Here is a 111,157-nt window from a genome sequence, read left to right on the forward strand (position 1 = left end):
CCGCATCTGGACCTATCGCCATGCGATGACGCCCAAGGAAATGCCGACGAAGCTGCTGGTCCTCGGCTCGGGCGCGATCGGCATCGAGTTCGCCAGCTTCTACAACGACATGGGCGTCGACGTGACGGTCGTGGAGATGATGGACCGCATCGTGCCGGTCGAGGACAAGGATGTGTCCGCGTTCCTCGAAAAGGCGCTGGTCAAGCAGGGGATGAAGATCCTCACCGGCGCCAAGGCGAGCGACGTCAAGGCTTCGGACAAGAGCGTCTCGGTCAAGATCACCCCGAAGGGCGGCAAGGAAGAGACGCAGGAATTCAGCCACGTCATCGTCGCCATCGGCATCGTCCCGAACGTCGAGAACATCGGCCTGGAAGAACTCAAGATCGAGCCGGACGAGAAGTTCTTCGTCAAGGTGGACGACTATGGCCGCACCAACGTCCCCGGCGTCTGGGCGATCGGCGACTGCGTGAAGGGCCCTTGGCTTGCCCACAAGGCCAGCCATGAAGGCGTCACCACCGCCGAATCGATCGCCAAGGAACTGGGCAACAAGGAGGTGCATCCGCACGCTCTGGACCGCCGCAACATCCCGGGCTGCACCTATTGCCACCCGCAGATCGCCTCGGTTGGCCTGACGGAAGCCAAGGCCAAGGAAGAAGGCTACGAGGTCAAGGCCGGCACTTTCCCGTTCATCGGCAACGGCAAGGCGATCGCGCTGGGCGAGCCCGAGGGCTTCGTGAAGACCGTGTTCGACGCCAAGACCGGCGAACTGCTCGGTGCCCACATGATCGGCGCCGAAGTGACCGAGATGATCCAGGGCTACGTCGTCGGCAAGACGCTGGAGACCACCGAGGCGGAACTGATGAACACCGTGTTCCCGCACCCGACGATCTCGGAGACGATGCACGAGGCGACCCTCGCCGCCTACGGCCGCGCGATCCACATCTGATCGCGCCGCAAGGTCTGGAAAAACGAGGAGGGCGGGCCGCAAGGTCCGCCCTTTTTCGTATCAGCCGGCGGCGCGCACGATATGCTCGAACACGGCCACGTGCAGGGGCTCGGCGAATTCGCAACCGACGGCGCCTTCGCGCACCCAGCAGATGCGTGCGCTTAGCAACTGCAGGCCGGGGATGCGGATACGCAGCGGCACTTCCATCCGGGCATCGGGCAACAGGCCGATGCGGAAGCCTCCGGGCGACAAGTCCTCCAGTCGCGCCGGTTTCCACGGACGGGTTCCCTGACGCACCTCGCACAGGATCGACACGCCGACGCGTGCGGAACGAGGGGTCCGACTGTCGGCCGGGCCGGGCTTGAGGGAATCGCGCATGGGGTCTCCTTGGGGGGAGAACCCCATGCCGTAAAACAGGTTACCAGCGCGTTAGCATTCGGCGCGCGTACGCTGCCACCCTATTCAGCGGAAGGTCTTTTCCAGTACGACCAGCCCGGGATCGCCGTCGAACGGCTCAGGCCTGAAGCCCCTTTCGCGTTCGAGGTCGATGGCGGCGCGATTGTCACGGCTCTCGATGGAAATGGCGCGGCGACAGCCACGGACCTTGGCCTGGGCCGAGAGGTAATCGAGCATGGCCCAGCCGATCCCTTTGCCGCGGTGATTGCCGCAGACCGAAATGGCGATCTCGCCGGTATCCAGCGGTCCGTCACAAGCCAACAGCCCCGACGCGACGATCTGCCCGCTGGCCTGGTTGATCCCGACCCACGATTCGGTCCGGAAGTGGTCGGCGTGGACCAGCGGCTCCAGCAATACCGGCCCGACGTGCTCGGTCGCCGACAGGAAACGGAAGCGGCGATCCTCGTCCGTCACGCGGGTGAAGAAATCGGTCAGCGCGGGTGCATCCGCCTCGGTTGCCGGGCGCACGTCGAGGTCAATGCCCGAACGGGTGGGGAGGGTGACGATCATGACGGCGTTACCTTTCGATTGAATGCCGAATCTCTAGACCGCGATCATGCGATGCACCTTGATCGAGATCAGATCGCCCGCCATCGTCGTCGAAACGGCACGAGATTCCGCCCGGCCCGTTCTACCATTGTCCAATGGGAACGGCCCGGGTCCATTGTGCTATGCAACATGCAAGGCCGGGAGAGCCCGACCCTACGATATGAGAGGAGAATCCGCATGGCCGAGGCCGTCTATCCCGTTCCCGCCGAGTGGAGCCGGAACGCCCTGATCGACGATGCCCGCTATCAGGAGATGTACGAAAGGTCGGTTTCCGAGCCCGAAGCGTTCTGGCGCGAGGAAGCGCGGCGGATCGACTGGATCAAGCCCTTCAGCGTGGTCAAGCAGACCAGTTTCCACGAAGAGGACTTCGGCATTTCGTGGTTCACCGACGGCACCCTGAACCTCTCGGCCAACTGCCTCGACCGTCATCTCGTGGAGCGTGGCGACCAGATCGCGATCCTGTGGGAGCCGGACAGTCCCACCGCTCCCGACCGCCGCATCACTTACCGCCAGTTGCACGAGCAGGTCTGCCGCCTGGCCAATCTCCTCAAGGCACGCGGCGTCCGGAAGGGTGAGCGCGTCACTCTCTACCTGCCGATGGTGCCGGAAGCGGCCGTTGCCATGCTGGCCTGCGCGCGGATCGGCGCAATCCACTCGATCGTCTTCGCCGGGTTTTCGCCGGACGCGCTGGCGGGCCGCATCCAGGATTGCGACAGCCGCGTCGTCCTCACTGCCGACGAGGGCCTGCGTGGGGGTAAGAAAGTCCCGCTCAAGGCCAATGTCGATGAGGCGCTCAAGGCCTGTCCCGGTGTCGACAGCGTGATCGTCCTCGCGCACACCAAGTCCGGCGTACCGATGGCCGAGGGTCGCGACATCGACTGGGCCTCGGCCGTCGCCGATCAGGCCGCCGAATGCGAGCCGGTCGAAATGAGCGCGGAGGACCCGCTGTTCATCCTCTACACTTCGGGCTCCACTGGAAAGCCCAAGGGCGTGTTGCACACCACCGGCGGCTATTCGGTATGGGCCTCAATGACCCACGAGTACGTCTTCGACTACCGCCCCGGCCAGATCTACTGGTGCGCGGCCGACATCGGGTGGGTCACCGGCCACAGCTACGTCGTCTACGGCCCGCTGATGAACGGTGCGACCACCGTGATGTTCGAAGGCGTGCCCAACTTCCCCGATCCCAGCCGTTTCTGGCAGGTCGTCGACAAGTTCGGCGTCGAGATTTTCTACGGTGCCCCCACCGCGCTGCGTGCGCTCATGCGCGAAGGCGACGACTGGGTGAAGAAGACCAGCCGCCAGTCGCTGCGCCTCCTCGGCTCGGTCGGCGAACCAATCAACCCGGAGGCATGGTCCTGGTATCACGAGGTCGTGGGCGAGGGGCGTTGCCCGATCGTCGATACCTGGTGGCAGACCGAGACCGGCGGCGTGATGATCTCCCCGTTACCGGGCGCCACCCCGCTCAAGCCCGGCTCAGCCACCCGCCCGATGTTCGGCGTGCAGCCGAAACTGCTCGACAACGACGGCAAGGAGATCGAGGGGCCGGGCGACGGCTGCCTCGTCATCACAGACAGCTGGCCCGGCCAGATGCGCACCGTCTGGGGCGATCACGAGCGCTTCTTCCAGACTTATTTCAGCACCTTCAAGGGCACGTACTTCACCGGCGACGGCTGCCGCCGGGACGAGGACGGCTACTACTGGATCACCGGTCGCATCGACGACGTCATCAACGTCTCCGGGCATCGTATGGGCACCGCGGAGATCGAAAGCGCACTCGTCGCTCACCCCAAGGTGGCGGAAGCGGCGGTCGTAGGCATGCCGCACGAGATCAAGGGGCAGGGCATCTACGCCTTCGTCACCTGCAACGCCGAGGTCGAGCCCGACGACGCCCTGCGCAAGGAACTGATCGCGTGGGTGCGCCACGAGATCGGCCCGATCGCCACGCCCGACGTCATCCAGTTCGCGCCGGGCCTGCCCAAGACCCGCTCGGGCAAGATCATGCGCCGCATCCTGCGCAAGATCGGCGAGAACGATGTCTCGAACCTGGGAGACACCTCCACGCTGGCGGACCCGTCGGTAGTCGACAACCTGCTCGCCAATCGCCCGCAGCCGGTGAGCGCCTGACCCTCGACCGAAATGCCAGGAGCCCGCGCCAGAGATGATGCGGGCTCTTGCCGCCGGCTGCAGCGCAGCGGAGAGAAAATAGGACGGGTTTGTTTCGTTGAGCTTCGATGGCGTGCTCAATTATCCCGTCCGAGATTTTCGCATCAACGGGGGGGCAAGAGTGGCTTTCGGGCGCTTTCTTTGTTTGTTCAATCGTCATCGCCCTCGGCGCGCGGTCGAATGGGATGGCTCGCACTATCGCAGCGATTGCCGACGCTGCTCACGGCCGATCACACGGCTGGCTCGACGCAAGTGGCGTATCGAGAGTTAGAAACCGGGCGGCGATGACGGGTGAGAAACGCAGGCACGCAAGAACACCATGTGTATCGTCCCGAGACGGGAATGATGGCGGACAGGGTGTCCGCAATACTATCATCCGGTGGCGTGCGAACATGTGAAGAACACTGGCTGATTTGGTCGAGTTTATTCTCCTCTCTATGTATAAGTGTCCAATGCTGTCCAATTGCGCTCCCATAAAACCGCGCTACTATTATGGGAACGGTTTTGGGAACGATGGACCGGTATGCCTCGTAAGCTTTCAAATGCTCTGACGCCTCTGACGGTCAAGAACGCCAAGCCGGGCAGGCATTCGGATGGAGGCGACTTGCACCTTTTGGTTAAAGCGAGCGGCTCCCGTTCTTGGGTATTCCGCTTCATGCTGAACGGGAATTCGCGCGATGTAGGACTTGGCGCTGCCGCTGGTCTTGGTGCCCTGTCGCTGGCAAATGCCAGAGTCGAAGCGACCAAGCTGCGCCTCAAGGTCCAGTCCGGGATCGCCCCCATCGAGGAGCGCGATCGCGAGGAGGCCGAAAAGCTCGCGGCAGCCCAAGCAGCCCTGATCGCCGAGACCACTTTCAAGGAAGTTGCCGAAGCCCACATCGATGCGAACGAGGAAAGCTGGCGCAACCCGAAGCACCGGCAGCAGTGGCGCAAGACTATGGCTGACTATGTCTATCCGAAGATCGGCGATCAATCGGTGGCCGACGTGGACACACCCCATGTGCTGTCGATTTTGGAGTCGATTTGGTGAGAGAAGCCCGAGACGGCGAGCCGGGTGAGGGGGCGGATCGAAACCATTCTCGATGCCGCCAAGGCCCGTGGGTACCGTAAGGGCGAGAACCCGGCGCGTTGGCGCGGGCACCTAGCCCAGATCCTCCCCAAAGTGTCCAAGACCAAGGAAGCCCGCAATCGCAAGCTCGGCCGAGACGGTCATCACAAGGCGCTACCCTACGAGGAGGTGCCGACCTTCATCGCCGCGTTGCGCAAGCGACAGGCAGTCACGGCCATGGCGCTTGAATTCATCATCCTTACCGCAGCCCGAACCTCCGAAGCGCTCAAGGCGACGTGGGAAGAGATCGACTTCTCGAAAGCGGTATGGACGGTGCCCCCGGATCGCATGAAGGCCTGTAAAGAGCACCGCGTGCCGCTATCGCCTCGAGCTCTGGAACTGCTCAAGACCGCTCAGGGGCTTGGCGGTAAGCATCTCTTTCCGGCACCGAGGGCGGCAAGCTGAAGCTGCGCCTAGGCCTGCGCTACGATCATGAGACGCAGAACCGTGATCGAGCCGGTACGCAACATCAGCTACGACGCCTGGCTGCCCAAGGCGGGCCTGACTTATGACTTCACCGACGACCTCGCGCTCAGCGCCACGGCGCAGCGCGGCTACCGTGCGGGCGGCGCGGGCCTCAACCAGCAGCGCGGCGAGGCGTATTCATTTGGCCCGGAATATACCTGGAACTAAGAAGTCGCGCTAAGGTCGCGGTGGCTGGACAAGCGGCTGACGGTGAACGCCAATGCCTACTGGATCGACTGGACCGACCAGCAGGTCGCCGTGCGCCTCAGCCCCGGCGCGGTGTTCGACACGCAGACCGTCAACGCGGGCAAGTCACGCCTCTACGGTTTCGAGCTGGAACTGAGCGGACGGCCGACCAATACGCTTAACCTCTATGCCGGGGCGGGCTACAGTAATACGAAGTTCACCGATTTCGACGTGACCGTGGGCGAGCTTTCCGCCAGCGCGCAGGGTAACGAGTTCGCCAATGCGCCGCGCTGGACGCTCTCGGGCGGGGCGACATGGCGCCATCCGGGCGGGATCACCGCCAACGTCAATGCCAACTATCGCAGCGCCGTCTATCAGGACACCGTCGATCAGGCGTTCCGCGATCTGCCCGGGCGCACGATCGTCAATGCCAAGCTGGGCTGGCAGGGCGAGAATTTCGGGGCGTACCTGATCGTCTCGAACCTGTTCGACGTCCAGAAGCCCTCGGTCTTCTTCCTCGACTCCGACGGGCGCACGCGCGGTCTACTGACCGATCCACGCACCTTCGGCCTCAGCTTCGAAGGCAGGTTCTAGCGGCGTCGCAGGGAGTGAACCCAATCATGCAATCGCCCATTCGGAAAGGGGCTTTCAACCAGGACAAGAGCAGAATCATCATACGGGCCGCTATTGTGCGGACATTGCCTTAAAGCCCAATATTAGACCTCATCGCATGCGAAATGTTCCACCTCTGAGATTTGGTTGGGAGAGGTTTTTGGTCGTCACCTGCCGGAAAGGCAGACCGTCAGCACCTGGATCAAAAATCGGATGTTGAGCTTCCACTAAGGGTTGGACCTGAATCCCACCCGAAATTTTCGCGTGCGTCTAATCCCCTGCTGTCCCTTCAGATGTGCGTCGCGGGACGTGGGGTGTTCGCTGGGAAAGTCGGGCATTTAGGTGTTTACAACAGAACGGCGAAGGCGAAGCTTGGGAGAAGGCGATGAGGACGCGGAATGGTCTGGCAGCCGCTAGAGCCGGCGCGCTGCTAATGGCGGGTACACTGTCTGCGTGCAGCCCAGATGCAGCACAGCCTGAACCGACACCTACTACTTATGATATTGGAGCGGCAGACCTCACTGCGACCGAGCCCAATGATATTTGCCGAACCCGCCACCCCGCCTTCCTGCGCGACTTGCTGCTGCGGATTAGCGCCGGTCTGCCACCCGGCAGCAGTGGCTTCGAGTTCATACATTTCACGGTTGATAAGCCGAAACTCAACGGGGAGTGGGCCGCTATGGTCAGGTTCCGCGCCGCTTTGCCCGGTGAACCCGTTCAAACTATGCGCACCGTCGCTCCTTTCAATCCGGAAGACTGCACGACCGGGGCGTGGTCGCTGTATCGGAGGGAAGGCGCATACGAAAAATAGATATCTTCTGAAATTTTCAGATCGCATCCCATATACCGCAAAGAAAAGCGGTTAATCTGTTTCCGGCCCCACGAACTCAGCCGATGAACGACCAAGAAGGTTCGGTCAGCGTCTCTTCCATTCGGATGCGCGGTGGACATGGCGAACCTTTAGCAGGTCCTGACGGCTCAATATGCCCACGAGCCGGGAGGTTGCCGGATCTACGACCGGGATACGGCCGATGCCGCTGTCGACCATCATGTCCGCAATCTGGCTGACGGGTTTTTGTGGCGTGGCAACGGGGAGGGAGACGTCCGACAGAACCTCCGCCAGCGATGCCTTGAGCGGGGCGTTATCCTCCATCTGCCACCGTAGCGCGTCGGAGCGGGACACGAGGCCTATCAGGCGTCCCTCCGCATCGACCACCGGATAGCTACGATGCTTTGCCGTCGCGAAGAAGTTGATCGCCTCGGCCAGGGACAGGCCGCCCGGCAGCGTCTCCGGATCGGGTGACATCACCTGGCCGGCTAGAAGGAAGTCGAGCGGATCGACGCTATACTCTTGCAACACATGCCGTCCGCGCCGCGCGATCTTCTCGGTCAGGATGGAGCGGCGGATCAGCAGCACGCTGACCGCATAGGCGCCCACTGATCCCGCAATGGTCAGAGGCAGCATCGCAAAATCGCCGGTCAGTTCCGCCGCGAAGAGCGCCGCCGTCAGAGGCGCGCGCATCGCTCCGCTCATCGTCCCGGCCATGCCCACCAGCGCCCATAATGCACTGCCGCCCGGCAGGAAATGGCCGATCACGAAACCTAATGCTCCTCCCAGCATCAGGAGCGGGGCGAGCACACCGCCTGATGTTCCGGACCCCAGGGCGATGAGCCACACCGCCGCTTTTACCACCAGCAGAATAAGCGCGACCCGCAGCGCCATTGACCCGTCGAGCAGCGCACGGATGCTCTCATAACCCGCGCCGAGCACATGGGCGTCGATCAGCCCGCCAATCCCCACCGCCACTGCGCCGATGGCCGGCCACCACATCCAGTGAAGCGGCAGGCGGCCGAACATGTCCTCCACCCGGTAGAGCAGGATGGACAGGAGCGACGCCTGACACCCCGCCAGAGCCCCCATAGCCAAAGCGATGGCGATGGTCGCGGGACCGAGCAGCGCGTGGTGCATGACGGGGAACAGCGGCCCGCTGTCGATAAGGAGCGGACGCCAGAGAAAGGCGGAAAGGGTTGCGACGACGACCGGAACGAAGCTGCGCGGCTTCCACTCGAACAGCAACACTTCGATGGCGAGGAGCAGGGCGGCGACCGGCGTGCCAAAGATTGCCGTCATCCCTGCCGCCGCACCGGCGACGAGCAGGGTCTTTCGCTCCGCCGCGCTCAGGTCGAACTGCTGGGCGAACAGCGATCCGATGGCGCCCCCGGTCATGATGATCGGCCCCTCTGCGCCAAAGGGGCCGCCACTGCCGATCGATATGGCGGAGGACAGAGGCTTCAGTAGTGCGACCTTGGGCGATAGGCGGCTCTCGCCATAGAGAATGGCCTCGATCGCCTCGGGGATGCCATGGCCCCGGATCTTGTCCGACCCATAGCGCGCCATCAGGCCGACGATCAGGCTGCCAATGATGGGGATCGCGACCAGCCAGAGGCCCAGCCCATTGTCGCTTATCTCCGACGGCCCGGCAGAGAAGCGGCCGAACCAGAACAGGTTGGTGGCGATGGCGATGGCCCGCAGCAGCAGCCATGCCCCCATCGCGCTACCCGTTCCCACGATCACGGCCGCCGCGGCCAGCATTAGCATACGCAGATCGGCACTATGGTCGGCGAGGCGACGGTGCGTGGGAGGGGTAGCGAAATTTTTCATGGCGAGACCGATCGACAGAGAGAAGCGATGTCAGGCAAATATATCGCAATACGATATTTATCAATGGGGCCTGCCGCCTTAGGTATGCGCGATGGCAGCAGAGCTTTCCGACGCCGATTACGCCACGCTGGCGGAGTTCCGATTTTCCCTGCGGCAGTTTCTGGCCTTCAGTGAGAGTCGCGCGGCCGAATGTGGCCTGACCCCGCAACAGCATCAGGCGCTGCTTGCGATCCGGGCCGCTCCGGCGGATGGGGCGACGGTGGGTTACGTTGCGGATCGGCTGATCCTCAAGCCGCATAGCGCGACGGGACTGGTCGATCGGCTGGTGGTGCTGAACCTGGTCGAACGCAGGGCGTCGGCGTGGGACAAGCGCCGGGCGCTGCTGGCCCTGACTCAGGAAGCGCACGCCAAGCTGGCGCGACTGAGCGCCGTGCATCGGGAAGAAATCCTGCGTCTCAAGCCCCTGCTCACGGGTCTCTTGAGCACGATGATGGATTGACAGACCTTGGGACAAGATTGCAAGATAAGGACCGCGCCTTATTGGCGGGCAGTCTGACAACAGATCGGGCTCGCTTCCTCGGGGTTCGCAAGCCGGCTCTAAAGAGAGCCGCTGTCATCTGCGGCACGACCAAGTTTCTGGCACCCATTCCTGCCTCTGTTCTGACGCGAGCCCACTTCCGAAGACAAGCACAGAGTGAGCCCAACACTAAGGAAGATATCCGGCACCATGCAACTTGAAGATCTCTTGCGACCCGTGCCCTTTGAACTCCGCGACCGTCGCCTTCAGTCCGATGGTCGCAAGCTGCGCGCGGATACGCCGGACTTCGGGTTCGAGATGCAGGATCGCGTCGCTTTCGGCGATGGCGGAAAGCGCCTGGTCCCATCCGGCCGCCTCCATCGCGCGGTTGATCGAGCGCTTCTTCATCGCCAGCACGCCGGGCGGGACAAGCGCGATGCGTGACGCCAGCTCCTCGACGCAGGCGATCAGGTTCTCGGCAGGGACCGCGGCGTTGGCCCAGCCCCATTCCACCGCGGTCCGGCCGTCGATGCTGTTACCCGGCAGGAAGGCGAATTCCTTGGCCCGCCGCCCGCCGACCTGATGAACCCAAGTCGGCGCGATGAAGCCGCCGCCGATGGGGATGGTCGGCTCGGTGATCGCGGCATCCTGCGCCACGACGAGGATGTCGGCGAAGCTTGCCATCTGGGCGGCGACGCCGATGCAGTAGCCGTGCACGGCGACGATCACCGGCTTGGGATGGCGCCAGATGTCGCGCCACAGATCGACGTAGCCCGACAACCGCGTCACGTCTTCCATCGGGCTGCCCTCGGCGTTGTACTGGCCCAGGTCCATCCCCGCGCCAAAGCCCTTGCCGGCACCGCGAATCCCGATCACCGGCGCGCCGTCCGCCTTGAGATCGCGCAGCACCGTGCCGAACCGGGCGAGCATCCCGCGCGAGAACGCATTGGCCGCTTCGGGCCGGTCGAGCACGATCCAGTCGATCGCGTTCCCGCGCTCCAGCCGGATTCCATCAATCGTACCGTCCGTCATCTTCGCTCCCGTCCTCGTTCTTGTCTTCGTGTCCGCCGCCCCGGTCGCCGTCAGCGCTGCAGCCGGAGGGGCAGGCACATGGCCATGACGATCTGTTCCATCGTGTCCTCCAGCGCGTGCTCGAAGGTCTCGGGAAATTCGTGCGTTTCCATGCGGCTGTGGCGGACCAGCAGGTTTAAGAACATCAGGCTGACGTTCACCAGCCGGCGCTGTGCGACGGCGGCGGGAAGGTAATCGACGCGCTGGCGCAGCAGGTCGAGCGCCCGGTTGAGCTGGGGCGGGGCCTCGCCGCCGAAGTGTCCGTATTCGTCCCAGTCGCCATGCAGCAGGTACTGCGACAGGAACGTGCCGTAGGAGCGATTGGTCCCGCCGTCGAGATGGAGCTGCGGCAGCAGGATGACCTCCAAGATCGAACGGGCATCCCGCGTGCGTCCGGCCGCCTCCAGCGCGGCGATCATCGCGCCGCGTCCGGGCTCCATCTGGTTCATCCGGAAGTCGAAGATCGCCTGAACCAGACCCTCGCGAGACCCGAAGTGATACTGCACCGCGAAATGGTTTCCCTGCCCCGCCTTCGACGCGATTTCGCGCATCGAAACGCCCTGGATGCCGACTTCGGCGAACAGCCGTTCGCCCGTCAGGATGAGCCGCGTCTTGGGGTCGGCTTCGTCGATATCGGGCGAGATCTGCGGGGTTTCAGCCATTGTGCATGCTCTTCGGAATAAGTCATCTGTTTGCAAACAGACATGCTTATGAGGCAGGAATGGCAAGGATGCCAAGCGTTTTAAGCTGACGCCGCGACTTTTCGGTGCGCTGCATCGTTACTGGCCGTGCTGACCTGATGACGGTAGATCATTGGATAACGTACCTGAAACAGCCGGTTTATGTTGCAGATGCTAAGAGAATGCGGCCGATGTGCCGCATCGTGCCTGCTCGCCGCCGGCGTCGATCGCTCTTCCGAATTTCACTTTACAAGTGTTTTAAATTCCGTAGCCTATCACTCGTTAGGCTGCTTCGCCGGATTCGCGGGTGGCCACCAGGACAGAAACGAAGAAGGAGAGCGCTGATGGTCATGCAGACCGGCCTTATTTTCCACCCGTACATGCGACCGGGCCGCACGGCCCGCCAGACCTTCGACTGGGGCGTGCAAAGCTCCATCGCCTGCGACAAGGCGGGTTTCGACACGATGATGATCTCCGAGCATGCCTCGCAGATCTGGGAGAACATCCCCAATCCCGAACTCATCATCGCCGCCGCCGCGCTGCAAACCGAAAACATCAGCTTCGCGCCGATGGCTCACATCCTGCCGCACCAGCACCCGACCAAGCTGGCGGTGATGGTTGGCTGGCTGTCGCAGATCCTGGAGGGTCGCTTCTTCATGGGCATCGGCGCAGGCGCCTATCCCCAGGCATCCTACATGCATGGCATCAAGGATGCCGAGCCCAAGATGCTCAACGACATGGTGCGTGAATCGCTCTCGATCATGGAGAAGATCTGGGCGCGCGAGCCGTTCTTCTTCGAGGGCAAGTACTGGAACGCCGGCTTCCCGCAGGAAGATGCGCCCGAGACCGAGGAAGACGAGCAGCACATGCTGGCCGATTTTGCGCCGTGGAACGGGGCATTCCCGGAAATCGCGGTGACCGGCTTCAGTTCCAATTCCCCGTCGATGAAGCTGGCCGGCGAGCGCAACTTCAAGCCGGTCTCGATCTACTCGGGCATCGATGCGCTGAAGCGTCACTGGGAGATCTATTCCGAAGCGAACATCGCCGCCGGCTTCACGCCCGACCGCGCGCGCCATGCGGTCTCGCACACCATCTTCTGCGCCGATACCGATGCAGAGGCCAAGCGCGAGGTGATGGAAGGCCCGATCGGCTATTGCTTCGAACGCTACCTGATCCCGATCTGGAAGCGTTTCGGCATGATGGACGGGTTCGCCAAGGACCACGGCATCGACCCGAACGACGCCGATCTGGAATTCCTGGTCGATAAGGTCTTCGTGGTCGGCTCGCCGGATACGGTCGTCGACAAGCTCAACGTGCTGTTCGAGCAGTGCGGCGGCTGGGGCACGCTGCAGGTGGAATCGCACGACTATTACGACAACCCGGAGCCCTGGTTCCATTCGCTGAACCTGCTGGCCAAGGAAGTGGCACCGCGCGTCAAGTTGCCCGAGGGCAGCAAGGCACCCGCGACCGCAGACGCCTGATTATCCGCCCGGACTCTCTCCGGCTACCTGAGGCGCCGTGGCAACGCGGCGCCTCTTTTCGTGTTTGGGGGGGACGGGGCGAATAACGCTCCAGGGCGCGATGGTGCCCCGGAGGCGTCAGGGCGCGAAGCCGCCGAGGAAGAGGTCGGCCGCCTGGTTCGCGATCTGGGTGGGGCCGAGGCGTCCGGCGCGATACCAGCTCGGGCAGGAGTCGAGCATGGCGATCAGGAACTTGCGTGCCACGGTGGTCTGCGCATCGTTGCCGGAAGGGCTGGCGGCGACGAGCAGGTCGCGCCAGTAGCTGTCGAACGTCGCATAGGCGGCGAGGACACGCTGCTTCATCTCGCTGGGAAGATCGCCGAACGACCGCGCTACGGCGGAGGAATAGTCGTCGCCGGACAGCAAGAACTCGACATGGGCGACGATCGCGGCGCGCAGGCGATCGACCGGCGCGGTCTCGGGACCGAGCACTTCCACTTTCGCGACGATATGGCGCGTATTGCGGTATATGCCGGAGAGCATCACCTCTTCGACCACTTCGTCCTTGGACTTGAAATGGTGATAGATGCTGGGCGCCAGCATGCCCGCGCCCTGAGCGATCTCGCTCAACCGGGCGGCGCCGAAGCCCTTGGTCCGCAGAATGAAGGCTGCGGAATCGAGAATGCGTTTCCTGCCGGAGTCACCGTCGCTCATATCTGCCGAATAGCCGTTCGGGAGCCTAATGGAAGCCCCGATTGCGCGGAAGGGTCATCCGGCAAAGGGAATTGTCGGCAGGCCTGCGACGGGGGGCGAGAGAATTTCGAACAGTCCGCCGGCCAGCGGCTCCTGGGCAAAGCGCGCATCGGAATACCCCTGCGATCCGGTGACGAGGAACAGGCGGTCGTGGTTCGCACCGCCGAAGGCCGGGCGCAGGCCCCGCATCACCGGTAGCTGGCGTTCTTCCAGCAAGGTGGCGTCCGGCGCGAAGCGGCGCAGCTTCCAGCTTTCGTAGAAGGCCATCCAGATGCAGCCTTCGACATCGACCGCCATGCCGTCGGGATAGCCGTCCTCGGGCGTGAAGTTGAGGAAGTCGCGGCGGTTGGACAATTCGCCGTTGTCGTCGAGGTCATAGGCCCAGGTGACCAGCGGCATGGAATCGTTGACGTAGGCGGTGCGCCCGTCCGGGCTGAACGCCGGGCCGTTGGCAGTGACGATGCCGCGCTCTTGCGTCGAGACCGAGCCGTCCGCATCCAGGCGATAGAGTTCGCCGGTACTGCGCACGTCGAAGTCCTTGAGCGAGCTTTCCTTGTCGTCGGCGGTGGTGCTGTCGTCCCACTGCGCGGTGTCGCACGATCCGGTCCAGTAGCGGCCCTTGCGGTCGGTCACGCCGTCGTTGAGGCGCGCCTTGCCGGGGTCGGGGATCGGGTGGAGGATCGGCTTGTAAAGCTGCCGGGCGGGGTCGAGATGCACCAGCCCGTCGGCGCTGGAGGCGATGAAGCCGCCGCTTGCGCGCGGGGCCAGCGCGCTGACCCACGCGGGCGTGGACCAGCTTTGCTTGCGGCCGGTTTCAAGCGCGTACCAGTGGACGGCGGGCGCCTCGATATCGACCCAGTAGATGCAACCGTCGCGGGCATCCCATACCGTGCTTTCGCCCAGGATCGCCTTGGCGTCCCACAGGCAGCGCCAGCCATCACCTTCCATCATCGCGCATTCTCTCCGGTCTTCGCCGTGTGCCCGGCGTGTCAGGTCTGGTCGGGGATCAGCCGGCCGTTTGCAAGCCCGCCGCGCTTTCCACCGGATCGATCGAAACGTTGATGTCCTTGAGCGCGGGGAGTACCTTGCGGGCGATCAGCTCGTAGTTTTCGAGGCCGACGTCGAAGGGCATGTCGCCGAACTGGGTATAGATGATGAACTTGCCCACGTCGAAGCGCTCCTTCATCACCTTGAGCTTCTCGACCACTTCCTCGGGCCGGCCCCAGATCTGCAGGTCGGCGAGGAATTCGTTGAACTTCTCGATCCCGTGCTTCTCGACGCTGCGGGCGAGGGCGCCGTAGTATTCGTAGCCCTCGATGTTGGCGAATTCCTTGTTGCCGAACTGGTAGAACGACGAGGTCGAGCGGGCATATTCGACAAGGTACTTGTCGCGCATCTCCTTGGCCTTGGCGGCGTCCTCGTTCGCGGCGATGAAGCATACGACGACGGGCTTTGGCGCATTGCGGCCGTTCACCGCCTTGAACCGGTCGCGATAGGTGGCGAGATCCTCGTCCACCTTGTCCCACGGCTTCTGGGCGATGATCATCAGGCCGACGTCGAGGTTGGCCATCAGCTTCACGGACTCCGGCGAGACGGCCGAGGCGAAGACGCGGCCGCGATAGCTGGAATAGGGGCGCGGGCGCAGTTCGACGCGGGGCTGCTTCAGATAGTCGCCGTCGTATTCCATCACGCCGGTTTCGAGGCCCTGCAGCAGCGCCTCCGCATATTCGCGGAACCGTTTGCGCGCCTCGCCCATGGGGACGCCGAAGCCGTCGAACTCTTCCTTGCCGAGACCGCGCCCCATGCCGAGCACCGCGCGGCCTTCGGAGAACTGGTCGAGCAGCAGGAAGCTCTCGGCGATGCGCACCGGGTTCTGCCAGGGCAGCACGGTGACGGTGGTGCCCAGCTTGATGCGCTTGGTCTGGCCCGCGACCCATGAAAGGAACTGCGGCACGTTGGGGGTCATCATGTAGCCGGTGAAGTGGTGCTCCGGCGTCCAAACGGAATCGAAGCCCTGGTCTTCCGCGCGCGCCGCGAGCGAAAGTTCGTGCCGGAACACGTCAACGTCCGACACCTGATCGTGCAGGTTCTGAAACGTCAGCCCCAACCCAACTTCCATGACTCGATCTCCAATCCTTGATTCGTTGCGCTCAACCTAATATGTATTAGGCAGTCAATGCAAGGCTGTTTTTGCGGGTGAGGCGGGCTGGCGGGCCTGCGGGCAATTCCGGAAAAGGCGCGTATTCTTGCAGAATATCCCTGTAAACAGGCCGTCATTCCATTCAAAGCGTACGAATTACGGCGCTCCGGAAGCGATCGCACGGACTGGCTTGACCGCAGCACCTGTCGTGGAATAATTTAACGAGAGTTAGGGAGAAGTTGTGATGACGAGCATGGGCAGCGTGACGAGCCGCAGGCGGGCGATGGCCGACCGGCATCCCGAATGGCTGTCGTGGACGCTGCACGCCTATCTCGACTGGACGCAGGCGGATTTTGCCGCACGTCCGCTGGTCGTCACGGACGGCGAAGTGCTCGATTACGGATCGGTCGCGGCGCTGTCGCGCAAGCTGGCCTCGGGGCTGGCGGCGCGCGGCATTGCGGCCGGGGACCGCGTGGGCCTCGTCATGGCGAACGACCCGATGACGGTGCCGCTGCTTTTCGCGATCTGGCGCGCAGGCGCGGTGGCGGTGCCGATCAACACGCTCTATCGGCCCGATGAACTGGCGTATGCCGTGCGTGAGGCCGGGTGCGCGCTGCTCGTGGTGATGCGCAGTTTCGGCTCGCGCGATTTTCCGGCGATGCTCGATGCTGTCCTGCCCGGCTGGCTGGGCGGCGCCTGCGCCGACGCGCCCGAACTCAAGGGCGGGCTGGTGTTCGATCGCGACGCTCCGGCCGATTTCGTGCAGGCGCTTGCCGGCGATGGCGATGCCGGAGAGATCGCCGTGCCCGTCTCGGCGGACGACCTTGCGGTAATCATGTTCACCTCCGGCACGACCGGATCGCCCAAGGGCGTCGCCATCACGCACGACAACCTCATGCGCGCGGCCTATGCGGGCGCCTATCATCAGGCGTTCGAGGAGGGGCGCCGGGCGGTGTTCTCCTTGCCGCTCTACCATGGGTTCGGCCTGGTGGTCGGGCTGCTTTCGGGCATGGTGGTGGGCGGGGCGATCATTCCCCTGCTGAAGTTCGATCCGCACGCGATCCTCACCGCGATCGGGCGGCACCGCGCGACGTACCTGATGGGCGTGCCGACGATGACGATCGCGCTGCTGGAACAGGCGGAAAAGGAAAGCTACGATTTCTCCTCGCTCACCGCGATCCACAGCGCGGCCGCGCCGACGCCGAGCTGGGTCTGGAAACGGATCCAGGCGACCTTCGGGTGCGAGGACATCATCACCAGCTACGGCCAGACCGAAGTGACGGCGACGGTGGTGTGTACAAGCCCCGGCGATCCGATCGACGTGGTATCCGAAACGCAGGGGTGCATCGTCGAGGCGGGCATTGCGGGCATGCCCGATCAGGGCGGCCGCATCGCCGAATTCAAGACGATCGACCCGGAAACCGGCGCCGACCTGCCCTGGGGCAGCCCCGGCGAACTGTGCTGCCGCAGTCCGATGAACAGCAAGGGCTACTTCCGCCGTCCCGACGCCACCGCCGAACTGTTACTGCCCGGCGGGTGGATACGGATGGGCGACCTCGGCCAGTTCCGCGCGGACGGCAACCTGTTCCTGACCGGCCGTTCCAAGGAACTCTACAAGAGCCGGGGCGAACTGGTCTCGCCCAAGGAACTGGAGCAGTTGCTGACCCGCCATCCGGACATTTCGCAAGCGTTCTTCATCGGCATGCCCGACGATCGCTATGGCGAGTGCGGTTGCGCATGGGTCGTGCGGGCGCAGGGGAGCGCGATCTCCGCGCGCGAAATCGAGGCGTTCATGGCCGGGCAGGTGGCCGCGTACAAGCTGCCGCGCGACATCTGGTTCATCACCGACGAGGAACTGCCCAAGACCGGCACCGGCAAGGTCCAGAAGGCGCAGCTCAAGGAAAAGGCGCTGAAGCTGGTCTGGGACATGTCCGTCAGCAGAGCGTGAAGACACACAACACAAGGATGAGAGGAATGCCCGAGGTTCAAGTTTCTCCGATCGAGGAAATCATCCGGGAGGCGGTCGAGGGCCGCCCCTACATACTCGTCGATGCGGACAACCGGGAGAACGAGGGTGATGTCATCATCCCCGCCCAGTTCGCCACGCCCGCGCAGATCAACTTCATGGCCACCCATGCGCGCGGCCTGATCTGCCTGGCGATGACCAGGGCCCGCGCGGATGAGCTGCAGCTCAAGCCCATGGCGCGCCGCAACGAGTCCGGTTACGGCACCGCCTTCACCGTCTCCATCGAGGCGCGGGAGGGGGTGACGACGGGAATTTCCGCGGGCGATCGCTCCCATACGATCTTCGTTGCCGTGAACCCCAACTCCGGCGCGGCCGATCTGGTATCGCCGGGGCATGTATTTCCGCTGACGGCGCGCGACGGCGGGGTGCTGGTGCGCGCCGGCCATACCGAGGCGGCGGTCGATATCTCGCGCCTTGCGGGCCTCACCCCGGCCGGCGTGATCTGCGAGGTGATGAACGAAGACGGGACGATGGCCCGCCTGCCCGAACTTCTCGAATTCGCGGGGAAGCACGGGCTCAAGGTCGGGACGATCGCCGACCTGATCTCCTATCGCCGCCGTTCGGAGAAGCAGGTCGAGCGTGTCGTGAGCGCGCCGTTCGAGAGCCATTACTGTGAAGGGCCGCTGACCATTCACGTCTATCGCTGCCTGCTGGACGGCGGCGAGCATGTCGCCATCGTGAAGGGGCAGGTGCGGCCGAACGTCGATACGCTGGTGCGGGTGCATCAGGTCGACATCACCGCGGACATGTTCGGCTGGACCGCCGCGCACCGCGATTACGTGCCGCGCGCCCTGAGCGCGATATCGAGCCATTCCGGCCCGGCGGTGGCGGTGTTCGTCCGCGATCCCGATCCGACCTCGATCTCCCGCCGCGTCGCCGGTGGGCGCAAGACCTATCACGAGACGCATGCGACCCGCGACTATGGCATCGGTGCGCAGATCCTGCGCGATCTGGGGGTGGGGCAGATGACGTTGCTGACGTCGAGCCAGGCCAAGCTCGTGGCGCTCGAAGGGTTCGGTCTGACGGTGACCGCGCGCGCCGCGCTGCGCGGTGAAGAACCGGTGGCGGCGCTGCGGCTTGCCGACGGATAGGACGCAGCAAAAGGGGGAAGCGGCAGGCGCCGGTTCCCCCTCTTTCTCGAACTTTCAGAGCGGTAGTATCTTGCCGTAACCACCCTTGTGGAAGATCAGCGGGCTGCCTTCATGGTGCACGTCGAGCCCGCGCACCCGCCCGAGCACGATGTAGTGGTCGCCCGCCTCGTGCACGGTGTCCAGTTCGCAGTCGATCCAGGCCAGGGCGCCGTGGATGATCGGTGATCCGAGCGCCGACAGCGCGAAATCGAGCCCTGCGAACTTGTCCTCGCCCTTGGCCGAAAGGGCGCTGCACACGGCCTGCTGGCTATCGGCCAGAACGTTGACGCAGAAGCGACCGGCAGCCTCCACCCTGGGCCATGTCGTCGAGGACTTGTCGGGAAAGAACGCGACCAGCATCGGGTCGAGCGAAACCGAAGTGAACGATCCGACGACGAGCCCCACCGGCCTGCCATCCTCGCCTATGGCGGTGATGGCGCAGACGCCGGTGGGGTAGTGGCCGAGGATACGGCGAAATTCCCTGGGCTCGGCGGTCATGCGCGGTCCCAGACCAGCGGCACGCCTTCGACGGTGCCGATGATGCCCGAATGGAACACCGGCTTCGCATCGGGAGCGAGCGTGAACTGCGGGATGCGCTTCAGCCACTCCTGCAAGGTCACGATCACTTCGAGGCGGGCGAGGTGCATGCCCGCGCAGCGGTGCGGCCCTTGCGCGAAGGTGGAATGGGCGATGCCGGTGCGGCCGGGCCTGAGCGTCCAGGCATCATCGTTGGCGCGCGCATCGAGCCCGTGCAGCGCGGTCGGCAGCAGGATCATGTCGCCCTTCTTCAGCTCGACGCCGCGATAGGTCATGTCGTAGGCCACCATGCGCGCGTCGGAGACGACCCCGAAGCGGCGGAACATCTCCTCGGCGCTGCGTTGGAGTTTCAACGGGTCTTCGCGCAGTTCCGCCACCGTCTCGGGGTTGCTCGCGAGATGCAGCATCATGAAGCTCAGGAAATTGACGACCGTGTCCAGCCCGCCCAGCAGCAGCAGCGAGATCAGCCCCAGCGCCTTGTCGTCGGGCATCGGCGCGCCGTTGATCTCGGAATTGAGCATCGTCGTGATGAGATCGGTGCCGGTGCCTCCGCGCCGCGCCGCGATGATCGGCTCGACGTAGCGGAAGAAGCCCTGGTTCGCCTTGTCGAGCGCGGCGGCCTGTTCGCCGGGCGTGCGACCGGGCGGGCGCGTCATGTCGTTGGCGAGTTCGCCCAGCATCGGCGCGTCGCTTTCGGGCAGGTCGCACAAGGCGAGGAACACGCGAACGGGGAAGATCCCGGCATATTGCTTGCCGAAATCGCAGCGACCATCGGCGACGAAGCCGTCGATCAGCTCGGCGGCGGTCTGGCGGACCTGCTCCTCGGTGCGGCGGATGGCGGTGTGGTTGAGGCCCTTGTCGAGCACCTTGCGGTACGGCGTGTGCTCGGGCGGGTCCATGCGGGTGGGGACCATGGCGTACTTCTCGCCCGCTTCCTTGGGCAGGAAGATGATCTCGCTGGAGAAGCGCGAGGGGTCGCGGTAGATTTCGTCGATCAGTTCGCCGCGTGTCGCGATCCAGTGCCCGCCGGTCAGCGGCGTGTAGATCAGGTCGGGCATGCCGTCCTGTTGCAGCCGGCCCCAGGCTTCGTGGAAGCCGCCCTCGATGCCGTCGGGCGCGAACATGTCGACGTCGTGGACGAGGTGGGCGGGTACGTGACCCGGAACGATGCTGCGGTGCTTTTCAAGCTGCGCTGTGCTCATGACATGTCCTCAGGCGATGGAAGGGTCGATGACGGCCTTGGTCGCGATGCCGGTGCGGGTGGCTTCGAGCGCCTTGCCCGCATCGGCGATGGAGAAGCGGTGGCTGATGAGGTCCGCCAGCGGCACCTTGTCCTGCAGCCGCACGGCGAGATGCATCGCGTGATAGTAGTTGCGCGGCGCCGGGAAGGCCGCGCCGCCGATCGTCAGGTTCTTCACCGTCAGGTCGCGCGGCGAAATCGGCTGGGTGCCGATCGCGCCCCACAGGCCCAGCACGATGTAGCGGCCGTGCGGGCCGGTCAGGTCAACACCCTCGGGGAAGGCGGGCAGCACGCCGGCGGCTTCGACCACCACGTCCGGGCCGCCCGGGCCGGTGAGATCGTAGACGGCGCGGCGGCGTTCCTCCACCGGCAGGTCGAGCGAGACGGTGGCGGTCGCGCCCAGCTTCATCGCGGCGGCGAGACGGGCGGGGGCCTTGTCGATGACCACGATGCAGCGCGCGCCCATCTGCGCGGCGACCAGCACGGCGGACAGCCCGACCGGCCCCGCTCCCTGCACCACCACCGCGTCGTTCAGCGCGATCGGGCCGCAGCGGTCGAACCCGCGCAGCACCGTGGGTAGTGCGCATCCCAATGCCGCGACCGCCAGCGGATCGGCATGGTCGGGCAGGCGGTAGAACGACATGCCGCTCGGCAGCCAGGCAAAGTCGGAATAGCTGCCCCAGTTGGGCTTGTTCGCATGCTCGAAGTACTGGGTGTTCTCGCAAGGGGTCTGCTGCAGCACGGAGCACGAATAGCAGCGCCCGCACAGCGGGATCGGCGACCAGACGACGAGGTCGCCCACCTTCACGTCGACGCCTGCGTAGTCCTTGGCGACGCCCGCGCCCAGCTTCTCGATGCGGCCGACACCTTCGTGGCCAAGGATGATGGGGAAGGGCATCTCGCCCGCCTCGCCCGAGGCGATGTGGACGTCGCTGCCGCATACCCCGCCCACCACCGTGCGCACAAGGATGCCGCCCGCCTGGGGATCGGCGATGGGCAAGTCCCAGGTTTCCAGGCGGTTTTTCTCGACCAGTACGGTGGCCCTGCCGCGCATGACGTTTATCCTCTCTTTGCGTCTACCCCGCCCGCACAGGCGGACGGGGCGGATCGCATCCTATCAGAAGCGGTAGGTAACTTCGGCACCGAAGGTCTGCGGCGCGCCCCAGATCGCGGTGTTGAAGCCGCCGCTGGCGCCTTCGACGTAACCCGAGTTGTAGTAGAGCTTGTCGAACAGGTTCTTCACGTAACCGGCGACGGTCACGTTGCTGCCCATGACGTTGTTCCAGCTCAGGCGCATGTCCACGGTGACGTAGCCCGGCAACTGCGTGCGCGGCGTGATCGAGCCTTCGTTGTTCGAGAAGTACGTCATCTTCTGCCCGAACACGTCGGTGCGGAACTTCACCTCACCGGCGCTTTCCGGCACAGGCAGTCCCACTTCGGCATAGACCGAGCCCGCCCACTTCGGTGCATCGGTATAGGTGTCGAAGGGAATGGTCAGTCCGGCCACGCCGGTGGCGGCGGACAAGTCGACGATGTTCCTGGTGAACTTGGCGTCGGTGTAGGCGCCGGAGAACCCGACTTCCAGCCATTCGCTCAGGCGGAAGTTGCCGTCGAATTCCACGCCCTGGATGCGCTTCTTGGGAACGTTGACGGTGAACGCGGCCGGGTTGCCGTTCACCAGCGCGTAGATCGAATGCTGGGCGTCGGTCACGATCTGGCGATAGGCGGCGATGTTGACCCGCGATGCCACGCCGCCGATGTAGCCGTTGAACTTGTAGCCAAGTTCGAAGTCGTAGGTGTTCTCGTTCTTAAAGAAGTTCGTGTTGTTGTAAGGCACGACCGCGCCGTTGAAGCCGCCGGCCCGGAAAGAACCGCGCTGCGCGAAGTAGACCATGTTCTGCGGGTTGATCTGGTACTGGATGTTGAACGTCCAGCTCGGATCCTTGAGGTTGGCCTTCTGCTTGAGCGGGGTATCGCCATCGAGGTTGAACAGGCTGCCCGGGTTCTGGCGCAGGCGCATCTGCTCCCAGGTGTAGCGTCCGCCCGCAGTGACCGTCAGCTTGTCGGTCAGTTCGTAGCTGAGCTGGGCGAACAGGGCCTTGGATTCATCGTCGTTGGTATAATAATAGGCGATGTCGGCCAGCGGCGTCGCCAGTTCCGATCCGACGATGACCGGGATGTATTCCTTCTTGCGGGACCACGAGTAGTACGCGCCGACGATGTATTCGAGGCGTCCGCTCTTGCCCTGAAGCTGCAGTTCGTTGGAAATGCGCTTGGTCGAGAATTCCTCGCCGCCCGGAGGTCCGTTGCCGAGACCGCTGTTGTTGTAGAGGTTCAGCGAGCCGAAGGGCGATCCGGAAAGGATGCCGGGCGTGCGGGCGAAGGCATCGGCATAGCTGAAGATGTTCTTCAGCATCACGTCGTCGCCCAGTTCCATCTCCGTGGTGTTGGTGACGAAGGCGGTGTGCGCCTTGTGCGGCAGGTCGTAGCTCAGCCAGACCTTGTAGGGGTTGGCCTGCTGCCAGGCGAGATAGCCGGCGACCGCGCCGGGCCAGGTGCCGTCGCCCATCGGCCCGTCGCCCAGCGTCGGCGCGAAGGGGCTGTTCATGCCGTAGACGCAGTCCAGCGTCGCGGTGAGCTGGTAGCCGTTGTTGGTCTCGCCGCAGGCATGGTAGGAATAGAGGCCGCCGGCACCCTCGGTCCCGCCGAAGTCGCTGTACTGCGCAACGGTGGTCATCTTGAACCCGGAAGACGGCTCGATCACCAGGGTGACGCGGCCGGACTTGGCATCGGTGTCGCCCAGCGTGCTGCCGGTGTTGACGTTGCGGATGTAGCCGTCCTGCTTGTTGTAGTCTCCCGCAAGGCGCAGCTTGATGACGTCCGAGATCGGCAGGTCGATGGCGCCCTGGGCCTGGATGTAGTTGCGCTCGCCACCCTTGATCGTGAGGTAGCCGCCGAACACGTCGCCGGGCTTGGTCGTCTCGTAGAGGATCGCGCCGCCGGTCGCGTTGCGGCCGAACAGGGTGCCCTGCGGGCCTTTCAGCACCTGCACGGAACTGAAGTCGAAGAAGGCGGTCGAGGTGTTGCCCTCGGTCATCGGGGCGTCGTTGATGTAGGTCAGCACTGCCGGGCTGGAGCCGGAGAACGGATCGAGCGTCTGTCCGCGCAAGGTGAAGCTGAGCTGGTTGGAGTTCTGCCCGCTCTTGACGACAAGGCCTGGGACAAGCGCCGCAAGGCCCTGTTCGCTGGTGACGTTGCGGTCCTGAAGCACGTCGGCGTTGAATGCAGAGACCGATACCGGAACCTTGGAAAGCGACTGTTCGCGGCGCTGCGCGGTGACCACGATTTCCTCGATCTCGGGCTTGGCATCCTTGGCCTGGGCGGCCTCCGCGCCGCTCTGGGCATGAGCCGGCATCGCCAGCATCGCAGTGGCGATGGCCATCGTAGAGGTCGCGCCGAAACGGAACGTCATTGCAGTTTCTCCCTTTCCCGGACCCTCGTAGGCCCCGTGGTCTTCGCTCTAAACTAATAACCATTAGTCTTCGGTCAAGCGGAAATTTGGAAAGGCTTTTGCGCGGACGAATTTGTCAGTATTTTGCGAAGCGAACGTGAAAATCACCGGTAAATCGCTGATTTTTGGCGGACAGGATTTCCGCCATCCGCGAGCGACCATGATTGCCATGGGCTTGACAACCTGTTGTCTGCCAAATCAATAATAGGCTGATATTCGACAACTCGCATGGGAGAATGCAAATGGCGCGACTCGCTGGCAAAGTGGCCATCATCACGGGCGCAGGACGGGGCATGGGCGCCTCAGATGCCCGGCTTTTCGCCGAGCAGGGGGCCAAGGTGGTGCTCACCGACCTGAACGCAGCGGCGGGACAGGCACTGGCGGACGAGATCGGCGCCGCTGCCGTCTTCGTGAAGCACGACGTGACCAGGCTGGCCGAATGGCCGGCGGTGGTGGACGCGGCCGTCACGAACTTCGGCGGCGTCGATATCCTGGTCAACAACGCCGGTATCCTCGGCCCGCTCGCCGATACCAGGGACTTGACCGAGGAAGACTATCACCTCGTCTGCGCGGTGAACCAGCATTCGGTGTTCCTGGGCATGAAGTCGGTGCTGCCGGCGATGCTCAAGCGGGGCGGCGGCTCGATCGTGAACATTTCCTCGATCGCGGGAATGGCGGCCAACTACGGTTTCCCCAGCCTTGCCTACGTAGCCAGCAAGTTCGCGGTACGGGGCATGACCAAGGCGACCGCGATGGAGTTCGGCAAGCACAACATCCGCGTGAACTCGGTCCATCCCGGCTTCATCCAGACCCCGATGATGGTCGAGGCGACGGACGAAGTGGGCGGCGAGGCGCTGGCGCAGATTCCGCTGGGCCGTATCGCCGACCCGCGGGAGGTTTCGAACCTGGTGCTGTTCCTCGCCTCGGACGAATCTTCCTACATCACCGGCGCCGAACATCTCGTCGATGCCGGCATGCTCGCGCACTGAGCGTCATGACCGGGAGCGGGAGAGGGGGCGGCGATGGCGCAAGTCGAACTGTTCATTGAAGGCCGCACGGCGCGCGTCCATCTCAATCGCCCCGAAGCCCGCAACGCGCTGACGTTCGGGATGGATGTCCTGCTCTCGCAGTTCTGGCGGCAGGTGGACGAGGATCCGGAGATCTGGACGGTCGTGCTGACGGCGCAAGGCGACGAGGCGTTCTGCATCGGCGCGGACATGTCCGAAGCCAGACCGGCGGCGCCGCGCCTGGCCGTTGGCGGCGGCCTGACCGGCATCGGCGGGCCGCTCGTCCCCCTGAGCAAGCCGCTGGTCGCGGCCGCACAGGGTTTCTGCATCGGCGCGGGGTTCGAACTGGCGATGTGCGCCGACGTCATAGTCGCTGCGGAGAATGCGCAGTTCGGCCTGCCGGAAACCCGCCGGGGCATCATCGGCGAATGCGGCGTGGTGCATCGGGCTGTGCGCAGGTTGCCGCATCATGTGGCGATGGCGATGATCCTCACCGGGGAGCGGATCGATGCCAGGGCGGCAGAACGCTTCGGGCTCGTCAATCAACTGGTTCCGCTTGCCGGGTTGTCCGAGGCGGCAATGGATTGGGCCGCGAGGATCAACAAGGCCTCTCCGCTGGCGAACCGGGCCGCCAAGGCCGCCGTCGCGCGAGGGTTGGCGCTCCCGCTCGAGGCGGCGCTGAGCAGCCGCTTCGAGGAGATCGAGCGTTACGCGGGCAGCGACGATGCGCGCGAGCGCGACGCCGCTATCGTGCAAGGGCGAAGACCTGTTTGGACTGGCCGTTGATCGGTTAGAACAAGAGAGAAATTCCGGATTGGCGGTTCACCGAAGGTACCTGATCAGAAAGCACGTTAGCAACAGGGGAAAATGTTCGAGCAAGTGACACTTGAACGAATGTACAGTGTCGGGAACATCACTTCTACTTGCGCGAACGAATAGTCTAAAGTGCTTCACCGCTCAGCAGTGGCCAAGCAAACTATTGACTGACTATAGTATGGGCCGCCGTTCATGGTTGTGCGCTATAAAGGCTTCATTTGGACGGCAGCCGACGCGGCGTGAATGTCAGTTATTCCCACGACCCAACCTCGAACCGGACTTTCGCCTCGGCCCGTCTTGAGTGTCCAAGAAGTGAAAGCGGACCGGCCGCAGGTTGGAACGATAATTTCGACGCTGAACGGCCGGCATGGGTCGGTTCGGGCAAGGGCGAGCGCCGGATCGAGCGCCATTTTGAGCAGTCGGCTTTGTATTAATAATTCGAGAGGTTGCACCGTTTGGCCGCCTTTATCCTCTATAGGCTTCGAGAAATTCATGAGAGCGCAGGGCTTTGGCTGCTGGCGGGTTATTGGGGCAATATGCGAATGCCCCCATCATCGTCAGATTGTTGAGCGGACCGGCCGGACGATCAGCGTATTAACGTCCACATCCGCCGGCTGCTCCACCGCATAGGCGATGGCGCGCGCGATCGCGTCCGGGGTGAGCGCGATGGAGCGGAAATCGACCATGGCCTGCGCCGCGACCGGATCGGTGATCGTGTGGGCCAGTTCCGATTCCACGACGCCCGGCGCGATGATGGTGACGCGAATGTCGTCATGCTCCATGCGCAGCGCCTCCGAGATGGCGCGCACTGCATATTTTGTCGCGCTGTAGACGCCGCAGGTCGGCCACACGGCATAGCCGCCGATAGAAGAAACGTTGACGAACTGGCCGCTGCCCTGGCCCTTGAAGCGAGGGAGGGCGGCGGCAATGCCGTGCAGGACACCGCGGATGTTGACGTCGATCATACGGTCCCATTCATCAACCTTCAGGCTGTCGAAGCGCGACAGCGGCATCAGCCCCGCATTGTTGACCAGCACATCAACGCGGCCGTATTCGGCCTCGGTCGCGGCGATGAACGCCTCGAAATCGCTGCGGTCCGTGACGTCGAGCGACCGGAAGGCGATTGTGCCTCCCGCTGCGTTCAGTTCCTCCGCCAGCGCTGCGAGCCGGTCGGTGCGGCGTGCGCCCAGCATCAGCTTCGCGCCGCGCGCCGCCAGGAGCCGCGCCGTGCCTTCGCCGATGCCGCTGCTGGCGCCGGTAATCGCGATGACCTTGTCCTCTATAGCCATGTATAGTCACTCCTGTTCAGACGGACCGAACCATAGATCCGATGCCCCTTAGATGGCGCTATCTGGTCGTGAGGAGGTAGAACGGTCATCCGGGATGATTGCACGATATTCCAGATTTATAGCGCTGCGCTGGATCGGTCTCTATCAGCCGTGTAGGCTGATCATACCGATTGCTTTGAGAGAGACGCTGATGGCGCATCAAGAACTGGCTCAGCAGATTGCCCGATACGCCGAGCGAGACGGCATCATCGAGACGCCCATCGCTCGGCTCACGCTGGTCCGCTCGGGCCGGGGTGGCGAGCCGGTGCATATGGTGCAGCGTCCGGCGCTGTGCATCATCGCGCAGGGCAGCAAGCGCGTGCTGCTGGGCGATGCGGTGATCGACTATGGCCCTGCCAGCTATCTCGTCGCCTCACTCGATCTGCCCATCACAGGCGCTGTGACGCAGGCGAGCGCGGACGCGCCTTATCTCTGCTTCTGCCTCTATCTCGACCCCGCCCTGTTGTCGGAGATCGCGTTAACCCTGCCGCCTCTGCCGGCGGGCACGGAGGAGAGGGGTGGGATGACGCTGCACCCGATGACACCTGAACTGATTGACGCGGCGACGCGGTTGACGGCGCTGCTCGGCGATCCGGCGAACGCGCCGCTGCTCGCGCCGCTCATCGAGCGGGAATTGCTGGTGCGGCTGATGACCGGGCCGGGCGCGGGCATCCTGCGCGCGATAGCTAGCGGCGAAAGCCGCACCAGCCAGCTGGCCAAAGCGATCGCCTGGCTCAAGACCCATTTCCGCGAACCATTCAGCGGACCACACCTTGCCGCCCTTGCCGGCATGAGCCTGTCGAGCTTCCATGATCATTTTCGCCGGGCCACCGCCATGACTCCGCTGCAATATCAAAAACGGTTGCGGTTGCAGGAAGCGCGGGCGCTGATGTTGGCCGACCGCCTTGATGCGGCAGAGGCGGGCTTCCGAGTTGGCTATGACAGTCCCTCCCAGTTCAGCCGCGAATATCGTCGCCTCTTCGGCGCCCCACCTGTCCGCGACGTGGGGCGGTTAAGGGCAATGCCGCAGAGGGCCATGGCGATTTGAGGGCGAGGCGTAGTTCGGTCCGATGCGGGGCGACGATACTTGCCCAGCTGTGATCCGCTTCGTTACAGGGGCAATGACGCGGTTGGAGAGCGCCAAAGACTGGATCGACAGCACTCGCTGCTCGTCGTCGCCTGCAACATAGGGTTCGCTCTCCGATATGCGCCCCCCTCGGGCGAACGTAACGGACCACTTCACCGTGAGATGCCCATCGCTCAAGGTAAAACTGCGGGAGGTAGTGGTGGTTGCGGGGGATGCTCATGGAAGCCCGGTCGTAAAATACTCTGACCTGAAAGAAGCAATTCTGTCGCCCACATTCCTAGCGCAGAGCGCCGTCGAGTCAGTTTCATCAACGGCAAACGGCTCAAACATCCCCCGGGATAGGCCGCCCAAGATATGAGGTCTCGCCCCGCCTGCGAGCCTCCCAAGCGTTCGTGCGCTCGCGAGCATAAGCCTTCTGCACCCGGACCTTGCTGATGCCGTACCTGGCCGCCAATTCGCCGAACGTCGCGCCATCGACCACAGCGACATAGATCGCAGCATTCCGTTCGTGCTCAGGGCTCAAGTTTCCGGCGGTCATCAACGTTCTCCAATGGATGGGGCGAATCGAACCCGAGCCCGACTCGGCTATCTAATCGACGCCGCTCCTCAATGAGACTCCGCTCTTGTCGCCCAGCTATCGCTAATCCCCCGCCGCCGAAGCGATGGAGCGTCACTTCTACGAAATCGTCTCGACCGCACCGTTGCCGGTCAGATGTCGGGGACCGATGCGGGAGCCGGGCTGGGGCCGGCTCCCTGTAAGATTCAGGCTACGTCCGGCTCGGGATTGGCAGGCGCCGGAGTGGGGCCGGCGCCAGGCGCAGCAACAGCGGGGGCGTGCGCCGCTTCCGCTACGCCGCTGGCGGCCAACATACCGTTCAGCGAACCGCCGTTCATGCCCAGCTCGGTCATGAGGCTATCAATCAGCGGGCCGCCCACGCGATAGCGCATGGCGGCGGAGACGGCCGCGTCGGCAAGGTTCTCGTTCGCGGCAGGGCCACCACGCTCCCCGGTGGCGGCATCGCCGTGCAGGCCCCGGGCATCGAGGATGCTGATCCTGTCGATGTTTTCCATCGGCTTGCTGGCCGCCGCGATGATCGCGGGCAGGGCTTCCAGCACGGCCTTGCGGACGAGCAGCGCGGTCTGCGCTTCGTTGAGCAGGTTGGTCGCCTCGTTGATCGCAGCCTGGCCGGCGGCATCGACGGCGAAGGCGGCTTCGCGGCCCTGAGCACGGACCTTCTCGGCGTCGGCCTCGGCGGTAGCTTCGGTGCGCAGGGCGCTGGCGCGGGCTTCGGCGGCTTCCTTTTCGGCCGTGGCGGCGACGGTGATGCCCACCGCCTCTTCCTGCGCGCGCTGGGTGGCGGCGATGACCGCCACGTTCTTATTACGGTTGGCGATTTCGGTGGCCTTGGCCGTCGCCACGCTTTCCTCGGCCCGGACGGCGAGCGCGCGCGCCTCGTTGGCGGCGGCAGTCGCGGTCGATTCCTCCTCGGACTTCTGCGCGGTCTGCACCGCAGTAGTGATGCGGGCGATCTCGATGGTACGGTCCCGCTCGATGGTAGCGGTCTGGATCGCGCCGTCGCGCGCGATCGTGGCGGTCTGGATGATCTTGTCCGCCTCGGTCTGGGCCACTGTCTGCGCCTGGCTGGCGGTAATCCGCGCGATCTCGGCAAGGCGCGTCTGCTCGGCTTCGGCGGTGGCAATCGCGGTCGCCTGCTCGGCACGGCGGGCGGAAAGCGTCTGCTCCTGCGTCAGCCGCGCCTGCTCGGCCGCCTGGGCGATCTCCAGCGATTGGTTGTTCGCCTCCAGGTTGCGCTGCTCGATCTCGACACGGTTGGTGGCGACGATGTCGTTGCGGATCTTCTTGCGTTCCTCGATCGTGCGGGTGAGCACGGTCAGGCCCTCAGCATCGAAGGCATTGTTTTCGTTGAAGTGTTCGAACGCAGTCTGGTCGAAATGCGTGATGCTGACCGATTCGAGCTGGAAGCCGTTCATGTCCAGGTCGGTCATCAGCGCTTCCTGCACCTTCTGGATGAAGTCGGCGCGGTTGGCGTGCAGGTGCTCCATGGTCATCGTAGCGGCGACCGAGCGGAGAGCGGAGACCAGCTTTCCATCGAGCAGCGACTTCACCGCATCGGGGCTGTTCACCGAATCGCCCAGCGTTTGCGCGGCGGCGGCAATCGACTGGGCATCGGGCTTCACCTTGATATGGAACAGGCCGATCACATCGACGCTCAGCTTGTCGAGCGTGATGAGCGCGTCCTTGTTGAGACGCGAGACTTCCAGCTTCACTGTGGTCAGGCGCACCTGCATCAGTTCGTGCAGCACCGGGATCACCATGATGCCGCCGTTCAGCACCACCTTTTCCCCGCCGAAACCGGTGCGGATCAGCGCCACGTCCTTGGTCGCGCGGCGATAGAGGCGTGTCAGGATGATGCCGATCACGATGAGCGCCAGCAGCACGATGCCGGCATAGATCAGGACGTTGAGTAGCGAATCAGGCACGTTGGACCCTTCCCCAGTTTGCTGCGCGACCGCCGTGCATCAGGGCAGTCGCAAGGACGCAGGCCGATCGGGCACTGCGAAGAAAACTTGCCCCTCGCGCCGGACCAGCAGCGCAGTTTCACCCGAGGAGATGGCATCAGCATCGTCGTGCGGCTCCACCATCACGAAGTGGGCTTGGCCGTGGCGGTCCACCACCTTGGCGCGAGCCGGGGCGCCGCGACGGGCGGTGCCTTCGAGGATGGTGCCGCGCTGCCGCAGCAAATCGTCGGTGGAGATCACCGTCGTCTCGAAACCTGGCAGGATGCGCGCCAGGCCGTTGGCGGCGAAGGTGTTGAGCGCGGCGCCGGCAACCAGAGCGCCGCCTGAGGCCCCCGGCCAGGGCAGCGGGGCGCCGCCGATCGCGGTCATGCCCTGTTGCAGCGCGATGCCGGCCAGCGTGAAGCAGCCGAGCAGCGAGGTGAGCCAGATCAGGATCGGCAACTCGCCGCCCAGGCCCAGCCAGCTGAGCATCCCGCCATCGCCGTCCCCGCTGAAATCGCCGTCGAGATCGAACTGGCCAAGGCCCAGTCCGATGGCTTCGATCAGACCGATACCGATCATCAGCACGAAGGAGAACGCGAAAGGGAGGTAGGCTGGCGTCAGCATCTGCGAGAACATCACGCGCAGGCTATCATGAGGAAATGCGCCTGTCATGTTGAACAGGCAGGAAAAAGTACGATAATCGCGAGGTGATGGCAGCCTATTTCCATGTCACGCCGATGAAATTGTTGCGCAGAACATGGTTTCCTGCACGTTGAGCCTATTTCTTGCCAGACTGGTACGCGAAGACTTGGTGCTCGGCCGTTTAACGGTCCGCCCCGCTTGGGGACGGCGTGCGGCGGTTGTGCCAGCGCTGGGCAGGTTTCGAGGCCGTAGTAGAGCGCTACCGATGCCAGCCAGCCCAGTGCAGCAAGGTGTCCACGACGTGCTCTAGTTGTTCGGGCGGATCCAGCCCAAGCATCATGCAGCTACCTAATCACAGCCGCCACCGTCACCCCCTCCGTCGGAGCCGTCGCAGGAAGAACCACCGTCAGACCATGCCAAGTCGCCTCCATCACCGGAGGAGCCAGCCCCATCGCCTCGATGCGCCCCTCTAAATAAACGGGATTTGGCGATTGCCGAGCCGAAAGCACCGCCGAGAACGGCGAAGGTCAAGGCCGCAAGGGCCGAATGGAACATCTTGAAGCCAAACCATCCGCCGATCGCACCGCCGAGTATACATGGAAGCATCTCTGTCCTCCTCGTGACGCGTCAGAACGCTCGGCGCTCGGTGGCTGGATCATACTTCTGGCATCGCCCGGTAAAGTCCCCGGCCTTGCCTGAGATGCTTATCATCCCGGAGTAGCGATCCACGCGCAACTTGGGGTTGTTGAGGGCGTTCACTGCCACCGACGCTGTGATCTCCCGATCGCTGATCTCAATATCCTTCAATTTGAACCAGCCATTCTCGCCGCCCCGGATGGGAGGCAGCATCGATCGGGGCATTCGAACACGACCTTCAGCGCCTTCAATCCAGAGGTTCACCTGATCTTCGAAGCCGACAGACCGGGTGCCCAGGACATTCGCGCCAGCTGAGTTGCCGTGATTATCCCATGCATTGACGGTAGCCTGATCGACCTTGTTCGCGGCGCCACCTCCCATGCAGGCAAGTTCCAGGCGGTTGCCGGAAGCTTCTTGTGCAAGCGATGGCATGGACGCCGTCAAGGCAAGCGCGAATGCAAGAATGCGAATCATAAGTCCCCCCGGATCGGTGTCCCATCAATGCACGAGAAGCACTTCTAAATAGTTCGCCTCGATTGTCTGCGGTCCTCAGAGGTCCGCCTTGCAAGCTTTTAACTGGCCCGGGATTCTTACGAGCGCATGGTCTTCGTCACCACCAGGAGGAGAGGCCAGATGAAGAACCAGTCGTTCCGGGAAATTACCGAAGACGACATCGCGGCAGCGCTTGACGGAGCCTCTTTCGAAGGCTGGCCTGCTGATGAAAGCGAACTGCTCGAATTGGTCAACATCGTCATGGACAGCGCGCAGGCAGCAGAGCTTGGCCAGTTGATCGGCGCCGCCCATGAGCCTTACCGCTTCCTCGCACGGGCCAGGTAGGCGCGGCGATCCCCTGCAAGTCGCCACGCCGTGCGCGCTAATGGTCGATCTCATCCGAATGACTACGCACTTATGCACATTGTGAGCCCGTTTGCGGCGAGCGGAGCCAGAGCACTCGATTGCGGGCCTGCTTAGGGCTTGTGGCGTTGGAAGCCCTTGCCGGGGTGCGATTGCATATGGTTCAATATCCCCGCGTCCGTTGCGGGGCGGAGGCAAGGTGAAAGGTAAAGCGACATGACGGGTGACTTGCCGAAGTTTCAGAAGCACTGACTGAGCCGCTCAGCCGACGATGATCGCCTATGAGAAGCGGTTCTGGGTGTTGGCGGCAATGCTCGCGGCCTTGGCTGGCTTCGTTGACGCAATCGGGTTCATCAGCCTCGGCGGCTTTTTCGTATCCTTCATGAGCGGCAATTCCACTCGCGTCGCGGTCGGGCTGGTTCGGGATATACCGGCAGCATTCATTGCCGGATCTTTGGTCTTGTCGTTCGTCTTCGGCGTGATCGCAGGAACGTGCGTCGCTTCCCGCGCCACCCGGCACCGAAAACCCGCAGTGCTGGCGCTCGTGACAGTGCTTCTCACCGCAGCAGCATCGTTGAGCGAAGTGACTTCCCACCTGCCGGCCGCGATGGTTCTCGCGGCGGCTATGGGCGCGGAGAATGCCGTCTTCCAGCGCAACGGCGAAGTTTCGATCGGGGTGACCTACATGACTGGTGCCTTGGTCAAGCTGGGGCAGCATATCGCTGCGGCTCTCATGGGCGGCCCGAAGTGGAATTGGGCACCTTACCTGATCTTGTGGGCATCCTTGGTTTGCGGGGCTTGGGGCGCCTCCACCTTCATCCGGGCCGGTAACGTCGCGATCTGGATGGCCGTGGTCGCAGCCGCATCAATGACCGCATATGCTGCTATGGCAGGCCCATCGAAGCGCGCACCATAGGGTTGCCGGGCAGGTGCGCGCGATCATCCCGGAATCCTCAATAGGCATCCTCGGGGACTTTAAGGCATTCCGCTACCCGCTCGACGATGGGGGCGTACTTGGCTGCGAGGCTTTCAGGATAGCGGAACCGGAGCGCTATCAACCGATCGCCCACTCGGACGGCCTTCGTGTAGAGGGCTTGGTCAACCCGCGTCCCGGAAACGACAAACCAGTTCTCACCCCGTGCAATCAGGGCGACATGGGTCAGCCTTTCCTGCTCGATCCGTAACGGTTCGGCCAACGTTTCGCGGGTGTAGTCGATGCTCCCGGCGATCAACTGTGCGCTGTCTCTCGATTCCAATGCGATCGCGTGACCCGTGTCCGATACCCTACGCTGCTGGAACACGTCGGCCGGGTAGCAGATCGAGAAAGGGAAAGGTTCGCTTTGCCAGACCGCCCATTCGGCAGCTTTGGCTAAGGCCGGGAGCTGACCTGCAGTCAGCGCCAGAAAGAGCGGCGACATCGCTTGAAACAGGTTCTTCACTCATCGATCTCCAGTATCCGGACATAGCGCTCGAGCAGTCGCGCCCGGTCGGGCACGCCCGCAATCGGTGAGATCACTGAAGTGCGCAACAAGGGCATGTGGGGCAAGTCTGGTTACATCGGCGCGCGTGTCGTCTCGCTCAACCTCAACGGTCGCAATGTGCGCCTGTCCGGCACGTTCGATGACAAGGGCGTCACCGGCACGGGCGGCGTCGTGGCACCCATCGCGCTCGTTCCGATCGCAGGCTTTCTCACCACCGGCACCAGCGCGTTCATCGCCAGTGGATCGTCCGTAAAGGGCTTCCTGGATGAGGATCTCGCGTTTCAGGCCGTCCAGCCTCAGGTGATTTCGGTGCCCACAGCGGTTCCGGCCGTGGCGCCTGCCCCTGCGGTGCTGACGACGGCCTCGGTCACTAAGTAAGGCCGCAGGTTTCGCTTCCCTCGCAGTTTACGGCTGCGGGGGACAGTTGCTGCTTCTGTCTCGATCGAGGCCGCCCGGCCAAGCCTTCTCACTGGAACGTGCGTCAAGCCTAACTTGACACGTGAAGTTGCTTCAACCATATCGTGAAGCGTGGAGATCGAGAGCATCACCGATAAGGCGCTGCGCCGTTTCGTGGAAACGGGTTCGACCAAAGGCCTTATCGGAGACGCCAATCGGCTCCGCAAGATGATTGCCTTCATCGACGCGGCCGGATCTCTGGATGAGCTTGCGATACCGCCGAACTATGGCCTGCACAGGCTGACGGGGGATCGCGACGGAACCTGGTCGATGGCCGTGACGAAGAACTGGCGCCTGAACCTTCCAGATCACGGGAGGGGGCGCTGACCGATATGGATTTGGAGGACTATCATGGCGATTAAGCTGCATCCGTCGATCCACGTCCATGCCGGGGAGTGGCTCAAGTCCGAGATCGTGCAGCCTTACGGCCTGACGGTTAAGGCTCTGGCCGAACATTTCGGCGTCTCGCGTCAAGCATTGAGCACGTTGTTCAACGGGCATTCCGCTCTGACGGCAGAGATGGCTATCCGTTTCGAGAAGGCGTTTGGGGTGAAGGCCGATACCCTGATGCGCATGCAGACTGCTTTCGATCTGGCGCAAGCTCGTGCGCACGAGGGTGACATCGCAGTCGGCAAGCTGGAACTGACTCGCGCGGCTTGAGAGGCCGATACAGCCTGCGTTCCGGCATCTAAGGTATATGAAGCGCTGGCCTAATGCTGAGCCCACATGCAAGGTCGTTCGCATCCGTCCCGGTTTCGGCAGCGCTCACGCATGAATCCAGTAGACAGAAGCATGAAAGCGCCGAATAGCCGGGCAGGAGGGAGAGTAAGCGACGGCGTCTACCTCGGCGCCGAACGTTTTATTTCCCTGTCTTTATGCGCCGAAGTGAAGTAGATGCCTGCCATCAAGAGAAGGCGTAGTCCGTGTCTTCCCAGGTACAGCGTTTAACGCGCCCGCCCTTGGGGTGAAGCAGACCTCAACGGGCACCAATCACATCAGCGCAACTTGATCTATGTTGTGCACACCCTCGCGTTTCGGTGCGATCTTCTGTCGTCCTCCCGAGGGACTAGGCATCGTCGATCTCCAGAAGCACGACGATGACGTGGGCGCGATGCTCGATTCCATCGCGCCCATAATCCCTCGGATGTGACGGGGATCGGGGGTGAGCATGCCGCGTTACAACATATTGTCCGTACACCCGGCACGCGATCCTTTGGAGATCGACACGAATGACGTGATTGTCGCGTTGAGCGCTGTTCAGGCCGGCTGGGTCGGCGTCGTCGATATTCTTGAGGACGGTTGCTACATGTTCTCGTGCGATATGACACTGGATCCCGATTGGAAAATCTTCCGGCGGCGTTGGGTGTGAGGTCAGATCAGCCACCTGATTTGCAACTTCATCGGCCTCACCAGCATCTCGGGGACAACCCTTGACGCCGATAAACGATGCCTTCTTGTGGGGCCGAAAAGCGGCACGCGATGGCCTGTCATCGGCCTGCAATCCTTACCGGGGCACTGCCGCACGCGCAGAGTGGGCACGAGGTCATGCTACGGAACGCCATCACGAATGGTGGCTGCGTATGCAGGGGTGGCCCGGCCCACACCGAAGGCCCACTGGCGCAGGATGACCCGATTTACGATGAACCGTTTTTTTCTAGCGATGGATCGAAAATGGGGATGATGCGTTTCTCATGTGAAACCTATCGAGGTAACCATGAACGCATTCAGCAACATCCATGCCTTTCCGGACACTGCTGGGTATAGCCGCTCGCTCTGTGCGGAGATTGAAGCTCTCCATTCCTTGGTGCATGCGGCTTGCCCGCCATCAGCTGTGGTCAGCATCTGCTTTGATGGGCACTTCAACCTGTTCGTGGATGTTCGATCCCTCGAAGAAGCTGCCACGGTAGAGGCAATCCTGCCTGATCTGGCTGGCGGCGCCTTCCGTGACCTTCGCAGATCCGGAACCCCGCACCAGCCTTTTCGCCACCGGGTGACTGCGACCATCGTAGGCTAACTACTCGCCGCCAAGGATTCTCGGAACTTGTTCGACGATTCCCCAGTTCCTTCGGCAAAATATAAAAGCATGCGATCCTGGGCCCGGCCGCGCTTCCACCATCGATTGCCGGTTGGGCCAACCTCTTCCAGACATCCTTGTAAATAATACGGGGCTGGCATTGCCTAGCCTGTGCAACAACCCACCGTTTTACGGGCGCGACACGGTCTGCATCAGACGTCGCGACTGGCTATCTGCCTCTCCATAAAGGCCAGAATGCTGGCAACCGTGATCCGGGTCGAACGGCCGATCTTGAACACTTCAAGTTCGCGAGCCGCAATCAGCTCATACCCCTTTGTACGGCCGATGCTGAGCATGGCGAAGGCTTCCTTAGGTGGCAGTGCGATTGGTTGCATGAATGCCTTGGATCAATGGGAAGAACGACCGCTCCACAGCCGACGAGAATCGGCTGCAAGCAGAGGTAGCAGTTGAGCTATCGGGGAGCTATTATGGGAACAGGCGCATAATCGCCAAATTTTCCCTTATTTATCAATATTTCTTGGCGGACAGGGTGGGATTCGAACCCACGGTGAGCTTGCACCCACGGCGGTTTTCAAGACCGCTGCCTTAAACCACTCGGCCACCTGTCCGCTCAATTGCTGCGCATAGCCCAAAGTGGCGCGGGCGCAAGGGGTTGATGCTCGGTGAAGGGCATCGGGCTTGCGGCGACTGTCCACGACGAGAGGCGGCAGGCCATTTGCAACCGGTTCGCTTTGTGCGAAGTTTCCTCGCGATGACCCCTGTAATAACCCTTGCGGCATTCATGCGATCGCTGCGTCTTCCCGTCTTCGCCGTCGTGCTTGCGCTTCCCGCCGCGCAGGCCTGCGCGCAACCGGAGTCCTTTCCCGATTACTTGCGCACGGTCGCCTCGCATGCCCGATCCCAAAGTGTGAGCGAAGCCGCCATCACCAGCGTGCTGACCGGCCTCACGCCCAACGAGAGGGTCATCGCGCTCGATACCTCGCAGCCCGGCAGCCGCGGGGCGCCGCCGCCACTGGCGCCTTATATCGCGCAGCACGTGGGCAGTTCGATCGTGGCGCGCGGCAAGTCGCGCTATACTTCACTTGCCTCGATCCTGCCGCAGATCGAGCGGCGATATGGCGTGCCCGCGCCGATTCTCTTCGCGATCTGGGGGCATGAGACCAATTTCGGCAGCTACACTGGCGACTTCGACCTCGCACGCTCGCTGGCGACGCTGGCCTGGGAAGGGCGCCGCCGCGAGCTGTTCGAGAGCGAGCTTATCGCCCTGATGAAGATGGTCGACCGGGGCGTGCCGCGGTCGCAGCTCAAGGGCAGCTGGGCAGGGGCCTTCGGGTATCCCCAGTTCCTGCCGAGCGTCTACTTGCGCCTTGCCGTCGATGGCGACGGGGACGGGCGGGCGGATATCTTCTCCAGTTCGGCCGACACGCTGGCCTCGATCGCGAACTATTTCCGCGACGCGGGTTGGCGCACCGGTGAGCCCTGGGGCGTGCGGGCCAGCCTGCCGTCCGGGTTCAACGTAAACGCCTATGCGACGAAGTTGTCGTCGCCGTCATGCGCCGCAGTTCATGCGCGCCATTCGCAGTGGAAGCCGGTTTCGCAATGGCGCGCCCTTGGCGTGGCGCCGCAGGGCGCGATCGGCGGCGATGTCCTCGCCTCGCTGTTCCAGCCCGACGGTCCGGGCACTCCGGCTTATCTGTTAACCGGTAATTATCGGGTGATCCTCCAGTACAACTGCTCGAACTACTACGCCATGTCCGTGGGGTTGCTTGCAGATGAGATTGCCCGTTAACCATGCCCTGCCGCTTGCGGCGCTGATCCTGCTCGGTTCGGGAGGGGCCTTGGCCGCTTCCCGCACTCCGCAGGTCGCTGCTCCTGCTACGGGGCCTGCCGCCGATTATCCGGTCGTCGTCGGCGAACCTTTCACCATCGGCAGCACCGTCTGGACGCCGACCGACCAGCTCAACTACGACGCGGTCGGCGGTGTCATCACCGGCGAAGGCACCGGCGTGACTGCCGCGCACAAGACTTTGCCATTGCCCAGCTATGCGGAGGTGACAGCGCTCGACACCGGCCGCACCATCCTCGTACGGATCGAGAGGCGCGGCCCGATGGTAAACGATGCACTCATCGAACTGTCGGCCGATGCTTCGGCGCAGATCGGTCTCGCTCCCGGCTCCAGGGCGCAAGTGCGGGTACGCCGCGTCAATCCGCCGGAGCAGGAGCGCGCGCTCCTTCGGGCCGGCGGCCGGGCGCCGGAGCGCATGGAAACGCCCGAAGGACTGCTCAAGGTCCTGCGCCGCAAACTGGCGGATCAGTCGCCGCTGGTCCCGCCGCCTTCCACGCCGCCGGCAATGCCTGCGGGAGAACCGCCTGCGATGGTCAAGGCTCCGGCCGCGAAGCCGGTGGCAGCACCGAAGGTGGCCAGGCCCGCATCCGTCGCCCCGACCGTACCGCCCGCCGCCCGCCCGTCGCAAACGGTGCCCCCTTCGCCGCCCAAGGCCCCCGCTCCGAAGCCCGCCGCTCCGGCGGCGAAGCCCAAACCGGAAGCGGCCAAGCCTGCCGAGAAGGGCTCGACTTACGTACAGGTAGCCGCGTTTTCCTCCGAATCCTCGGCTCGCAAGGTCGCCGCGCAACTCGGTGGCAGCGTGTCCCCGGCAGGCAAGTTCTGGCACGTGCGGCTCGGTCCTTACGCGAACCGTGCAAAAGCCGCGCCGGCGCTGGAGAAGGCGAAAGGCGCGGGCTATAGGGATGCCCGAATCCTCGGCGCGGACTGAACCTGAAACGTCTCCCGCGCGCAGCCAGACGCCGACAGGCGCGCGGGAGAAGTCGGGTCTTGAAGTCGTTTTCCAATATCGTGAAGCTGGCCCTGGCCGTAACCATACCGGCGAGTGCCTCGGCCGCCTCCATCCCGGCCCCGCCGCCGCAGGTTGCGCCGATACCGGTAAGTCTGCTGGTCGATCTCGGCTCCGGCCAGGTGTTGGCGCAGAAACATCCCGATACGCCCTTCCTGCCCGCCTCGGTGACCAAGGTGATGACCGCCTACGTCGCCTTCGAGGAAATCGGCGCGGGCCGTCTCCGCATGGACCGCCAGTTCCAGGAGCGCCCCGAGACCGAGAAGGAATGGTTCGCCAAGGGCACCAACATGTACATCACGACCAAGGACAGGCCGACCACGCGCGACCTGCTCCATGGCATCATGACCGCTTCGGCGAACGATGCCGCCGTCGTGCTGGGCGAGGGCTATGCGGGCAGCGTGCAGGGCTGGGCGGCGAAGATGAACGACGCCGCGCGGCGACTCGGCATGACGCGCAGTCACTATAACACTCCCAACGGCTGGATGGACGAGGGCAACACCTACGTCACCGCCAGCGATCTCGTGCGCCTCGCCGACGCCATGATCACGCGCTATCCCGACCTCTACCGCGAGTTCTCGGGCCACAAGCACTGGATCTGGCGCGACGTCCACATGCGCAGCCACGACCCGACGGTGGGCGTCGTGCCCGGCGCGGACGGCATCAAGACTGGATATACCCGCGAGGCTGGCTACAACTTCCTCGGCACGGCCGAGCGTGGGGGGCGCCGCCTCGTCATGGTGCTGGCGGGATCGCCGCTGCCCAAGGTGCGCGACGATGCGGCAAAGGCGCTGCTCGAATGGGGCTTTGCCGCGTGGGACACCCGCCACCTCTTCGACCAGGGCCAGACGATCGCGCAGGCCAAGGTTCAAGGCGGCGACGCCCGCTCGCTGCCGCTCGTCGCCAACCGCGAGGTTCACGCCACCATCCCGCGCGGCACTCAGCCGGGCATCACGCTTGCCGTCCACTACAGCGGACCGATCAAGGCGCCGATCCGCAAGGGCGAGCAGGTCGGCGAACTGGAGATCCGCGTCGCCGGGCTCGCACCGGGCCGCGTGCCGCTCTACGCGGGGCGTGACGTGGGGACTGCCGGATGGCTGGACAGGCTGCTGAACGGGCTTATCAACCTGTTCACATGATGCAGGGTCGATTCATCGCGCTCGAGGGGGGGGAAGGGGCGGGCAAGTCCACGCAGGCCCGCCTGCTGGCCGAAGCCTTGCGTGGGCTTGGCCTGAAGGTGGTCACCACCCGCGAGCCGGGCGGCACTCCGGGGGCAGAGGCGATCCGTGCCCTGCTCCTCGATGGCGTCGAGGGGGACGGCGGCGAAAGCTGGAACCCGCGCGCCGAGGCGCTTTTGTTCGCCGCCGCACGATCCGACCATGTCCACCGCCTGATCCGCCCGGCGCTTGCGCGCGGGGCATGGGTGATCTGCGACCGCTATCTCGATTCGAGCCGCGCTTATCAGGGCGGCGGCGGTGGTCTGTCCGACGCCGACATCGCCTCCCTCCACGCCATCGGCAGCGAGGGGCTACTGCCCGACCTGACGCTGCTGGTGGAAGTCACGCCTGCGGTGGCCGTGCACAGGCTTGCCCTGCGCGACACCGATGGCAGCGACCGCATCGGCGGGCGGGACGCCGCCTATCACGCCCGCGTGGCCAGCGCGTTCTCGGTCTTCGCCGAGGCGGAGCCCGCCCGCTTCGCCCGGATCGACGGCGACGGCGATGCGCAGGCCACCCATGCCCTCGTAATGACGGCGCTGGCACCGCTACTGTCATGACCATGGACAAGCCCTTCATCGGTCAGGACGCCGCGTGGCAGGAATGGCTGGCCGCCATCGCATCCGAGCGCATGCACCATGCTTGGCTACTGAGCGGCGGCAAGGGCCTGGGCAAGCGCGCTTTCGCGCGCGCTGCGGCCGCCGAACTGGTCCGTCAGCCGGGCCACCCGATGCCTGACGTGGAAACGCATCCCGACATCCATATCCTCGACCACCTTCCCGCCAATGACGACGAGGTGAAGAAGAAGGCCGAGGGCAAGCCTTACCAGACCAAGCGCAACATCACCGTCGATCAGGTGCGCGGCATGATCCGCCGCCTCGCGATCAAGCCCACGCTTGGCGATCGCCGCGCCATCGTGATCGACCCGGCCGACGACATGGAGAAGGGCGCCGTCAACGCGCTTCTCAAAGCGTTGGAAGAGCCGCCCGCCGGTACGTATTTCCTTCTCGTCACGCATCAGCCCGGCCGCCTGCTGCCCACCATCCGTTCGCGCTGCCGCGTCCTCCGCTTCGCCGCACTCGGGCCGGAACAACTCGACTCTGTCATCCGCCGCGATGCGCCCCAGGCCGATGCCGCCGCGCGCGCGGCCGCGATCGCTGCCGCGCAAGGGTCGCCCGGCGTGGCGCTCGATATCGTCGAGCACGATCTCGGCGGCATTCACGCGCTGATGATGCGCATCCTGCAGCGCGGCGACCCGGACTTCGCCTTACGCGGTGCACTGGCCGAAGAGATGGGCGGCAGACCGGCACGCGACCGTCAGTTGGCAGCGCTTGAGCTTGCCCGCGCCGTCCTCGTCCAGCAGCTTCGCGATGCCCCGCGTCGACGCCAGCTCGGAATTATCGAAGCCTATGGCGCCTTGACGACGCTGGCGACGCAGGCTCCGACCTACAATTTCGATGCCGGGCTCCTCATAATGGAAATTGGCGGGTTGCTGGCCTCGGCCGCGATGCCTAGAGAAGCGGCACGTTAGCGCGTTCGCAGGACTCCTGAGTGAAGTTCAGAACGCACTTGAAGATCGATCTGTAAACTCCAGTCAGGAAAGCGCGACGCCGCATGGGCGAGCCCTATTACATCACCACCGCCATCAGCTACCCCAACGGGCGGCCCCACATCGGCCATGCTTACGAGGCCATCGCCGCCGATGTGATCGCCCGTTTCAAGAAGGCGGAAGGCTTCGACGTCCGGTTCCAGACCGGCACGGACGAACACGGCCTGAAGATGGCCCAGAAGGCGCGCGACCTCGACACCACGCCGGCGGCGCTCGCGGATGAAATGTCGTCCTACTTCAAGGAGATGTGCGACGCTCTGAACATCGGTTACGATGTCTTCATCCGCACCACCGAACCGCGCCATCACGCCGCGACGCAGGAACTGTGGCGCCGCATGGAAGCGAATGGCGACCTTTATCTCGACCGCTACGAAGGCTGGTATTCGGTACGCGACGAGGCGTATTACGACGAAAGCGAACTGCAGGCGGGTGAGGATGGCGGCAAGCTGTCTCCGCAAGGTACGCCGGTGGAATGGACCGTCGAGGAATCGTGGTTCTTCCGCTTGTCCAAATATCAGGACAAGCTGCTGGAACTCTATGCCGCAGGCGAGTTCATCCGCCCGGAAAACCGCCGCAACGAAATCCAGCGCTTCGTCGAAGGCGGGCTTCGCGACTTGTCGGTCTCTCGCACCAGCTTCGACTGGGGCATCAAGGTTCCGGGCAGCGACAACCATGTGATGTACGTCTGGGTCGATGCCCTGACGAACTACATCACCGGCCTCGGCTTCCCCGAGGAAGAGGGCGATTTCGCGAAGTTCTGGCCCGCCGATGTCCACCTCATCGGCAAGGACATCGTCCGCTTCCACACCGTCTACTGGCCTGCCTTCCTGATGAGCGCCGGCCTGGAATTGCCCAGGCAGGTCTTCGGCCACGGCTTCCTGCTTAATCGCGGCCAGAAGGAATCGAAGTCACTCGGCAACGTCACCGACCCGATCGGTCTGGCCGAGACGTACGGCGTCGATACCCTGCGCTACTTCTTCCTGCGCGAAGTCGCCTTCGGGCAGGACGGTTCGTGGTCGCACGAAGCCATCGTGACGCGTGCCAACGCCGAACTCGCCAACAGCTTCGGCAATCTAGCCCAGCGCAGCCTGTCCATGATTTTCAAGAACATGGATGGTGAACTGAAAGCTGGACTTGAAGAAAGCGAAGCCGACACCGCGCTGTTCGCAGCCGTGGCTGAGGCCGTCTCCGGACTGCGCTCGGCGTTCGACGCGCTAGATTTCAGCACCGGCCTTGAAGCCTGGATGCGCGGCGTCTTCGCCTGCAACCAGTACGTAGATGAACAGGCCCCATGGGCGCTGCGCAAGAGCGACCCCGCTCGCATGGAAGCCGTATTGATGACGCTTTTCCGCGTCGTACGCGATCTCGCCATCGCCGTTCGTCCTGTCGTGCCGACCGCGATCGACGCCTTGCTCGACCAGATGGGACAGACGATCGACGCGCGTGACTACGCCGCGCTTGCCGATACCGGCTGGTTCGACGCACTCGCCGGTTCGGGCTTCAAGGTCGACAAGCCGCAAGGCGTATTCCCGCGACTGGAACTGCCCGAGGAAGCCGCAGCCTGATGCTGATCGATTCCCACTGCCATCTCGAATACGAAGGTCTGGTCGAGGATCAGCAGGCCGTGCTCGCACGCGCCCGCGATGCCGGGATCAAGGGCTTTCTCAACATCTCGACCCGGCAGCGAGAATGGGACCGCGTGGTCGCCACCGCCGCACGCGAACCCGACGTCTGGGCCTCGGTCGGCATCCACCCGCACGAAGCGGACCAGCATGCCGATCTGGGCGAGGGCGCCCTGCTCGAAGCCGCAGCCCATCCGCGCGTGATCGGCATCGGCGAGACCGGTCTGGATTATTATTACGACAAGTCCGACCGCGAGGTTCAACAGGCGCTTTTCCGCACGCACATCGCCGTTTCCCGCGAGACCGGCCTACCCATCATTATCCACACCCGGGATGCAGAAGACGACACCGCGCGCATTCTCACCGAGGAGATGGGGAAGGGCGCCTTCCCGGCGCTGATCCACTGCTTCACCGCCAGCGCCGACTTCGGCCGCAAGGTTCTCGAACTCGGGCTGACGATCAGCATTTCAGGCATCGTGACATTCAAGAATGCGAAGGACTTGCAGGAGGTCGTGAAGACCATTCCTGAAGATCGCCTGCTGATCGAAACCGACTCGCCGTTCCTGGCTCCGATCCCGCATCGCGGCCGCAAGTGCGAACCAGCCTTTACCGCCGATACGGCCGCTTTCGTCGCGAACCTGCGGGGAACGACCGTGACGCAACTCGGCGAGGCCACGACACGCAACTTCTTCGCGCTGTTCTCCAAGGCGCAGTACGCGTGAAGGTCACGGTCCTCGGCAGCGGCACATCGACCGGAGTGCCCCGGCTCGGCGGCGAGAACGGCGGCGCCGACTGGGGACTGTGCGATCCGGATGAGCCGCGCAACCGTCGCACACGGGTGTCGATCCTGCTCGAAAGCGACGCCGGTGCCCGTATCCTCGTCGACACTTCGACCGACTTGCGCGCACAACTGCTTGCCAACGACATCCATCGCATCGATGCGGTGTTCTGGACGCACGACCACGCCGACCATTGCCATGGTATCGATGACCTGCGCCCGCTGCGCTACGGCCGCGCCGGACCGATCCCGGGTTATGCGGACTCCGAAACCGTGCGGCGGTTGCGGCAGCGGTTCGGCTACGTCTTTGCCGGACAGCACGGCTACCCAACGCTGATTTCTCTGGAGAATCTCGATACCCTGCGGCTGTGCGAAGGCTTTCGCATAGGCCATACGCAGATGCCTCATGGCGGGATGGATTCGACCGGATTCCTGTTCGATGCCGATGGAAAATCAGTCGGTTATGCCACGGACTTCAACCAGATTACGCGTAGCATGATCGATCTGTTCTATGGCTGCGACCTGCTGATCGTCGATTGCCTGCGCCGTGAACCGCACCCCACGCATGCCCATCTGGCGATGTCGCTGGAACTGGCTGAAGTCTGCCGGGTGGGAACGGCCGTGCTGACGCATCTCGACAAGAGCATGGACTATGCCACACTGAGCGCTTCGGTGCCTGCGAACGTGCAGGTCGCTTATGATGGACTGGTGCTTACGCCGTGAACACGACAGCCATGATCGTCTCGATGATCTCCATCGTCGGTTGCCTGGTCCTGGCGCTGCGCAATCCTCAAATCCGTGGACTTGGCGGCGGACAGGCACTGCGTCTTGCGGCTATCTGGGCCGCGATCATCATCGCGCTCGTGGTCGTCATCCAGTGGTCCGGCTTGAAGATCGGCTGATGACCAGCCTCCGATCAGCCATCCGTTATTTTACATAATCATCATTATCAACTCAGGCATGACCCAGATCCGACACCAACAGATCGACCGCCTCCTGACCATCATGGCCCGCCTGCGCGATCCGCAGGACGGTTGTGAATGGGACAAGGAGCAGACTTTCGCAACGATCGCTCCTTACACGATCGAGGAAGCCTACGAAGTCGCCGAAGCCATCGCGCATGACGATTTGCCGTCCTTGCGCGAGGAACTCGGCGACCTGTTGCTGCAGGTGGTCTTCCATGCCCGTATGGCGGAAGAACTTGGGCATTTCGCGTTCGGCGATGTCGCTGCCGCCATTTCCGACAAGCTCGAGGCGCGGCATCCTCATATCTTCGGCGATGACGCGACCGGAGATGCCCAAACCGATCGCTGGGAAAAACTGAAGGCCAAGGAACGTGCCGCCAAGGGCGCGACCAGTGCCATCGACGGAGTGGCGCTGTCGCTCCCGGCATTGATGCGGGCGGAGAAACTGCAGAAGCGCGCGGCTCGCGTCGGTTTCGACTGGCCCGATCCGAGCGGAGCGGCTGACAAGGTCCGCGAGGAAATGCAGGAACTGGCCGAAGCATCCGCTGCCGAGCGACTGGAAGAAGCAGGCGACCTGCTTTTCGCGGCAGTCAATCTGGTAAGGCTGAACGGCATAGCGCCTGAAGACGCGCTGCGGGCAGCGAACGTAAAGTTCGAGCGCCGGTTCCGCGCCATGGAAGCGCTGTCAGCCGAGGACAATCGCGACTTCGCAACGCTTTCTCTGGAGGAACAGGAAGCGTACTGGCAGGCCGTCAAACGCAGCGAATAAGCTGCACACGACGGCCGCACAATACCACCATGGCAGCGCTCAGAGCGCCTTGAAGCGCCCGAACTCTCGCTCTGAAAGGCGCACCTCCAGCCTCATCTGCGGCCCCTGCTCGCCTTCTCCGGCATCCTCTTCGGACACGACTTCGCCGCGCGCGTGGAGAAATGCGAAGCGCTGGCCGTCAGCGACCGGCAGCACGAAGCTGTAGATCCTGGAATCCCGCGTCAGGTTGCGACTGGCGATGTCGAGCAGCGCGTCGCAGCCCTCTCCGGTCAGCGCCGAGACGGGAACGATGACCTCCCCTTCCCGGTGCATGGCCACCTCGCGGAGTTCATGCGCCTGGTCCGGGTCCAGCAGATCCCACTTGTTCCAGACCTCGATGATCGGCACCTGCGGCTCGGGCTCGTCATCCGGCTCGTCGTCCGACCAGTCGAGCGCGGGAGCCTGGCGCGCCTTGCGATCGTCGAGCGGGGGCTGGATCACGCCGAGATCAGCCAGGACATCGAGGACCTGACGCTTCTGCGCCTCGGTGTCCGGGTTGGCGATGTCGCGAACGTGAAGAATCACGTCGGCGGCGGTCACTTCCTCAAGCGTCGCACGGAAGGCGGCAATCAGTTCGGTGGGCAAGTCCGAGATGAAACCCACCGTGTCCGACAGAATCGCCTTTTCGAGACCCGGCATGCGGATTGCCCGCATCGTCGGGTCGAGCGTCGCGAACAGCAGGTTTTCCGCCATGACGCTGGCACCGGTGAGCCGATTGAACAGCGTCGATTTGCCGGCGTTGGTATAGCCGACGAGCGCGACCACCGGCCACGGCGCCTTCTCGCGGCGGTCGCGATGGAGGCCGCGGGTGCGGCGTACCTGCTCGAGTTCGCGGCGGATCTTGGCCATGCGGTCGCGGATCATGCGGCGGTCGGCCTCGATCTGCGTCTCGCCGGGGCCGCCGAGGAAGCCGAAGCCGCCGCGCTGGCGCTCGAGGTGAGTCCAACTGCGGACAAGGCGCCCCGCCTGGTAATCGAGGTGCGCCAGTTCCACCTGCAGGCGGCCTTCCGCCGTCGCTGCCCGCTCGCCGAAGATTTCGAGGATGAGCCCGGTGCGATCGATGACCTTGCGCTTGAGCTTCTCTTCCAGGTTGCGCTGCTGGATCGCCGACAGCGAACCGTCGACGATGATGAGTTCGGCCTCGTTCAGTGTGCAGGCCGTGGAAATATTCTGGATCTGGCCTTCGCCGAACAGCGTGCCCGGGCGCGCTTCGCGAATGACGATCGCCATCGCCTCGACCACTTCGAGGCCGATCGCGAGCGCAAGCCCCCTCGCCTCCTCAAGACGAGCTTCGGGGTCGAGATCGTTCCTCTCACCCCTTGGCCCACGCATTTGCGGATATACGACGAGGGCACGCGCACCGCGCGTGACCTCCCCCTTCAGTTCATCGTTCAATTTTGTTCAGCTTCTCTCAGTCGTCGGCTTCTTCATGCGCCTGAAGGTCGACCGGAGTCACGGGCTGAATCGTCGAAACCGCATGCTTGTACGCTAACTGCACATAGCCTTCGCGCTCGAGCAGCATGCAGAACAGGTCGTAAGCGGCGACGCGGCCCTGAAGCATAACGCCGTTGATCAGGAACATCGTCACCTGCACGCCGGCATTGCGGATGCTGGAAAGGAAGACGTCCTGCAGTACGCGCTGCTTCTTCGCGTTCTCCGGACCATTGCCGAACTGGCGGGCGTCCACCGGGGTCGAAGGCATGATCGTCGAGATCGCGTGCTTGTAGACGAGCTGCGACTGACCGTCACGGCGCAACAGGATCGAGAAATTGTCGAACCAGGTAACGATGCCCTGCAGCTTCACGCCCTTGACGAGGAACATGGTAACCGGGGTCTTGTTCTTGCGCAGCAGGTTCAGGAACTGGTCCTGCAGGTTCTGTCCACCCTTGCCCGTGGATGCCGGGGGGGCAACAGGCGCGGCAGCGGCAACTGCGGCGGCCGGTGCGGCTTCTTCAACCTCGGGCTCCGTCGTCGCTTTAGGGCGCGCGGAAAGGGTACGACCAGCCATGTGTATGCTCCTTTTTTTTGGCGGCCGCCCATGCGGTCCGCGATCTGGTCCCGCTGTTAGCGCGGGCCGTTCTCGAATCGGAAACTACCCATTTGCTGCAATGCAGTAAACGGGGTTTTTGTAGCAGAAATGTTACACCGAAATTCAGATCGTTTCGTCGAGGTCGGTTTCGTCCTCGCGCCGCTCCGACATGCCGAGCAACTTGAGCTTGCGATGCAGTGCCGAGCGTTCCATCCCGATGAAAGCGGCGGTCTTCGAGATATTGCCGGAAAACCGCCGGATCTGGACGCGCAGGTACTCACGCTCGAAACTCTCGCGGGCCTCGCGCAGCGGGGCGCTCATCATCACGGTGACGCCGGTATCGGCCCCTCCCCGGCTGTTGAAGATTTCCGGCGGGAGCATGTCCGCCTCGATCTTCGCGAGTTTCTCGCGCGGGGCCATGATGACGGTGCGCTCCACGACATTGCGCAGCTGACGGACGTTACCGGGCCATTCGTAGGCCTGGAGCGCGGTCATCGCCTCGCCGCTCACCTGCGGCGGGGTGACACCCTGCTCGTTGGCATAGCGGGCGAAGAAGTGGTCGATCAGCGCCGGAATGTCGTCGCGGCGCTCGCGCAGTGCCGGGATCGCGATCGGCACGACATTGAGTCGGTAAAACAGGTCCTCGCGGAAGCGGCGCTCGGCGATTTCCTTTTCCAAGTCGCGCGAGGTGGAGGAAACCACGCGGACATCTACGCGGATCTGGCGGGTGCCGCCGACACGCACGAAAGCCTGATCCGTAAGCACGCGCAGGATTCGCGCCTGGGTCGAGAGCGGCATGTCCGCCACTTCATCGAAGTAGAGGGTGCCGCCGTCGGCGCTTTCAAGCAGGCCGGAACGGATCAGGGTACCGTCGGCCTCCTCGCCGAACAGCTCCTGCTCGAAGCGTTCAGGCGTGATCCGGGCGGAATTGACGCTGACGAAGGCATTGCCGGCGCGCGGGCTCCAGGCGTGGAGCAGCCGTGCGGCCACTTCCTTGCCCGACCCGGCAGGCCCGGTGATGAGTAGGCGGCTGCCGGTGTTGGCGACGCGCTTGAGCGTCGCGCGGACCTGGTTGATGATTCCGCTGGAGCCGGTGAACTCCTCGCCCATGGACACGCCCTGGCGCAGCTGCGCATTCTCGCGGCGCAGGCGCTCCGTCTCGGTCGCGCGGGCGACGAGATGCAGCAGCTTTTCCGCCTCGAATGGCTTCTCGATGAAGTCCACGGCGCCGCGGCTGATGGCGGCGACGGCGGTGTCGATGTTGCCGTGGCCGGAGAAGATGATGACCGGCAGTTCCGGCTCGCGCGCCTTGATCGCGTCGAGGATTTCCAGCCCGTCCATCGGGCTGCCGTGCAGCCATACGTCGAGCAGCACCAGCGACGGACGGCGGGCATCGACCGCCGCAAGAGCAGCATCGCTGTCGCCCGCGGTGCGGCATTCGTAGCCTTCGTCGCTCAGCACGCCGGCGACCAGTTCGCGGATGTCGCGTTCGTCGTCGACGATCAGGATATCAAGTGCCATGGGCCATCTTCTTCGTGCTGGAAAAACGGGTCATTGCGCGGCCTCCGGCTTGCGTGCGGGTGCCGAACTGGTTGCTTCCTGGGCCGGCGGGTCATGCGCGAAACGCATGGTCACCGTGGTGCCCCCCCCCTGCGCGGCGGTGAAGGTCATTTCGCCGCCGTGCTCTTCGATGATCTTATTGACGATCGCGAGCCCGAGGCCCGTGCCCTTCTCACGCGTCGTCACGTAAGGCTCGATCAGGCGCTCCTTGTCCTGCGAGAGCCCGATGCCGTTGTCGGTAACGCGCACGACGACCGAATCGTCCTGATCGGCCACCTCGACGCTGATCGCACCGCGATAGTCTTCGCCCGCATCTTTAGACTTTACTTCAATGGCTTCTACGGCATTCTTGAGAACGTTAGTCATCGCCTGTCCGAACTGATGGCGATCGCAGTCGATGACGCGGATGTCGCGCCCGGCCGAGAAGCGGAAGTCGATGTCGGGCCTCGCCACCTCCTGCAGGAACAGCGCCTGCCGCGTCAGCGCTACCGGGTCCTCGGTGCGGAACACCGGCTTGGGCAGGCGGGCGAAGGAGGAGAACTCGTCCACCATCTTGCGCAGTTCCCCGACCTGCCGGATGATTGTGCGGGTCAGGTCCTCGAACAGTTCCGGGTTATCGGTGATCTGCTTGCGATAGCGGCGGCTGAGGCGCTCGGTTGCCAGCTGGATCGGAGTGAGCGGATTCTTGATCTCGTGCGCGATGCGCCGCGCCACGTCCGACCATGCCGCCGTGCGCTGGTCGAGGAGCTGGCGGGTGATATCCTCGAAGGTGATGACGTGGCCGGTGGCGTCGCGGCTGGTTTTGACCGCCAGTGTCAGGAGGTCGCCGCCGCGATTGTACTGGACGATGCCGCTGGTCGTCCCCTGCTCCACCAACGCCGCGATCGAGGGTGCCAGTTCCGCAATGGGCATGCCTTCCGGCACATCCTGCGCCCTGTTGGTCAGGAGCATCTGCGCGGTCGAGTTCATCAGCAGGATACGTCCGCCCTCATCGAGCGAGATGATGCCCGAGGTGACCGATTCCAGCACCGCCTCGATGAAGACGCTGCGCTCGTGGAGCTGGCTGTTGGCGCCGAGCAACGCCTGAGTCTGCTTGTCGATCTGCGCGGTCATGCGGTTGAACGCACGGTTCAGCAGGCCGATTTCGTCTGCGCCGGTCCGTCCCTCGATCCGCAGCGCGTAGTTGCCCGCACCCACTCGGCGCGCGGCATCCACGAGTTGGTAGAGCGGCTCCACTTGCCGGTCGGCGAAACGCAGCGCGAACCATACCGACAGGCCAACGAGAGCGAGCGAGGCCACGAAAAGGGCCACGTTGAAACGCAGCTGCAGCACGCGCGCCTGGCTGGTGAGCGCCTCGTAGGCCAGCACGATGTTCTCGGCCCGCTCGCCCTGGCTGAGCGAAAGCAGGTCCGAACTGCGCACGACAAGAAGATAGACACCCGACGACCGCTCGATGGGCGCGGCCGCGACGATGCGGTTGTCCTTCGCGCTGACGACGTAGGGCTCGCCCTTGTCGAGCCGTTCGAGGCCATCCTTGCTGATGCGATTGTTTTCGGCAACGCCGTCCGGATCGACGATGATCGGCGTGCGCTGTTCCCCGCTTGCGTCGATCTGGATGATCGCCGCGCCGCTCAAGTTGCGGCGAATGACGTGGAACGAGAGGAACGCCTGGAACTCCCGGCTCGCGACGGGGCTGCGGCTCAGTTCCGCGCGCGAGTCGGTGGCCATCGCCACGGATTCGTAGCCGACGTCGCGAAGCGTCTGGTCGTAGTAGCCGCGCGCCAGCTTGTTGGCATTCTCCAGCAGTCCGCGCGAACTGTCGGAGAACCAGAATTCCACGCCCGACTGGAACAGCCAGGACGCGAAGACCACGACCAGCAAAGTCGGGATCGCGGCGATCAGCGAGAAGATGAACACCAGGCGCACGTGCATCTGGCCGGTGCCGCCGGTCGCGTGCTCGGCTGCACGACGCAGGGCCATCCGCCTGCCGAGCAGGACGAGGATCGCCATCGCGGGCACCAGCGTGCCCACCAGCAGGCTGGCGGTCAGGTTCGAGGGAAGCAGTTCGCGGCGGTCTCCGCCACTGTTGATGGCGAGCCAAGTGGTGACCGTCATCGTCAGGAAGGCGACCACCGACAGCACTTCCATGACCGCGAAGAAGTTCGCCCGGCGCGCAGCGACCTGCATTCGCCGCCACCATCGGGGCCAGGCACGCTTCTGGACGGAAACTTCACTCATCGTTGCGCTGTTACAACAGGACTGTGACCCCGCTGCAAGAGTAAATCCACGAAGGCCCTTCTAGGGACGACGAGCGAATTCCTCGGGATCGAGCGCCAATTCGCCCAGGCGCTTGCGCAAGGTGTTGCGATTAATCCCCAGCGCTTGCGCCGCACGCAACTGATTGCCTGCAGTCTCGCGCAGGACCTCGGCGAACAGCGGCCGCTCGAAAGCGGCCATCGCGCTGTTGTAGATCGAGCCGCTTGGCGGACGATTGACCGCGAGCCATTCCGACACCGCAGTCGCGATATCGACCGCCCTCGGCGCGCCGCCATCCTCGGCGGGCGGGGGCGCCTCCTGTGTCAGCAGCGGCAGGACCGCCTCGGCGTCGATCACGTCCTCGCGCGCCAGCAGGGCAAGGCGATAGATGAAGTTCTTGAGTTCGCGCACGTTGCCGCGCCAGGGCTGGCGGCTGAGCAGGTCGGCGGCTTCCTTCGTCAACTGGCGACGCGGTAGCCCCTCGTTGGCGGCGTGCTGCAGGAAATGGCGCGCCAAGACGTCGATGTCGTCGCGCCGGTCGCGCAGCGGCGGCATGTGGATCGGCACCACGTTGAGCCGGTAATACAAGTCCTCACGGAAGCGCCCGGCGGCGATTTCGGGCTCGAGGTCCTTGTTGGTCGCGGCGACGATGCGGGTGTCGAGGCGGATTTCCTCGCGCCCGCCGACCCGCCGTACGGTGCCCGACTGAAGCGCGCGCAGCAGGCGGGTCTGCGCCTGCATCGGCATGTCGCCGATTTCGTCGAGGAACAACGTGCCGCCCGCTGCCTGCTCGAACTTGCCGACGTGACGCGCGACGGCGCCGGTGAAAGCGCCCTTCTCATGCCCGAACAGTTCGCTCTCGATCAGTTCGGCGGGGATCGCGGCGGTGTTGACGGCGATGAACGGGCCTTCGCGGCGATTGCCGAGCTGATGGATCGCCTCGGCCACAAGTTCCTTGCCGGTGCCGGATTCGCCCAGGATCAGCACCGTCAGGTCGTTACGCAGGACACGGGTGATCATGCGGAACACCGATTGCATCGCGGCGCTGCGGCCGACCAGAGGCAGACCGTCCGCGACCGGCTCCTCGCCGTCCGCGGCAAGACCCTGCGCCGTGCCGGCTGCCTGGCGCACGGTGCGCGCCAGTTCGTCGATGTCGAACGGCTTGGGGAAATACTCGAAGGCGCCGGTATCGGTGGCGCGCACGGCGGTATCGAGCGTGTTCTGGGCCGAGAGAATGACGATCGGCATGTGCGGATGCAGCGCGCGGACCCGCTCGATCGTCTCGATCCCGTCACCGTCCGGAAGCATCACGTCGGTGACGAGCGCCGCGAACCCGCGATCCGCCAGCATCCGGTCACGCTCGGCGATGGTGACGCAGTGCGAAACGCCGAACCCTTCCGCTTCGAGCGCGGCGGTGATGACGATGGCGATGGACATGTCGTCCTCGACCAGCAGCACGTTCTGCGTCATGCCGTCTTTCTCCGGGGGCGATTGCGCGTCTCGCGGGCGAGCGGCAGGTGAATGCGGAAGTGGGTCAGCCCATTCTCGTCGTCGCGGTCGTGGGTGATGCGACCGTTCATGTCGCGCACCAGCTTGCGGACCAGCGGCAGGCCGAGGCCCTGCCCCGACTTCTTGGTGGTGACGAACGGTTCGAAGATATGATCGCGCATGGCCGGATCGATGCCGGGGCCGTTGTCGCTGACGCGAACCTCGATCGGCAGGCGCAGCGGGGCACCGTCATCGCCGGTGTGAAGCTGCAGGCCGCTGGCGAAGCGGGTCCGGATGATCACGCGCGGCTCGGCGACGTGCTTGCAGGCATCGGCGGCGTTGGAGAGCAGGTTCATCATCACCTGCACCAGCCCGTCGGGACTGCCGAGCACCGATGGCAGCGAGGGATCGAACTCCTCGACGAGCCGGAACGCCGGCTTCTCCGCCTTGGCCGCGTTCAGCACGTCGATGGCGCGGCGGGCTGCCTCGTGGAGATTGCAGGGCTCCACCGGCGGCGTCGTGCGGCCGCTCAGCTTCTGCATCCGCTCGATAAGCCCCGCGACGCGGTCGACCTCGCCGGTAATGAGGTCCGTTAGCGCCTTGTCCCGTTCGTCGACCTTGCGCGCGAGAAGCTGCGCCGCGCCGCGAATGCCGGCGAGCGGGTTCTTGATCTCATGCGCCATGATCTCGGGACCGCGCAGGACCGCGTTGTCAGGGCCGCCGGAGTCGTCGCCAAGCGCCTCGGACGCGGAATTGTCGTGGAGCGACACGACCTGCCAGCCGGGACTGTCCGCGACCGGGCCGACGTTGATGTCGATCCGCCGCGCGCCCTTGCCCTTGATCTGCACCACGATTTCGCGCGCGGAGACCGGCGCCTCGGAATCCGATAGCCGATCCAGCAGGCGGCGGTCGGAGATCGACATGATGTCGCGCAGCCGCGTCCCGACGAGGCGCCGGGCCGACTGCCCGAAGAACTGCTCCGCCGCCGGGTTGAGCCAGGCGATCGTCCGTCCGTTCTCCAGCAGCAGCACGGCATGCGGCAGGCTCGCCAGCAGCCGCTGCGCGTCAGGCAGATCGGTCCGGGTGTCCAGGCTCATGCGGCGCGGAGCTGACTGTCGTCGGTGCCGCGGTAGGGAGCATAGAACTCATCGATTTCACGAAGGACTTCAGCAGGATCGGCGATGAAGTTCAGTTTGTTCCTGAACTCGGCCGAGCCGCGCACGCCCTTGATGTACCAGCCAAGGTGCTTGCGAGCCATCCGGACGCCGGTGTCCGCGCCGTAGTGGTCGAGCATGTCCTCGTAATGGCGACGGATGATGTCGTACTGCCCGGCGATGTCGGGATCGGCCGAGACCGCCTCGCCGCGCCACCATTGCATGACTTGCGAGAGAAACCAGGGACGTCCGTAAGAACCGCGCCCGATCATCAGACCGTCCGCGCCAGACTGTTCCAGCGCCTGCGCGGCATCGTGCACGGTGCAGATGTCGCCGTTGACGATGACCGGGATCGACACCGCGTCCTTGACCTTGCGGACGAAGGCCCAGTCGGCCTCGCCCTTGTACATCTGGTTGCGGGTGCGGCCGTGGACGGTGATCATCTTCGCGCCCAGATCCTCGGCGATCCGCGCGAGTTCGGGGGCGTTGAGGCTGTCATGGCACCAGCCCATACGCATCTTGACGGTGACCGGAACCTTCACCGCCTTGACGGTCGCCTCGATCAGCTTGGTCGCCAGCGGCACCTGCCGCATCAGCGCCGAGCCCGCGTCACCGTTGACGACCTTGCGCACCGGGCAGCCCATGTTGATGTCGATGATGGCGGCGCCGCGGTCCTCGACCAGCTTGGCGGCCTCGCCCATCTGTTCGGGGTCGCAGCCGACCAGCTGCATCGAGACCGGGTCCTCGACCTTGTCCCACATCGCCTTCTGCAGCGACACGCGCGTCTCACGGATCGCAGCGGGGCTGGCGATCATCTCGGTGACGTTGAGGCCCGACCCGAAGGCGCGCACCATCCGGCGGAACGGCAGGTCCGAAACCCCCGTCATCGGCGCGAGCACGACCGGGCAGTCGATCGTCACCGGACCGACCTGGATTGGCTTGAGTGCCGGAGGATTGGGCAATTGAGTCATGATGCGTGCAGTGCTGCCTAAAAAACAGGCAGCGCATAGTGGATTGCCCTCAATGCGGCAAGCGATTACCGGCATCGGCAATGTCGCAAATCGTCTCAGAGCCGCAGAATTCGCCCCGTGATCGCACTGGCATTCGTACTGCCGCGCTCGTCGTGGCCGCAGGCAAGGGCCTGCGCGCCGGTCAGCCGGTGCCGAAACAGTTCGCGCGCTGGCGCGGCAAGCCGGTCGTGCGACACTCGGTCGAGGCGCTGGCGGCAGCGGGATGCGCGCCGATTCTAGTGGTCATTCCCGATGGCGCGCAAGCCGTCGCCCGTGAAGCACTGGCGGGAATTGCGGGCGTGCAGTTCACCACGGGCGGCGCGACGCGGCAGGAATCGGTGCGTCTCGGGCTGGAAGTTCTTGCAGGCGCCGAGCCCGACCGCGTCCTGATCCACGACGCGGCCCGCCCGCTGCTGCCCGCCGAAGTGATCGAACGCCTGCTGATCGCTCTCGACGCATACAAAGGCGCGATACCGGTCCTGCCCGTGGCCGACAGCCTGACTCATGCGGCGGGCGATCTCATGGGCGCCCCTGCCCGGCGCGAGGACTTGCGTCGGGTCCAGACGCCCCAGGCCTTCCACTTCGCCGAAGTGCTCGCCGCACACCGGGACTGGGACGGCCCCACCAATGCCGGAGACGATGCGCAAGTCGCGCAGGCATGGGGCATGGACGTGGCACTCGTCGAAGGGGACGAAACCTTGCACAAACTCACCTACGCCGCCGATTTCGGAGCTTCGAAGCCGCTGGTGCGCGTCGGCAGTGGTTACGACGTCCATCGCCTTGAGGAAGGCGAGGAACTGTGGCTCTGCGGCGTGCGGATCGCGCACACGCATGGGCTCTCTGGCCACAGCGACGCCGATGTGGCGATCCACGCGCTCGTTGATGCGATGCTCGGCGCGATCGGCGCAGGGGACATCGGCCAGCACTTTCCGCCCAGCGACCCTCAGTGGAAAGGCGCCGCTTCGGACCGCTTCCTCGCCCACGCGGGCAAACTGGTGGCCGATGAGGGCTACGCCCTCGCCAACGCCGACGTCACCATCATCTGCGAAGCGCCCAAGATCGGACCGCATCGCGAGGCCATGCGCGAACGGCTTGCGGACATACTCGGCGTTGACATCGCCGCGATCAGCGTGAAGGCAACGACGACCGAGAAGCTCGGCTTCACCGGGCGGCGCGAGGGGATCGCGGCGCAGGCGGTGGTCAGTCTGGGTCTGGTATAACTGTTGGGGCGCAAAGGAACTTCCTGCATGCGTGGACTGTCTTCAATCCTTGGCCCGCGAACCCTTGCCCTGGCGCTTGCCATGACGCCCTGCGCTGCGATGGCGGCCGAGCCGATGTGCATCAGCAAGGCCGAGGCGACCTCGCTGATCGCCTATTCCCTGCCGCAGGCGATCAACGGCACCGCGAAGCGCTGCGCCCCCTCCCTGCCGGCCGATGCGTTCCTGCGCACCAAGGGACCGGGCCTCGCCGCCCGCTACGCCGCGCAGAAGGACCGCTACTGGCCCAAGGCCAAGCCCGCGTTGTTGAAGGCCCTCAATACGCAGGGCGGCGGCGGGTCCGCGAACATGATGACCGGCCTTCCCGACGACACGCTGCGCCAGATGGCCGACGTTTTCGTGGAGGGCTTCGTCTCGCAGCGGATCGCGCCCAAGTCCTGCAAGCAGCTCGACCTCGCGATCGACCTGCTCTCGCCCCTCCCGCCCGAGAACACCGCCGGACTGATCGCGCTGAGCATGGATGTGGCCGGCAGCGCCGATCCCAAGCTCGGCAAAGTGACGCTTTGCAAGGACTGACGATGGCCGCGAATCCCTTCTTCCCGGAAGACCTCTATGCGCTCGCCCAAAGGGTGATCGAGGAGAACAAGGCACTCGGCCGCATGGTTTCGGTGGCCGAAAGCTGCACCGGCGGCCTCGTCTGCGCGGCGCTGACCGAGATCCCGGGCTCCTCGGCGGTGCTTGATCGCGGTTTCGTTACCTATTCGAACGAGGCCAAGATGGAGATGCTGGGGGTCCACTCCGACATCATCGATTCGTTCGGCGCGGTCTCTCCCGCGACGGCCTGGGCCATGGCTCAGGGCGCGATCGGCAAGAGCCGGGCGGACGTCGCGGTCGCGATCAGCGGCATCGCCGGGCCGGATGGCGGCAGCGAGATGAAGCCGGTCGGCACCGTGGTCTTCGCCTGCGCCCGGCGCGGCGAGGAAGAGGTCAACGCCGAACAGAAACTGTTGGACGGCACGACCCGGGCGGAAATCCGCCACCAGGCAGCGATCGTGGCGTTGGAACTGCTGCTGCCGTAAGTCACCCGTCGTCCCGGACTTGATCCGGCACCGGCGGTCTTCAGGCTGAAACTCGCGTCAGGGCGCTTCAGCGAGAGCCGGGTCGTTCACGGCCAGCGGTCCCGAAACAAGTCCGGGATGCCGACGGTTCACCCCGCCTGCGCGACACCGTAGAGTTCCGCCGCACGGGTTTCGAAGGCGGCGACCATCTTGCGGAACGCTTTGTCGAAATACTGCCCCGCCAGTTTCTCGAACAGCGGGTTGCGGAAGGTGAACTTCACGTCGAACTCAAGGTCGCACGAAGTCTCGTCGACCGGATGGAAGGTCCAGACGTTGTCGAGATCGCGCATGGGGCCATCGACGTAGTGGACCTTGATGACGCGCGGGCGCTCCTTCTCGACGCGCGAGGTGAACTTTTCGCGCAGAGCCTTGAAGCCGACCAGCATGTCCGCGATCATCTCGCGGCCGTCGTCGGACTTCACCCGCGTCGCGACGACCCAGGGCAGGAATTCCTGATAGCGGCCGACGTCGGCGACGAGGTCGTACATCTGCTCCGCGCTGTAAGGCAGGCGCTTGGTCTCATGAATGCCGGGCATGAGTTCAGGCCCCGGAGGTCGCCGTCACGGGCTGCATCTTGGCCAGCTTGGCGTCGCGCGCGGCCTTCATCTGGGCGAAGTCATCGCCGGCATGATAGCTCGAACGCGTCAGCGGCGAGGACGCCACCTGCAGGAAGCCCTTGGCCCGCGCGATCGCACCGTAGGCGTTGAACGCCTGCGGGGTGACGAATTCCTTCACCTCGGCATGCTTGGGCGTCGGGCGCAGGTACTGACCCATAGTCAGGAAGTCGATGTCGGCGCAGCGCATGTCGTCCATCACCTGATGGATTTCCAGACGCTCCTCACCCAGCCCGAGCATCACGCCCGACTTGGTGAAGATCGACGGATCGTGGCGCTTCACCTCTTCCAGCAGCCGCAGCGAGGCGTAGTAGCGCGCGCCGGGGCGGATGGTCGGGTAGAGGCGGGGCACCGTCTCGAGGTTGTGGTTGTAGACGTCCGGGCGCGCCTGGACGATCGACTCGACCGCGCGCTGCATCTTGTTGCGGAAGTCGGGCGTCAGGATTTCGATCGTGGTCGCGGGCGAGGCCGCGCGGACCGCCTGGATCACCTTGACGAACTGGCTTGCACCGCCGTCCGGAAGATCGTCACGGTCTACAGAGGTGACGACGATGTGCTCGAGGCCGGTCTTCAGCACCATCTCGGCGACGTTGTCCGGCTCCGCCGCATCGACGCGGCCGGGCATGCCGGTCTTGACGTTGCAGAACGCGCAGGCGCGGGTGCAGGTGTCGCCGAGAATCATCACCGTCGCGTGCTTCTTCGTCCAGCACTCGCCGATGTTCGGGCAGGCCGCTTCCTCGCACACGGTGTTGAGCTTGAGGTCGCGCATCAGCTGGCGCGTCTCGCCGTAGCCCTTGCTGGTCGGCGCCTTGACGCGAATCCAGTCGGGCTTGCGCTGACGGGCGGGGGCTTCTTCCGGAACCGGTACGGAGGAGAGATCGTTCATGCCGTCCAGATAGTCATATGCACGCAACCTTGCCAGCCCGAATATCCGGCGTATGGCGAACCATCAGTTCGAAAAACAGCAACGGAGCCCACCCCCATGACTAATCAGAGCCCCGAATCCAACGACCGCGTGCTGAACCATCTGATCGAGGGTTATCGCCGTTTCCGCGGCACCGGCTGGAGCGCCAACCGCGCGCGCTGGGACGAACTGGGCCAGGGCCAGTCGCCCGAAGTCATGGTCATCGCCTGCTCCGACAGCCGCGTCGACCCCAGCCAGATCTTCGACGTCGATCCCGGCACGATCTTCGTGGTGCGCAACGTCGCCGCGCTGGTGCCGCCGTTCGAGACGACGCCCGGCCACCACGGCGTCTCGGCCGCGCTGGAATTCGCGGTGCAGGTGCTCAAGGTCAAGGAAGTGGTCGTGATGGGCCACGGCCTGTGCGGCGGCTGCAAGGCGGCGTTGACGCAGGACCTCAAGGACGCGGAGATCGGACACGGTGGTTTCGTGGCCGACTGGATCTCGATGCTGGACGAGGCCCGCGTGCCGGTCGCGCACGAGCATGGCACCACAGGGCGCACCGCCGAGCGCGCGATGGAGCAGGCGGCGGTCAAGGTCAGCCTCGACAACCTGATGACTTTCCCCTGCGTGCAGAGCAAGGTCGGCAAGGGTGAACTGACGCTGCGCGGCGCGTTCTTCGCGATTTCCGACGGAGTGCTGCATCTGCTGGACGAGACCAGCGGGGAATTCGCACCGGTGGAGTGAGGGGATAGCGGCCCACCCCGTCCGGCTAGGTTTTCCCCGCCCGCTTGCGGGAGGGGCAGCGAGACTTGCTGAGCCGAAGGCGAAGTTAGTCGCAGCGGGGGGTCTGGCGCCAGGCCGATCTGGATCGACACACGAAAAAGGGCGCCGGAAACCCGGCGCCCTTCCCGTTTCAGTCTGAACCGAAAGCTCAGTTCGCTGCAGGAGCCGCTGCCGGAGCAGGCGAAGCCTTGCTCTTGGCATAAGCCGACCACAGCTTGGCAACCGGCGCGCGAGTGCCGGTGACCTTGGCGAAGTTGGCTTCCGCATCGGCGTACTTGCCCTGCAGAGCCTGCGACATGCCGAGACGCAGCGCGACCTTGTTGGCATCGACGCCCGGCATCGACGCGGCCTTGGCATAGAACGTCTCGGCCTTGGCCGGCTGGTCGTAGCTCAGGAACACGTCCGCCGCGCCGACGACGCTGGCAGCCGTCGCACCCGGCTTGCTGGCATCACGCTCGGTGGCGGGCAGCGAAGCCTTGTCCGCCGCGACGCGGCCGTCGGTGTTGGCCTTGTCCGGCACGTCTCCGGCGGTCAGCTTGCCCTTGGCGATACCGTCGGCCATGACCTTGCTCGCTTCGCCCGGGAACGCGCGCGGATCGGCGTTCTCGAGGTATTCGAAGTAGTCGCGCTTGTCGTTCATCGAACCGGTGAGGAACATCAGGCGCATCAGGTCGAGGTTCTGGTCGCGCGGCAGCGAGGCCAACTGGCGGACCACCGAGATCGCGGTGTTCCAGGTGCCCGGGTAATACTGGCCGAGCATCGCCGCGTATTCGGTCGACGGAGCGAGCTGCTTGGCGGTGTAGGTCTGCTGGAGGACCGAGCGCAGCGCGGTTTCCGAAGGCGCCTGGCCCTTGGCCTGCGCGGCGGCAACATCGTCCTTGGCCATCTGCAGGGCGGCCTCGGGGTTGTTGTTGCGCTTGTAGGCATCGGCGAGGACCGCATCGAGCTGGCCCGACGAATCGACGAAGCCGCCGTCCTTGGCCGCCTTCAGGTACGTCGCCGCGCTGGCGTAGTCCTTGAGCTGGTAGGCGGTGATGCCGGCATCGTAGTTGGTCTTGCCGACTTCCTCGGCGGGCAGCTTGCCGCTGGAGAGCAACATCTTGTTGCCTTCCTGCTTGGTGGCGAGATCCTGCGAGATGATGCCGAAGTTGCGCATCATCGAGCCGAGTGCGTTCTTGTCGTCGGGCGTGGTTGCGGCCGGCACGGCGGCCTGGAACGCGGCCTTGCCGTCACCGCCGACGGCGGCGTCGAAGGCGGCCTTGGCCTTGGCCATCGCGTCGGGGGTCTGCTGGCCGCCGAGAGCAGCGATCGCGGCTTCCATGGCCTTCTGCAGCGGCTGGGCGACCTTCACGAACTCGGGGGAGAACTTGCCGCCTGCGGCTTCCTTCTCCTTCTTCGCGGCCATCGCGGGGGTGGCGACCGTCAGCGCCATACCGCTCGACAGGAGGGCGGCAAGAGCGACACGGGAAACAAGGAACTTGCGAGCCATCAAGGCTACTCCTCTCAAGGACAAACGAAATCCCGCCGAAACGGGATGAAAATAAGGCGGTCGCCGGTTTGGCCGGGAATTCGGCCCTTGGCAACCATGCGAGCGAATTAGCTTTTAGCCACTGAACGCGCATTGAATGCAATTCGTCGCAGCCGTTCAGGTTCCCCGCGCGCGTGCGTTCCTTATATGTGGAAAACGGCACGCATCGCCCCTCGCCGCCACCGGTTCCGGTGGCTTTCCCCTGGCGCATGTCCTAGTGCGGTCCATCATTCTTCTTCCGTAGCAAAAGCGATCCAACCCGCGTGAGCGACGACACCAACGATATCCAGCCCGTAGGCCCCGAGGGCGAATTCACCCGCATCGACATCGTCGACGAGATGAAGACGAGCTACCTCGACTACGCGATGAGCGTGATCGTCAGCCGCGCGCTGCCCGACGTGCGCGACGGCCTGAAGCCGGTGCACCGCCGCATCCTCTATGCCTCGCAGGAAGGCGGCTTCGTCGCCGGGCGTCCTTATCGCAAGTCGGCCAAGATCGTCGGCGACGTGATGGGCAACTACCACCCACACGGCGACAGCGCGATCTACGACGCCCTTGCGCGCATGACGCAGGACTGGTCGATGCGCGTGCCGCTGATCGACGGTCAGGGCAACTTCGGCTCGATGGACCCCGATCCGCCGGCCTCGATGCGCTATACCGAAGCGCGCCTTGCCCGCGTGGCCAACTCGCTGCTCGACGATCTCGACAAGGACACCGTCGACTTCGCGGACAACTACGACGGTTCGCGTCAGGAGCCGACGGTGCTTCCGGCGCGCTTCCCGAACATCCTCGTCAATGGCGCCGGCGGCATCGCGGTCGGCATGGCGACCAACATCCCGCCGCACAACCTGGGCGAAGTGATCGACGGCTGCTTCGCGATGATGGACAATCCGGGTATCACCTCGGAGGAACTGTTCCAGATCATCCCTGGCCCTGACTTCCCCACCGCCCCGCTGATCCTGGGCCAGCACGGCGCCCGGCTCGCCGCCACCACCGGGCGCGGCTCGATCATCCAGCGCTGCCGCAGCCACGTCGAGGAAGGGCGCGGCAGCCGCAAGGATTCGCGCTCGATCGTCCTCACCTCGATCCCCTACCAGGTCGGCAAGTCCAATCTGGTCGAGAAGATCGCCGAGGCCGCCAAGGACAAGCGGATCGAGGGCGTCTCCGACATCCGCGACGAATCCAACCGCGAAGGCGTGCGCGTGGTCATCGACCTCAAGCGCGATGCCTCGCCGGAAGTCGTGCTCAACCAGCTGTGGCGCAGCACCCCGGCACAGTCGAACTTCGCCGCGAACATGCTGGCGATCCGCGGCGGCCGCCCCGAGATCATGGCCCTGCGCGACATCCTGCAGGCGTTCATCCAGTTCCGCGAGCAGGTCATCACCCGCCGCACCAAGTTCGAACTGAACAAGGCGCGCGACCGGGCGCACATCTTGCTCGGCCTCGTCGTCGCCGTGTCCAACATGGACGAGGTGGTGAAGATCATCCGCGGCGCCTCCAATCCGGCCGACGCCCGCGCCAAGCTGCTCGCCAAGGAATGGCCGATCGGCGACATCGCGCAGTACATCCGCCTGGTCGAGGCGATCGAGCCCGAGGCCGAGGCCGCCGACGGCATCTACCGCCTGTCCGAAGTGCAAGTGAAGGCGATCCTCGATCTGCGCCTGCACCGCCTGACGGCGCTCGGCCGCGACGAGATCGGCGACGAACTCAAGCAGCTCGCGATCGCCATCGAGGAATTCCTCGCCATCCTCGCCGACCGCGTGAAGCTCTACGCCGTCATGCGCGAGGAACTGCAGGCCGTGCGCGACGCCTACGCCACCCCGCGCCTGTCCGAGATCACCGCCGCCTTCGACGGGATCGACGACGAGGACCTCATCGAGCGCGAGGACATGGTCGTCACGGTGACCATGGACGGCTATATCAAGCGCACCGCCCTCTCCGCCTTCCGCGCCCAGAACCGCGGCGGCAAGGGCCGCGCCGGCATGGCCACCAAGGACGAGGATGCGGTGACGACGATGTTCGTCACTTCCACCCACAACCCGGTGCTGTTCTTCTCGACGGCAGGCAAGGTCTACCGCCTCAAGGTCTACAAGCTGCCCGAAGGCGGCCCGACCACGCGCGGACGCCCGATCGTCAACCTGCTGCCGGCGCTCGACAAGGACGAGACGATCCAGACCGTGCTCGCCCTGCCCGAGGATGAGACGGAGTGGAGCGCGCTGTCGGTGGTGTTCGCCACCGCCAAGGGCAACGTGCGCCGCAACTCCATGGATTCCTTTGCGAACATCCCCAGCAACGGCAAGTTCGCGATGCGCTTCGACGAAGGCAGCGACGATCGCCTGATCGGCGTGGCATTGCTGGAAGCCAGCGACGACGTGCTGCTCGCCACCCGCCAGGGCAAAGCGATCCGCTTCCCCGGCGACGACGTGCGCGAATTCACGAGCCGCACGTCCACCGGCGTGCGCGGCATGACGCTGAAGGGTGACGACGAGGTCATCTCGCTCTCGATCCTCCACCGCGTCGGCACCGATGCCGAAGACCGTGAGCAGTATCTGCGCTTCGCCCCGTGGAAGGGCGACAAGGAGGGCGAATCCACCCTCTCCGCAGAGCGCATGGCCGAACTGGAAGAGCGCGAGCAGTTCATCCTGACGGTCTGTGCCAACGGCTACGGCAAGCTGTCCTCGGCTTACGAGTACCGCCGCACCGGTCGCGGCGGCCAGGGCATCACCAATATCGACAACATCGGCCGCAACGGTCCGGTAGTCGCCAGCTTCCCGGCGACCCTTGCCCAGCAGCTGATGTTGGTTACCGACCAGGCCAAGTTGATCCGTCTGCCGCTCCATTCGCTGCGCGTGATCGGTCGCGGCTCGGCGGGCGTGCGCCTGTTCACCGTCTCGGCGAACGAGCACGTCGTCAGCGCGGTCCGGCTGGACGAAGAACCGGAAGTCGAGACCCCGGTAGCCGACGAGGCCGCGCCGGAGGCTCCGGAAGCCGAAGCGTGAGGGATACGGTCGCATATAAAATCCTGACCGGCGAGCAGCTTGCACGGCTGCTCGCCGACGGGACCTTCGCCGGAGCGCCAGTCGATCTGGCCGACGGTTACATTCACATGTCCACCGCCGATCAGGCGCAGGGCACGCTGGACAAGCACTTCGCCGGACAGGACGATCTGCACATCGCCGCCGTGGACCTGACCGCGCTGGGCGACACGGTGAAGTGGGAAGTTTCGCGCGGCGGTGCGCTGTTCCCGCACATCTACGCCGACCTGCCGCTGTCGGCGGTGATCGTGCACGGTCCGGTCGAGCGCGGTCCGGACGGAACGCTTCAGCTTCCACACTGATCGTCATCCCAGTGAAAGCTGGGACCGCTGGCCTGTTGCTGTGCGCCAACGTTCAGACGCCCTGGCGATAGCTCGGCCGGTCACGGCCAACGGTCCCAGCCTTCGCTGGGATGACGGGTTTTCGAACGCCACCTTGACACTTATCGCCAAATAGGTTATATGACCCAGCATCCGGAGCAGTGCAGATCACATTGCTTCGGTGTATCGGGTCGGCGTCGTGGGCCGGGATGCGGTTTCAAGCCGTGATCACGCAAACCACGCGCCCAAACGAAGACCCGGACTGTCCCTGAGTTCCCGGAAAGCGTCATCCGCCCGCTCCTGAGATAGACGTCAGGACACCGGATGTCCCCGCCGGACAACCATCGGCCGATAACGACGCGAACCCTAACGACGGCTACATGGGACTTTCCGATGGAATACAGGTCGAGCCGGGCTGACCACCGCTACCCGGCCGCTCGCCAGAGCAGGTGGAACACAAACCCCCGCGTCCCGGTGAGGACGCTCCCGACGCCGACCCGATGTTCACTTCGGATGCGTTGATTTCCCCGGCGTAATGGCCCGCACTCGCCAGCGGGCAAAGTCGTATGTGCTGCACGCACAACGCAGCCCCCCCACCCCGTCATTCCCGCGAAGGCGGGAACCCATCTGCTGACAGCGCCTGTTGAACCGGCATCAGCTGGGTCCCCGCCTTCGCGGGGATGACGGGGGTGGGATATATACCCTTAGGTTGGTGAGCCCTGACGATAGCTGGGCCGTTCACGGCCAGCGGTCCCAGCCTTCGCTGGGATGACAGGTAAAAGTGAGATCGCCGCTCAGAAACCCTCACCGCGTATGCGCAGTTCCCCGGTCACGCCTGTCGCCAGCACTACATTACCGATGTAGAATAGCGGCCAGGCCACCATCGCCAGAATCGCGTTGCCGCCTGCCGCCGCGATTTCCAGCACCACGCCCGCCACGACCAGCGCCGCGCCAAGGCCGACGCGCGAGCGCGGGAAGGTGCTGATCCATGCCGATGCCGCCATGCCGCCCAGCGCAAGGCCGAGGAACAGCGGCACGCCCACGCCTGCCCGGTCCGCCGCGAAGAAGCACAGCAGCGGCGTGCCCAGCGTCAGCACCAGCGCCGCCACCTTGCGCCCGCCGTCCATCACCGCACGGCGGTGCATCAGGAACAGCGACAGGCCGATCAGGAAGGCGATCAGCATCGCGTTCAGCCCGATCACCGGCACGTCGTACCACAGCGCCGAGCCGACCGCCTCCAGTCCCAGCATCCCCGCCAGCGAGCGGGTGTCGTTCCCCCGATGCCGCAGCACCGCATAGACCGCCAGCAAGGCCAGCGGCGCGCCCTTGAGCACGATCAGGTAAAGCCCCGGCAAGGTGCTCCCGCGCAGCCAGACCCACGCGACGGCAAGCACGATGCTAGCCAGCAGCCAGGGACGGCGTTCGATCAGGGCGCGGTGCGGCATGCGGTCTCCTTCGATAACCGCCATGCCATGACAGATGCCGCAGGGCTTTTCCATCGCCGCGATAGGGTCTAGGCGCTGCCGCATGACCCATCAGATCCACATCATCGGCGGCGGCCTCGCTGGAAGCGAAGCGGCATGGCAACTCGGCCGCCGGGGCTTCAAGGTGCGCCTCTCGGAAATGCGCGGGACCGGGGAACGCAGCCCGGCCCATCAGGGCGACGGCCTCGCCGAACTGGTCTGCTCCAATTCGTTCCGCTCGGACGATCACGAGAAGAACGCCGTCGGCCTGCTCCACCACGAGATGCGCCAATGCGATTCGCTCATCATGAGCGCCGCCGCCAAGGCTGAAGTGCCCGCCGGATCGGCGCTGGCCGTGGACCGCGAGATCTTCTCCGCCGAAGTCGAGGCGCGCCTTGCCGCGCTGCCCAACGTCGAGATCGTGCGCGAACGCATCGACGCCCTGCCCGCCGATGCGCCAGTGATCGTCGCCACAGGCCCCCTCACCGCAGAGGCGCTGGCCGGCTCGATCGGCAAGGCGACCGGCGCCGACAGCCTCGCGTTCTTCGACGCCATCGCCCCCATCGTCTACCGCGACACCATCGACATGGACGTGTGCTGGATGGCCTCGCGCTGGGACAAGGGCGAGACCAAGGACTACATCAACTGCCCGATGACCAAGGAGCAGTACCTGGCATTCCACGCGGGGCTAGTCGCGGGCGAGAAGACCGCGTTCAAGGAGTGGGAGGCAAACACCCCCTACTTCGACGGCTGCATGCCCATCGAAGTCATGGCCGAGCGCGGCATCGACACCCTGCGCTTCGGCCCGATGAAGCCGGTCGGTCTCGACAACCCGCACTGGGCGACCCCGGAGCACCCGAACGGCCGCTGGGCCTATGCGGTGGTGCAGCTGCGGCAGGACAACAACCTCGGAACGATCTGGAACATGGTCGGCTTCCAGACCAAGCTGAAGCACGCCGAGCAAGTGCGCCTGTTCCGCACGATCCCGGGGCTGGAGAACGCCGAGTTCGCGCGTCTCGGCGGCCTGCACCGCAACACCTTCCTCAATTCGCCGGTGCTGCTGGACCGCACCCTGCGCCTGAAGACCGCGCCGAATGTGCGCTTTGCCGGGCAGATCACCGGCTGCGAAGGCTATGTAGAGAGCGCCGCGGTCGGCCTGATGGCGGGCCTGATGGCCTCGGCTGACCTCGCGGGCCGCGAATGGCAGGCCCCGCCGCGCACAACTGCGATGGGCGCCCTGCTCTCGCACATCACCGGCGATGCCGAGGCCGAGACCTATCAGCCGATGAACGTCAACTTCGGCCTGTTCCCGCCGCTGCACGACGTAAAGAAGAAGCAGCGCAAGGAGGCCTATACAGAGCGCGCCAAGGCCGAGATCGCGCCGTGGCTTGAGAGCATCGCGGTCTGACACTGGTGCGGCCCGCCCCTGCCCCCTCCCGCAAGCGGGAGGGGAATGAGAGGCCTGCGCTTACCCCCTCCCGTTTACGGGAGGGGCAGCGAGACTTGCGAGCGTAGCGAGTTAGTCGCAGCGGGGTGGGCACCACCCGACCGCAAAAATCAACACGAACACTTCGCCTTGGGCTTAGGCGGCGGCGCCGTCTTGCGGAATTCGGCAGGCGTGAGATAGCCGTCGCGGTCGCCGTCGGCGCCGTCGAACTTGTCGACCGTGGCCACGGCCCATTCCTCGAACGTCAGCAGATTGTTGCCGTCCTTGTCGAGCTTGCGGAAAATGTCCGAGCGCGTCGAAAGCATCTCGTTGCGGGAAATCCGTCCATCACGGTCGCGATCGTAGCGTCCGAAGCGGCGCTGCTCGCGGCTGAGTTCGGTCGCCTCGGGAAGTTCGGGGCCGACCATGTCGCCCACATCGGCGCTCGGCAGCGGGGCAGGCTCCGTCGCCATCGGCGCCGCTGGTGGGGCGGCGGCCTCGACTTCGGCGTGTCCCTGCCACCAGAACAGGCCGATGCCCAGGAGTACGAAAACGGCGAGGCCGCCAAGCAGAAAGCGATTCATTGCGCGGTATCCATGACCCCGCGATCCTAGAACCACCCGGCGCGCGAGCGGAAATTACAACGCTGCAATCAGAACCCCAGCAGCCCGAGCCGCATCGCCTTGAGCATGGCAGCAGGCGAAGTCGCGCCGGATTCTTCACCCTTGGCGAGACGCCGCGCGGCTAGGCCGTGAAGCACCATCAGCGGGCGCAAGGAACGGGACACCCGCGCACCGCTGCTCGCCTGTGCGAGTTCGCGCGCGGTCTCACGCTCGCTGGCATGGCCGAGCCGCATCGCCAGATCGTTGAGCGCCCAGGCGCGGCCCAGCTTCATCGCGGCCTCGCGCTCCTGGCTCCGGCCGAGAGCGTCGGCCAGCGCGGCGAACGCCTCGGCCCTGCCATGCGCCATGGTCTCAAGCGCTTCGGCGAAAAGCGGCGCGGGCCCGGTCATGGCTTCCCAGCCATCGACGAGCGCGGCGAGACCGCCGTGATGGCCGTTCCAGCTTTTCAGCAGCGCCAGCAGGGGCTCGCCATTGGGCCACTGCTCGGCCGACTGGCCGAGGGATTCGCGCCACCATGCCAGACGCAGCTGCGCCATCATCGGCTCGCGCGAATGCCGCAGCAGATGCGCAAGGCGCGCGTCGAGCGCCAACAATGCCAGCGTCTGCTCACGCGCGGACTTCGGCGCATAGACCAGCGCCAGGCGCGACACTGTGGGCAGCGACTGCACGAGGATGTCCTCGTTCGAGGCGGAAATCGTGGGAGTTGGGGAGTCGGTCACCCGGTTTCCCTAGTCGGTGCCGGAGCGAGGCGAAACCCCAAACGCGACACGGGCGACGGTGCCGAAGCACCGCCGCCCGCGCATCATCTCAAAGCCCGTGGGCGAAGAGATTACCTGTAGGTGACCTTCTTCACCGCCGCCACGATGCGGTCAGCGTCGATGATCGCCAGCTTTTCGAGGTTCGCGGCGTAAGGCAGCGGCACGTCCTCGTTGCACACGCGCACGACCGGCGCGTCGAGGTTGTCGAAGCCGTCTTCCATGCAGATCGCGATGATTTCCGAGGCGATCGAGCAGACCGGGAAGCCTTCCTCGGCCACGACCATGCGGTTGGTCTTGGCGAGGCTGGCGAGCACCGTTTCCTTGTCGAGCGGGCGCAGGGTGCGAAGATCGATGACTTCGGCGTCGATGCCCTCTTCGGCCAGACGCTCGGCTGCCTCGAGAGCGAGGCCGACGCCGATCGAGTAGGACACGATCGTCACGTCCTTGCCTTCGCGCATGATCCGCGCCTTGCCGATCGGCAGGACGTGGTCGTCCAGTTCGGGCAGTTCGAACGAACGACCGTAGACCAGCTCGTTCTCGAGGAACACGACCGGGTCTTCCGAACGGATGGCCGCCTTGAGCAGGCCCTTGGCGTCCGAAGCATCGTACGGCGCAATGACCACGAGGCCGGGGACGTTGGCGTACCACGGACCGTAGTTCTGCGAGTGCTGGGCGCCCACGCGCGAGGCCGCGCCGTTGGGACCACGGAACACGATCGGGCAGCGCATCTGGCCGCCGGACATGTAGTTGGTCTTGGCGGCCGAGTTGATGATGTGGTCGATCGCCTGCATGGCGAAGTTGAACGTCATGAACTCGATGACCGGACGCAGACCGCCCATCGCCGCGCCGGTGCCGATGCCGGCGAAGCCGTACTCGGTGATCGGCGTGTCGATGACGCGGGTGGGACCGAACTCTTCGAGCAGGCCCTGAGTCACCTTGTAGGCGCCCTGGTACTCGGCGACTTCCTCGCCCATCACGAAGACGCGGCTGTCGCGGCGCATTTCCTCGGCCATGGCGTCGCGCAGAGCGTCGCGTACGGTCGAGGTCTTCATGTTGGTGCCATGCGGCAGCTGCGGGTCGCGTGCGGTCTTGAGGTCGCTGGCGAGATTGGCGGTGCCGCCCTCGGCAGGCTTCTTCTCTTCCGACTTGGGAGCCTCTTCGACCTTTTCGGCAGCCTTGGGCGCTTCGACGGCGGAGGCATCCTCGCCTTCACCGGCCAGCATCGCGATCACGGTGCCGACCTTCACGCCCTCGGTGCCTTCGGCGACGAGGATCTTGCCGACGGTGCCTTCGTCGATGGATTCGAATTCCATCGTCGCCTTGTCGGTCTCGATTTCAGCAAGGATGGTGCCCGAGGAAACCTCGTCGCCTTCCTTGACCAGCCACTTGGCCAGCTTGCCCTCTTCCATCGTCGGGGAGAGAGCGGGCATCTTCAGTTCGATCGCCATCTCAGTAGCTCTCCACCAGGACGTCGGTATACAGTTCGGGGGCGCTGGGCTCCGGCGAGTTCTCGGCGAAGTCGGCGGACTGGGCGACCTGCGCGCGGATGCGCTTGTCGACTTCCTTGAGGCTTTCTTCGGTCACGCCCATGGCCAGCAGTTCGGTCTTGGCGTGGTCGATCGGGTCGCGCTTTTCGCGCACGCCCTGGACTTCCTCGCGACTGCGGTACTTCGCAGGGTCCGACATCGAGTGGCCGCGATAGCGGTACGTGTTCAGTTCCATGAGAACCGGACCATTGCCCGCGCGCACGTATTCCAGCGCGATCTCGGCCGACTTGCGGACTTCGAGAACGTCCATGCCGTCCACCGACATGCCGGGAATGCGGAACGCGGTGCCGCGGCGGTGGAAGTGCGTCTCGGCCGAGCCGCGCTTCACGGCGGTGCCCATGGCGTAGCCGTTGTTCTCGATCACGAAGATGATCGGCAGCTTCCAGAGAGCCGCCATGTTGAAGCTCTCGTAGACCTGGCCCTGGTTGGCCGCGCCATCGCCGAAGTAGGCCATCGCGACGCCGCCGTCTTCACGGTACTTGTGCGCGAACGCCAGACCCGCGCCAAGCGAGACCTGCGCGCCGACGATGCCGTGGCCGCCGTAGAAGCGATGCTCCACGGAGAACATGTGCATCGAGCCGCCCTTGCCCTTCGAGATACCGGCTTCGCGGCCGGTCAGCTCGGCCATGATGACCTTGGGATCGATGCCGTAGGCGAGCATGTGGCCATGGTCGCGGTAACCGGTGATCACCGAGTCCTTGTCGTTGTCGAGCGCGGACTGCAGGCCCACGGCGACAGCTTCCTGGCCGATGTAGAGGTGGCAGAAGCCGCCGATCAGGCCGAGGCCGTAAAGCTGGCCGGCCTTTTCCTCGAAGCGGCGGATGAGCAGCATCTGCTCATAGAAATGCAGGAGCTCTTCCTTGGAAGGCTTGTAGCGCTTGTCCGCGTCCAGGGCTTCCTGGAGGCTGTGGAGCGCGAAATCCTCTTCTACGGCAGCGGCTTCTACTGCCGGGGTCTTTGCTTTGGGCAACGGGTGCTCCCCATCGTTGGTGCGATCGTTTCAGTGAGGGCGGTATAGGAAGGACGCAGCCAAAGCGAAAGCGCGCAGGCTCGAAAACGGGCTCCGAACGTGGACTTTTTTGCAACGAGGTTTGCAAAAAACGGCATTGCGACATCTCTCCAACGAGAGGCAACGCGCGAGACCTCAGGGGAGTTGCATAACCATCTCGTCGGGACGCGCGACGTTCAGGTTGCTGCGGACCAGTTCGCCCGCGAGGTCGGGATCCATCTTCCTGGGATCGAGCAGTGCGACGCGGTTCTTGAGATGATCGCGATCGACCTTGAGATCGACCAGTTGCTTCTCGCGCTGATCGAGCAGGCGCTGGTTTTCACCCCAAGCAAGCAAGCCGCTGGGTCCGGCGACGCACCAGAGACCCATGAGCAACAGCAGCGCGAGGGCAAGGCCCTTCACGAGACGTTCTCTGGCTATGTTGGTGTCCTGTCGCACGGTCCGCATATGTCGCTTGAATCACATGTGATTCGGGGTTGCAAGCCCAAACTCTAAAGGATTCCTGCGGTTTGCGACAGGTGGAGGAGAAGTGCTGGAAACATGCGGGCAAAGTTTTCGTGTTGATAAGTTTCGCAAGGCGTCAAGTGTTAACTAGACGACATTAAAAGCGCCTAACGGACGCAGGGGTTTACCACCCCTGCACCCCGTATACCGTCGAGGTCACGCGCGACGCATCCTTACGCTCGACGGTGAAGTGGAAGACAAAATAGCTTCGGCGTCATCTTGGCTGACAAGGCTGCACAGACAACGACGACGGTATGGGGGTCTGGGGCGATGGCCCCAGATTCCTTGTGTTGATCTTGTTCCGCTTTCTCTCCGACCCTGCTAGGCGCTCGCCCCATGTTGAGCATTCGCGATATCACCGTGCGCCTCGGCGGCCGCACCATCATCGACGGCGCGTCGGCCACGCTGCCGCAAAACGGCAAGATCGGGCTGATCGGCCGTAACGGCGCCGGCAAGTCCACGCTGGTGAAGACCATCATTGGCGAACTCGATCCCGACGGCGGTTCGGTCGAGATGCCGCGCCGTGCGCGTCTCGGCTACATTGCGCAGGAGGCACCCAACGGCACCCGAACCCCATTCGAGGCAGTGGTAGAAGCCGACACCGAGCGCACCGCACTTCTGGCCGAGGCCGAGACGTGCACCGATCCCAACCGCCTCGGCGACGTGCACGAGCGGCTGATCGCGATCGACGCCTACACCGCCCCTGCCCGCGCGGCGCGCATCCTCGTCGGCCTCGGCTTCGACGAGGAGATGCAGGCGCGCCCTCTCGACAGTTTCTCGGGTGGCTGGAAGATGCGCGTCGCGCTCGCCTCGCTGCTGTTCTCCGAGCCCGACGTCATGCTGCTCGACGAACCGTCGAACCACCTCGACCTCGAAGCGACGCTGTGGCTGGAGAACTTCCTCAAGAGCTACCCCAAGACGCTGCTGGTCATCAGCCACGAGCGCGACCTGCTCAACACCGTGGTCGATCACATCCTGCACCTGCAACAGGGCAAGCTGACGCTCTATCCCGGCGACTACGACAGCTTCGAGCGCATCCGCGCCGAACGCGCCGCCCAGGCCGCCGCCGCCCGCGCCAACCAGGAAGCGCAGAAGAAGAAGCTGGCCGATTACGTCGCGCGCAATTCGGCGCGTGCCTCGACCGCGAAGCAGGCGCAGTCTCGCGCCAAGATGTTGGCGAAGATGCAGCCGATCGCGGCGATGGCGGAGGACGCCTCGCTCAGCTTCGACTTCCCCAGCCCCGACGAACTGCGCCCACCGCTCATCACGCTGGACCTCGCCGCCGTGGGCTACGTCGAGGACAAGCCGATCCTGCGCCGCCTCAACTTGCGCATCGATCCCGAGGACCGCATCGCGCTGCTGGGCCGCAACGGCAACGGCAAGACCACGCTGGCGCGCCTGCTTGCACGCCAGCTGGAGCCGATGGAAGGCGGGATCACCTTCTCGCCCAAGATCCGCATCGGCTACTTCACGCAGTATCAGGTGGAGGAACTGCCGGGCGATTCCACCCCGCTGGAACTGATGACCCGCGCGATGGAGGGCAAGCCGCCGCTCGCGGTGCGCGGGCAGCTCGGCCGCTTCGGCTTCTCGGGCAACCGCGCGACGGCGGTGACTGGCACGCTTTCGGGCGGTGAGCGCGCGCGTCTGGCGCTGGCGCTGGTGACGCGCGACGCGCCGCACATGCTGATCCTCGACGAGCCGACCAACCACCTCGACGTCGATGCGCGCGAGGCTCTGGTGCAGGCGCTCAACTCGTTCGAGGGCGCGGTGATCCTCGTCAGCCACGATCGCCACATGGTCGAACTGGCGGCCGACCGGCTGGTACTGGTCGAAGGCGGCACGGCGGAGAACTACGACGGGTCGATGGAGGACTACATCGACTTCGTGCTCGGCCGGAACCAGCCCAAGGTCGAGACGGTCTCAGCCAAGGGCGGCGATGCACCGGTCAAGAAGAGCGGCGCCATCGCGCGCGAGGAACTGAAGGCACTGCGCAAGAAGGTGACGGCGGCCGAGACGCGCATGAAGCGCGCACAAGCTCACGTCGACAGCCTGCTCGACGCGCTGGCCGATCCGGCCTCGGCGAAGGGCGATCTCAAGGGCCTGGCAGTCGGTGCGCTGGGCAAGCTTCACGGGACGGCGGCGGAAGCCCTCGAACTGGCCGAGACCGAATGGCTGGAGGTCCACGAAGAACTCGAAACCTTGATGGGCCGCGGGAAATGAGCGTCGCCTTCCGGCGCGACGGGGATGAGGAGCACTTGGAGCCCAAGTTCGAGGTGCCGATCCCGCCGGGTCCGAACCTTGTGACCGTACACGGGCGGCAACTGATCGTCGGCAAGATCGCGGAATTGGAAGCACAAGTCGCGGCACTGACCGAGGAGACCGCGCTCACTTCGGCCAAGCGGGATTTGCGCTACTGGCAGGCGCGGGTCGATACGGCGCAAGTGCAGCCGGTGCCGGAGGGCGGCATCGTCCGCTTCGGCAGCCGCGTGCGGTTCATGCTGGGGGGCAAGGCGCGCGAGATCGTCATCGTCGGCCATGACGAGGCAGATCCGGCGCACGACCGGCTCGCATTCGTCGCCCCGCTCGCCAAGGCACTGCTGGGCGCGGAAGTGGGCGATTTCGTGGACTTCAACGGCCGGGAAGAGGCGATCGAAGTTCTGGAAGTCAGCGCGGGATAATCTACTTCGTCATTGCGAGCGAAGCGAAGCAATCCAGAGCAGCACCACGACGCCCTGGGTTGCTTCGCTTCGCTCGCAATGACGAGGGGCTAGTTAGCGCACCCAGTCTTTCTCGGGAATACCAAGCAGGCGCAGCACGCTGGTCAGGTCACCGCGATCGATCCAGCCGTTCGAGGCCGCGCGTGCCTTGGGCTTGGCGTGATAGGCGATGCCGTAAGTCGCCGTCTCCAACATCGGAATATCATTCGCACCGTCGCCGGTCGCGAGACTGGTGACACCCTCGCCCCCCATGTTTCCGGCCGCTTCCAGTTCGGCCAGCAGCGTCGCCTTCTTCACCGACGAATCGACGATCCCGCCGACGAGGCCGCCGGTCAGCTTGCCGTCCGCAACTTCGAGGCGGTTGCCGACGACATGCTCGAAGCCCAGCATCTCCGCCACGGGATCGGCGAAGTGATGGAAGCCGCCGGTCACCAGTACGGTGCGGCAGCCCAGCTTCTTGAGCGTCTCGACCAGCACTTTCGCACCCGGCATCGGCCGGATTCGCGTGGCGAGGCATTCGTCGATGGCGCTGGTGGAGAGCCCCTTCAGCAGCCCGACACGCTCGCGCAGGGCCTGCTCGAAGTCGAGTTCGCCCTGCATGGCGCGCTCTGTGATGTCGGCGATGCGCTCCTTCAACCCTGCGAAATCGCCGAGTTCGTCGATGCATTCCTGCCCGATCATGGTCGAATCCATGTCGGAAATGAACACCTTGGGCACCACCGGTTCATCGGCGGCGACGAGGCCGTCAGTCGTGCCGAAATGCGCGTCGAGCGCGGCGCGCAGGACGTCGGCGTTATCATCAGGCGAGTCGATCTGCATCGTCTGCCCGCAGAAATCGAGCATCGTCGCATCCGCGATCCGCACGCCGCCTTCAGCCATTTGCGCTTTCGCGGCTTCGAGACTGGTCGAAAGATGATCCGGTTCTGCTATCAGCCGGGCAATGAGCACTGCGAATTCCCTTGATGCGCCATACGATATCTCAGCCGGAGACCGGCCGCCGCTGGCGCTCATCGCAGGGCCGACCGCCAGCGGCAAGAGCGATTGTGCGGTCGCCCTGGCGCAGGAACTCGAACGTCGGGGCCGCCGCGCGGTGGTGGTCAACGCGGACAGCTCGCAAGTCTACGCCGACCTGACGGTCCTGAGCGCGCGTCCGACCGAAGCGGACATGGGCGGCATCGAGCACCGCCTGTTCGGTGCCTGGGACGGCGCGCAAAGCTGCTCCGCAGCCGACTGGGCGCGCGCGGCAGCCGGGACCATCGCGCAAGTCCACGCCGAGGGCGCGGTGCCGATCCTCGTCGGCGGCACCGGCCTTTATATCCGCACCATGCTCGACGGGATCGCGCCGATCCCTGCGATCGATCCGGACATCCGCGAGGCGGTGCGTGCCCTGCCCGTCGCCGAGGCCTACGCTGCCCTCCTCGTCGAAGACCCCGAGCGTGCCGCCCGCCTCTCCCCGGCAGATACCACGCGCGTCGCACGCGCGCTGGAGGTCGTGCGCTCCACCGGTCACGGCCTCACGCACTGGCAGACACAGACCGAAGGCGGCATCGGCCACGCGGTCGCGCTTCACCCTGCGATCCTGCTGCCCGAGCGCCAGTGGCTTTATGCGCGCTGCGACCTGCGGTTCGAGCGCATGGTCGAGCGCGGCGCCCTGGCGGAAGTGGAGGCACTCCTCGCCCGCGATCTCGACCCCGCCCTCGCGGTGATGCGCGCCATCGGCGTCCCGGAGCTCACGGGCGTCATCAAGGGCGAATGGACGCTGCAAACCGCCATCGAACGCGGATCGCAGGCGACCCGCAACTACGCCAAGCGCCAATTTACGTGGCTGAGGCACCAGCCCCCTGCGGATTGGCATCGCCTGCAATGTGAAAATTACAACTCAAATGCCATAAATGATATTTTATTGCGCTTTCCGGGTTGACCTGACATATCCACATGCCTAGAGGCCGATCCTACCTCGCTGATGGAAGTTATGCGGGGAGGAGAGGAGACGACCCGGTACGCCCAAGCCGACGTGCCGGGTCGGATTCATTAGGGAGGCAGCCGGAATTGCCGGTGCTCCCGCCCGAACGAATTAATGAAGGAATGTATTGTGAGTGAAGAGCGCAGCGGCGCGAGCATCCTGGTCGAAAGCCTGGTCAAGCAGGGGGTCGAGTTCGTATTCGGCTATCCCGGCGGCGCCGTGCTACCGATCTACGACGCTCTCTTCGGTGACGAACGACTTCGCCACATCCTCGTCCGCCACGAGGCCGGTGCGGCGCACGCCGCCGAAGGTTATGCGCGTTCGACCGGCAAGCCCGGCGTCGTGCTGGTCACCTCCGGCCCCGGCGCGACCAACGCGATCACAGGCATTGCCGACGCGTTCCTGGATTCGATCCCGCTTGTGGTCATCACCGGCCAGGTTCCCACCGGGCTGATCGGATCGGATGCATTCCAGGAAGCCGACACCGTTGGCATCTCGCGCCACTGCACCAAGCACAACTATCTGGTGAAGGACCCGAACGACCTTGCCGCGGTGATCGACGAGGCGTTCCAGATCGCCACCACCGGCCGCCCCGGCCCAGTGCTGATCGACATCCCCAAGGATGTCCAGATCGCCATGGCAACGTGGAACGACGGCCCGATCCAGCGCAAGCAGCGCTACAACCCGCGCACCGAGGGCACCTCGGAAGAGATCGCCCGCGCGGTCGAGATGCTGGCCAATGCCAAGGCTCCGGTGTTCTACACCGGCGGCGGCGTCATCAACGCCGGTCCGCGCGCCACCGCGCTGCTGCGCGAGCTGCAGGCGAAGACCGGCGCGCCCGTCACCTCCACGCTGATGGGCCTCGGCGCGTTCCCGGCCGACCACGCCGACTGGCTGGGCATGCTGGGCATGCACGGAACGTTCGAGGCCAACATGGCGATGAACCAGGCTGACCTCATCCTGTGCGTCGGTGCCCGCTTCGACGACCGCGTGACCGGCCGCCTCGACGCCTTCGCGCCGAATTCCGAGAAGATTCACATCGACATCGACCGCGCATCAATCAACAAGGTCGTGCCGGTGGACCTGCCGATCATCGGCGACTGCGCCGTGGTGCTCGAACAGATCCTCACCGAGTGGGGCACCCGCAAGGCTCAGGACCTGACCGCGTGGAAGGCCCGCGTCGACGGCTGGCGGGAACGCAAGAGCCTCGCTTACCCCTCGAACGCGCAGGCGATCATGCCGCAGCTGGCGGTCGAGCGACTGTACGAGCTGACCAAGTCGAAGGACCCGGTTATCTCCACCGAAGTCGGCCAGCACCAGATGTGGGCGGCACAGTACTTCCCCTTCTTTAAGCCCAACAAGTGGCTGACTTCGGGCGGTCTGGGCACCATGGGCTACGGCCTGCCCGCAGCGATCGGCGCGCAGTGCGGCAACCCCGACAGCCTCGTCATCGACATCGCGGGCGACGCCTCGATCCAGATGAACATCCAGGAGCTGGGCACCGCCACGCAGTACCGCCTGCCGGTCAAGGTCTTCATCCTCAACAACGAGTGGATGGGCATGGTCCGCCAGTGGCAGGAACTGACGTACGAGAGCCGCTATTCGAACTCCTATTCGGACAGCCTGCCTGACTTCGTGAAGCTGGCCGAGGCTTACGGCTGGAAGGGCATCCGCATCGAGAACGAGAGCGAGCTTGATGCGGGCATCCAGGCGATGATCGACCATCCCGGTCCGGTGATCGTCGACTGTCTGGTCCACAAGGAAACCAACTGCTTCCCGATGATCCCCTCGGGCGCGGCGCACACCGACATGATCCTCTACGGCGACAGCGTTGCCGGCACGATGGACGACGAAGCCAAAGCGCTGGTCTGAGGACGAGAGAACCCATGATGCACATCCAGCATGAAGCCGAGGAACGGCACGTCCTGACCGTGACGGTCGACAACGAGGCGGGCATTCTCGCCAAGATCGCAGGCCTGTTCACCGCACGCGGCTACAATATCGACAGCCTCACCGTGGCCGACATCACCGACAACCATTCGGTGAGCCGGATCACGATCGTGACGCACGGCCCGCGCAGCCAGATCGACCAGATCCACGCGCAGCTCGAGCGTCTCGTTCCGGTCCACAAGGTCGTCGATCTCACCGAAGTCGGCCCGCATGTGGCGCGCGAACTGGCGCTGGTGAAGGTCGCGGGCGTCGGCGAGAAGCGTGTCGAGGCCCTGCGTATCGCCGACGTGTTCCGCGCTCGCCCGGTCGATACCACGACCGAAAGCTTCATCTTCGAGATGACCGGCGCCCCGGACAAGATCGACAGCTTCGTGGCGCTGATGCGCGACCTCGGCCTCGTCGAGGTCGGCCGCACCGGCATCGTCGCCATGGCCCGTGGGCCTGAAGAAGCCTGAACTTCAAAATTGCGTTGGCCCGTTCGGGCGGCGCTTGGACAATAACCGTCCCGGTTCGCCGGGATGACGGAAGGAAGAACGATGAAGGTCTATTACGACGCCGATTGCGACATCAACCTGATCGCCGAGAAGAACATCGCGATCCTGGGTTACGGCAGCCAGGGCCATGCCCATGCCCAGAACCTGCGTGATTCGGGCGTCAAGAACGTCGCCATCGCCCTGCGTGACGGTTCGGCAACCGCCAAGAAGGCCGAAGCCGCCGGCTTCAAGGTCATGTCGAACAAGGACGCCGCCGCATGGGCCGACGTCATCATGATCCTCGCTCCCGACGAGCATCAGGCCGCCATCTACGCCGCCGACATCCATGAGAACCTGAAGCCCGGCGCCGCGCTCGCCTTCGCGCACGGCCTCAACGTCCACTTCGGCCTGATCGAGCCGCGCACCGACATCGACGTGTTCCTGATCGCGCCCAAGGGCCCGGGCCACACCGTGCGCAGCGAATACCAGCGCGGCGGCGGCGTGCCCTGCCTCATCGCGATCCACCAGGACACCACCGGCAACGCGCAGGACATCGCCCTCGCCTATGCTTCGGGCGTCGGCGGCGGCCGTTCGGGCATCATCGAGACCAACTTCCGCGAGGAATGCGAAACCGACCTGTTCGGTGAGCAGGCCGTGCTCTGCGGCGGCGCAACCGCGCTGGTCCAGGCCGGCTTCGAGACGCTGGTGGAAGCCGGCTACGCTCCCGAGATGGCCTACTTCGAGTGCCTCCACGAACTGAAGCTGATCGTCGACCTGATGTATGAAGGCGGCATCGCCAACATGCGCTACTCGATCTCGAACACCGCCGAATACGGCGACATCAAGACCGGTCCGCGCATCATCACCGAAGAGACCAAGAAGGAAATGAAGCGCGTTCTGGAAGACATCCAGTCGGGCCGCTTCGTGAAGGACTTCGTGCTCGACAACCGCGCCGGCCAGCCCGAGCTGAAGGCTTCGCGCCTTGCCGCCAAGCGTCACCCGATCGAGGAAACCGGCGCCAAGCTGCGCGCCATGATGCCCTGGATCGGCGCCAACGCCCTGGTCGACAAGACCAAGAACTAAGGTTCATCCGAATCCTTGCGGCGGGCGGGTGGTCGAAAGGCCGCCCGCCCGTTTTGCTTTGGCTCATCGCTTCCGCCGCGTCGGCGCATGAAAATCCGGCGGCTTTCCCGCCACCCAGCGCACGAACCGCGCGATTTCCTCCACCTTCAGAAGCTCCGCGCTTTCCGGCTTCATCCGCGCCAGTTGCGCATTGCCCAGCGCTGCATGGATCGTCCGGTGACAGATCGGATGAAGCGGCACCGTCTCGCGCCCTCCCCGGCTCTTGGGCACCGGGTGATGCCATTCCACCTTGCACCCCAGCGGCCGTGCGCACAGCCAGCAGGTGCGATCGTCATCGTCCACTTCGCCCTCCGGTGCAGCGCATTAGTAAGTTATCAAAGTTTCAACCTTAACAGTGCCTGGAATTAGGCATGGATCGCCCCCTTCCAAGGGCGGCGCTTGAGGTTGACGGTTTCATGACGGCATTCGGTCGGCGCAACGGCATCGGTGGTATGGGTCAGGGCGCGCGCCCTGCTTTCGGCGTGGCGAAGCCGCTCAAGAGCGGAGGCGATGTCGTCGCCGCCATTCCGGGTTCGGCGCCCGTTCCCGGCGACCAGTTTCCCTCCATCTCGGGCGACTCGCTTGCCCCGTCGCGCGACGATGCCATGTCGCGGCTCGCCGATCGCGCCAACGCGGTCCATGCCGAGTCCGAGCAGAACGGCTTCGAAGCCTCGATCCACAAGATCAAAGAGCAGGTTCTGCCGCGCCTGCTGGAGCGCGTCGATCCCGAAGCCGCCGCGACGCTGACCAAGGATGAGCTGTCGGAGGAATTCCGTCCGATCATCATGGAGGTCCTCGCCGAGTTGAAGATCACCTTCAACCGCCGCGAACAGTTCGCGCTGGAAAAGGTGCTGATCGACGAACTGCTCGGCTTCGGGCCGCTGGAGGAACTGCTCAACGACCCGGATATCTCCGATATCATGGTCAACGGCCCGAACCAGACCTACATCGAAAAGAAGGGCAAGCTGCAGCTCGCACCGACCAAGTTCCGCGACGAGCAGCACTTGTTCCAGATCGCCCAGCGCATCGTCAACCAAGTCGGCCGCCGTGTCGACCAGACCACGCCGCTGGCCGACGCCCGCCTCAAGGACGGCAGCCGCGTCAACGTGATCGTCCCGCCGCTGTCGCTGCGCGGAACTGCCATCTCGATCCGTAAGTTCTCCGAGAAGCCGATCACCATCGACATGCTCCAGGGCTTCGGCTCGATGAGCGAGAAGATGGCGACCGCGCTCAAGATCGCCGGGGCCTGCCGCATGAACGTGGTGATCTCGGGCGGTACGGGTTCGGGCAAGACGACGATGCTCAACGCCCTGTCCAAGATGATCGACCCGGGCGAGCGCGTGCTGACGATCGAGGACGCGGCCGAACTTCGCCTGCAGCAGCCCCACTGGTTGCCGCTGGAAACCCGTCCGCCGAACCTCGAAGGCCAGGGCGCGATCACCATCGGCGACCTCGTCAAGAACGCCCTGCGTATGCGTCCTGACCGCATCATCCTCGGCGAAATCCGCGGCGCCGAGTGCTTCGACCTGCTCGCCGCCATGAACACAGGCCACGACGGTTCGATGTGCACGCTCCACGCCAACAGCCCGCGCGAATGCCTGGGCCGTATGGAGAACATGATCCTGATGGGCGACATCAAGATCCCCAAGGAAGCCATCAGCCGCCAGATCGCCGAGTCCGTCGACCTCATCGTGCAGGTGAAGCGCCTGCGCGACGGCTCGCGCCGCACCACCAACATCACCGAGGTGATCGGCATGGAAGGCGACGTCATCGTCACCCAGGAACTGTTCAAGTTCGAGTATCTGGACGAGACCGACGACGGCAAGATCATCGGCGAATTCCGCCCCTCGGGCCTGCGCCCCTACACGCTGGAGAAGGCCCGCCAGTTCGGCTTCGACCAGGCCTATCTCGAAGCCTGTCTGTAACGAAGTGCACCCCGGCGGATCACCCCGGGGTTTACACAAACGAGGCAGTGAAACATCTGTCACCTTAGGCGCCCGGTCGGTCCGGGTCCGCCGCCCGATCGATCTGCGCCAGCAGCGACAAAAGCGCGCGATTATCAGGCTTTAGTTCGGTCGCAATGTGACGACCGCGATATATCCGCACTTTCAGCAATCCGAAGCGCGCCCGCACCGCGCGCTCCTCGGGTGTGACCTTTCGTTTTTCCGGCGGCTTGCCTGTCACCTTGTCCCAGGCGGCGGCAAAGCTGCCCGCGCCGGGCTTGCGACGCAGACGATAGGCACTCTCGCGCGACAGTCCCACGCGGAGCGCCTCTGCCTCGACACCGCCGCCCTGCGCCAAGGCAGCGAGAAAGGCCGCCTGCCGCGCGGGCGTCCACCCGTCCTTGCGCGGACGCACGGGCACGGGTGCGAAGGCGGGGACACGGATATGGCGGGGGCGGTTGAGAGCGCGCGGCGGAGGCTGGTTCATCCACCACGTTAAACGTGATTGCGCGGATGTAGGAAAGCGGCCCGTAAGTGCGTAGCCTCAAGCGTGTCGTATTCCTTCGTCATCCCCGCGAAGGCGGGGACCCATCTGATGCCCTTTCAACAGGACGCCTCAGGAGATGGGTTCCCACCTTCGCGGGAATGACGAGGTCTGTTCAATCAAACGAGATCACGCAGAGTTACTGCTTCTCGAAAGCTGCGGTGATGGCGATCTGCGTCTCGTCACTGACCAGCGGCGCGTACTTGGTGACGCCGAACTCGGTGCGCTTGATCGTGCCCACGGCATTGAAGCCGAGCGTATAGACCTTCTTCATCGGATTGACGTTGGCCGCCTTGAAGCTCGCCTTGAGCGTCACCGGCTTGGTCACGCCGTGCAGGGTCAGATTGCCGGTGACGTCGGCGGTGCTGGCGCCGGTCTTCACCACTTTGGTCGAGACGAAGCGCATCGTCGGGTACTGGGCGGCGTCGAACCATTCGGCACCGACCAGTTCCTCATCGAGCGTCTTGTTGGTGGTGGAGACGGAAGCCACCGGAACCGAAACATCCAGCTTCGCCGAGGCCAGGTTCTTCGGATCAAGCGACAGCGTACCTGACGCGCCCGGCAGGGTGCCGAAGAACTCGCTAATGCCGAAGTGATCGACGGTGAAGCGCACCAGCGTGTGCGCACTGTCGAGCGCATAGTTGCCCGCCTGCACGGCAGCGGCATTGGTATCGGCCTGCTGCGCCACGATCGGGGCGGCAACGACGAGAGACGCAGCGGCCAGAGCCGATGCAAGATAGCGGTTCATTCGAATTCTCCGAAAGGAAAGGCGGGAAAGGTCAATGCTTGCGCGTTGATCCCATTGCCGATCCCTTACGGCCAGCCCGATAAAATCGATCCACTTGTTCAGGTTTGTCGAACAAGTCGGCCTAATATCAACCGCCCAGCCACTCCCGCGCCGACAGGCCCAGGAGCAGCACCGCCACCATCAGCGAGAAGAAGAAGATGGGCGTCCACGGCATGAAACCCACCCTCTCAATGTTCTTGCGGCGATGCCGCCGGTGATCGCCCAGCCAGGCAATCACCGCGACCAGCGCGGCGAGGCTGCCGCAAATGGTCATCCAATGCAGAGAATCGTCCATGCCCCGCCTTGCCCTCGCGCGCGGCGGAGTTAAAGCGCCCTTTCGTGACCGCACCTTCCACTACCATTCGCAAAGACCGCCCGATGCTGGCCATCGCCCTGCGCCTTGCCGCGATGGTAATGCTCTCGACGATGTTCATGCTGGTGAAGCTGGCGGGCGAAGCGGGCGTGTCGCTGCCCGAACTGGTGTTCTGGCGACAGGCGATGGCGGTGCCGATCATCCTCGGCTGGCTGGCGGCGACCGGCAATCTCGGCCTCCTGCGCACCCGCCGCATGAGCAGCCACGCCATGCGCGCGACGAGCGGCACCGCCGGTCTGTGCTGCAACATCGGCGCCGCTACGCTGCTGCCCTTGCCGGTCGGCACGACGCTCGGGTTCACGACGCCGCTGTTCGCTGTGATCATAACCGCGCTGGTCCTTCGCGAAAAGGTCGGCCCGTGGCGCTGGACGGCGGTGCTGCTGGGCTTCGTCGGCGTTCTGGTCATCGCACAGCCCGGCGGTGCGCCCGTCCCCGCGCTCGGACTGGCGGCGGGGCTTGGTGCGGGATTGATCGTCGCCGTGGTCAGCTTCCAGATCCGCGATCTCTCGCGCACCGAGGCACCGATCGCCTGCGTCTTCTGGTTCGCCTTCTACGGCTCGCTGTTCGCGGCGATCCTGCTGCCGCTCTATGGCACGGCGCACGGGACTTACGAATGGCTGCTGCTCGTTGCAATCGGGCTTGCGGGGACACTGGCGCAGTTCCTCATCACCTCGGCCCTGCGCCTGGGACAAGTCGCGACGGTGGTGGTGATGGACTACACCGCGCTGATCTGGGCTACACTCTACGGCTGGACGATCTGGGGACATGTGCCCTCGGCGGCGATGTGGCTGGGCGCGCCGATCATCGTCGCGGCTGGCCTGATCATCACCTCGCGCGAGCATTTCCTCGCACGGCGTGTCTCGCCCACCTCAGCCATCGACGAAAGCGTTACGGAAGAGGCTGCTCAGGGAACCTGACCTGCCTATGTGTGTTCACCCCGATGCGCGGCGTGGCAGCACCCGTCGCACCGGAAAAAGGAACACCAAAATGGTCAAGAAGCTCGTACTCGCCCTCGTCGCGGGCGGCATCGTTTTCTCCGCCGCCGCTTGCAACACCGTCAAGGGTGCAGGCCGCGACGTGGAGTCGGTCGGCAAGGCCGGCGAAGACGCCATCAAGTAACGTGCTCTGCAGGCAGGTTCCAAGCCACCGACCGGAGCCTGCCTGCATCCGTCTCACGAACGCTTTTCTTGACACGTTTCCTGCGCTAATCGCCGCAGACAACGAAGGAAAATGCGTTCGATGACCAGCAAGATTCTCGCCACCATCATCCTTGGCGGCGTACTTTTCACCGCCACCGCCTGCAACACCGTCAAGGGCCTGGGCCGCGACATCGAGTCGGTCGGTCAGGCGGGATCGAACGCCATAAACTGAGCGCCTCAGGCGTCGAAGACGTGGTTTGCCACCATGTCTCGCGCCCGCAGCCAGAGCACTAGCCGGAGCGCCACGATCATCCCGAGCGCGAAGCCCAGCGTCGCATCCATCATCAATAACGCGTTGCCGACCGGATGACCGGGGTGTGCCGCGTTCTGCATTCCGCCGCCCTGAAACCCGCTGGGCAGCAGGAACCGCCGCGCGAGGAAAACCGCGACGATCAGCAGGATCGCCAGCGGCGACTGGCGCATCATCACGCGCGCCTTCTCGCCCTCACCGTCGATATGCAGGTGCATCAGCCGCGCCCGCTGCGCGCCGATTGCGCCGCCGACGATCACGCCGGTCGCCAGGCATAGCCAGCCCAGCCCGCTCGGCGGCATGCCCGCAAGCGCCAGCGACACCGCCAGCACCACGATCACCGGCATGATCCACAACAGGGGAAGGCGCAGCGGCCTGGCCTTCTTCATCCGCATCATGCGCAGCGCCATGATGCCGACGAAAATCGCCAGCGGCAGATACGTGACGAGGCCGCGTCCACCCTCCCCCATCTGTGTCAGCTTCCTCCGATTTCACTCAGCGAGGGCGTGCCGGGAACACCGGGTTCACCCTGCCATACGAGCACAGGCTTGCGCGCGGCGAGCGTTTCGTCAAGCCGCCTGCGCGGCGCGAAGTGCGGTGCGGAGTGCAGGCTTTCGTCGCCCGCCTTTGCTCGCTCGGCGAGGCTGCGCAGCGAGGCGATGAAGCGATCGAGGCCCGCCTTGCTCTCGGTCTCGGTCGGCTCGACCAGCATCGCGCCCTTGACCACCAGCGGGAAGTAGACCGTCATCGGGTGGAAGCCCTCGTCGATCAGGCCCTTGGCGATGTCGAGCGTCGAGAAGCCCTCGGCCAGCCCGGCGTCGCTGAACAGCGCCTCGTGCATGCACGGGCCGCTGTCCGCGAAGGGCGCAGGCAGCAGATCCTCGCACGAACGCAGCACATAGTTGGCGTTGAGCACCGCGTCCTCGGCCACCGTGCGCAGACCGTCCGCGCCGTGGCTGAGGATGTAGGTCAGCGCGCGGGTGAACATGCCCATCTGGCCGTGGAAGGCGACCATGCGGCCGAACGCCTGCGCGTGGCCCTCGGCGGCGTTCTCCTCCTCGACGAGGTGGATCGAGCCATCTGCTCCGCGCGTCACGAAGGGCAGCGGCGCGAAGGGCGCCAGCGCTTCGGACAGCACCACCGGCCCGGCACCCGGACCACCGCCGCCATGCGGGGTGGAGAAGGTCTTGTGCAGGTTGATGTGCATGGCATCGACGCCGAGGTCACCCGGGCGCACCTTGCCGACGATGGCGTTGAAGTTCGCACCGTCGCAATAGACATAGCCGCCTGCCGCATGGACCGCATCGGCGATCTCGCGCATGTCGGGCTCGAACAGGCCGCAGGTGTTGGGGTTGGTGATCATCACGCCCGCGACGTTGGGGCCAAGCTTGGCCTTGAGCGCCGCCACGTCCACGCGGCCCGCCGGGGTCGCGGGGATCGATTCCACCTTGAACCCCGCGAAGGCGGCGGTGGCGGGGTTGGTGCCGTGGGCGCTCTCGGGCACCAGCACGACGTCACGCGCCTCGCCGCGCGCGTCCAAAGCGGCACGGATGCAGAGCAACCCGCACAGTTCGCCATGCGCGCCCGCCTTGGGGCTCATCGCCACCGAGGCCATGCCGGTCAGCGTGATGAGCCAGTCGGCCAGCTGCTCGATGACTTCGAGGGCGCCCTGCACCGTCGTCTGCGGCTGCATCGGGTGAACGTCGGCGAAGCCCGGCAGGCGGGCCATCTTCTCGTTCAGGCGCGGGTTGTGCTTCATCGTGCACGAACCGAGCGGGAACGGCCCAAGGTCGATCGCGTAGTTCTGGCGCGACAGGCGGGTGTAGTGGCGCACGGTCTCCGGCTCGGTCAGGCCCGGCAGCGCGGGCGCGGACTTGCGCAGGAACTTGCTCAGGCCCGCAACGGGAGCACGGCTCGGCTCGTCGATATCGACGCCGCACTTGTCGGCGCTGCCCAGCTCGAAGCTCAGAGCTTCTTCGAGCATCAGGCCGTAATCGCCTGACGAGGTTGCGAACTTTGCTTCGCCGGCTCCACCCATGGACGGGCGCCAGCCGGATGCGTTGGGGGCGTTCATGCGCTCGCTCCTGCAAGAACGGCTTCCAGCGCGGTGGCGAAAGCCTCGATGTCTTCGTCGGTGGTGGTTTCGGTCGCGGCGACCAGGAGCCCGTTGTGGAGGCCATCGGCCACCGGGAACAGGCGACCCAGCGACACGCCGCCGAGCACCTGACGGTCGGCCAGTTCGCGCACCACTTCGCGCGCATCGCGCGGCAGGATCACCGTCGCCTCATTGAAGTAGGCGGTGTTGAGGATCGTGACGCCCGGAACCTTGGCAAGACGCTCGAAGGTCTGCTGCGCGCGGGCGTGATTCACAGCGGCGAGACGGGCCAGGCCCTCACCGCCCAGCAGGGTCAGATGAATACTGAAGGCCAGCGCGCAAAGCCCTGAATTAGTACAGATATTGCTCGTCGCCTTCTCGCGGCGAATATGCTGCTCGCGGGTCGAGAGCGTCAGCACGAAGCCGCGCTTGCCCTCGGCGTCGACGGTCTGGCCGCAAAGGCGTCCCGGCATCTGGCGCACGAACTTCTCGCGGCATCCGAAAAGGCCGAGGTAGGGACCGCCGAACTGGAGGCCGACGCCCAGCGACTGCCCCTCACCCACGACGATGTCGGCACCCAGCGTACCCGGTGCTTCGATCAGGCCGAGCGCCACCGGCTCGGTGACGACGGCGATGACCAGTGCGCCCACGGCATGCGCGGCCTCGGAAATCGCCGCGAGATCGGGGATGCGCCCCATGACGTCGGGGTACTGGACGACGACGCACGAGGTCGTCGCGTCGATCGCCGCGATCACGGCGGCGTCATCGGGATCGGCAGTCAGTTCGGGAGCGAGGCTGACAATGTCGTCCTTGGTGAACTTCGCCATGGTGCGCACGACTTCGCCGTAATGCGGGTGCAGGCCGCCCGACAGGACGCTGCGACCCTTGCGGGTGATGCGCGCGGCCATCAGGATCGCTTCCCAGCACGCGGTCGAGCCGTCGTACATCGAGGCATTGGCGATGTCGGTGCCGAACAGGCGCGCCACCTGCGTCTGGAACTCGAACAGCACCTGCAGCGTGCCTTGCGCGATTTCCGGCTGGTAGGGCGTGTAGGCGGTCAGGAACTCGCCGCGCTGGATCAGGTGATCGACCGAGGCCGGAACGTGATGGCGATAGGCACCGGCGCCGAGGAAGAACGGCGCGGAACCCGCGCTCAGGTTCTTCGCGGCGAGCGCGGACATGTGGCGCTCGACGGCCATTTCGCTGGCGTGAGCGGGCAGGCCCTCGATGGGACCGGCAAGCCGGGCCTCGGCGGGCACGTCGATGAACAGGTCATCGACCGTGGCGGCGCCGATGGTCTCCAGCATGGAGGCGCGGTCGGCCGGGGTCAGGGGAAGGTAGCGCATGAGGTTCCTACTTCGTTGTCCTCCCCGCAAGCGGGGAGGTGGCAGACCGGAGGTCTGACGGAGGGAATTCACGGCCTGACGCAAACCTTGCGCGGCGCGGCGAGTCCCCTCCACCGCCTTCGGCGGTCCCCCTCCCCGTACCGGGGAGGACAAGGCAATCAGAGGCTGTCGACGTAGCTCTTGTACGCGGCCTCATCCATCAGCGTGCCGAGTTCGGCGGCGTCGGAGAGGGTCACGCGGAACAGCCAGCCGCCGGTTTCGGCTTCGGTGTTCACCAGTTCGGGCTGATCGACCAGCGCTTCGTTGACGGCGGCGATCGTGCCGGAAACCGGGGTGTAGACGTCAGACGCGGCCTTCACCGAATCGACCACCGACACGGAATCGCCCTTGCTGACGCTGGCGCCTTCGGCGGGAACTTCGACGAAGGTGATGTCGCCGAGCTGGCCCTGGGCGTAGTCGGTGATGCCGACGGTGCCGAGGTCACCTTCGACTTCGATCCACTCATGGTCTTCGGAGAAATAGCGGGTCATGGGAAAGCTCCTCAGCGGTGATAGCGGTGGGGGACGAAGGGCATCGCCGCGACCTTGGCCGGCAGCTGCTTGCCCCGCATCTCGATGGTAAGCGCGGTGCCCTCGGCAGTGAGGGCGGTATCGACGTAAGCCATGGCGATCGGCTGCTGCAGCGATGGCGAGAAACCACCTGAAGTGACAATGCCAACTTCCTGATCACCGGAGAAAACCTTGGCGCCTTCACGGGCAGCCATACGGCCTTCGATGACAAGACCGATGCGCTTGCGCGCGGTGCCCTCGGCGAAGTCCTTCAGCACGCGGTCCGAACCGGGGAAGCCGCCTTCGGTGCGGCGGCGCTTGTTGACGGCGAACTTGAGGTCGGCGTCGATCACGCTGGTCTCGGGCGAAAGGTCATGGCCGTAAAGTGGCAGGCCCGCTTCCAGACGCAGGCTGTCGCGCGCACCGAGACCGATCGGCTTCACCTCGGGCTCACCGCAGAGCAGGTCGGCGACCATGGCGGCAGATTCGCCGGGGATGGCGATCTCGAAACCGTCCTCGCCGGTATAGCCCGAACGGCTGATCCAGGCATCGACGCCGCCGAGCGTGAACTGCCCGCCCTTCATGAAGGTCAGCGCAGAGAGCGGATATTCGCTCTTGGCATGACGCTCAAGCGCGGCGAAGGCCTTGGGCCCCTGCAACGCGAGCAGCGCGTTGTCTTCCAGATGGTTGATGGTCACGTCATCGGGCAGCAGTTCGCGCAAGGTGCCGATGTCGTCCCACTTGGTGGCGCCGTTGACGACGAGGTAGAAGCCCGTCTTCCAGCGCGTGACCATGAGATCGTCGAGGATGCCGCCTTCTTCGTCCAGCAACAGCGAGTAGCGCGGCGCGCCGATCTTCAGCGTGGCGAGGTCAATCGGCAGCGCGGCTTCGAGCGCGGCCTCCACGGCGGGGGTGATGCCGTCGTCCGAAGAGACGTAGACCTGCCCCATGTGGCTGACGTCGAACAGGCCGGCGTTCTCGCGGGTCCAGAGGTGCTCGGCCATGATGCCCTCGTACTGGACGGGCATGTGGTAGCCGGCGAACTCGACCATGCGGCCGCCCTTCCCGCGATGCCAGGCATCGAGCGGCAGGGTCAGGATCTCGATCGGCTCGAGGCCGTCTTCATCGGTAACTGGGTATTCGCTCAAGACACGACTCCGCGACACATGGCACACCGTTTCAGGTGCCCCCTCTGTCACGGAAGCCTGAGAGCTTCCCCGGCGTCATCCGCAAAGGGATGGACCGAGTTACACCGTCGGCGGCCACGACCGATAACGGCGGGGCACTTTCCAGAGGCTCGCTGTAGACGCTGCGCGGTCCTTTTGCCTGAGAGATTCCGGGGCGGTTGCTCCTTCGGCGCCTCTTTCCCGACGAATCGGTCCAAGGTCTCTCCCGCGCGTGTCAGCGAGTGCCTTGAGCCTTGGGTGACGGGCCGGGCTAAGTCAACGCAAGGTTTGGCGAATGTGCGGGAAAACGTCGTCCCGGACCTGATCCGGGGCCAGTGGCTTTCTTCAGGCCAACTCCGTCGGCAACGCGCCATGTGAGTTGGGCCGTTCTCCGGCAGCGGCCCCGGCTTCAATCCGGGCCGAAGAGGCCGCCCGCTTCAACGCGTCATGCTCGTGTACGAAGCACCCTCGCGCCCGCTCCAAACCTAGCGTCAGGATCGCCCGGGCCACGTCGCGCGCGCGGATCGAGCGGAAGCGGCGCAGCTTCCCATGCAGCGTGAGGTGATCCGCCAGCGGTGCGAAAGCCTGCCACGCGCCTTCCAGCGGCCGCGCTTCCTCGCGCGTGCCGCGCAGCAGGCTGGGCCGCAGCACGTCGAGCCGCTGGAAGCCGAGCCGCCCCAGCGCCTCCTCCGTCTCGCCCTTCACCGAAAGGTAGAAGTTGCGGCTGGCCCGGTCCGCCTCGACCGAGGAGACGAGGATCATATGCCCGATCCCCGCCGCGATTCCCGCCTCTGCGGTGAAACGCACCAGATCGTGATCGACTGCCCGGAACTGCTCCTGACTGCCCGCCGCCTTGATCGTGGTGCCCAGCGCACAGACCAGCACGTCGGCCTGCGCCGCACGGATAAGCCCGGGCCAGTCGATCGGCTCGCCCACCAGCATCTCCATGCGCGCGCCCGGCGGCAGCACCGCCTCGCGCCGCCCGACACCGACGATCCGCACGTCCTCGCGTCCGACCGCCTCGGCCATCACGGCAGAACCAACCAGCCCGGTCGCGCCGACCAGGCAGATGCGCGTCCCCCCCTGCGTCACCGTCAGAACCTAGACATTGCTCAGGCCCTCGGGCGTGCGGCCGTAGATCTCCGCATGGCGGGCGATGGCGAAGCGGTCGGTCATGCCGGCGATGTAGTCGGCGATGTGACGACTGCGTGCAGGCTCGTAACGCGGCATCGTGTCGATCCAGCTTTCGTCCATCAGCACCGTTTCCTGCGAGTAGGCGGAATAGAGTTCCGCCAGCAGCGCCCGTGCCCGCTTCGCTGTCTCCAACTGCTCGGGGTGGTAGTAGAGCTTCTCGTACATGAAGCGCTTGAAGGCGCGTTCGCCCTCGGCCATCTCGGGCGAGAAGGCGACCAGCGCCCTGCCCGCGCCGCGCACCTCCTCGATGCTGCCGACGCCGACAAGGTTCTTCTGCGTCTGCGCGACGAGATCGTTGACCATGACGCCAATCTGGCTGCGGATCAGCTCCGCCAGTTGGCGGTCAAGCGGCACGCCGGGATAGCGGCGCTCCACCTCGTTCCAGTGATCGACGACGAAAGGGTGCGCCAGCAGTTCGTCGAGATCGAGGAAGCCCGCACGCAGGCCGTCGTCGATATCGTGGTTGTCGTAGGCGATGTCGTCAGACAGTGCCGCGACCTGCGCCTCCAGCGAGGCATGGGTGCCGAGATCGAGATTGTAAGCCGCGTCGAGTTCCGCCAGCGCCCAGGTCGGCTCCAGCACCGGACCGTTGTGCTTGGCGAGACCTTCCAGCGTCTCCCACGTCAGGTTGAGGCCGTCGTGCTCGCAATAAGGGCTGTCGAGCCGCATCAGCGTGCGCAGGGTATGGGCGTTGTGGTCGAACCCGCCCGCCTTGTGGAGCGCTGCATCGAGCGCGTCCTCTCCGGCATGACCGAAAGGCGGATGGCCTATGTCGTGCGCCAGCGCCAGCGCCTCGGTCAGATCCTCATCGAGCCCCAGAATGCGCGCGATCACGCGGGCGATCTGTGCCACCTCGAGGCTATGCGTCAGCCGTACACGGTAGTGGTCGCCGTCGGGCGCGACGAAAACCTGCGTCTTGTAGCGCAGGCGGCGGAACGCGATCGAGTGGATGATCCGGTCCCGGTCGCGCTGGTAGGGACTGCGCGCGCCGCGGGCGATGCCGTTCTCGATCGAAAACTCGCGCCCGCGCGAACGGGACGGGTCGGAAGCGTAGGGAGCGAGTGTCAAGCGGAACTCCGGGATTGTCGCCGTGAGCCCTAGCGGGAGAAACCGGTGCTGCACAAGAGCAGCGAGGTCGCTGTCACCTTGACCACGCGCGGATCGTCAATCGCATGCGCGGCTTCCACCATGCCTTCGGGCGTATGCGCCGCGCCCTGCAGCGCGGTGAGCCTCTGGATCTGGCGCAGTGACAGTTTACGCACGAGACGCTCGCCCATGCACGCGGCTGCCCGATCGCTCAGCCCGGCCTCGGCGAAGGCGGTGCGCACGCGGTATTCGGCATACCAGTGGGCGCCGAACCAGGTGGCGGCGCAGAACACGGCGATGAGGATGACAGTCTTGATGAGGCGGATCATGCGGCGGGGATTACACCGGGTTGGGTTCGCAGGGAACAGTATGTAAAGGAGGGAACAGGCAGGGGTTTACCACCCCTGTCCCCGTATTCCGTCGAAGCTGTGCGCGCGGGGCGGCATTTCTCCTTTGTGCGGAATCGGAACCGCGAATGGGATGGACAGCGGATTCGGAATGACTCAGCCTTAATTCCGTCACCCCCGCGATGGCGGGGACCCAACTGATGCCTTTGCAACACGAGGCGTGAGATGGGTTGCCGCCTTCGCAGGAGTGACGGCGAGGGGTGGAAAGGGACGCGCCAATTGTCCCTTAGGGGATTAGAAAGCCTTTCCGCCGAATAAGCATAGTCATCCTGACAACTTCCAAGAATGTGCAAACATGATCCAAACCAAATTCGGAATTGCTTTGATAGCATTTTCGTTAGGCGGCTGCGGTTCGGCTGCCACTGCTGAAACCCTCCCGTCTTCCCACTGTATGGCGGTTTTTAGCGCATTTCGAGAACTTGCGCTGAGGGCGAAACCGCAGGATTTACGACTTGCGCTCAACATGACTGCGCGAGGCATATATGAAGCCAAAAAAGTCAAGGACGCCGGTAATATTGCCAGTTCTAAGCAAGAAGGGGAGGCATTCTTTAAGGATCACGAGAATGATTGGGACTTACTCAAGAAAGTCCATGATCAATGCTCAACACGTCAGGACAATGATCCAAAATTCAAGGCTTTAAACGAAAGTGGTGAATTAATGAAATTGGCGCGGAAGGACCCGGCATGCCAATCAGATACATCTTGTCGTGCAAGCCAATAGTGGTTGAAAGTCACGTCAATTTGCAATGACGGCAATGGGGCGTGTTCGGTCAGGCGGGTTTTCTTCGCGCAGGGCGAGCACCGGACGGACGGCTATAGAGCGCAGCGCTCGCCGCCCGGAATGGCGAAAACGGGTGGCTAGGCGCCATCCAAGTAACGACACCCTACCTCAATCCGCCAGCGCCTTGTTGATGTCCTCGACCATCTTCTTGGCATCGGCCAGCAGCATCATCGTCTGGTCCATGTAGAATACGTCGTTGTCGACGCCGGCATAGCCCTGTCCGCCCATCGAGCGCTTGATGAAGAAGATCGTCTTGGCCTTATCAACGTCGAACACGGGCATGCCGTAGATCGGCGATGACTTGTCGGTCTTGGCCGCCGGGTTCACCACGTCATTGGCGCCGATGATGAAGGCGACGTCGGCCTGGGCGAACTCGCCGTTGATGTCCTCCAGTTCGAAGACCTCGTCGTAAGGGACGTTGGCTTCGGCCAGCAGCACGTTCATATGTCCGGGCATGCGCCCTGCGACAGGGTGAATGGCGTATTTCACGCCCACGCCATGCTTCTTGAGCTGGTCGCCCATCTCGCGCAGCACGTGCTGGGCCTGTGCCACGGCCATGCCGTAGCCGGGGATGATGATGACGTTCTCCGCCTCCTTCATCAGAAACGCCGCGTCCTCTGCCGAGCCGCGCTTCCACGGGCGTTGTTCCCGGGCCTCGCCGCCGCCCGCGCCCGCTTCCGCGCCGAAGCCTCCGGCGATGACGGAGAGGAAGCTGCGGTTCATCGCCTTGCACATGATGTACGACAGGATCGCGCCCGAGGAACCGACCAGCGCCCCCGTCACGATCATCGCGGTGTTGTGCAACGTGAAGCCCATCGCCGCCGCCGCCCAGCCCGAATAGCTGTTGAGCATCGAGACGACGACCGGCATGTCCGCTCCGCCGATCGGGATGATGAGCAGGAAACCGATCGCGAAGGCCAGCCCGACGATCACCCAGAACAGCGGGTTCTCTCCGGGCCCGGCGGCGCCGGAATGCGCGAACAGCGCCGTCAATACGAGGATCGCGCCCAGCGTGCCCAGGTTGATGACATGGCGCGCGGGGAGCAGGATCGGCGAACCGCTCATGTTGCCGTTGAGCTTGGCAAAGGCGATGACCGACCCGGAAAACGTGATCGCGCCGATCGCCACGCCCAGCGCCATTTCGACCCGGCTGACGGGCAGGATGTTGCCGTCGGCGCCGAGAATGCCGAAAGCCTCAGGGTTGAGGAACGCCGCGGCCGCCACCAGCACCGCAGCCAGCCCGACCAGCGAGTGGAATGCGGCCACCAGTTGCGGCATGTCTGTCATCTTGATGCGCCGGGCGATGACGAAGCCGACACCGCCGCCGATGGCGATGGCGCCCAGAATTTCCGGCAGGCTGGCGACCTCGTGCGTCACCAGCGTCGTCACCACGGCGATGCCCATGCCGACCATGCCGTAGCGGTTGCCCCTCCGGCTCGTCGCCGGCGATGAAAGGCCGCGCAGAGCGAGAATGAAGCAGACACCGGCGATCAGGTAGGCGACCGCGACCCAGGGACTGACGGAGTGCGCCTCCATCACTTGCGGTCCTTCTTCTTGTACATCGCCAGCATCCGCTCGGTGACGGCGAAGCCACCGAAGATGTTGACGCTGGCCAGCACCACCGCGCCCAGCCCCAGCCACTTGCCGATCGGCGAGCCCGAAGCCGCGCTCGCCACCAGCGCGCCGACGACGATCACCGAGGAGATCGCGTTGGTCACCGCCATAAGCGGCGTATGCAGCGCCGGGGTGACGGACCACACGACGTAATAGCCCACGAAGCAGGCCAGCACGAAGATCGACAGGATAGAAACGAAGTCCATGCTAGCTGTCCTGCCTCTGCAGCCTCGGGTGAACCACTTGGCCACCGCGCGTGAGGCGCACCGCGTCACCGATCTCCGCGTCGAGCACCGGGCCGCCCTGCTCCTTGTCCCAGAACGCGGAGACGAAGTTGAACAGGTTGCGCGCATAGAGCGCCGAAGTATCCGCGGGCAGGTGCGCGGGCGTATTCGAATAGCCGATGATCTTCACCCCATGGCGTTCGATCACCTGGTCCGGCACGCTCCCCTCGACGTTGCCGCCTTGCGGTGCGGCAAGGTCGAAGATCACGCTGCCCGGCTTCATCGAGGCGACCTGCGCGTCGGTGACGAGGCGCGGCGCCGCGCGGCCAGGGATCAGCGCGGTGGTGATGACGATGTCCTGCTTGGCGATGTGCGCCGAGACGAGTTCCGCCTGCGCGCGCTGGTACTCCTCGCTCATCTCGCCCGCATAGCCGCCCGAGCCCTCACCCTCGATCCCGGCGACGCTCTCGACGAAGATCGGCTTGGCGCCAAGCGACTGGATCTGCTCCTTCGTGGCCGAACGCACGTCGGTGGCGGAGACCTGCGCGCCCAGCCTGCGGGCGGTCGCGATGGCCTGAAGCCCTGCGACGCCGACGCCCATGACGAAGCACCTGGCGGCGCTGACCGTGCCCGCCGCCGTCATCATCATCGGGAAGGCCCGGCCATAGGCATCGGCCGCCGCCAGCACCGCCTTGTATCCGGCAAGGTTTGACTGGCTGGAGAGAACGTCCATCGACTGCGCCCGCGTGATACGCGGCATCAGTTCCATCGCCAGCACTTCGAGTCCGGCTGCCGCATAGGCATCCACGCGTGCGCGCTGGCCGAACGGATCGAGGATCGCAACCACCCATGCGCCGGATGCGACGCTGCCGAGCAACGCAGGATCAGGCCCCTGCACCGCGAAAACGATGTCCGCTCCCGCCAAGACCGAATCGACGGGACCTACTTCGGCCCCGGCTGCGCGATAGTCCGCGTCGGAAATACTGGCGGAAAGCCCCGCTCCGGCTTCCACCGCCACGAGGGCGCCGAGGGCAGAGAGCTTGCGCACGGTCTCGGGTGTGGCGGCAACCCGGGTTTCGCCGGTCGCGCGTTCGGCGAGGACCGCGATCCGCCGCTGAGGGGTCAAACTCGCGGCCCGCTCAGGAGGCGATCAGACCGACGACCAGCGCTGCAATGACGATGATGACCCCGGTGCTCCAGGTGGCGGCCTTGATGAAGCCGTTGTAGGTCTCGGTCGCGGCCTTGATGTCGTTACCCGAAGCCATTGTCTCTTTTCCCCAAAACTGTTTGCTTTCCAGTGGACACTAACCGGGCCGGGCTTGCCGCTCAAGGGCGAAGAAGGTCCATGACGGCGTCACTAACCGATCATGAACATCCGGTTCCGCGCGTTCCAACCGCAGCCTTAATCCGCTCTTTACCCGTTTGCCGTAAGTTCAAGTTCCAGAAAGCGAAGAGGCGACACGAAGCGACACCACCATGGCGGACCTTGACCAGCGCCTCCTCATGCTCATCGACGATGAGCCGGCCCAGAGCCGCCTGATCTCCGCACTCGCCTCGCGCGAGGGGTGGCGTACCCTGATCGTGCGCGATGCCGAGACGGCGATCGCCACGCTCGGCACCCGGCAGGGCATGCAGCTTTCGGCAATTATCCTCGACCAGTGGGTGCCCGGCGACGACGCCTGCGCGCTGATTTCCGAGCTTAAGGCCCGCCGTCCGGCCCTCCCGATCCTGATGCTGACCGCCAGCACCTCGCCGCTGCTTGCGGTGGAGGCGATGCGCGCGGGGGCGACCGATTACCTCGTCAAGCCGGTCGCGCCCGACCGGCTGATGCACGCCCTGCGCTCTGCGACGACGCGCGAGGCACCGCGCGACGAGCTTGCGCCGCTGACCGAGAAGATGCCGTCCAACCCCGATTTCGAATCGATGATCGGCGCGGCGCCCAACTTCCGCAAGGCGCTGGCCGTCGCCGCCAAGGCCGCGCGCGGCCATTCTCCGGTGCTGATCGAGGGCGAGAGCGGATCGGGCAAGGAAATGCTGATCCGCGCGATGCACGCCGCCTCGCCGCGCTCGCGCATGCCGCTGCGGATCATCAATATCGGCGGCGTACCAGCCAACTCCATCGAGTCGGTCCTGTTCGGCCATGAAAAGGGCGCCTTCCCCGGCGCATTCGATCGCCAGATCGGCGCGCTCCAGCACTGCGACGGCGCCACCCTCGCCCTCGACGAGATCGACCGGCTGCCCGAATCGGTACAGGAACGCCTGCTCGAAGCGGTGAAGAAAGGCGACTGTCGCCCGATCGGTGCCCGCCACTCGTTCCGGGTGGACGTGCGCCTGATCGCCGCGAGCAACCTCCCATTGGCGGACCTTTCCGACCAGGGCAACTTCATGCCCGAACTGCTAACGGCGCTGTCGCCCACCAAGGTCCTGCTGCCGCCGCTTCGCGAGCGGACGGGCGATATTCCCGCCCTCACCCGCTTCTTCCTCGCCCGCATCGGCGAGCAGCCGGGGCTTCGCGAACTGGGCATCGCCGACGGCGCGCTCTCGTTGCTGGCCGCCTACGATTGGCCGGGCAACGTGCGCCAGTTGCAGGCGGTGCTGTTCCGCGCAGCCGTGTTCTGCGACGGCGATGCGCTGACTTCGGAAGATTTTCCGCAACTTCTCAACATATTGGGCACAGGGTTGTCCACAGCCCCCCAGATGCCGGAAAGCTCCGGCGTCATGCTCTACACCGCCGACGGCAACTTGCGCCCGCTCGATGAGATAGAGGCCGACGTCATCCGCCTTGCCATAGGCCTTTACCGTGGCCGCATGACCGAAGTGGCAAGGCGTCTCGGCATCGGGCGCTCCACCCTTTACCGCAAGCTGTCCGAGCTGGGCATCGACAACGCCGCCTGATCTGTCCAGACTTCCCGCATAGGAACGTGGGAGAGGTGGACGTGGATACGATGGAACGCCTCGCCGCGATCGAGGCCATCAGGCAAGTGAAGGCCCGGTATTTTCGCGGCGTGGACGATCGCAATTCAGCGCTCGTCCGCTCGATCCTCGCGGAGGACTGTGTGCTCGACTATCGCGGGTGCTGCACCGACCCGGCCAGCGGCATCGACCACCTCCCCGCCATGAACAAGGTGATGGAAGGCCGCTTGAACTGGCCCGACGCTCGTGAAACGGGCGGCCCGCACATGGTCACCGTGCATCAGGGCCATGACCCCGACATCACCGTTGAAAGCGAGACCGCCGCCAGCGGGATATGGGCTTTCACCGACCGGCTGTTCCTGCCGCCGGGCGGCCCTTTTACCCGGTTGACCGGCTGGGGACGTTACCATGAAACCTACGTACGAAACGACGAGGGCTGGAAACTGCGCACCTCCCGCATCGAACGGCTGCGCGTAGAAGTCGCATGATGGATTGGAACACCTATGAAAACCGGGGCCGCGCCAGAAGCGCGACCCCGGTTCGTTGTCCGGGGGGACTGTTCAAAAAGGCTCAGAGACCCTCGATCATGACCGAGGGGATACGGTAACCGCGCTTCGCCATGGCCTTGGCGTAAGTGCCGCGTTCGTGCCGCAGTTCGCTGCCATATTCCTCCCAGGCGTCGCGCTGATCCTCGATGTCGCTGGCCTTGCGCAGATCGGTGGCCAGCTCCTTCTGGCTCTCGTTCACGTTCGCGCGGTAGTTGAACCAGTGCTTGCCCTCGATGCCGCCGATCGGCGTCTGGATGATGCGGTTCTCCTCGACGCGGGCGACCCGCTCCTCGTACATTGCCGGCACGACGGCCATGGCGGTAGCGGGAACGATGGCGAGCGCCACGGCAGCGGCGCGGATGATGATGGTCTGCTTCATGGGTGAATCCCCTTTGTCGCTTTCCAGTGCGAGGCGGAATTGCCTCACTGTCGGAAGGACAAACGGTCACGAATGCAATTTTCGTCAGGCGAAAGGACGAAACGAGCATTCAGCGGGACGTTTTGCAGTGCAGCACCGGGTTGTGATGACAGGGTCACAGAACTCGGACCTGCCGTTCATCCGGCAGAAACCTGCGGTTCATGCCTCGTCCAGATTTGTAACGGCTATTGCGGCAATTGTGAGAAGTCGGTCAGCGCGGCATCGCGCAGCCCCCTCCACACACGCGCGGCCTGTACCGTTTCCGGCACGTCATGGACCCGCAGGATGTGTGCACCGGCATCCATGGCCTTCACCGCAAGCGCCACCGAGCCGCCGAGCCGCTGGTGCGCGGGCGCCTCGTTAGAGAGCGCCCCGATCATCCGTTTGCGGCTGACGCCCACCAGCAGCGGCTGGCCGAGCGCATGGAACAGCGGCAGCGCGTTGAACAGCGTCAGGTTTTGCCCCAGCGTCAGCCCGAAGCCGAACCCCGGGTCGATGATGATCCTGTCAGCCGGGATTCCCGCCGCCACGCAGGCATCGCGCCGCGCCTCCAGCCAGTCGAACACGTCGAGCACGACGTCGTCGAAATCGGCACCCGAATGCAGGTCCTCGGCCTTGCCCGGCGCATGCATCAGCACCACCGGAGCGCCGGACTCGGCCGCCAGTTGCAGGCTGCGCGGATCGTAGCGGAGCGCGGAGACGTCGTTGATGATGTGTGCGCCCGCCGTCAACGTCGCTTCCATCACGGCGGGGCGGCGGGTATCGACGCTGATCGCCGCGCCCATCGCGGCGAGCCGCTCGACCATCGGCACGACCCGCTTGAGTTCGTCGCCCTCCCATACGGCCGCCGCTCCGGGACGGGTGGATTCTCCGCCAAGATCGACGATCGCCGCGCCCGCCTCCAGCATGGCCGAGGCATGGGCGGCGGCGACTTCGAGATTGTCGAGAAACCTGCCGCCGTCGGAAAAGCTGTCGGGCGTCATGTTGAGGATGCCCATGACTTGCGGCTGCTCGAACCGGATCGTCCGCGCGCCGCACTGGATCGGCGCATGCACCTTGCGCAAGTTCGCCCACTGCGCCTCTGCCATGGCGCCGAGGTCGGCGGGGAGCGCGGCCAACGCAGCGGGCATCTGCGAGGCGGACACCCGCTCGCGCGCGATAACTTTGCCACCTTCCCGCAGGATCAGCGCGAAGCGGCTCGCCCAGACCATCGCCCCGCCGAGACGCACGGCCCCGCCCTCCTCGCTCTGCGGGCTGTCGGCGAGGGCGATCGGGCGGATATAGAGTTTGCGGGTCATGACCGCGCCTTAGCTCGGGTCACGACGATAAGGAACCAACTCAGTTCCCGAGTTCGAGGCCCCTTTCCAAACGCTCAACACGCTCTTTCAAGGCGTCGAGCCCGTGCCGGTCCTTGATCTGCTCCTCATAAGCATGAGCGTTATCACAGCCGATGCGCGCAATCATCGATTCCAGCAAACCGAGACGTGTCATGATCTCCCGGTCGCGCTCACGCGCGGCCGATTGTTCGGCCTGAATTTTCTTCAGCGGCTCGAGTAGCAGATTTTCGACGTTCTCGGTCTACCGGATAGACAGCATCAACCCAGGCGCTGCGCCACCTCACGGCTCCGTCGCGAGCAGGTACAGCTGGCGGATCGCGTCGATCGGCTTGATCTGGCCTTCGTGCTCCAGGTGCCAATAGGTCCAGCCGTTGCACGAAGGCGCGCCCTGCAGGTCCTTGCCGACACCATGGATCGAACCGTTGAGGTCGCCCGACACCAGCGAGCCGTCCGCACGCACGGATGCAACGTGGCGGCGCTTCTTGTCGAACAGTTGCGTGCCCGGCTGTATCCAGCCCGTCTCGATCAGCGTGCCGAACGCCACCTTGGGCGCGGTGCGCTTGGACTGCATGGTCTTGAGCGCGCTCTCGTCGAGCGGCAGCGCCATCTCGATGCGCTCCAGCGCGGCTTCGCGGTAGTTGCTCTCGCGCTCGCAGCCGATCCACTCGCGGCCGAGGCGCTTGGCAACGGCGCCGGTGGTGCCGGTGCCGAAGAACGGGTCGAGCACGACGTCGCCCTTGTTGGTCGTCGCCAGCATCACACGGTAGAGCAGCGCTTCCGGCTTCTGGGTCGGGTGGACCTTGCGGCCACCCTTCTTCAGACGCTCGGCTCCGTTGCAGATCGGCAGCACCCAGTCCGAGCGCATCTGCAATTCGTCATTGAGCGTCTTCATCGCGCGGTAGTTGAAGGTGTACTTCGACTTCTCGCCCATGCTCGCCCAGATCAGCGTCTCGTGCGCGTTGGTGAAGCGGGTGCCCTTGAAGTTGGGCATCGGGTTCGCCTTGCGCCACACGATGTCGTTGAGGATCCAGAACCCCATGTCCTGCATGATCGCACCGAGGCGGAAGATGTTGTGATACGACCCGATCACCCACAACGAACCCTCGGGCTTGAGCACGCGGCGCGCCTCGGTCAGCCAGTCGCGGGTGAACTGGTCGTAGGTCGCGAAGCTGGAAAACTTGTCCCAGTCGTTCGTCACCGCGTCGACGTGGCTGCCGTCCGGGCGTGCGAGGTCGCCGCCGAGCTGCAGGTTGTACGGCGGATCGGCGAAGACCATGTCCACCGAAGCGTCGGGAATGGTACGCATCGCCTCGATGCAGTCCCCGGTCAGGATGCGGCCGAGCGGAAGCAGCTCCTTCGGGGTGGGCGCAGGCGCCCGTGCCCGAATGCGTTCCTTGACCAAGATCTGACCCATGACTGCTCCGATGAGATAAACTGTGGATATGACCCCCTAAGTGATTCATCCGAGACTCGCCGTCAAGCCGCGACTCGTGGTGAATCCTTGTGATTCACGTGTTCAGCCAAGCGGAACAAAACGAATCCGGCACTACATCTTGAGTCGCCGCGAATCGCCATGACTCAAGATGTAGTGGGTGTGACTCACGCGACTCGTGGATAACTTTTTGTCACACCCCGGAATTGATAGTGCAGTTTTATGCAACACCCATCCGATACGTTGCATTTGCAGCAATCGGCCGTGAAGCCCAAATGACCCTCGATGCTGCAGCGCAGCAAGCACATATCCATAAAGGTCGTCAGATGTTTTCGCTTATCTCACTCTACTTCTCGTATCGCCGCGACGTGCTCCTTGCCGAGCGCTACGTCGCCGGTCTGGCCGAGAAGCCCGCGCAGGACGCCGCCGTTCCGGAGGCCAGGATCGAGGCACCGAAGTCCGAAGACCTCGCGCTCGCAGCCTAAAGCAGCGTGAGTTGAGCCACTGGAGCGAAGCTGCGCCGGTGATGCGGGGTGGGCCCATGCTCTCGCAGTGCAGCAAGATGCTGCGGCGTGCCGTAACCGGCATTGCGCTCCCACCCGTAATGCGGATGCACCAGCGCAAGATCGCGCATCAGGCGGTCCCGGTGCTCCTTGGCGATGATCGATGCCGCCGAGATACAAGGCTCGATCGCATCCCCGCCGACGATCGCGCGGGCATTCCAGCGCCATTCCTCGCGGCGACCATGCGGCGTCATGTTGCCGTCCACCAGCACCTCGTGCGGCTCCTCGCCCAGCGTAGCACATAGCGCCGCCACCGCGCGCGTCATCGCCAGCATCGTCGCGCCGAAGATGTTGAGGCGATCGATATCCTCCACATCGACCACGCCGACCGCCCAGCGGCACCGGCGCTTGATGGTTGCCTCCAGTTCGGAGCGGCGCATCGCGGAAAGCTTCTTGGAATCGTCCAGTCCGGAGGGGCGCGGCTTGCAGAGCATGACCGCGCCTGCAACAACCGGCCCTGCAAGCGGGCCGCGACCGGCCTCGTCGACACCGATCACGTAACGTTTCGTTGCCGAAGGCACGCTCGGGGAACTCGTGAAAGGTGCAAGCATTGGGCTCGGCATGTTCGCAAGACGTCTCCTTTTCGCCCTATCGCCGCTGGCGCTAACACTCGCAAGCTGCGGCAATGCCGCCACCGGGGAAAAGGCGCCTGCCTCCGAAGCCGGCACGCCCTTCAAGGTGGAAACGCTCGCGCAGTTCGACGAACCCTGGGCCATGGCCTTCGACGAAGGCACCGGAACGCTGGTCGTGACCGAAAAGAAGGGTACGATCCGTTTGCGCGCGCCGGACGGTCGCATCAGTGAAGTGAAGGGCGTTCCCAAGGTCGATTACGGCGGCCAGGGCGGCCTCGGCGACTTCGTGTTTGCGCCGGGCCAGACGGAAACCACGCTGGACCACCGCATCGTGTACCTCAGTTGGGCTGAAGCCGGACCGGGCGACACGCGCGGCGCGGCAGTGGGCAAGGCCGACCTCGTCTGCAATGGTGCAACCCAATGTGCGCTGCAGAACCTCAAGGTGATTTGGCGCCAGACGCCCAAGGTTGCCGGGCGCGGCCACTACTCGCACCGGCTGCGCTTCTCGCCCGACGGTAATTACCTGTTCGTGGCGTCCGGAGAGCGGCAGAAATTCACGCCCGCACAGGATCTCGGCACCAACCTCGGCAAGGTCTTGCGCCTGCTGCCGGACGGCACGCCGGCTCCAGGCAATCCCTGGGCCGACAAACCCGCGCCGACCAACCAGATCTGGTCCTACGGCCACCGCAACATTCTCGGCCTGGCTTTCGATGCGCAGAGTCGGTTGTGGGACCTAGAGCATGGCCCCGCCGGCGGCGACGAGTTGAACCTCGTCAAACCGGGCGCCAATTACGGCTGGCCCCTAGTGTCCGACGGAGATCATTACGACGGCCGCCCGATCCCGCGCAATTCGACGCGCCCCGATCTCGCGCAGCCTGCAATCAGCTGGAATCCCGTGATCGCGCCGGGCGACTTCATCTTCTATAGCGGAGACCTCTTCCCCGGATGGAAGGGGCAGGCGATCATCACGGGTCTGGTCGCCACCGGCCTCGTGCGGGTTTCGATCGACGGGACCAAGGCAACCGAGGAGACCCGCTATCCAATGGACAACCGTATCCGCGAAATCCGGCAAGCCCCGGACGGCGCGATCTGGCTGCTGGAGGATGGCGAAGGCCCCGAAAGCGGCCACCTGCTGAGGCTCACCCCGGCGGGCTGAAAACCCGAATTGAATCGACAAACCGCGGCGCGCCACCTATCGCGCGCGCGCCATGACCCAGATCCATTCCGAAGCCGCCACGATCATTCCGCTCGACAATGTCGATCCCGCGCTCGTCGAAGCGCTGCTCGACGCCGCGTTCGAGCCGGAGCGCCACAAGCGTACGGCCTACAAAGTACGTGAAGGCACGGACTGGCTGCCGGCGCTCAGCTTTGCCGCGCTCGACGCCTCCGAGATGCTGGTCGGCACGATCCAGTGCTGGCCGGTCGCGCTCAACACGCCCGAAGGGCGTCCCTTCCCGATGATCATGGTCGGCCCGGTCGCGGTGATGCCCGGCCATCAGGGCATGGGCTATGGTCAGGCTTTGATGTCGACCAGCATGGCCAGCATCGACGACCGCGCGCCGCTGCCGCAGGTCATGATCGGCGATCCCGAGTATTACGGCCGCTTCTGGGGCTTTTCCAACGAGGGCACCGAGGGCTGGGAACTGCCCGGACCGTTCGAACGGCGCCGTCTGCTGGTGCGCTGCGCCAACATCGCCGTTCTGCCCGAGCGCGGCATGCTGGGTCCTTGGCTCCGCTGAACGCGCAGGGTCGCAGTTGAGCTTGCGGCACCACGAGCCACACTGGACCTTGGCGCGCGAGGCCCTATCTGGCATCGCGAGACGATGCCTTATGAACCTCCCCCCGAACTTGCCGCGCTGAGCCTGGACGAGGTGGCCAGGCTGGTCGCCGCGCGCAAACTCCCGCCGGTCGATCAGTGGTCGCCCGCCGAGACCGGCGACAGCGAGATGCGCATCGCCGCCGACGGCCGCTGGTTTCATCAGGGCGGCGAGATCCGCCGGCCGGCGATGGTCCGCGCCTTCGCCTCGCTGCTGACTTGTGACGCAGACGGGCAGCACTGGCTGGTCACGCCGGTCCAGAAGCTCTCCATCGAAGTCGAGGATGCGGCGTTTATCGCGATCGACGTCAAGCGCGAGGGGGGCACCCTCGCCTTCCGCCTGAACACCGACGACCTCGTCATTGCAGGGCCGGACCACCCGATCACGGCGGAGGGCGATACCGAGACACCCGCGCTGTACGTCGCGGTCCGCCATGGCACGCGTGCGAGGCTCAATCGCAGCACTTACGCGCAACTGGCGGAGATCGCGCTGGAAAGCGACGATCTGTCGGTGACGAGCAACGGCGCCCGCTTCGCGCTGGTCCCCGCATGAGCGCATTGTACGATAAGGTTTCTCGCCGCCTCGAGGCGGGCCACGCCGACGCGCCGCCGCGCCTGTGGAGCGATCCGCGCATCCACGACATTGCGCGGTTCACCCCCGCCGCCGTGCTTATCGCCATAACCGAGCGCGAGCGTCCCGGTATACTGCTGCTCCATCGGCCTTCGAACATGCGCGCGCACCCGGGCCAGATCGCCTTTCCCGGCGGCCGCATCGACCCCGGCGAAGATGCCGTCGAGGCAGCCCTTCGTGAAGCGAACGAGGAACTCGGCATCCGCACCGGCGACGTCCGCGTCATCGGCACCAGCGACGTCTACCGCACCGGCAGCGGCTACGAGATCACGCCGGTCGTCGGGATCGTCCCCCCCGATCTCGAAATCCGGCCCAACCCCGCCGAAGTCGCGCAGTGGTTCGAGGTTCCGGTCGATTTCGTGCTCGATCCCGCCAACCAGGCGACCCGCAATGTAGAGTTCGAGGGGCGTCGCCACAGTTTCATCGAAATCGTCTGGAACGACACCCGCCAGGACCACGTCATCTGGGGTGTCACCGGGGCTATCCTCCACAACCTTGCCGGTCGCCTGAACTGGCTCGAAAGATCCTCGAATGCCTGAAACCCTGAATGCGCCGTGGATGCACCGCGAAGACCTCCTCGGTCTCGTCGCCGCGCTGGGCGAGGGCAATGCCCGCTACGTCGGGGGCGCGGTGCGCGACACGCTGCTGGACCTGCCGGTCAAGGACATCGACATGGCCACGGTGCTTCTGCCAGAGGCGGTGATCGAGCGCCTCGATGCCGCCGGCATCCGCAATGTCCCCACCGGCATCGAACACGGCACGGTGACCGCCGTGCTTCCCCACGGCCCGGTGGAGATCACCACGCTGCGCCACGATGTCTCGACCGATGGCCGCCGCGCCACCGTGGCCTTCGCCGAAGACTGGCGCGAAGATGCGGCGCGGCGCGACTTCACGATCAATGCACTTTACGCCGATCCGCAAGGCGGCGAAATCCACGACTGGTTCGACGGCCTCGCCGACCTCTCTGCCCGCCACGTGCGCTTCATCGGCGATGCCCGCCAGCGCATCCGCGAGGATCACTTGCGCATCCTGCGCTACTTCCGCTTCCAGGCCCGCTTCGGCTCCTCGCCTGCGGATACCGAAGCGGAAGCCGCCTGCTCGGAACTGGCTGCGACGCTCAAGGGCCTCTCGCGCGAGCGGGTGGGCATGGAGACGATGAACCTGCTCGGCCTTCCCGATCCGGCGCCGACGGTACAGCGGATGCGCGAACTCGGTGTACTTGAGGTCATCTTGCCGGAAGCCGATCCGGACGCCCTCGCCGTGCTCGTCGCGGCCGAGCGCATGCAAGGCATCGCGCCCGAGGCGATCCGCCGACTGGCAGCGCTGCTGCCGCCGCAACCCACACTGGCCGAGCAGGTCGCCGCGCGATTCCGCCTTTCCGCAGCACAGAAGAAGCGCCTCGCCCTCGCCGCCGCTCGTGAGGGATCGCCCGGAGAGCCGCGTGCGCTCGCCTATCGTCTCGGACGGGATCGCGCGCTGGATCGACTGCTGATCGCAGGCGCGGACGTCTCGACACTCGCAGGCTGGGAAATACCGACGATGCCGCTCAAGGGCGGACAGATCGTCGCACGCGGGGTAGGCGCAGGGCCTGATGTGGCGCGTATTCTACGCCGGGTCGAAGACCGCTGGATCGCCGAAGGCTTCCCACAAGGCGAGCGCGTCGATGTCCTGCTCGACGAGGTTCTGGCGGAGGAACCGCTGGCGTGAATCTCGACGAGCTGACCGGCTTCCTGATCGGGCAGCCGCTGCTGTCGCTGACGATCGCGGCGATCCTGCTCGCGGTCGCTGCCGGTATGATTGCCGCGGGGAACCCCCGGCTGGGGCGGATTATGCGCAACTGCGCCTACCTCGGCCTGATCGCCGCGCTGCTGCTCACGGTAGCGGAACTGGCTGGCCACAACGGCCGGTCAGAGGCGGCGCTCTGGCTCGACGCCACCCGCCCGGCAGAGATCGTCGGCAAGGAAACCGTCGTCGCCATGCGCGCAGACGGGCATTTCTGGGTCGAGGCGCAACTGAACGGCGAGCCGGTCGAATTCCTGATCGACACCGGGGCTACGTATACGGGCGTCTCGCAGCGTGTAGCGCAAAGGGTCGGCATCCAGCCCGATCCGGAGGATCGCGGCATGATCCTGGAGACCGCCAACGGCTCGATCGTCGCTCGGCGCGGCACGGCGGATTCGCTGCGCTTCGGCGGGATCGAGGCGAATGCCCTGACTGTCGCCATCGGCCCCGACACCGAGGTCGATACCAACGTCATCGGCATGAACTTACTTTCGCAGCTGGCAGCCTGGCGGGTTGAGGGCAACCGCCTTATTCTGACGCCGAAAACCCCATCGCCCCGGACCTGATCCGGGCCCAACTTACGTCGCCTCGCGCGCCTTGCTTGCCGCCCGCCCTCGCCTAAAGAGGCACTAGGCCCGGACGACGCAGTCAGCGCCGCGAAAGCTGCAGTATGATAGACCCATCGACCATGGACCTTGCCGACATCCTGAACTTCCTTGCCGGGCAGCCGTTGCTGGCGCTTGCCTTCGCGGGCATCGTCGCGAGCGTGATCGGCGGAATGCTGCGTCGGCCGCTACCACTCCTCGGCAGTTTGCTGCGGGGGGTGGGTAACCTTGGTCTGCTCGCCGCGATGCTGTTGACGATCGCGCAAGTCACGCGCCTGACCACCGGCACCGATTTCGCCCTGCCTCAGTTCGGCATCGAGCGTCAGAGCGTCGCGGGCGGCGAGACGCGGGTGCCGATGCAGCCGGACGGGCACTTCTGGATCAGCGCCACGGTCAACGGCGTGAAGCGCGATTTCCTCGTCGATACCGGCGCGACGCTGACGGCGATCTCGCCCGCTACGGCGCAGGAGGCGAGACTCAAGGCCAATCCGCTCAACCGCTCGGTGCTGATGCGCACGGCTAACGGAACAGTGGAGGCCCAGCTGGCGGTGATCGACGAACTGCGCATGGGCAGCGTCGTCGCGCGCGAGATCGACGCGGTGGTGGCGCCGGGGCTCGGCGACGCCAATGTCATCGGCATGAACCTGCTGTCGCGGCTCGCCAGCTGGCGCGTCGAGGGCAAGACGCTGATCCTGGTGCCGCATCATCCACAGGATGTGCAGCAGAACTGATTTGCGCACGCCTCCCGGGGCTTCGACAAGCTCAGCCTGAGCGGTTTTGATAGATTGGGCTATGAATCCCGCTCAGGCTGAGCTTGTCGACGCCCCGGCAGCATTACACTACCCTTGGAACTTGTTGTCCCGCGGGAACCCGTTCGGCGGCAAGCGCCCGGCCGCACCGCGCGCAACCTTCCACAGCGCCATGTCCTTCTCGGTTCGCGTGCGGCCGCTCTCGCCGCCCATGGTCCACGAGAGGCCGTCCTCCAGCCTGAGCGTCGTCACATCGGCCATGCCGCCATCGCGGTAGCGCTGGAGCGTGACCCCCTGCCCCTTGGCCATGACCGGCAGTTCCTCGAGGCTGAAGATCACCAGCTTGCGGTTGTCGCCGACCACCGCGACGTGATCGTGCTCGGCCGGGATCTCGCGCACCGTCGTCAGCGTGACGCCGGGCTTGGTGGACATGACCGCCCGGCCCTTGCGGGTTTCGGCGAGCAGTTCGTCCATCTCCGCCGCGAAGCCGCGCCCGATGTTGGAAGCCAGCAGCAGTTGCGCCTTCGGCTTGTAGACGATCGCCTCGATGATATGCGCCTCGGCATCGATATCGACCATCGTGCGGATCGGCTCGCCGAAACCGCGCGCTCCGGGCAGCTTGTCAGCGCCAAGCGTGTAGAACCGCCCGTTGTCCAGCGCGATCAGGATCTTGTCGGTGGTCTGCGCATGGAACGCGAAGGCCGGGCCGTCACCTTCCTTGAACTTGAAGT

At 64.8% G+C, this 111,157-nt stretch carries 112 protein-coding genes, 1 tRNA gene, 2 pseudogenes and 2 riboswitches (1 of these 117 cut by a window edge); of the genes and pseudogenes, 57 read left to right on the plus strand and 58 right to left on the minus strand.

Annotation, left to right across the window (positions count from 1 at the left end):
* A partial coding sequence (locus tag HWN72_RS07480; protein WP_211150001.1) for an FAD-dependent oxidoreductase occupies positions 1-946 on the plus strand: 946 nt, incomplete at its 5' end.
* A 60-nt stretch (positions 947-1,006) separates the two neighbouring features.
* On the opposite strand, the gene HWN72_RS07485 is transcribed toward HWN72_RS07480, so the two are convergent.
* Entirely contained in the window at positions 1,007-1,324 is a 318-nt protein-coding gene (locus HWN72_RS07485; protein ID WP_036523167.1) for a PilZ domain-containing protein, read from the minus strand.
* Between the two features lie 84 nt (positions 1,325-1,408).
* Positions 1,409-1,912: a GNAT family N-acetyltransferase gene (locus HWN72_RS07490; RefSeq protein WP_036523171.1), complete on the minus strand. Its 504-nt coding sequence runs from the start codon at positions 1,910-1,912 to the stop codon at positions 1,409-1,411.
* A gap of 216 nt (positions 1,913-2,128) precedes the next feature.
* On the opposite strand from HWN72_RS07490, the gene acs reads away from it, so the two are divergent.
* From acs to HWN72_RS07510, 4 genes and pseudogenes are all read left to right on the plus strand, one after another.
* Positions 2,129-4,078 carry an acetate--CoA ligase gene (gene acs / locus HWN72_RS07495; RefSeq protein ID WP_008832720.1) on the plus strand — a complete coding sequence of 650 codons (1,950 nt, stop codon included), beginning with the start codon at positions 2,129-2,131 and terminating at the stop codon, positions 4,076-4,078.
* Between the two features lie 562 nt (positions 4,079-4,640).
* Positions 4,641-5,246, plus strand: a pseudogene (locus HWN72_RS31010) (tyrosine-type recombinase/integrase); the annotation flags it as partial.
* 33 nt (positions 5,247-5,279) lie between these two features.
* Complete coding sequence (locus HWN72_RS31015) at positions 5,280-5,630, plus strand: tyrosine-type recombinase/integrase (protein WP_231958161.1); 351 nt, start codon at positions 5,280-5,282, stop codon at positions 5,628-5,630.
* A 27-nt stretch (positions 5,631-5,657) separates the two neighbouring features.
* Positions 5,658-6,470: pseudogene (locus HWN72_RS07510) on the plus strand (TonB-dependent receptor).
* A 934-nt stretch (positions 6,471-7,404) separates the two neighbouring features.
* Here the strand turns inward: HWN72_RS07510 and HWN72_RS07515 are convergent.
* On the minus strand, positions 7,405-9,150 hold the full coding sequence (locus HWN72_RS07515) for a chloride channel protein (protein ID WP_036530481.1): 1,746 nt from the start codon (positions 9,148-9,150) through the stop codon (positions 7,405-7,407).
* A 91-nt stretch (positions 9,151-9,241) separates the two neighbouring features.
* On the opposite strand from HWN72_RS07515, the gene HWN72_RS07520 reads away from it, so the two are divergent.
* On the plus strand, positions 9,242-9,649 hold the full coding sequence (locus HWN72_RS07520; RefSeq protein WP_036530484.1) for a MarR family winged helix-turn-helix transcriptional regulator: 408 nt from the start codon (positions 9,242-9,244) through the stop codon (positions 9,647-9,649).
* A gap of 207 nt (positions 9,650-9,856) precedes the next feature.
* Here HWN72_RS07520 and HWN72_RS07525 read toward each other — a convergent pair whose 3' ends face one another.
* Both HWN72_RS07525 and HWN72_RS07530 read right to left on the minus strand, forming a co-directional pair.
* A complete protein-coding gene (locus tag HWN72_RS07525) occupies positions 9,857-10,699 on the minus strand; it encodes an enoyl-CoA hydratase/isomerase family protein (protein WP_036530488.1) in 843 nt (280 codons plus the stop codon).
* A 50-nt stretch (positions 10,700-10,749) separates the two neighbouring features.
* Positions 10,750-11,400 (minus strand): TetR/AcrR family transcriptional regulator, encoded by a 651-nt coding sequence (locus HWN72_RS07530; protein WP_036530493.1) that lies wholly within the window; start codon positions 11,398-11,400, stop codon positions 10,750-10,752.
* Positions 11,401-11,762: 362 nt separating this feature from the next.
* Between HWN72_RS07530 and HWN72_RS07535 the strand changes: the two genes are divergently transcribed.
* Positions 11,763-12,899 (plus strand): LLM class flavin-dependent oxidoreductase, encoded by a 1,137-nt coding sequence (locus HWN72_RS07535; RefSeq protein ID WP_008832713.1) that lies wholly within the window; start codon positions 11,763-11,765, stop codon positions 12,897-12,899.
* Positions 12,900-13,016: 117 nt separating this feature from the next.
* Here HWN72_RS07535 and HWN72_RS07540 read toward each other — a convergent pair whose 3' ends face one another.
* From HWN72_RS07540 to HWN72_RS07550, 3 genes are read right to left on the minus strand one after another with little or no spacing between them, the layout of a single operon-like run.
* Complete coding sequence (locus HWN72_RS07540; protein WP_008832712.1) at positions 13,017-13,592, minus strand: TetR/AcrR family transcriptional regulator; 576 nt, start codon at positions 13,590-13,592, stop codon at positions 13,017-13,019.
* A 54-nt stretch (positions 13,593-13,646) separates the two neighbouring features.
* The gene (locus tag HWN72_RS07545) at positions 13,647-14,582 is read right to left on the minus strand and encodes an SMP-30/gluconolactonase/LRE family protein (RefSeq protein ID WP_036530499.1); all 936 of its coding nucleotides are present in this window, start codon (positions 14,580-14,582) and stop codon (positions 13,647-13,649) included.
* A gap of 55 nt (positions 14,583-14,637) precedes the next feature.
* Positions 14,638-15,750 (minus strand): LLM class flavin-dependent oxidoreductase, encoded by a 1,113-nt coding sequence (locus HWN72_RS07550; RefSeq protein WP_036530503.1) that lies wholly within the window; start codon positions 15,748-15,750, stop codon positions 14,638-14,640.
* A 265-nt stretch (positions 15,751-16,015) separates the two neighbouring features.
* Between HWN72_RS07550 and HWN72_RS07555 the strand changes: the two genes are divergently transcribed.
* On the plus strand, positions 16,016-17,719 hold the full coding sequence (locus HWN72_RS07555) for a class I adenylate-forming enzyme family protein (RefSeq protein ID WP_036530508.1): 1,704 nt from the start codon (positions 16,016-16,018) through the stop codon (positions 17,717-17,719).
* Between the two features lie 26 nt (positions 17,720-17,745).
* Positions 17,746-18,888: a 3,4-dihydroxy-2-butanone-4-phosphate synthase gene (gene ribB, locus HWN72_RS07560; RefSeq protein WP_036530513.1), complete on the plus strand. Its 1,143-nt coding sequence runs from the start codon at positions 17,746-17,748 to the stop codon at positions 18,886-18,888.
* 54 nt (positions 18,889-18,942) lie between these two features.
* Here ribB and HWN72_RS07565 read toward each other — a convergent pair whose 3' ends face one another.
* The 4 genes from HWN72_RS07565 to HWN72_RS07580 all read right to left on the minus strand — a co-directional run bounded on the left by HWN72_RS07565 (position 18,943) and on the right by HWN72_RS07580 (position 24,176).
* The gene (locus tag HWN72_RS07565; protein WP_036530516.1) at positions 18,943-19,425 is read right to left on the minus strand and encodes a flavin reductase family protein; all 483 of its coding nucleotides are present in this window, start codon (positions 19,423-19,425) and stop codon (positions 18,943-18,945) included.
* Positions 19,422-20,666: a cytochrome P450 gene (locus HWN72_RS07570; protein ID WP_036530520.1), complete on the minus strand. Its 1,245-nt coding sequence runs from the start codon at positions 20,664-20,666 to the stop codon at positions 19,422-19,424. Before HWN72_RS07570 ends, HWN72_RS07565 begins: the two co-directional genes overlap by 4 nt.
* A gap of 9 nt (positions 20,667-20,675) precedes the next feature.
* Positions 20,676-21,758 carry a zinc-binding dehydrogenase gene (locus tag HWN72_RS07575; RefSeq protein WP_036530524.1) on the minus strand — a complete coding sequence of 361 codons (1,083 nt, stop codon included), beginning with the start codon at positions 21,756-21,758 and terminating at the stop codon, positions 20,676-20,678.
* 63 nt (positions 21,759-21,821) lie between these two features.
* The gene (locus HWN72_RS07580; RefSeq protein ID WP_036530527.1) at positions 21,822-24,176 is read right to left on the minus strand and encodes a TonB-dependent receptor; all 2,355 of its coding nucleotides are present in this window, start codon (positions 24,174-24,176) and stop codon (positions 21,822-21,824) included.
* A 281-nt stretch (positions 24,177-24,457) separates the two neighbouring features.
* On the opposite strand from HWN72_RS07580, the gene HWN72_RS07585 reads away from it, so the two are divergent.
* Together HWN72_RS07585 and HWN72_RS07590 are read left to right on the plus strand one after the other, a co-directional pair.
* Positions 24,458-25,204: an SDR family NAD(P)-dependent oxidoreductase gene (locus tag HWN72_RS07585; RefSeq protein WP_211150002.1), complete on the plus strand. Its 747-nt coding sequence runs from the start codon at positions 24,458-24,460 to the stop codon at positions 25,202-25,204.
* 33 nt (positions 25,205-25,237) lie between these two features.
* Positions 25,238-26,008, plus strand: coding sequence for an enoyl-CoA hydratase/isomerase family protein (locus HWN72_RS07590; RefSeq protein ID WP_036530533.1), 771 nt, complete (start codon positions 25,238-25,240; stop codon positions 26,006-26,008).
* Positions 26,009-26,595: 587 nt separating this feature from the next.
* Here HWN72_RS07590 and HWN72_RS07595 read toward each other — a convergent pair.
* Positions 26,596-27,327, minus strand: coding sequence for an SDR family oxidoreductase (locus HWN72_RS07595; RefSeq protein WP_008833605.1), 732 nt, complete (start codon positions 27,325-27,327; stop codon positions 26,596-26,598).
* Positions 27,328-27,517: 190 nt separating this feature from the next.
* On the opposite strand from HWN72_RS07595, the gene HWN72_RS07600 reads away from it, so the two are divergent.
* The gene (locus HWN72_RS07600; RefSeq protein WP_036530536.1) at positions 27,518-28,414 is read left to right on the plus strand and encodes an AraC family transcriptional regulator; all 897 of its coding nucleotides are present in this window, start codon (positions 27,518-27,520) and stop codon (positions 28,412-28,414) included.
* Positions 28,415-29,215: 801 nt separating this feature from the next.
* Here the strand turns inward: HWN72_RS07600 and HWN72_RS07605 are convergent.
* The 3 genes from HWN72_RS07605 to HWN72_RS07615 all read right to left on the minus strand — a co-directional run bounded on the left by HWN72_RS07605 (position 29,216) and on the right by HWN72_RS07615 (position 32,728).
* The gene (locus HWN72_RS07605) at positions 29,216-30,955 is read right to left on the minus strand and encodes a flotillin family protein (RefSeq protein WP_211150003.1); all 1,740 of its coding nucleotides are present in this window, start codon (positions 30,953-30,955) and stop codon (positions 29,216-29,218) included.
* Positions 30,956-30,994: 39 nt separating this feature from the next.
* A complete protein-coding gene (locus HWN72_RS07610; protein ID WP_309141556.1) occupies positions 30,995-31,648 on the minus strand; it encodes an OB-fold-containig protein in 654 nt (217 codons plus the stop codon).
* Between the two features lie 597 nt (positions 31,649-32,245).
* The gene (locus HWN72_RS07615) at positions 32,246-32,728 is read right to left on the minus strand and encodes a hypothetical protein (RefSeq protein WP_069707721.1); all 483 of its coding nucleotides are present in this window, start codon (positions 32,726-32,728) and stop codon (positions 32,246-32,248) included.
* A gap of 126 nt (positions 32,729-32,854) precedes the next feature.
* On the opposite strand from HWN72_RS07615, the gene HWN72_RS07620 reads away from it, so the two are divergent.
* A complete protein-coding gene (locus tag HWN72_RS07620; protein WP_211150004.1) occupies positions 32,855-33,091 on the plus strand; it encodes a hypothetical protein in 237 nt (78 codons plus the stop codon).
* Between the two features lie 289 nt (positions 33,092-33,380).
* Positions 33,381-34,025 (plus strand): YoaK family protein, encoded by a 645-nt coding sequence (locus HWN72_RS07625; RefSeq protein WP_211150005.1) that lies wholly within the window; start codon positions 33,381-33,383, stop codon positions 34,023-34,025.
* A gap of 37 nt (positions 34,026-34,062) precedes the next feature.
* On the opposite strand, the gene HWN72_RS07630 is transcribed toward HWN72_RS07625, so the two are convergent.
* The gene (locus tag HWN72_RS07630; protein ID WP_036530546.1) at positions 34,063-34,548 is read right to left on the minus strand and encodes a hypothetical protein; all 486 of its coding nucleotides are present in this window, start codon (positions 34,546-34,548) and stop codon (positions 34,063-34,065) included.
* 81 nt (positions 34,549-34,629) lie between these two features.
* On the opposite strand from HWN72_RS07630, the gene HWN72_RS07635 reads away from it, so the two are divergent.
* The 5 genes from HWN72_RS07635 to HWN72_RS07655 all read left to right on the plus strand — a co-directional run bounded on the left by HWN72_RS07635 (position 34,630) and on the right by HWN72_RS07655 (position 37,060).
* Complete coding sequence (locus HWN72_RS07635) at positions 34,630-34,968, plus strand: hypothetical protein (RefSeq protein WP_375154517.1); 339 nt, start codon at positions 34,630-34,632, stop codon at positions 34,966-34,968.
* Between the two features lie 150 nt (positions 34,969-35,118).
* On the plus strand, positions 35,119-35,373 hold the full coding sequence (locus HWN72_RS07640) for a type II toxin-antitoxin system RelE/ParE family toxin (protein ID WP_309141557.1): 255 nt from the start codon (positions 35,119-35,121) through the stop codon (positions 35,371-35,373).
* Positions 35,374-35,397: 24 nt separating this feature from the next.
* Complete coding sequence (locus tag HWN72_RS07645; protein ID WP_036530547.1) at positions 35,398-35,706, plus strand: HigA family addiction module antitoxin; 309 nt, start codon at positions 35,398-35,400, stop codon at positions 35,704-35,706.
* Positions 35,707-36,214: 508 nt separating this feature from the next.
* The gene (locus tag HWN72_RS07650; protein ID WP_211150006.1) at positions 36,215-36,415 is read left to right on the plus strand and encodes a hypothetical protein; all 201 of its coding nucleotides are present in this window, start codon (positions 36,215-36,217) and stop codon (positions 36,413-36,415) included.
* A 345-nt stretch (positions 36,416-36,760) separates the two neighbouring features.
* Positions 36,761-37,060, plus strand: a complete 300-nt coding sequence (locus HWN72_RS07655) for a hypothetical protein (RefSeq protein ID WP_231958162.1) — start codon at positions 36,761-36,763, stop codon at positions 37,058-37,060.
* 212 nt (positions 37,061-37,272) lie between these two features.
* On the opposite strand, the gene HWN72_RS07660 is transcribed toward HWN72_RS07655, so the two are convergent.
* Both HWN72_RS07660 and HWN72_RS07665 read right to left on the minus strand, forming a co-directional pair.
* Positions 37,273-37,455 (minus strand): helix-turn-helix domain-containing protein, encoded by a 183-nt coding sequence (locus tag HWN72_RS07660; protein ID WP_036530551.1) that lies wholly within the window; start codon positions 37,453-37,455, stop codon positions 37,273-37,275.
* Between the two features lie 144 nt (positions 37,456-37,599).
* A tRNA-Ser gene (locus HWN72_RS07665) sits at positions 37,600-37,689 on the minus strand.
* Between the two features lie 173 nt (positions 37,690-37,862).
* On the opposite strand from HWN72_RS07665, the gene HWN72_RS07670 reads away from it, so the two are divergent.
* From HWN72_RS07670 to mazG, 10 genes are all read left to right on the plus strand, one after another.
* Positions 37,863-38,870 carry a lytic transglycosylase domain-containing protein gene (locus HWN72_RS07670; RefSeq protein WP_155986481.1) on the plus strand — a complete coding sequence of 336 codons (1,008 nt, stop codon included), beginning with the start codon at positions 37,863-37,865 and terminating at the stop codon, positions 38,868-38,870.
* Positions 38,854-39,855 carry an SPOR domain-containing protein gene (locus HWN72_RS07675; protein ID WP_211150007.1) on the plus strand — a complete coding sequence of 334 codons (1,002 nt, stop codon included), beginning with the start codon at positions 38,854-38,856 and terminating at the stop codon, positions 39,853-39,855. The genes HWN72_RS07670 and HWN72_RS07675 overlap by 17 nt, the downstream gene beginning before the upstream one ends.
* A gap of 59 nt (positions 39,856-39,914) precedes the next feature.
* Positions 39,915-41,072, plus strand: coding sequence for a D-alanyl-D-alanine carboxypeptidase family protein (locus HWN72_RS07680; RefSeq protein WP_008828664.1), 1,158 nt, complete (start codon positions 39,915-39,917; stop codon positions 41,070-41,072).
* Complete coding sequence (gene tmk, locus HWN72_RS07685; RefSeq protein WP_036524790.1) at positions 41,069-41,710, plus strand: dTMP kinase; 642 nt, start codon at positions 41,069-41,071, stop codon at positions 41,708-41,710. The genes HWN72_RS07680 and tmk overlap by 4 nt, the downstream gene beginning before the upstream one ends.
* Positions 41,707-42,681 carry a DNA polymerase III subunit delta' gene (locus HWN72_RS07690; protein ID WP_036524788.1) on the plus strand — a complete coding sequence of 325 codons (975 nt, stop codon included), beginning with the start codon at positions 41,707-41,709 and terminating at the stop codon, positions 42,679-42,681. The genes tmk and HWN72_RS07690 overlap by 4 nt, the downstream gene beginning before the upstream one ends.
* An 83-nt stretch (positions 42,682-42,764) precedes the next feature.
* Positions 42,765-44,324: a methionine--tRNA ligase gene (gene metG, locus HWN72_RS07695; RefSeq protein ID WP_036524786.1), complete on the plus strand. Its 1,560-nt coding sequence runs from the start codon at positions 42,765-42,767 to the stop codon at positions 44,322-44,324.
* On the plus strand, positions 44,324-45,103 hold the full coding sequence (locus tag HWN72_RS07700; protein ID WP_036524784.1) for a TatD family hydrolase: 780 nt from the start codon (positions 44,324-44,326) through the stop codon (positions 45,101-45,103). Before metG ends, HWN72_RS07700 begins: the two co-directional genes overlap by 1 nt.
* Positions 45,100-45,882 (plus strand): MBL fold metallo-hydrolase, encoded by a 783-nt coding sequence (locus HWN72_RS07705; RefSeq protein WP_211150008.1) that lies wholly within the window; start codon positions 45,100-45,102, stop codon positions 45,880-45,882. The genes HWN72_RS07700 and HWN72_RS07705 overlap by 4 nt, the downstream gene beginning before the upstream one ends.
* Complete coding sequence (locus HWN72_RS07710; protein ID WP_211150009.1) at positions 45,879-46,061, plus strand: hypothetical protein; 183 nt, start codon at positions 45,879-45,881, stop codon at positions 46,059-46,061. The genes HWN72_RS07705 and HWN72_RS07710 overlap by 4 nt, the downstream gene beginning before the upstream one ends.
* Positions 46,062-46,119: 58 nt before the next feature.
* Positions 46,120-46,893, plus strand: coding sequence for a nucleoside triphosphate pyrophosphohydrolase (gene mazG, locus HWN72_RS07715; RefSeq protein WP_008828544.1), 774 nt, complete (start codon positions 46,120-46,122; stop codon positions 46,891-46,893).
* 39 nt (positions 46,894-46,932) lie between these two features.
* Here the strand turns inward: mazG and hflX are convergent, their stop codons facing one another.
* The 7 genes from hflX to dusB form a co-directional block, all read right to left on the minus strand.
* Entirely contained in the window at positions 46,933-48,327 is a 1,395-nt protein-coding gene (gene hflX, locus HWN72_RS07720; protein WP_008828545.1) for a GTPase HflX, read from the minus strand.
* 16 nt (positions 48,328-48,343) lie between these two features.
* Complete coding sequence (hfq, locus tag HWN72_RS07725) at positions 48,344-48,940, minus strand: RNA chaperone Hfq (protein WP_008828546.1); 597 nt, start codon at positions 48,938-48,940, stop codon at positions 48,344-48,346.
* A 144-nt stretch (positions 48,941-49,084) separates the two neighbouring features.
* Positions 49,085-50,482 (minus strand): sigma-54 dependent transcriptional regulator, encoded by a 1,398-nt coding sequence (locus tag HWN72_RS07730; protein WP_008828547.1) that lies wholly within the window; start codon positions 50,480-50,482, stop codon positions 49,085-49,087.
* Positions 50,483-50,512: 30 nt separating this feature from the next.
* Positions 50,513-52,708 (minus strand): HAMP domain-containing histidine kinase, encoded by a 2,196-nt coding sequence (locus HWN72_RS07735; RefSeq protein ID WP_008828548.1) that lies wholly within the window; start codon positions 52,706-52,708, stop codon positions 50,513-50,515.
* A 111-nt stretch (positions 52,709-52,819) separates the two neighbouring features.
* On the minus strand, positions 52,820-54,247 hold the full coding sequence (locus HWN72_RS07740) for a sigma-54 dependent transcriptional regulator (RefSeq protein WP_008828549.1): 1,428 nt from the start codon (positions 54,245-54,247) through the stop codon (positions 52,820-52,822).
* Positions 54,244-55,362 (minus strand): nitrogen regulation protein NR(II), encoded by a 1,119-nt coding sequence (locus tag HWN72_RS07745; RefSeq protein ID WP_008828550.1) that lies wholly within the window; start codon positions 55,360-55,362, stop codon positions 54,244-54,246. The genes HWN72_RS07740 and HWN72_RS07745 overlap by 4 nt, the downstream gene beginning before the upstream one ends.
* On the minus strand, positions 55,359-56,390 hold the full coding sequence (dusB, locus tag HWN72_RS07750; RefSeq protein ID WP_008828551.1) for a tRNA dihydrouridine synthase DusB: 1,032 nt from the start codon (positions 56,388-56,390) through the stop codon (positions 55,359-55,361). The genes HWN72_RS07745 and dusB overlap by 4 nt, the downstream gene beginning before the upstream one ends.
* 80 nt (positions 56,391-56,470) lie before the next feature.
* Here dusB and HWN72_RS07755 point away from each other — a divergent pair, with 80 nt between their 5' ends.
* The 3 genes from HWN72_RS07755 to HWN72_RS07765 are packed head-to-tail and all read left to right on the plus strand — an operon-like array spanning position 56,471 to position 58,725.
* Complete coding sequence (locus HWN72_RS07755) at positions 56,471-57,649, plus strand: bifunctional 2-C-methyl-D-erythritol 4-phosphate cytidylyltransferase/2-C-methyl-D-erythritol 2,4-cyclodiphosphate synthase (protein WP_008828552.1); 1,179 nt, start codon at positions 56,471-56,473, stop codon at positions 57,647-57,649.
* Positions 57,650-57,676: 27 nt separating this feature from the next.
* Positions 57,677-58,222: a hypothetical protein gene (locus tag HWN72_RS07760; RefSeq protein WP_008828553.1), complete on the plus strand. Its 546-nt coding sequence runs from the start codon at positions 57,677-57,679 to the stop codon at positions 58,220-58,222.
* A 2-nt stretch (positions 58,223-58,224) separates the two neighbouring features.
* Positions 58,225-58,725, plus strand: a complete 501-nt coding sequence (locus HWN72_RS07765) for a CinA family protein (protein ID WP_008828554.1) — start codon at positions 58,225-58,227, stop codon at positions 58,723-58,725.
* A gap of 128 nt (positions 58,726-58,853) precedes the next feature.
* Here HWN72_RS07765 and HWN72_RS07770 read toward each other — a convergent pair whose 3' ends face one another.
* Entirely contained in the window at positions 58,854-59,300 is a 447-nt protein-coding gene (locus HWN72_RS07770) for a type II toxin-antitoxin system RatA family toxin (protein ID WP_008828555.1), read from the minus strand.
* A gap of 4 nt (positions 59,301-59,304) precedes the next feature.
* Positions 59,305-60,264: a lipoyl synthase gene (gene lipA, locus HWN72_RS07775; protein WP_036524940.1), complete on the minus strand. Its 960-nt coding sequence runs from the start codon at positions 60,262-60,264 to the stop codon at positions 59,305-59,307.
* Between the two features lie 96 nt (positions 60,265-60,360).
* Here lipA and HWN72_RS07780 point away from each other — a divergent pair, with 96 nt between their 5' ends.
* Entirely contained in the window at positions 60,361-61,026 is a 666-nt protein-coding gene (locus HWN72_RS07780; protein WP_008828557.1) for a carbonic anhydrase, read from the plus strand.
* 187 nt (positions 61,027-61,213) lie between these two features.
* Here HWN72_RS07780 and HWN72_RS07785 read toward each other — a convergent pair whose 3' ends face one another.
* On the minus strand, positions 61,214-62,554 hold the full coding sequence (locus tag HWN72_RS07785) for a hypothetical protein (RefSeq protein WP_008832205.1): 1,341 nt from the start codon (positions 62,552-62,554) through the stop codon (positions 61,214-61,216).
* 302 nt (positions 62,555-62,856) lie between these two features.
* On the opposite strand from HWN72_RS07785, the gene gyrA reads away from it, so the two are divergent.
* Both gyrA and HWN72_RS07795 read left to right on the plus strand, forming a co-directional pair.
* A complete protein-coding gene (gyrA, locus tag HWN72_RS07790; protein WP_008832204.1) occupies positions 62,857-65,592 on the plus strand; it encodes a DNA gyrase subunit A in 2,736 nt (911 codons plus the stop codon).
* The gene (locus HWN72_RS07795) at positions 65,589-65,930 is read left to right on the plus strand and encodes a DUF952 domain-containing protein (protein ID WP_008832203.1); all 342 of its coding nucleotides are present in this window, start codon (positions 65,589-65,591) and stop codon (positions 65,928-65,930) included. Before gyrA ends, HWN72_RS07795 begins: the two co-directional genes overlap by 4 nt.
* A gap of 812 nt (positions 65,931-66,742) precedes the next feature.
* Here HWN72_RS07795 and HWN72_RS07800 read toward each other — a convergent pair.
* Positions 66,743-67,417, minus strand: coding sequence for a hypothetical protein (locus tag HWN72_RS07800; protein ID WP_248005870.1), 675 nt, complete (start codon positions 67,415-67,417; stop codon positions 66,743-66,745).
* Between the two features lie 58 nt (positions 67,418-67,475).
* On the opposite strand from HWN72_RS07800, the gene trmFO reads away from it, so the two are divergent.
* Positions 67,476-68,819 (plus strand): methylenetetrahydrofolate--tRNA-(uracil(54)-C(5))-methyltransferase (FADH(2)-oxidizing) TrmFO, encoded by a 1,344-nt coding sequence (gene trmFO, locus HWN72_RS07805; protein WP_069707727.1) that lies wholly within the window; start codon positions 67,476-67,478, stop codon positions 68,817-68,819.
* Positions 68,820-68,968: 149 nt separating this feature from the next.
* On the opposite strand, the gene HWN72_RS07810 is transcribed toward trmFO, so the two are convergent.
* From HWN72_RS07810 to HWN72_RS07830, 5 genes are all read right to left on the minus strand, one after another.
* Positions 68,969-69,421, minus strand: a complete 453-nt coding sequence (locus HWN72_RS07810; RefSeq protein ID WP_008833487.1) for a hypothetical protein — start codon at positions 69,419-69,421, stop codon at positions 68,969-68,971.
* Between the two features lie 68 nt (positions 69,422-69,489).
* Positions 69,490-70,179, minus strand: coding sequence for a hypothetical protein (locus tag HWN72_RS07815; RefSeq protein ID WP_008833486.1), 690 nt, complete (start codon positions 70,177-70,179; stop codon positions 69,490-69,492).
* 110 nt (positions 70,180-70,289) lie between these two features.
* On the minus strand, positions 70,290-71,666 hold the full coding sequence (locus HWN72_RS07820; protein WP_008833485.1) for a pyruvate dehydrogenase complex E1 component subunit beta: 1,377 nt from the start codon (positions 71,664-71,666) through the stop codon (positions 70,290-70,292).
* Between the two features lies 1 nt (position 71,667).
* Positions 71,668-72,735, minus strand: a complete 1,068-nt coding sequence (gene pdhA, locus HWN72_RS07825) for a pyruvate dehydrogenase (acetyl-transferring) E1 component subunit alpha (RefSeq protein WP_211150010.1) — start codon at positions 72,733-72,735, stop codon at positions 71,668-71,670.
* 174 nt (positions 72,736-72,909) lie between these two features.
* The gene (locus tag HWN72_RS07830; RefSeq protein WP_036524742.1) at positions 72,910-73,221 is read right to left on the minus strand and encodes a septum formation initiator family protein; all 312 of its coding nucleotides are present in this window, start codon (positions 73,219-73,221) and stop codon (positions 72,910-72,912) included.
* A gap of 393 nt (positions 73,222-73,614) precedes the next feature.
* Here HWN72_RS07830 and HWN72_RS07835 point away from each other — a divergent pair, with 393 nt between their 5' ends.
* Positions 73,615-75,498, plus strand: coding sequence for an ABC-F family ATP-binding cassette domain-containing protein (locus HWN72_RS07835; RefSeq protein WP_008833482.1), 1,884 nt, complete (start codon positions 73,615-73,617; stop codon positions 75,496-75,498).
* Entirely contained in the window at positions 75,495-75,956 is a 462-nt protein-coding gene (locus tag HWN72_RS07840; protein ID WP_008833481.1) for a GreA/GreB family elongation factor, read from the plus strand. The genes HWN72_RS07835 and HWN72_RS07840 overlap by 4 nt, the downstream gene beginning before the upstream one ends.
* A 93-nt stretch (positions 75,957-76,049) precedes the next feature.
* Here the strand turns inward: HWN72_RS07840 and serB are convergent, their stop codons facing one another.
* Positions 76,050-76,943: a phosphoserine phosphatase SerB gene (gene serB / locus HWN72_RS07845; RefSeq protein ID WP_037522100.1), complete on the minus strand. Its 894-nt coding sequence runs from the start codon at positions 76,941-76,943 to the stop codon at positions 76,050-76,052.
* On the opposite strand from serB, the gene miaA reads away from it, so the two are divergent.
* From miaA to ilvC, 4 genes are all read left to right on the plus strand, one after another.
* Complete coding sequence (gene miaA / locus HWN72_RS07850) at positions 76,936-77,916, plus strand: tRNA (adenosine(37)-N6)-dimethylallyltransferase MiaA (RefSeq protein WP_008833479.1); 981 nt, start codon at positions 76,936-76,938, stop codon at positions 77,914-77,916. The two genes, serB and miaA, sit on opposite strands and share 8 nt — an antisense overlap.
* A 171-nt stretch (positions 77,917-78,087) precedes the next feature.
* The gene (ilvB, locus tag HWN72_RS07855) at positions 78,088-79,830 is read left to right on the plus strand and encodes a biosynthetic-type acetolactate synthase large subunit (RefSeq protein ID WP_069709143.1); all 1,743 of its coding nucleotides are present in this window, start codon (positions 78,088-78,090) and stop codon (positions 79,828-79,830) included.
* Positions 79,831-79,844: 14 nt separating this feature from the next.
* Positions 79,845-80,363: an acetolactate synthase small subunit gene (ilvN, locus tag HWN72_RS07860; RefSeq protein WP_036524725.1), complete on the plus strand. Its 519-nt coding sequence runs from the start codon at positions 79,845-79,847 to the stop codon at positions 80,361-80,363.
* 81 nt (positions 80,364-80,444) lie between these two features.
* Positions 80,445-81,464, plus strand: coding sequence for a ketol-acid reductoisomerase (gene ilvC, locus HWN72_RS07865; protein WP_008833476.1), 1,020 nt, complete (start codon positions 80,445-80,447; stop codon positions 81,462-81,464).
* Positions 81,465-81,527: 63 nt separating this feature from the next.
* On the opposite strand, the gene HWN72_RS07870 is transcribed toward ilvC, so the two are convergent.
* Positions 81,528-81,806 carry an HNH endonuclease gene (locus HWN72_RS07870; protein ID WP_008833475.1) on the minus strand — a complete coding sequence of 93 codons (279 nt, stop codon included), beginning with the start codon at positions 81,804-81,806 and terminating at the stop codon, positions 81,528-81,530.
* A gap of 113 nt (positions 81,807-81,919) precedes the next feature.
* Here HWN72_RS07870 and HWN72_RS07875 point away from each other — a divergent pair, with 113 nt between their 5' ends.
* Positions 81,920-83,428 carry a CpaF family protein gene (locus HWN72_RS07875; protein WP_008833474.1) on the plus strand — a complete coding sequence of 503 codons (1,509 nt, stop codon included), beginning with the start codon at positions 81,920-81,922 and terminating at the stop codon, positions 83,426-83,428.
* A gap of 64 nt (positions 83,429-83,492) precedes the next feature.
* Here HWN72_RS07875 and HWN72_RS07880 read toward each other — a convergent pair whose 3' ends face one another.
* The 3 genes from HWN72_RS07880 to HWN72_RS07890 all read right to left on the minus strand — a co-directional run bounded on the left by HWN72_RS07880 (position 83,493) and on the right by HWN72_RS07890 (position 85,072).
* Entirely contained in the window at positions 83,493-83,933 is a 441-nt protein-coding gene (locus HWN72_RS07880) for a hypothetical protein (protein ID WP_008833473.1), read from the minus strand.
* A gap of 196 nt (positions 83,934-84,129) precedes the next feature.
* Entirely contained in the window at positions 84,130-84,738 is a 609-nt protein-coding gene (locus tag HWN72_RS07885) for a YceI family protein (RefSeq protein ID WP_008833472.1), read from the minus strand.
* 127 nt (positions 84,739-84,865) lie between these two features.
* Positions 84,866-85,072, minus strand: a complete 207-nt coding sequence (locus HWN72_RS07890; protein WP_008833471.1) for a hypothetical protein — start codon at positions 85,070-85,072, stop codon at positions 84,866-84,868.
* 83 nt (positions 85,073-85,155) lie between these two features.
* Here HWN72_RS07890 and HWN72_RS07895 point away from each other — a divergent pair, with 83 nt between their 5' ends.
* The 3 genes from HWN72_RS07895 (at position 85,156) to HWN72_RS07905 (ending at position 86,521) form a co-directional block, all read left to right on the plus strand.
* A complete protein-coding gene (locus tag HWN72_RS07895) occupies positions 85,156-86,067 on the plus strand; it encodes a DMT family transporter (RefSeq protein ID WP_069707728.1) in 912 nt (303 codons plus the stop codon).
* A gap of 70 nt (positions 86,068-86,137) precedes the next feature.
* Complete coding sequence (locus HWN72_RS07900) at positions 86,138-86,269, plus strand: entericidin A/B family lipoprotein (RefSeq protein ID WP_008833469.1); 132 nt, start codon at positions 86,138-86,140, stop codon at positions 86,267-86,269.
* Between the two features lie 120 nt (positions 86,270-86,389).
* Positions 86,390-86,521, plus strand: a complete 132-nt coding sequence (locus HWN72_RS07905) for an entericidin A/B family lipoprotein (RefSeq protein WP_036524933.1) — start codon at positions 86,390-86,392, stop codon at positions 86,519-86,521.
* 5 nt (positions 86,522-86,526) lie between these two features.
* On the opposite strand, the gene HWN72_RS07910 is transcribed toward HWN72_RS07905, so the two are convergent.
* The 8 genes from HWN72_RS07910 to HWN72_RS07945 all read right to left on the minus strand — a co-directional run bounded on the left by HWN72_RS07910 (position 86,527) and on the right by HWN72_RS07945 (position 94,363).
* Positions 86,527-87,069 carry a hypothetical protein gene (locus tag HWN72_RS07910; RefSeq protein WP_008833467.1) on the minus strand — a complete coding sequence of 181 codons (543 nt, stop codon included), beginning with the start codon at positions 87,067-87,069 and terminating at the stop codon, positions 86,527-86,529.
* 5 nt (positions 87,070-87,074) lie between these two features.
* Complete coding sequence (gene gcvPB / locus HWN72_RS07915; RefSeq protein ID WP_008833466.1) at positions 87,075-88,673, minus strand: aminomethyl-transferring glycine dehydrogenase subunit GcvPB; 1,599 nt, start codon at positions 88,671-88,673, stop codon at positions 87,075-87,077.
* Positions 88,670-90,040: an aminomethyl-transferring glycine dehydrogenase subunit GcvPA gene (gene gcvPA / locus HWN72_RS07920; protein WP_069707729.1), complete on the minus strand. Its 1,371-nt coding sequence runs from the start codon at positions 90,038-90,040 to the stop codon at positions 88,670-88,672. The genes gcvPB and gcvPA overlap by 4 nt, the downstream gene beginning before the upstream one ends.
* Before the next feature lie 158 nt (positions 90,041-90,198).
* Positions 90,199-90,570: a glycine cleavage system protein GcvH gene (gcvH, locus tag HWN72_RS07925; RefSeq protein WP_008833464.1), complete on the minus strand. Its 372-nt coding sequence runs from the start codon at positions 90,568-90,570 to the stop codon at positions 90,199-90,201.
* A gap of 11 nt (positions 90,571-90,581) precedes the next feature.
* Positions 90,582-91,736 carry a glycine cleavage system aminomethyltransferase GcvT gene (gene gcvT, locus HWN72_RS07930; RefSeq protein WP_008833463.1) on the minus strand — a complete coding sequence of 385 codons (1,155 nt, stop codon included), beginning with the start codon at positions 91,734-91,736 and terminating at the stop codon, positions 90,582-90,584.
* A 34-nt stretch (positions 91,737-91,770) separates the two neighbouring features.
* Positions 91,771-91,891, minus strand: a riboswitch (glycine riboswitch).
* A gap of 1 nt (position 91,892) precedes the next feature.
* A riboswitch (glycine riboswitch) is annotated at positions 91,893-91,993 on the minus strand.
* A 106-nt stretch (positions 91,994-92,099) separates the two neighbouring features.
* The gene (locus tag HWN72_RS07935; protein ID WP_008833462.1) at positions 92,100-92,846 is read right to left on the minus strand and encodes an NAD(P)H-binding protein; all 747 of its coding nucleotides are present in this window, start codon (positions 92,844-92,846) and stop codon (positions 92,100-92,102) included.
* Positions 92,847-92,855: 9 nt separating this feature from the next.
* A complete protein-coding gene (locus HWN72_RS07940; protein WP_008833461.1) occupies positions 92,856-94,016 on the minus strand; it encodes a deoxyguanosinetriphosphate triphosphohydrolase in 1,161 nt (386 codons plus the stop codon).
* Between the two features lie 29 nt (positions 94,017-94,045).
* Positions 94,046-94,363: a hypothetical protein gene (locus HWN72_RS07945; protein WP_008833460.1), complete on the minus strand. Its 318-nt coding sequence runs from the start codon at positions 94,361-94,363 to the stop codon at positions 94,046-94,048.
* 373 nt (positions 94,364-94,736) lie between these two features.
* Between HWN72_RS07945 and HWN72_RS07950 the strand changes: the two genes are divergently transcribed.
* Entirely contained in the window at positions 94,737-95,162 is a 426-nt protein-coding gene (locus tag HWN72_RS07950; protein ID WP_156799760.1) for a hypothetical protein, read from the plus strand.
* A 168-nt stretch (positions 95,163-95,330) separates the two neighbouring features.
* Here the strand turns inward: HWN72_RS07950 and HWN72_RS07955 are convergent, their stop codons facing one another.
* Genes HWN72_RS07955 through HWN72_RS07970 form a run of 4 tightly spaced genes read right to left on the minus strand, consistent with a single transcriptional unit; the run spans position 95,331 to position 98,325 of the window.
* Positions 95,331-96,758 carry an NAD(P)(+) transhydrogenase (Re/Si-specific) subunit beta gene (locus tag HWN72_RS07955; protein WP_008829439.1) on the minus strand — a complete coding sequence of 476 codons (1,428 nt, stop codon included), beginning with the start codon at positions 96,756-96,758 and terminating at the stop codon, positions 95,331-95,333.
* Positions 96,758-97,042, minus strand: a complete 285-nt coding sequence (locus HWN72_RS07960) for an NAD(P) transhydrogenase subunit alpha (RefSeq protein ID WP_008829440.1) — start codon at positions 97,040-97,042, stop codon at positions 96,758-96,760. Before HWN72_RS07960 ends, HWN72_RS07955 begins: the two co-directional genes overlap by 1 nt.
* Position 97,043: 1 nt before the next feature.
* Entirely contained in the window at positions 97,044-98,186 is a 1,143-nt protein-coding gene (locus HWN72_RS07965; protein WP_008829441.1) for an NAD(P) transhydrogenase subunit alpha, read from the minus strand.
* A gap of 13 nt (positions 98,187-98,199) precedes the next feature.
* On the minus strand, positions 98,200-98,325 hold the full coding sequence (locus HWN72_RS07970) for an aa3-type cytochrome c oxidase subunit IV (RefSeq protein ID WP_081798950.1): 126 nt from the start codon (positions 98,323-98,325) through the stop codon (positions 98,200-98,202).
* 211 nt (positions 98,326-98,536) lie between these two features.
* On the opposite strand from HWN72_RS07970, the gene HWN72_RS07975 reads away from it, so the two are divergent.
* Positions 98,537-99,955: a sigma-54 dependent transcriptional regulator gene (locus tag HWN72_RS07975; protein ID WP_211150011.1), complete on the plus strand. Its 1,419-nt coding sequence runs from the start codon at positions 98,537-98,539 to the stop codon at positions 99,953-99,955.
* A 50-nt stretch (positions 99,956-100,005) separates the two neighbouring features.
* Positions 100,006-100,461 (plus strand): nuclear transport factor 2 family protein, encoded by a 456-nt coding sequence (locus tag HWN72_RS07980; protein ID WP_248005877.1) that lies wholly within the window; start codon positions 100,006-100,008, stop codon positions 100,459-100,461.
* A gap of 82 nt (positions 100,462-100,543) precedes the next feature.
* On the opposite strand, the gene HWN72_RS07985 is transcribed toward HWN72_RS07980, so the two are convergent.
* From HWN72_RS07985 to HWN72_RS08000, 4 genes are all read right to left on the minus strand, one after another.
* Positions 100,544-100,900: a hypothetical protein gene (locus HWN72_RS07985; RefSeq protein WP_008829444.1), complete on the minus strand. Its 357-nt coding sequence runs from the start codon at positions 100,898-100,900 to the stop codon at positions 100,544-100,546.
* Between the two features lie 224 nt (positions 100,901-101,124).
* Positions 101,125-102,237 (minus strand): dihydropteroate synthase, encoded by a 1,113-nt coding sequence (folP, locus tag HWN72_RS07990; protein ID WP_008829445.1) that lies wholly within the window; start codon positions 102,235-102,237, stop codon positions 101,125-101,127.
* A gap of 40 nt (positions 102,238-102,277) precedes the next feature.
* Positions 102,278-102,430 (minus strand): hypothetical protein, encoded by a 153-nt coding sequence (locus HWN72_RS07995; RefSeq protein ID WP_156799761.1) that lies wholly within the window; start codon positions 102,428-102,430, stop codon positions 102,278-102,280.
* A 126-nt stretch (positions 102,431-102,556) separates the two neighbouring features.
* Entirely contained in the window at positions 102,557-103,690 is a 1,134-nt protein-coding gene (locus HWN72_RS08000; protein ID WP_008829446.1) for a site-specific DNA-methyltransferase, read from the minus strand.
* A 344-nt stretch (positions 103,691-104,034) separates the two neighbouring features.
* Between HWN72_RS08000 and HWN72_RS08005 the strand changes: the two genes are divergently transcribed.
* A complete protein-coding gene (locus tag HWN72_RS08005; protein WP_155986203.1) occupies positions 104,035-104,193 on the plus strand; it encodes a hypothetical protein in 159 nt (52 codons plus the stop codon).
* On the opposite strand, the gene HWN72_RS08010 is transcribed toward HWN72_RS08005, so the two are convergent.
* Complete coding sequence (locus HWN72_RS08010; protein ID WP_051211457.1) at positions 104,190-104,822, minus strand: ribonuclease HII; 633 nt, start codon at positions 104,820-104,822, stop codon at positions 104,190-104,192. The genes HWN72_RS08005 and HWN72_RS08010 overlap by 4 nt on opposite strands.
* Positions 104,823-104,832: 10 nt before the next feature.
* Between HWN72_RS08010 and HWN72_RS08015 the strand changes: the two genes are divergently transcribed.
* From HWN72_RS08015 to HWN72_RS08045, 7 genes are all read left to right on the plus strand, one after another.
* The gene (locus HWN72_RS08015) at positions 104,833-105,999 is read left to right on the plus strand and encodes a PQQ-dependent sugar dehydrogenase (RefSeq protein ID WP_008829448.1); all 1,167 of its coding nucleotides are present in this window, start codon (positions 104,833-104,835) and stop codon (positions 105,997-105,999) included.
* 52 nt (positions 106,000-106,051) lie between these two features.
* Complete coding sequence (locus HWN72_RS08020) at positions 106,052-106,582, plus strand: GNAT family N-acetyltransferase (RefSeq protein WP_008829449.1); 531 nt, start codon at positions 106,052-106,054, stop codon at positions 106,580-106,582.
* Between the two features lie 84 nt (positions 106,583-106,666).
* Positions 106,667-107,212, plus strand: a complete 546-nt coding sequence (locus HWN72_RS08025) for a DUF1285 domain-containing protein (RefSeq protein WP_008829450.1) — start codon at positions 106,667-106,669, stop codon at positions 107,210-107,212.
* Positions 107,209-107,829, plus strand: a complete 621-nt coding sequence (locus HWN72_RS08030; protein ID WP_036524645.1) for a CoA pyrophosphatase — start codon at positions 107,209-107,211, stop codon at positions 107,827-107,829. Before HWN72_RS08025 ends, HWN72_RS08030 begins: the two co-directional genes overlap by 4 nt.
* Positions 107,822-108,997, plus strand: coding sequence for a CCA tRNA nucleotidyltransferase (locus HWN72_RS08035; RefSeq protein ID WP_008829452.1), 1,176 nt, complete (start codon positions 107,822-107,824; stop codon positions 108,995-108,997). Before HWN72_RS08030 ends, HWN72_RS08035 begins: the two co-directional genes overlap by 8 nt.
* Positions 108,994-109,638, plus strand: a complete 645-nt coding sequence (locus HWN72_RS08040) for a TIGR02281 family clan AA aspartic protease (protein ID WP_211150013.1) — start codon at positions 108,994-108,996, stop codon at positions 109,636-109,638. Before HWN72_RS08035 ends, HWN72_RS08040 begins: the two co-directional genes overlap by 4 nt.
* A 104-nt stretch (positions 109,639-109,742) precedes the next feature.
* Positions 109,743-110,408: a TIGR02281 family clan AA aspartic protease gene (locus HWN72_RS08045; RefSeq protein ID WP_231958167.1), complete on the plus strand. Its 666-nt coding sequence runs from the start codon at positions 109,743-109,745 to the stop codon at positions 110,406-110,408.
* 108 nt (positions 110,409-110,516) lie between these two features.
* On the opposite strand, the gene parC is transcribed toward HWN72_RS08045, so the two are convergent.
* Positions 110,517-111,157: the 3' end of a DNA topoisomerase IV subunit A gene (gene parC, locus HWN72_RS08050; RefSeq protein WP_211150014.1), read on the minus strand. It continues 1,654 nt past the right edge of the window; 641 of the gene's 2,295 nt are visible here — the last part of the coding sequence; its start codon lies off the right edge, out of view — the gene reads right to left on this strand; it ends in the stop codon at positions 110,517-110,519.

This window comes from Novosphingobium sp. HR1a, from assembly GCF_015594425.1.
In the GTDB taxonomy this organism is placed as follows: domain Bacteria; phylum Pseudomonadota; class Alphaproteobacteria; order Sphingomonadales; family Sphingomonadaceae; genus Novosphingobium; species Novosphingobium resinovorum_A.

What these genes read in the sequence shown, in the direction of transcription:
- HWN72_RS07485 (WP_036523167.1), bottom strand. Translation starts at nt 1,324, where the DNA reads ATGCGCGATTCCCTCAAGCCCGGCCCGGCCGACAGTCGGACCCCTCGT.
- HWN72_RS07490 (WP_036523171.1), bottom strand. Translation starts at nt 1,912, where the DNA reads ATGATCGTCACCCTCCCCACCCGTTCGGGCATTGACCTCGACGTGCGC.
- acs (WP_008832720.1), top strand. Translation starts at nt 2,129, where the DNA reads ATGGCCGAGGCCGTCTATCCCGTTCCCGCCGAGTGGAGCCGGAACGCC.
- HWN72_RS07515 (WP_036530481.1), bottom strand. Translation starts at nt 9,150, where the DNA reads ATGAAAAATTTCGCTACCCCTCCCACGCACCGTCGCCTCGCCGACCAT.
- HWN72_RS07520 (WP_036530484.1), top strand. Translation starts at nt 9,242, where the DNA reads ATGGCAGCAGAGCTTTCCGACGCCGATTACGCCACGCTGGCGGAGTTC.
- HWN72_RS07525 (WP_036530488.1), bottom strand. Translation starts at nt 10,699, where the DNA reads ATGACGGACGGTACGATTGATGGAATCCGGCTGGAGCGCGGGAACGCG.
- HWN72_RS07530 (WP_036530493.1), bottom strand. Translation starts at nt 11,400, where the DNA reads ATGGCTGAAACCCCGCAGATCTCGCCCGATATCGACGAAGCCGACCCC.
- HWN72_RS07535 (WP_008832713.1), top strand. Translation starts at nt 11,763, where the DNA reads ATGGTCATGCAGACCGGCCTTATTTTCCACCCGTACATGCGACCGGGC.
- HWN72_RS07540 (WP_008832712.1), bottom strand. Translation starts at nt 13,592, where the DNA reads ATGAGCGACGGTGACTCCGGCAGGAAACGCATTCTCGATTCCGCAGCC.
- HWN72_RS07545 (WP_036530499.1), bottom strand. Translation starts at nt 14,582, where the DNA reads ATGATGGAAGGTGATGGCTGGCGCTGCCTGTGGGACGCCAAGGCGATC.
- HWN72_RS07550 (WP_036530503.1), bottom strand. Translation starts at nt 15,750, where the DNA reads ATGGAAGTTGGGTTGGGGCTGACGTTTCAGAACCTGCACGATCAGGTG.
- HWN72_RS07555 (WP_036530508.1), top strand. Translation starts at nt 16,016, where the DNA reads ATGACGAGCATGGGCAGCGTGACGAGCCGCAGGCGGGCGATGGCCGAC.
- ribB (WP_036530513.1), top strand. Translation starts at nt 17,746, where the DNA reads ATGCCCGAGGTTCAAGTTTCTCCGATCGAGGAAATCATCCGGGAGGCG.
- HWN72_RS07565 (WP_036530516.1), bottom strand. Translation starts at nt 19,425, where the DNA reads ATGACCGCCGAGCCCAGGGAATTTCGCCGTATCCTCGGCCACTACCCC.
- HWN72_RS07570 (WP_036530520.1), bottom strand. Translation starts at nt 20,666, where the DNA reads ATGAGCACAGCGCAGCTTGAAAAGCACCGCAGCATCGTTCCGGGTCAC.
- HWN72_RS07575 (WP_036530524.1), bottom strand. Translation starts at nt 21,758, where the DNA reads ATGCGCGGCAGGGCCACCGTACTGGTCGAGAAAAACCGCCTGGAAACC.
- HWN72_RS07580 (WP_036530527.1), bottom strand. Translation starts at nt 24,176, where the DNA reads ATGACGTTCCGTTTCGGCGCGACCTCTACGATGGCCATCGCCACTGCG.
- HWN72_RS07585 (WP_211150002.1), top strand. Translation starts at nt 24,458, where the DNA reads ATGGCGCGACTCGCTGGCAAAGTGGCCATCATCACGGGCGCAGGACGG.
- HWN72_RS07590 (WP_036530533.1), top strand. Translation starts at nt 25,238, where the DNA reads ATGGCGCAAGTCGAACTGTTCATTGAAGGCCGCACGGCGCGCGTCCAT.
- HWN72_RS07595 (WP_008833605.1), bottom strand. Translation starts at nt 27,327, where the DNA reads ATGGCTATAGAGGACAAGGTCATCGCGATTACCGGCGCCAGCAGCGGC.
- HWN72_RS07600 (WP_036530536.1), top strand. Translation starts at nt 27,518, where the DNA reads ATGGCGCATCAAGAACTGGCTCAGCAGATTGCCCGATACGCCGAGCGA.
- HWN72_RS07610 (WP_309141556.1), bottom strand. Translation starts at nt 31,648, where the DNA reads ATGACAGGCGCATTTCCTCATGATAGCCTGCGCGTGATGTTCTCGCAG.
- HWN72_RS07615 (WP_069707721.1), bottom strand. Translation starts at nt 32,728, where the DNA reads ATGATTCGCATTCTTGCATTCGCGCTTGCCTTGACGGCGTCCATGCCA.
- HWN72_RS07620 (WP_211150004.1), top strand. Translation starts at nt 32,855, where the DNA reads ATGGTCTTCGTCACCACCAGGAGGAGAGGCCAGATGAAGAACCAGTCG.
- HWN72_RS07625 (WP_211150005.1), top strand. Translation starts at nt 33,381, where the DNA reads ATGATCGCCTATGAGAAGCGGTTCTGGGTGTTGGCGGCAATGCTCGCG.
- HWN72_RS07645 (WP_036530547.1), top strand. Translation starts at nt 35,398, where the DNA reads ATGGCGATTAAGCTGCATCCGTCGATCCACGTCCATGCCGGGGAGTGG.
- HWN72_RS07650 (WP_211150006.1), top strand. Translation starts at nt 36,215, where the DNA reads ATGCCGCGTTACAACATATTGTCCGTACACCCGGCACGCGATCCTTTG.
- HWN72_RS07655 (WP_231958162.1), top strand. Translation starts at nt 36,761, where the DNA reads ATGAACGCATTCAGCAACATCCATGCCTTTCCGGACACTGCTGGGTAT.
- HWN72_RS07660 (WP_036530551.1), bottom strand. Translation starts at nt 37,455, where the DNA reads ATGCAACCAATCGCACTGCCACCTAAGGAAGCCTTCGCCATGCTCAGC.
- HWN72_RS07670 (WP_155986481.1), top strand. Translation starts at nt 37,863, where the DNA reads ATGCGATCGCTGCGTCTTCCCGTCTTCGCCGTCGTGCTTGCGCTTCCC.
- HWN72_RS07675 (WP_211150007.1), top strand. Translation starts at nt 38,854, where the DNA reads ATGAGATTGCCCGTTAACCATGCCCTGCCGCTTGCGGCGCTGATCCTG.
- tmk (WP_036524790.1), top strand. Translation starts at nt 41,069, where the DNA reads ATGATGCAGGGTCGATTCATCGCGCTCGAGGGGGGGGAAGGGGCGGGC.
- HWN72_RS07690 (WP_036524788.1), top strand. Translation starts at nt 41,707, where the DNA reads ATGACCATGGACAAGCCCTTCATCGGTCAGGACGCCGCGTGGCAGGAA.
- metG (WP_036524786.1), top strand. Translation starts at nt 42,765, where the DNA reads ATGGGCGAGCCCTATTACATCACCACCGCCATCAGCTACCCCAACGGG.
- HWN72_RS07700 (WP_036524784.1), top strand. Translation starts at nt 44,324, where the DNA reads ATGCTGATCGATTCCCACTGCCATCTCGAATACGAAGGTCTGGTCGAG.
- mazG (WP_008828544.1), top strand. Translation starts at nt 46,120, where the DNA reads ATGACCCAGATCCGACACCAACAGATCGACCGCCTCCTGACCATCATG.
- hfq (WP_008828546.1), bottom strand. Translation starts at nt 48,940, where the DNA reads ATGGCTGGTCGTACCCTTTCCGCGCGCCCTAAAGCGACGACGGAGCCC.
- HWN72_RS07730 (WP_008828547.1), bottom strand. Translation starts at nt 50,482, where the DNA reads ATGGCACTTGATATCCTGATCGTCGACGACGAACGCGACATCCGCGAA.
- HWN72_RS07735 (WP_008828548.1), bottom strand. Translation starts at nt 52,708, where the DNA reads ATGCAGGTCGCTGCGCGCCGGGCGAACTTCTTCGCGGTCATGGAAGTG.
- HWN72_RS07740 (WP_008828549.1), bottom strand. Translation starts at nt 54,247, where the DNA reads ATGACGCAGAACGTGCTGCTGGTCGAGGACGACATGTCCATCGCCATC.
- HWN72_RS07745 (WP_008828550.1), bottom strand. Translation starts at nt 55,362, where the DNA reads ATGAGCCTGGACACCCGGACCGATCTGCCTGACGCGCAGCGGCTGCTG.
- dusB (WP_008828551.1), bottom strand. Translation starts at nt 56,390, where the DNA reads ATGACTCAATTGCCCAATCCTCCGGCACTCAAGCCAATCCAGGTCGGT.
- HWN72_RS07755 (WP_008828552.1), top strand. Translation starts at nt 56,471, where the DNA reads ATGTCGCAAATCGTCTCAGAGCCGCAGAATTCGCCCCGTGATCGCACT.
- HWN72_RS07760 (WP_008828553.1), top strand. Translation starts at nt 57,677, where the DNA reads ATGCGTGGACTGTCTTCAATCCTTGGCCCGCGAACCCTTGCCCTGGCG.
- HWN72_RS07765 (WP_008828554.1), top strand. Translation starts at nt 58,225, where the DNA reads ATGGCCGCGAATCCCTTCTTCCCGGAAGACCTCTATGCGCTCGCCCAA.
- HWN72_RS07770 (WP_008828555.1), bottom strand. Translation starts at nt 59,300, where the DNA reads ATGCCCGGCATTCATGAGACCAAGCGCCTGCCTTACAGCGCGGAGCAG.
- lipA (WP_036524940.1), bottom strand. Translation starts at nt 60,264, where the DNA reads ATGAACGATCTCTCCTCCGTACCGGTTCCGGAAGAAGCCCCCGCCCGT.
- HWN72_RS07780 (WP_008828557.1), top strand. Translation starts at nt 60,361, where the DNA reads ATGACTAATCAGAGCCCCGAATCCAACGACCGCGTGCTGAACCATCTG.
- HWN72_RS07785 (WP_008832205.1), bottom strand. Translation starts at nt 62,554, where the DNA reads ATGGCTCGCAAGTTCCTTGTTTCCCGTGTCGCTCTTGCCGCCCTCCTG.
- HWN72_RS07800 (WP_248005870.1), bottom strand. Translation starts at nt 67,417, where the DNA reads ATGGCGGTTATCGAAGGAGACCGCATGCCGCACCGCGCCCTGATCGAA.
- trmFO (WP_069707727.1), top strand. Translation starts at nt 67,476, where the DNA reads ATGACCCATCAGATCCACATCATCGGCGGCGGCCTCGCTGGAAGCGAA.
- HWN72_RS07810 (WP_008833487.1), bottom strand. Translation starts at nt 69,421, where the DNA reads ATGAATCGCTTTCTGCTTGGCGGCCTCGCCGTTTTCGTACTCCTGGGC.
- HWN72_RS07820 (WP_008833485.1), bottom strand. Translation starts at nt 71,666, where the DNA reads ATGGCGATCGAACTGAAGATGCCCGCTCTCTCCCCGACGATGGAAGAG.
- HWN72_RS07830 (WP_036524742.1), bottom strand. Translation starts at nt 73,221, where the DNA reads ATGCGGACCGTGCGACAGGACACCAACATAGCCAGAGAACGTCTCGTG.
- HWN72_RS07835 (WP_008833482.1), top strand. Translation starts at nt 73,615, where the DNA reads ATGTTGAGCATTCGCGATATCACCGTGCGCCTCGGCGGCCGCACCATC.
- HWN72_RS07840 (WP_008833481.1), top strand. Translation starts at nt 75,495, where the DNA reads ATGAGCGTCGCCTTCCGGCGCGACGGGGATGAGGAGCACTTGGAGCCC.
- miaA (WP_008833479.1), top strand. Translation starts at nt 76,936, where the DNA reads ATGAGCACTGCGAATTCCCTTGATGCGCCATACGATATCTCAGCCGGA.
- ilvN (WP_036524725.1), top strand. Translation starts at nt 79,845, where the DNA reads ATGATGCACATCCAGCATGAAGCCGAGGAACGGCACGTCCTGACCGTG.
- ilvC (WP_008833476.1), top strand. Translation starts at nt 80,445, where the DNA reads ATGAAGGTCTATTACGACGCCGATTGCGACATCAACCTGATCGCCGAG.
- HWN72_RS07875 (WP_008833474.1), top strand. Translation starts at nt 81,920, where the DNA reads ATGACGGCATTCGGTCGGCGCAACGGCATCGGTGGTATGGGTCAGGGC.
- HWN72_RS07880 (WP_008833473.1), bottom strand. Translation starts at nt 83,933, where the DNA reads ATGAACCAGCCTCCGCCGCGCGCTCTCAACCGCCCCCGCCATATCCGT.
- HWN72_RS07885 (WP_008833472.1), bottom strand. Translation starts at nt 84,738, where the DNA reads ATGAACCGCTATCTTGCATCGGCTCTGGCCGCTGCGTCTCTCGTCGTT.
- HWN72_RS07890 (WP_008833471.1), bottom strand. Translation starts at nt 85,072, where the DNA reads ATGGACGATTCTCTGCATTGGATGACCATTTGCGGCAGCCTCGCCGCG.
- HWN72_RS07895 (WP_069707728.1), top strand. Translation starts at nt 85,156, where the DNA reads ATGCTGGCCATCGCCCTGCGCCTTGCCGCGATGGTAATGCTCTCGACG.
- HWN72_RS07900 (WP_008833469.1), top strand. Translation starts at nt 86,138, where the DNA reads ATGGTCAAGAAGCTCGTACTCGCCCTCGTCGCGGGCGGCATCGTTTTC.
- HWN72_RS07905 (WP_036524933.1), top strand. Translation starts at nt 86,390, where the DNA reads ATGACCAGCAAGATTCTCGCCACCATCATCCTTGGCGGCGTACTTTTC.
- HWN72_RS07910 (WP_008833467.1), bottom strand. Translation starts at nt 87,069, where the DNA reads ATGGGGGAGGGTGGACGCGGCCTCGTCACGTATCTGCCGCTGGCGATT.
- gcvPB (WP_008833466.1), bottom strand. Translation starts at nt 88,673, where the DNA reads ATGAACGCCCCCAACGCATCCGGCTGGCGCCCGTCCATGGGTGGAGCC.
- gcvPA (WP_069707729.1), bottom strand. Translation starts at nt 90,040, where the DNA reads ATGCGCTACCTTCCCCTGACCCCGGCCGACCGCGCCTCCATGCTGGAG.
- gcvH (WP_008833464.1), bottom strand. Translation starts at nt 90,570, where the DNA reads ATGACCCGCTATTTCTCCGAAGACCATGAGTGGATCGAAGTCGAAGGT.
- HWN72_RS07945 (WP_008833460.1), bottom strand. Translation starts at nt 94,363, where the DNA reads ATGATCCGCCTCATCAAGACTGTCATCCTCATCGCCGTGTTCTGCGCC.
- HWN72_RS07950 (WP_156799760.1), top strand. Translation starts at nt 94,737, where the DNA reads ATGATCCAAACCAAATTCGGAATTGCTTTGATAGCATTTTCGTTAGGC.
- HWN72_RS07955 (WP_008829439.1), bottom strand. Translation starts at nt 96,758, where the DNA reads ATGGAGGCGCACTCCGTCAGTCCCTGGGTCGCGGTCGCCTACCTGATC.
- HWN72_RS07960 (WP_008829440.1), bottom strand. Translation starts at nt 97,042, where the DNA reads ATGGACTTCGTTTCTATCCTGTCGATCTTCGTGCTGGCCTGCTTCGTG.
- HWN72_RS07970 (WP_081798950.1), bottom strand. Translation starts at nt 98,325, where the DNA reads ATGGCTTCGGGTAACGACATCAAGGCCGCGACCGAGACCTACAACGGC.
- HWN72_RS07975 (WP_211150011.1), top strand. Translation starts at nt 98,537, where the DNA reads ATGGCGGACCTTGACCAGCGCCTCCTCATGCTCATCGACGATGAGCCG.
- HWN72_RS07980 (WP_248005877.1), top strand. Translation starts at nt 100,006, where the DNA reads ATGGAACGCCTCGCCGCGATCGAGGCCATCAGGCAAGTGAAGGCCCGG.
- HWN72_RS07985 (WP_008829444.1), bottom strand. Translation starts at nt 100,900, where the DNA reads ATGAAGCAGACCATCATCATCCGCGCCGCTGCCGTGGCGCTCGCCATC.
- folP (WP_008829445.1), bottom strand. Translation starts at nt 102,237, where the DNA reads ATGACCCGCAAACTCTATATCCGCCCGATCGCCCTCGCCGACAGCCCG.
- HWN72_RS07995 (WP_156799761.1), bottom strand. Translation starts at nt 102,430, where the DNA reads ATGACACGTCTCGGTTTGCTGGAATCGATGATTGCGCGCATCGGCTGT.
- HWN72_RS08000 (WP_008829446.1), bottom strand. Translation starts at nt 103,690, where the DNA reads ATGGGTCAGATCTTGGTCAAGGAACGCATTCGGGCACGGGCGCCTGCG.
- HWN72_RS08005 (WP_155986203.1), top strand. Translation starts at nt 104,035, where the DNA reads ATGTTTTCGCTTATCTCACTCTACTTCTCGTATCGCCGCGACGTGCTC.
- HWN72_RS08010 (WP_051211457.1), bottom strand. Translation starts at nt 104,822, where the DNA reads ATGCTTGCACCTTTCACGAGTTCCCCGAGCGTGCCTTCGGCAACGAAA.
- HWN72_RS08015 (WP_008829448.1), top strand. Translation starts at nt 104,833, where the DNA reads ATGTTCGCAAGACGTCTCCTTTTCGCCCTATCGCCGCTGGCGCTAACA.
- HWN72_RS08020 (WP_008829449.1), top strand. Translation starts at nt 106,052, where the DNA reads ATGACCCAGATCCATTCCGAAGCCGCCACGATCATTCCGCTCGACAAT.
- HWN72_RS08025 (WP_008829450.1), top strand. Translation starts at nt 106,667, where the DNA reads ATGCCTTATGAACCTCCCCCCGAACTTGCCGCGCTGAGCCTGGACGAG.
- HWN72_RS08030 (WP_036524645.1), top strand. Translation starts at nt 107,209, where the DNA reads ATGAGCGCATTGTACGATAAGGTTTCTCGCCGCCTCGAGGCGGGCCAC.
- HWN72_RS08035 (WP_008829452.1), top strand. Translation starts at nt 107,822, where the DNA reads ATGCCTGAAACCCTGAATGCGCCGTGGATGCACCGCGAAGACCTCCTC.
- HWN72_RS08045 (WP_231958167.1), top strand. Translation starts at nt 109,743, where the DNA reads ATGATAGACCCATCGACCATGGACCTTGCCGACATCCTGAACTTCCTT.